This window comes from Streptomyces sp. WM6386 (genome assembly GCF_000972385.1).
Taxonomy (GTDB): Bacteria; Actinomycetota; Actinomycetes; order Streptomycetales; family Streptomycetaceae; genus Streptomyces.
In genome coordinates, this window is sequence record NZ_JXTE01000029.1 from 56,096 (window position 1) to 139,613 (window position 83,518).

Consider the following 83,518-nt stretch of genomic DNA (forward strand, 5'->3'; position numbering starts at 1 on the left):
CCGCCGGGCTTCATCGACACCCCGCTGGTCCGCCAGGGCCCCATCGACGTGGAGGCGGCCGCGGCCACCATGCCGATGAAGCGGGCCGGCACCCCCGAGGACGTCGCGTACGCCGTGGCCTACCTCGTCTCGGAGGAGGCGGCCTACGTCACCGGCCAGACCTTCGGTGTCAACGGCGGGCGCTACGTCTACTGATCCGCCCGCCCGGCCCGCATCGACACACCGCACCAACGCTGCACTGGAGCCACGCATGAGCATCGACGACGACGTCAGGCCCCCGGCCCACGTCCTGGTAGTGGGCGCCTCCGCGTCCGGACTGACCACCGTGGAGGCGCTGCGCCGCAGGGGCTACGAGGGCCGGATCACGGTGCTCGGCGACGAACCGCACGCACCGTACGACCGACCGCCGCTGTCCAAGCAGGTGCTCTCCGGCGCATGGGAGCCGGAGCGGGCCGCGCTGCGGACACAGGACGTACTGTCCGCGCTCGACGCCGAGTTCGTGCTGGGCGACCCGGCGGTCGGCCTCGACACCGCGTCACGGACCGTGCGCACGCGATCCGGGCGCGAGCTGCGGGCGGACGCGATCGTGATCGCCACGGGCGTACGCGTCCGGCGGCTGCCCGGACAGGGCGACCTGACCGGCGTCCACGTGCTGCGCACCCTCGACGACTCGCTCGCCCTGCGCGAGGACCTGCTGGCCGCCGCACGGCTGGTCGTCGTCGGCGAGGGCGTCCTCGGCTCCGAGATCGCGGCCACCGCACGGACCCTGGGCCTGGACGTCACGCTCACCGGACCGCTGGCCGCGCCGATGGCGCTCCAGGTCGGCCCGCTGGTGTCCGGCGTACTCGCCGACCTGCACACCGAACGCGGCGTCAGGCTCCGGCTCGGCAACGGCGTCACCGGACTCACCGGTGCGGAAGGCCGGGTCACCGGCGTGCGGCTGACCACCGGCGAGGTGCTGCCCGCCGACGTCGTGGTCGTGGCGATCGGCGCGACACCGGCGACGGAGTGGCTCACCGACAGCGGCCTCGAACTCGACAACGGAGTGGTGTGCGACTCCCGTTGCCGGGCGGAGGAGGGGATCTACGCCGTCGGCGACGTGGCCCGCTGGCACCACGAGGGCCTCGGCCGGCTCATCCGCCTGGAGAACCGGACCAACGCCACCGAGCAGGCCATGGCGGTGGCCGCGGAGATCCTCGGCGAGAGTCGGCCCTATACGCCGGTGCCGTACTTCTGGACCGACCAGTACGACGCGAAGCTCCAGGTGCACGGCTTCCTGCCGGTCGACGCCGAAGTGGACCTCGTCGAGGGGGATCTGACGGCCCGTCGCTTCGTCGCCCGGTACCGGGTCGACGGCCGGGTCACCGGTGTCCTCGGCTGGAACATGCCCAAACAAGCCCGCCTGCTGCGCCGGTCGATCGTCGACGGGCTGCAGGCCGCCGCCACCCCCACGAACTGAACGATCAGGAGAAGTCCCATGAAGGTTGTCGTCGACGAGGACAAGTGTGTCGCCGCCGGTCAGTGCGTGTCGGCCGCCATGGACGTGTTCGACCAGCGTGAGGAGGACGGCATCGTCGTCGTCCTCGACGAGAACCCGCCGACGGAGCTGGCCGACGACGTCCGCAACGCCGCCGCGGTGTGCCCGGCCCTGGCCATCCGCATCGAGGAATAACCCCCGAACCTCACCCCTTCCCCCCGCACCCATCACCGGAGGAGAACCATGGCCGAGGCAGACACCCGGCACGCGCCCGACGAGGCGACGTACTTCTACCAGGACGACCGGGACGCCAAGTGCCCCTTCGCCCCGCCGCCGGGGCTACGCGCCCTGAACGAGAAGGGCCCCGTCTCGCGGGCCCGCATCTGGGACGGCAGCACCCCCTGGCTCGTCACCGGCCACGCCGCGCAGCGCGCGATCCTGTCCGACCCCCGGGTCAGCTCGGACGACAAGCTGCCCGGGTTCCCGTTCCCCAACCGGCCCATGGCGGAGACCGCCCATCTGCACCCGCTGACGATCTTCAACGCCGACGGCGCCGACCACACCCGGATCCGCCGCATGATGACCCGCCCCTTCACCCGCCCCCGGATGGAGGCGCTGCGGCCGGACATCCAGCGGTTCACCGACGAGCTCATCGACAAGATGCTGGCGGGCCCCAAACCGGTCGACCTGATGACGGCCCTGTCGCTGCCGCTGCCCTCGCTGATGATCTGCGCACTGCTCGGAGTGCCGTACGACGACCACGACTTCTTCCAGGAGCACGCCTCCTTCGCCACCCGCAGCGACAAGACCACCGAGGAGCAGACCGCGGCCAACCAGGCGCTCGGCGGCTATCTGGCCGGACTCCTCCAGAAGAAGATGGACGAGCCCGCCGAGGACGTGCTCTCGGACTTCGCCGCGCGGATCAAGGCAGGGGACCTCACCCTTCCCGAGGCCACCCTGCTCTCCATGATCCTGCTGATCGCCGGTCACGAGACCAGCGCCAACATGATCACGCTCGGCACGGCTCTGCTGCTGGAGAACCCCGAGCAGATCGCGCGGCTGCGCGAGATCGAGGACACCCGGGACGCCGCGGGCGCGGTCGAGGAGATCCTGCGCTATCTCACCGTCGCCACGTTCGGGCAGCGGCGCATCGCCGCCGAGGACTTCGAGTTCGAGGGCGCGCAGATCAAGGCGGGCGACGGCATCATCGTCCCGCTGCCGGCCGGCAACTGGGACCCGGAGGCGTTCCCCGACCCGGAGAAGCTCGACCTCACCCGCAAGGCGACCCATCACCACGCCTTCGGCTGGGGGATCCACCAGTGCCTGGGCCAGCAGCTCGCCCGTATCGAGCTCCAGGTCGTCTACGGCACCCTCTACCGGCGCATCCCGACCCTGCGTCTCGCCGTCGACCGTGACGAGCTCGCGTTCCGTCCGGCCGACGCACTCGCCTTCGGCATCGGTGAGCTGCCGGTCACCTGGTGACAGGGCCGACCGTCCATCGATCCGCGGGTCCCTTCCGTACGGGCGGGGGCCCGCATCCGTTCCGCATCCCGAGCCGCAGTACAACAGGAGTCAGCCATGAGTGAGTTCAGCTTCGAAGGACGCGTCGCGGTCGTCACGGGCGCGGGCCGGGGCATCGGCCGTGCCCATGCCCGCCTCCTGGCGGCGCGCGGCGCGAAGGTCGTCGTCAACGACCTGGGCGGATCGATGGAGGGTGACGGCACGGACACCGGGCCCGCGCAGCGGGTCGTCGAGGAGATCACCGAGGCGGGCGGCACAGCCGTCGCCGACACGAACGACGTGTCCACGCAGGCCGGGGGTGAGGCGGTCATCGGCACCGCGCTCGAACACTTCGGCCGGATCGACATCCTCGTCAACAACGCCGGGATCATCCGCTGGGCGGGTCTGCCGGAGGTCGACGCGGAGAACCTGGAGCGCCATCTCGCCGTGCACCTCGTCGGCTCCTTCAACACACTGCGCGCCGCCTGGCCACACTTCGTGGAGCAGAACTACGGCCGGGTCGTGCTGACGACGTCCAGCGGTGTGTTCGGACTGCCCAACAACCTGTCGTACGCGGCGGCCAAGGGCGGCACGATCGGACTCGCCCGCAGCGCGAAGCTGGCGGGGGAGCCGCACAACATCAAGGTCAACCTGATCGCCCCGGCGGCCATGACCCGCATGGGCGGCGGCTCAGAGGAGGAGCCCACCGAGGCGGTGCCCGGGCAGCCGTACATGCCGTCGGACGCGGTGGCGCCGATGGTCGCGTACCTCGCCCACGAGAGCTGCCCGGTCAGCGGCGAGATCTACACGGCCGGCGCGGGCCGGTTCGCCCGTCTCTTCATCGCGTCGACCGAGGGTTACGCACACGTGGACGGTCCGGCCGGCATCGAGGACGTGGCCGCGAACTGGGACGCGATCAACGACGAGAAGGGCTACTACGTGCCCTCCGACCTGATGGCCTGGTCCGGCGCCTTCCTCAAGCACCAGTTCGGGCCGGACGCCGGCTTCGCCGCCTCGTAGGACCGCAGGCCGCGACACGGCTGAGGGCCGGGCGAACACGCCCGGCCCTCAGCCGTTCCCGCTGTGCGGTCAGGCCGCCTGGCCGACCTCGGCCTCGTCCAGGCGCCTGCTCCTGGGGACGAGGAGAGTGAGCAGTGTGCCCACGGCGCAGCAACCGACCACCAGCCAGAGCCCGTTGGTGAATCCGGTGTCGAGGTAGAACTGAGTGCCCTGCATGACCGCCCCGTGCTGGGCCATCACCACGAAGGCCAGCTGCGAGACGACGATCTGGGCGACGCCCTGACCGAGGGTCTGCGCACCGTTGGCCAGGGCCTGTTCCTCGGGGGTGACCACCTCGATGATCATGATGGGCACGATGGCCATGACCATGCCCGTGCCCAGCCCCGCGATCAGGCCCATGCCGACGATCTGGGGGGCGCTGTGGTGCAGTTGGGTGCCGATGCCGTAGCCGAGGACGGTGAGGGCGGAGCCGCTGCCCAGCAGGATGCGCGAGTCCACCTTGCGGGCGAGCCAGCCGGTGCCGACGGCCGCGATGATGATCATGGCGCTGATGGGGCTGGTGACGATGGCGTTGTGGGTGCCGGACCAGCCCAGGCCTTCGGAGACGTGGGGGATCTGCGGCATCAGGATCAGCATCTGGATCACGACGCCGACGGCGCTGAGCGCGCCGGCCGCCACCGACGTGGCCAGGAGCACGGTCCACACCTGGCGGCGTCGGGTCATGGTCAGTGGGAACAGGGGCTCGGCGACCCGCCGCTCGACGAGCACGAAGACGATCAGCGTGATCGCCGCCCCGATCACATACGCGGCGAACTTCGCGCTGCTCCAGCCCCAGTGCGAGCCCTGGCCGACCGCGTAGACGATCGCCGTGACCGCTGCGCCGAGGAGGAGCCCGCCGGTCCAGTCCATCCGGCCGCCCCGCTCACGGACCGGGCTCTCCGGCACGAAGACGGCCACCAGGGCGAAGCTCACGGCGGTGCTGATGGCCATGAACCACAGCACGCCGCGGAAGCCGTAGTCGTCCAGGAGCCAGCCGGACAGGAACGGGCCGCCGAAGGCGACGAGGCCGACACCGCCGGCGAGGATGCCGCTGGCGAGTCCGACCCAGCGGCGGGGGAAGACGTCGCGGGTGATCGCATAGGCCAGCGGGGCCGTGGCCGCGTAGACGCCCGCGATGCCGCGCCCGATCAGCAGGGTGCGGTAGTCGGTGGCGACGGCGGCGATCAGGTCGCCGACGAAGCCGAGCCCGGTGGCGACGAGCAGAACCTTCTTCTTGCCGAACAGGGCCGCGGCCTTGACCGCGAACGGCAGGAAGAAGGTGCCGGTCAGCAGGGTCATCAGGGTGAACCACGCGATCTCCGTGGTCCGGAAGTGGATCGCCACCTCGGCCTGCGCGATGCCGGACAACGCGGCCATCAGCGCGACGAGTTGGACGGTCCAGACGAGTGCGACGACGACCAGCGTGTTGCGTGCGCTGGATCGTGGTCTCTCGGGCGCTGGTGGGGAGGGGGTCTGTATCTGGGACATCGGTGGCCTTCCAGGGATGAGCGGAGGAGCCGGAAAGATAGACCTGCCGGTCGGTACAATTAACGTGTCCGCAGGACAGGCGGGTTTTCCGTCCCGGTGAGTGGGACCCTCGGCCCGAAGAAGGCTTTGCGTGAGTTACGCAACTACTTGTTACCGTGATGGGTGCGCGCGGCGTATCGCGGACCCTGAGGCGGGGGTGTCGGCGCCCTACTCCGTCAACCGCGCCGTGGACCGCCGCGCCACGAGCGTGGGGGAGAGGATGACCTGGGCCGAGTGGCGGCCGCGGTCGGTGATCCGTTCCAGGAGGAGACGGACGGCGTTTCGGCCCAGTTCGCGGCCGGCCTGGTCGACGCTGGTGAGGGAGATCGGGCCGAACGCGGCGAACGTGGTGTTGTCGTAGCCGGCCACCGAGAGGTCGCCGGGCACCGACAGTCCGGCCTCGGCGACCGCCTCCAGCACACCCATGGCCACGATGTCCGCCCCGGCGAAGACGGCCGTGGGCCGGACCGGACGGGCCAGCAGTTCCCGCGCGCCCCGGTAGCCGCCCTCCTGGGTGTAGCTGGTGGAGATCACGTCGATCCACTCCTCCAGCCCCTGCTTCCGCATCGCCTGGCGATAGCCGTCCGCGCGCCGGGCGTTGGGCATCTCGGTGAGGCGTGTCGGGTCGGTCTCGTGGTGTTCGATGTGGGCGATCCGGCGATGCCCGAGCGCGGCGAAGTGGCCGACGATCAGGGCCGCACCCTCGACGTCGTCGTCGGCCACGGTGTCGTACGCCGAAGAGGATCCGTGCCGGCCCACGACGACGGTCGGCACCGCGGTGCCGACGCGCTCCAGATGGGCACGTGAGGACACCGGGGCGACCAGGATGATGCCGTCCATGCCGCGGTCGATCATCGCCTCGGTGACGCGGGCCTCGGCCTTCTCCCCGTTGCATCCCGGACCCAGGAACACCTGGTACTCGGTGTCCTCCAGCGAGGCGGTGATGCCGTCGAGGATCTCGGGGAAGAACGGGTTGCGGATGTCGGGCAGCATCACGCCGATCGTGTAGGTCTGCCCGCGCAGGCCCCGGGCGCCCGCATGAGGGCGATAGCCCAGCTCGTCGATCGCCCGGCGCACCTTCGCGCGCATCTCGGGGCTCGCCCCGTACGCGTTGCGCAGCACCTTGGACACTGCGGTGGTCGACACCTGGGCGTGACGGGCGACGTCGACGATGGTGACCCTGCGACGCGGTGCTGGCGGCTCCATCCGGTCCTTGCCTCTCCGGGAAACGTTGCCGCCGAGTGTAGGGCGGATTCCCGGTTTCAAGAGCGTCTTCGGCGAGGGCTCTCGCCTTCGTCGCCGTAACAAAGGCGCAGTGTGCGCGGCATCTTGACGTCGCGGGGGAGGCTCTTTAGGGTCTGGCACACCCTTTGGGCAACGTTACCCACACACACCAGGAACCCCATGGCGTCCGACCGGTGCAGAACCGTTCAACGATCCGCGTGAAACGTTTCAAGAAAGGGGGTTGCAGATGGCTCTCGCCCCGCAGGAGCAGCTCCCGGACCCCGACCGGCACACCGGCACCGCGACGGCTCCACGCATCCGACGGCCGCGTGCCGGACCGCCGTGGTGGTTCGCGCTGCCCGCGATACTGCTGTTCGCCTTCGTGGTCCTGGTGCCGAGTGCTCGCGGCGTCTATTACGCCTTCACCGACTGGGACGGCCTCGATCCCGACTTCGCGTTCGTCGGCCTGGACAACTTCACCGCCATGCTCAGCGACTCGGACGCCACCCAGGCCATCTGGCACACGCTGCTGATCGCCGTGTCGATCACGGTCGTCCAGAACGCCGTGGGCCTGCTGCTGGCGCTGGGGGTCAACTCGGCCATCAAGTCCCGCAATGCGCTCCGGGTGTTCCTGTTCGCTCCGGCCGTGATCACGCCGATCGTCACCGCCTACCTCTGGCGCAACCTGCTGGGACCCGACGGCGCGGTCAACAGCGCGCTGGGCGCGGTCGGACTCGACGGCTCGCGGCAGGACTGGCTGGGCAGTCCGCGGCTCGCCCTGTGGTCGGTGATCGGGGTGATCGTCTGGCAGTACGCGGGTTACTCGATGGTCATCTTCCTGGCCGGACTCCAGTCCGTACCCAAGGAGATCCACGAGGCGGCCGCCATCGACGGCGCGGGCCCGGTGCGCCGCTTCTGGTCGGTCACCCGCCCGCTGCTCGCCCCGGCCCTCACCATCAACCTGATGCTGTCGATCATCGGCGGTATCAAACTCTTCGACCAGGTCTACGCGTTGACGGGCGGCGGCCCCGGCCACGCGACCGACACCCTCTCCACCCTGATCTACAAGGACGCCTTCACACTCGGCGAGTTCGGCTACAGCATCGCCCTCGCGGTCGTCCTCACGATCATCGTGGCGGTCGTCTCGACCGGTCAGTACCTCGTGCTGTCCCGCAACGAGAGGACCATGACATGATCCGCTACCGCCGCCGCACCCTCGCGCTGGAACTGGCGATGATCGCCGCCGCCCTGGTCGTCGGCTTCCCGGTGTACGTCCTGGTCAACATGGCCCTGCGACCGGCGTCGGACACCTCCTCGCCGATCAGCCCGACCGCCTCGCCCACCCTGGACAACTTCTCGCAGGCCTGGCAACAGGGCGCGCTCGGCGGTGCGTTGGCCAACAGCGTGCTGGTGACGGCGTGCAGCGTCGCCATCGTGCTGGCCGTCTCCTCGCTCGCGGCGTACCCGCTGGCCCGCGTGGCGGCCCGCTGGTCGCGAGGCACGTATCTGCTGTTCCTCCTGGGCCTGGTCCTGCCCTTCCAACTGGCCGCGCTGCCGCTGTACCAGACCATGCGCGACATGGGACTCCTCGGCACCCCCTGGGCCCTGGTCCTCTTCTACTCCGGCCTCCAGGTGCCGTTCACCGTCTTCCTCTACGTCGGCTTCCTGCGCGCCCTGCCCCGGGACTTCGAGGACGCAGCCCTGATCGACGGCTGCACACCGCTCCAGGGCTTCCGCTACATCGTCCTGCCGATGCTCAAACCGATCACGGTGACCGCCCTCGTGCTCAACACGGTCGCCGTCTGGAACGACTTCTTCACCCCGCTGCTGTACCTCAGCGGCAGCGCCCAGCAGACCCTGCCGGTCGCCATCGCCGGGTTCGTCGGCCAGTACGTCACCGACTGGAACCTCATCTTCGCCGCACTGGTGATCAGCATCCTGCCCGTCCTGCTCGTCTACTTCCTGCTCCAGCGCAGCATCATCAACGGCTTCGCGGGCGGGCTGCGCGGATGACACCCGAGGTCCACCCGTCACCGAGGCCCGGTGGCTCTTCCCCGAGGGGGACATCATGAAGACACGCACACTGCCGGTACTGATCGCCGCGTTGACGGCCGGCGCCCTGCTGGCCGCCTGTAGCGGCGGCACCAAGGCCGGGGGATCCGGCGGCGGTTCGAAGACGCTGACGCTGGCCTCGGTCGACCAGGGTTCCGTCGAGGACGTCGTCAAGGCGTTCGAGAAGGCCAATCCGGGTGTCAAGGTCCGCTACACCACCAGCGGCGCCGACCAGTACCAGCAGCAGATCCGCACCCAGCTGTCCTCGGGCACCGCACCCGACGTGATGTCGGTCTGGCCCGGCAACGGCAACCCCGGCGCCACCCACGTCCTGGCCGAGCCCGGCTATCTGCGCGACCTGTCGGACCAGCCCTGGGCCGCCAAGATGCCCGACGCGATCAAGAGCGTCGCCCAGTACGAGGGCAAGACGTACAACGCGATCTTCGGGCAGAACGGCATCGGCGCGGTCTACAACCAGCAGGCCATGGCGAAGGCCGGCCTCACCCCACCCGACACCTGGACCGGCCTGCTGGCCTTCTGCAAGGCAGCGAAGGACAAGGGGACCCCGGCTTTCGCCCTGGGCAACCAGGACAACTGGGTGACCCAGCTCGTCCTGTACGCGCTGGTCGCCACCACCGTCTACGGCCCCGACCGTGACTTCGACCAGAAGATGCGGTCCGGCGAGGCCACCTTCGCCAAGTCGCAGTGGACCACCGCCCTGGACAAGTACCTGACGATGGAGAAGAACGGCTGCTTCCAGAAGAATCCGCTGGGCACCAACTACGAAGCCAGCCAGGCCCTCGCAGCCACCGGCAAGACCCTCGGCATCATCCAGGGCAACTGGGTGATCGCCCTCCTGAAGGGCAAGAACCCGCAGGGCACGTTCACGCTCAAGGCGCTGCCGGCCACCGACGACCCGTCCCGGACCCTCATCCCGGCCGCCGCGGGCGCCGGCTACGGCGTCAACGCCAAGGCGAAGAACACGGAACTCGCCCTGAAGTTCGTGGACTTCGTGATGTCGCCCGAGGGCATGAACCTGTTCGTCAAGAAGCAGGGCGGCCTGCCCAGCCTTCCGGACACGGGATATGCGGCGGACCCGGCCCTGGCCGAACTGTCCACGTTCATCACCTCCAACCGCACCGTGCCGTTCATGGACCAGCTCTGGCCCAACGCCAAGGTCCAGCAGACCATGCTCGCCGGCCTCCAGGAGATCTTCAGCGGCCAGTCCACCCCCGACAAGCTCCTCGACGAGATGGACACCGACTACAAGGCCGGGAGCTGACCATGAGCGACATCGTGAGGGGCACCTTGAGCCGTAGACAGATGGTCGGCACCATGGCGGTCTCCGCGGCGGGACTGGCCGTCTCGCCCGCGCAGAAGGCCTACGCCGACGAGGAGGACCACGGACACGGAGCCAGGGTCACCGGTCTGGCCGTGGACGGCCGTGAGGACGAGCCGCTCGGTGTCGACGACCCCGCCCCGGGACTGAGCTGGCGGGTGGTGGGAGCCGGAGCGGGATGGACGCAGTCCGCCTACCGCATTCGCGCCGCGCGCACGGAGGCGGACCTCGACCGGGGCCGTCCGCTGTGGGACAGCGGCAAGGTCCACTCCTCGGCCCAGACCGATGTCCTGTGGCGCGGACCCGCGTCGGCCTCGCGCGAGCGGGTGGTCTGGCAGGTACGGGTGTGGAGCACCGACGGCGACGCGACACCGTGGAGCCGGCCCGCCTCGTGGGAGACGGGCCTCCTCAAGCGCTCCGACTGGGGCGGGGCCCGCTGGATCGAGTACCCGGGCCGCACCGTCGACCAGCCGCTGCCCGTGTTCGCCCGCGCCTTCCGCACCGACGGACGGGTCGTCAGGGCGAGGCTGTACCTGTCGGGCGCAGGACTGCACGTGGCCCGGCTCAACGACCGTCCCGTCACCGATGAGGTGCTCGCCCCGGGCAACTCCAACTACCAGCTCTCCACCGAGTACCGGGTCCACGACGTCACGCATCTGCTCCGCCCCGGCGACAACACCCTCGGCGTCGAACTCGGCCACGGCACAGCGCTGGTGACCCGCTCCGTCACCAACCCCGCGACCGGCCGTACCGCCCCGTACAGCTGGTGGCAGAGCCAGTTCAAGGGCAGCGGCACCCTTGTCGCGCCCGCCGAGCGTGGCGCCACCACCGTGCGGGTGAGCAGCGTGGCCAACTACCACGTCGGCGGCACCGTCGACATCGACACCGGCGACGGCGGCGAGCGCCTGGAATCACGCACCATCACCGCGATCGGCACCACCGACATCACCTTCCACCCCGGCCTCGCCTCGGCACACGCGAGCGGGGCCGCCGTCTCCGCCTCGGGCAACTCCCTCGCGAGCACCGACCCGAGCGCGGGTGCCGCCGTCTCCCCGCGGCTGATCGCCCGCCTGGAACTCACCAAGGCCGACGGCACGGTCCAGAGCGTCGTCAGTGACCGCTCCTGGAGAGCGGCTCTCGGTCCGACCGTCGTCGCCAACTGGTACTCCGGATCCGACCACGACGCCCGCCGTGAACAGCCCGCCTGGACCGCCCCCGGCGCCGACCTCGGTGACTCGGCGAAGCGGCGCGACGGTACGGCCGTGGGCTGGGTCGACGCCGGCATCGCCCCGCCGCCCAACCTCACCACCGAACTGGTCTGGCGGGTCGCCGAGCCGCTCAGGGTCCTCGACCGGCTCCGCCCGGTCGGCGTCACCCAGCCCCAACCGGGCGTGTGGGTCTTCGACTTCGGCCAGAACTTCGCCGGATGGCCACTGCTCCGGCTCGACGGCCCGCTTCCCGCCGGCACCACCGTCAAGCTGTATCCCGCCGAGTCGCTCAACGCCGACGGCACCGTCAACCAGGCGTCGATCATGGGCGGCGGAGCCGCTCGCGGGACCGACGTCTTCGCCACCTACACGACGTACGGCGACCGGCGAGGCGAGCGGTGGCATCCGCGGTTCCACTACTTCGGCATGCAGTGGCTCCAGGTGACCGGCCTGCCCGAGGGCTACGTACCGAGCCAGGACACCGTGACCGGCCTGCAGATCCACGCGGACGTGCCGCAGGCCGGTACCGTGCGGACCTCCGACGAGCGGATCAACCGCGTTCACCGCATGGCCCGTTACTCGATCATGAGCAACACCATGTCCACGTTCACGGACTGCCCCGGCCGCGAGAAACTCGCCTACCCCGCCGACTACGTCCAGCCCTTCGGCTCCCTTCACCGCTCGTTCGGATACGAGGCCTACCTGCGCACCATGCAGCGCCACCTCGCGGAGGGCCAGTCCAGGGCCGGCGACAACGTCGGCAACGTGGCGCTCAAGGCCCCGGTGTACGACTGGGGTTACACCGGCCGGTTCGGCGACGAGATCAACTGGGGCAACGGCATCGTCCTCGTGCCGTGGCTGCTGTACGAGACGTACGGCGACACCCGGACGATGAGCCGCTACTACCCGCAGATGCAGGCCTTCCTCACCTACATCAGGACCAAGAAGGCCGGCACCGGCGCGGACGCCCACCTCGTCGACGCGGCGCTCGCCGACTGGATCGCCAGTGAGAACACCTCGGGCCGCATCACCGGGACCTGGGGCTATCACCAGATCGCCGACCGGATGGCCCGGATGGCGGCGTTGATCGGACGTAGCGCCGATGCGGCCGGGTACCGCAACCTGGCCTCCCACATCAAGGACGCCTTCAACGACGCCTTCTACCACCCGGAGTCGGGCCGCTACACCGACGGCACCACCGGGGCGACCCAGGCCGCGCAGGCGCTCGCGCTCGACGAGGGCCTGGTGCCCGAGGGCGAACGCGGGAAGGTCCTGGGCGCGCTGGTCGAACTCGTCCATGCCCACCGGCCGTTCGGCGGCGGACCGCACTTCAGCGGCGGCACCATCGGCCTCGCCGCGATCGTGCGTGCCCTGCACGCGGGCGGCCGCGACGACGTCCTGTGGGAGGTCCTCCAAGAGGACACCCGGCCGGGCTACGGCTACTTCATGGCCCCCACCACCGCCAACCCGGGCGGCCTGACGACCGTTCCCGAGCAGTGGGACATGGGCAATTCCAAGAACCACATGATCCTGCTGCAGATCGAGGAGTGGTTCCACAGCGGCCTGGTCGGCATCCGGCAGGCGCTCGGCAAGGCCGGCTATCGCGAACTCGTGATCGACCCCCGCCCCGTCGGCGATCTCACCCACGCCGAAGGTGACTACCGCACCCCGTACGGCGTGGTGTCCGCGCGGTGGACCCGCAAGAACGGCCGCTTCCGCCTCGACGTGGAACTCCCGCCGAACACCACGGCCGAGATCCGGATGCCCACGGACGACCCCACACCCCATGTCGTCGGCTCGGGACGGCACACCTTCACCACCAGCGACGTCCGCGACACCGAAAGGACCAGGGCGTGAGCCATGTACGTCGTCGAACAGTGCTCGCCGCGACCGCCGGCGCCATGTCGACAGGGCCCGGCCTCATGACAGCCGGGACCGGCGTGGCGGCGGAAGCCTCCCGTCATGCGCAGCGCGGCCCGGTGTCGGGGCTGACCCTGGAACACCGCACCGACCCCCTTGGCATGGACGCGAGCAGGCCGCGCTTCGGGTGGCGTACGCGGTCCGCGACCCGAGGGTGGAGCCAGGGGGCGTACCAGATCCTCCTCGCGACCTCCCCGGACCGGCTGACCTCTTCCCGTGCCGACGTCTGGAACAGCGGACGGGTCCGGTCCTGCGACTCCGTCGCTGTCCGGTACGACGGCAAGCCGCTGCGTGCCTCGACCCGCTACCACTGGACCGTCACCGTCTGGGACGCCGAGGGCCGCCCCGCGGGCACCGCCCCCGCGGCCTTCTTCGAGACCGGGCTCCTGAGCGCCGACGGCGCCACCGGCTGGGACGGGGCGCAGTGGATCGGGATGAAGGGGAGGACCCCCAACTCGCCCGGGGCGCCGATGCTGCGCAAGCAATCCGCCCTGGACAAGCGCATCCGTGAGGCCCGGCTGTACGTCTCGGCGCTCGGCGTGTACGAGGCCTACGTCAACGGGCGCCAGGTCACCGTCCCGCAGGACGGCGCCACCACGACCGAACTGCTGCCCCCGGGCTCGACGAACTACGACGCGCGCGTCAACTACATGACCTACGACGTCACCGACCTCGTCACGCGCGAGCGGGCGCAGGCGACGCTCGGTTTCGTCCTGGGCAATGGCTGGTACAACGGCCGTATATCCGACGGCAGTACCTACTACTCGCCGGACGGCAACGCCTTGGCCGTCAAGGCCAAGCTGCTGATCCGGTACGCCGACGGCACATCGCAGACGGTCGTCACCGGGACCGACGGCGGCTGGAAGGCCACCGACACGGGCCCTTACCGCGCCGACGACATCTACGACGGCCAGACCTACGACGCCCGCCGGGAGCTGCCGGGCTGGACGGCGCACGGATTCGACGACTCCGCCTGGTCGGACGTGGAGCGGGTCGCCTTCGACGACAAGTTCCCGCACGCGCAACTCCTCGCCTACCCCGGCGAGACCGCACGCTTCATGCACCGCTGGGACCGGCGACCGCGGTCGATCACCGTCGCCACAGGGGTGACCGGACAGGACGGCAGCCCCAACGGCAGGGGCCGCATCGTCGTGGATCCCGACCGCACGGTGACCGATCCCGCGAAGGCGTCCTCCGCCCCGGTCACGATCGGCAGGGGTGAGACAGCCGTCTTCGACCTCGGCCAGAACATGGTCGGCGTGGCCCGCTACAGCCTGCGGGGACCGGCCGGAGCCAAGGTCGAGTTCAGGTTCGGCGAGATGCTCAACGACGACAGCGCGGGCGCCGACGGCCCCGAGGGCTCCCTCTACCGGGCCAACCTCCGCAGCGCCAAGGCCACCAGCACGTACATCCTCAAGGGCGACCGGCACGGCGAGACCCACCAGGACTCCCTGACCTTCTACGGCTTCCGCCATGTGTCCGTCACCACGACGGACACCGTCACGGTCACCGGTCTGACCGGCAAGGTCGCCACGTCCGCGATCCGCGAGACCGGCACCGTCACGACCAACGATCCCGATGTCAACCAGCTGGCGAGCAACATCCGTTGGGGCCAGCGCGGCAACTACCTCTGGGTGCCCACCGACTGCCCGCAACGCGACGAACGCCTCGGCTGGACCGGCGACACCCAGGTCTTCGCCACGACCGGCCTGTACAACGTGGACGCCGGGGTCTTCCTCAGTCACTTCCAGGACACGGTCGTCGACTCCCAGGCCGTCTACGGTATGGACAAGGCCCAGTTCACCGGGGTCGCCCCCACCGGGCGTTACAACTTCCCCGGTGGCGGCAGCGGTTGGGCGGACGCCGGTGTCATCGTGCCGTGGACCGTGTGGCAGATGACCGGTGACGCGACCGTCGTCAAGGACAACTGGCCGGCGATGACCCGCTACCTGGACTGGATCCAGGAGCAGACCGGCGACACCTACGCAGGGCAGGGCTCTCTCACCGGCGACTGGCTGGGACCGCAGAAGACCAGCGCCCAGATGATGAGCGACGTCTACTACGGCTACAGCACCCGGCTGATGGCACAGATGGCCCGCGCGATCGGCAGGACGGGCGAAGGGGAGACGTACGACCGGCTGTTCGCACGGATCAAGCAGGCGTTCATCGCCAAGTACCTGAGCACCGAGGGCGGCACGGTCACGGTCAGGTCCAGCCTCGGCGACGCCTCCCCGATCGAACCGGGCTCCGACCCCGATCAGAAGACGGAGGACGACAGCCAGACGGCCCTGCTCTGGGTCCTCAATCTCGGCTTCTACGAGACGGAGGCCCAACGCCGCACACTGGTCGCCCACCTCGCCGACAACATCGGCAACGACGCGGCCTACAAGGCCGCGCACCCGAACAGCATCCGGGTCAGGTACGCCGAGAACACGCTGTCCGTCGGCTTCCTCGGCGTGAACGTCCTCGCCCCCGTCCTCACGGACGAGGGCCGCGCGGACCTGGCGTACCGGCTGCTGCACCAGGACGCGCTGCCGTCCTGGCTGTTCTCGGTGAAGAACGGCGCCACCACCGTCTGGGAGCGTTGGAACTCCTACTCCGAGGAGGACGGGTTCGGCCCGGTCGGCATGAACTCCTTCAACCACTACGCCTACGGCGCGATCATGGAGTGGATGTACGCCTACATGGCCGGCATCGCCCGCGACCCCGACAGCCCCGGGTTCAAGCGCTTCCTGCTCCAGCCCCACATCGATCCGACGGGCCGGATCACACGGGTGTCGGGGGTGTACGAGTCCCCGTACGGCGAGATCAGAAGCAAGTGGAGCGTCGACGGCGAGGGTCGGACGCTGGTCTACGACGCGGTCGTGCCCGCCAACAGCGAGGCGACCCTGCGCCTGCCGGCCGCGTCCGCCGACGCGGTCCGTGAGGGGCGGACCCCGTTGGCGCGAACGGCGGGCGTGTGGTTCCTCGGCCACGCGGACGGGGTGGCCTCGTACCGGCTGCCGTCAGGGCGCTACCGGGTGACCCGCCGGCTGCGGTGAACCGTGGGCCGGAGCCTCGGATGCCTCACATGTAATCGAAGTACCGGTCGTGCCAGTCCGACTTCCCTAGCTCCTCGTCGTCGTCCTCGGCCTCGGCCAGGCCTGCGGCCACGAGCACCGCCGCCAGCTCCAGGTCTGGCCCTCTTCACAGAGGTCTCCCTCACCGACATACATGAATGCGGTGACGAAGTAGGTGCCGAAATTGCTCATCGCGACCCCCATGGGCTTGTCGAAGCCTGTCGCGTCCGCCGGGATCTCGATGACACCGTAGAAACTGGAGTCCTGGCCCCGGCTACCTGAGCGGGACGGCCCGAAGCGTTCCTGACAGGCGCTCACGAGCCGGGCGAAACAGTTCCGCGAGGTCTCCTGGTCGAAGTCCGCGGGTCGTTCCAGATGACTGGGGTCGTCGTGTTCCAGCAGGAGCGCACGGATCTGGTCCATCGGGAGCGTGTCGTGTTCTTCCGTCAGTTCTCGTACGGGGACGGGTGGTGGTGGGCCCATGGTGCGGGCCCACCACCCTAGGGCGTGCAGCGGTCCGGCATCCCGGGCCCCGCGTCCTACGCACGCAGCATTCGGCGCTCGTCCTTGAGGAGGAGACGAGCGCCCCGCCTCGTGCAGGGCCACCAACGGGGAGTGCCAGCACCAGCACGATGCCCCCTGTCCGGCCAGGCTGGTGATCTACCCGAACCCAGACCTGGAGATCCGTTTCTCGTGGCTACCTTCCTGTATCGGATGGGCCGGGCCGCCTTCCGGCGGCGCCTGCTCGTGGCGCTGTTGTGGGCCGTGGTCCTCGGCGCCGTCGGCCTGGGCGCCGCCAAGGCGCCCGCCGCCTCCGACGACGGCACGTCCTTCATGCCGGGCATCGAGGCGCAGAAGGCCTTCGACCTGATCGGGGAGCGTTTCCCCGGCGGGGACGCCAATGGCGCCGACGCGCGGATCGTGTTCACCGCACCCGACGGGGAGAAGGTGACGGCGGCCGGCCACCGCGCCGCCATCGAGTCGCTCGTCGCCGAGGCCGCCGACGAGCCCCAGGTCGCCGGCGCCACAAGCCCGTTCACGGCGGGCGCGGTGAGCAAGGACGGCTCCACCGCCTACGCCACGGTGGACTACAGGGTGAAGGCGGACGATCTCACCGACGCCGACAAGGCCGCGCTGGAGAAGGCCATCGACGAGGCCCGCCACTCCGGCCTCACGGTCGAGGCCGGAGGCACCGCACTCGCCACCCGGCCCGCGGCGGGCGGCGTCTCCGAGGCCATCGGTATCGCCCTCGCCGCGGTCGTCCTGCTGATCACCTTCGGATCCCTCGCGGCGGCCGGCCTTCCGCTGCTCACCGCCATCATCGGTGTGGGCGTCAGCATGGCCGCCATCATGACCCTGGGCAGCGTCTTCGGCCTCTCCCTGACCACCGGGACGCTCGCCACGATGCTCGGCCTGGCGGTCGGTATCGACTACGCCCTCTTCGTGGTCTCCCGCTACCGGGAGGAGCGTGCCAACGGACACGACCCGCGGGAGGCGACCGGCCTCGCCGTCGGCACGGCCGGCTCCGCCGTGGTGTTCGCCGGTCTCACGGTCGTCATCGCACTGGCCGGCCTGACCGTCATCGGCGTTCCGATGCTGGCCAAGATGGGGCTGTGCGCCGCGGGTGCGGTGGTCGTCGCCGTGCTGATCGCGCTCACCCTGGTCCCCGCGCTGCTGGGCATGTGGCCCGACGCCGTACTGCCCCGCCGTACCCGCAAGAACGGGGCCGCGACTTCGTCGACGCAGGACAACGGCGGATCCCGGTGGGCACGGTTCGTACTGCGCCGCCCCTGCGCGAGACGGCACCGCGGTCCGTGGTGTGTGAGGAGGACTGTCCTCGAACCTTTCTCGGAGCGCGATGAGCCACAGCTGGCAGCGGCGGGCGGCGACCCGTCCCCAAGCCGTCGAGGCCACCACACTGGTGCTGCTGTTCGCCCTCACCGTCGCCGGTGTCCTCTCACCCGGGCGGTGGTGTCCGGGACACCGCCCCTGTGGTTCGGCATCGCGCTCGCCGCCGTGGCCTGCGCCGCACTGCCCCTGCGCCGCGAGCGCCCCCTGGCGGTACTCGCCGCGACGACGCTGTGCACCATCGCCCAGGGAAGCCGAAACGACGGTCCACGACGGCCGCGAACTCCTCCAGCGTCAGCACGGCGTCGCCGTTCTGGTCAGCGGCGTCGAACAGCGCGGAAGAGGCGTCGGCGTCCCCCACGGCCCAGAACGGCAGGGCCCCCGACACGGCGAGCGTCGGTCCCTTCGACCGCAGGGCGATGATGACCTCCTGCTGGCTCAGGGTCCCGTTCTGGTCGAGGTCGAGGGCTTCGAACAGGATCCGGGCCTTGTCACTCATGGGTCGTCCTCATTCGTCGCTCCGGATCAGGGCGAGGTCCGCTCCCCACGCGTCCAGCACCGCCCCGTGCCCGGTCTGTCGGGCCGCCGACTCGACGCGGGTGAAGAGGCGGCGTTGCAGGGTCACGTCGCCGGTCCGCGCGATGCGGTCCACGGCGTCGAGGAGCAGGCCGGTGTCCCAGCCGGGCAGTGGACGGCGGGCGAGTTCCCATTCCAGGTACTTGTTGTAGGGACGGGGGCGGCGGTCGAGGGCGAAGAGCAGCTCCAGCAGGAACCGCACGCTGTCGGCGGCGTCGAGGCGGGCGGCGAGGCCATGGCCGTCGCGCGCGTTCTTGAGGGACCGGTAGAGGGAGTTGGCGTAGGCGTCGAGCCAACCGCCTGCGTCCCGGTCGGCCTCGTCGGCGTCCAGGAGTGCCTTGGCGGCCAGGATCCGGGCGATGCCGCCGTCCAGCCGGTCGAGCACGATCCGGGCGCGGGCCAGGGCGTAGCGCTCGAAGCCGGGCATGCCGGCCGTGCGGAACTCGGTGAGCGAGATGACGACGAGATCGAGCCCGGCGGTGCGATAGCCCTGGAACCGGGTGAGATCCGTGGTCGCGGCGTCGGCGAGAACGACGTACAGGTCGTGGTCGGAGTGCTCGGTGACCATGCCCTCATGGGCGCGGGAGCCCTTGAGGACCAGGCCGACGACGTCGGGGTCGGCGAGGGCGAGCGTCACGAAGGAGTCGTAGGTGAGGAGTTGTCGAGCGGTCATGGGGTGATCTCCAGGGAGGCCTGCGGCATGGCTGTGGGGGCGGCCCCGCGGTCGGGGCGCCCCTACCGTCCGCGGCGGCACTCGGCCGCCGCCCGGGAGATCAACGCACAGCCGGACGGTATGCCTTGACCGGCCCTGCCCGCAGCCGATTTCGCGGCCGTGAAACGGATCTGCGTGGCATCGACTCGAACGGGCACTCGTACGTCACCAACGAGTGAGGGGTGGCATACCGCCCATGGAGATTTCAGGCGTCATCAGCGCGATCGTGATCGGCATCGTGATCGGTGTGCTCGGCCGGCTCGTCATTCCTGGCCGTCAGCGCATCGGCATCCTGTGGACGATCGCCATCGGTATCGTCGCCGCGTTCATCGGAACCGGCATCGCCTCAGGCCTGGACGTCGCCGACACCGACGGCGTCGACTGGGTCGAGTGGCTCATCCAGATCGCCCTCGCGGCCCTCGGCGTCGCCGCGCTCAGCAAGGTGAAACTGCGCCGTTGACGGAAGGCGTCGGTAGGGCTCCGCCGACCGTCTGCCGCGCACAGTGAAGGGCCGCACCCGCGACGGGTGCGGCCCTTCACGATGACGGGATGTTCACGCCGCGCGCGTCACCGGTGATGCGGCGACGTCAGGTAGTGCTGCCTGAGGAGCTCCTTTCCGTAGTCGTTGCCGTTCGGGGTGCGGATGACGGAGTGGACGTGCATCTGGGTGGGAGTGCCCTCGGTGCCGCCGTAGGCACCGCGCAGCGGGCCCGGTGCCTGGCAGTCCACCTCGATCCACACGACCGGGCTGTGCACCCGGACATAGAAGGCGTCGTCGTCACCGGTACCGCCGGCCCAGGTGACGTAGGTGTCGGAGAGATGCTTGCGGATCTCGGCCAGCGTCACCTTGGCGGCGTCGGCCTTGGCGCGGCCTACGAAGGCCTGCGCGATGCCGAGGAGCTTCGTCTTCTGCGCGCCGGTGAGGGAGTTGCCGCGCAGGCCCGTGTACGCCTGGACCGTGTTGTCGGAGAACGCGCCCGCTTTCATGGACTCGTTCGACTTGGTCGAGGACTCGATGGCGACTTTCTGCTGTGCCTCGGTCAGGGAGTTGACGAAGGCGAGACTCGCGACGACCTCCTCGTGGCAGACGGTGACGGTCTCGCCGTCGATCTCCATGGAGGTCGGTTCGGAGCCCCAGAAGCAGGGGCTCATGACGACCTGGTCGCCGAGCACGAAGTAGTTGACGACCAGGTGGTGACCGTCGAACTGGAAGCCCCAGGGCTCGGTCGTGGACGGGGTGCCCATCACCGTCCAGTAGTAGGCGTCCTCGTTGAAGGCGGTGGTGTTGCCGATCGCCTCGCCGGCCGCCTGGTTGATCTTCCGGATCTTCTCCGTGGTCTCCAGGCCGTCGGCGCTGAGCGCGGCCTTCAACAAGGCGGTGCCCAGCGCCTGCTGCTCATCCGTCAGGTCGGCGAGGGAGACACCCTGGCGATCGTAGGAGTCGATGTTGCTCCACAGCCGCCACTCGGTGGAGTGCACCGTGAACTGCGTCGAGGACTTCTGGGTGTCGCTGAGCCCGGCCAGGAACGCGTTCGCGGCCGAGATCACCGGAGCGGTGGCCACCTTCGTGGAGTGGATCGTGAAGAGATCGTCGATCCGCTTGCCGTCGGTGGTGAGACCGAAGAACTCCTCGGTGATCGACTGGTTGCCGGGGCCGCCGGTGCCGCCGCCCGGACCGCCGCTGGGGGCACCGCTCGGCGAGGCGCTCGCCGTGGCGTCCGCGGCGGCGGTCGTGTCGTCGGCGAGTGCGGCCCAGGCCCCGGCGCCGCCCATCGTGGCGACGGCCGTCGCACCGCTGGCGAAGAAGACCTTGCGCATGAAGTTACGGCGGCTCGCGTGAGTACGGCGGCCGGCTTCGGACTGCGGCTCCCGGGCCGTGGGCTCACCGGTGTCGAGCTCGGTCATCGTCGCTGATTCCCTTCGTCGTGGGCGCGTCCCAGCCGGACGGCCGCCGAGTGATCACTGTGGGGGAGCAAACTGAGTCCGAGCTGAAACAGGCAGCGAGGGCAGTCGGCAGGGAGGTATGGACGGCCCTGGGGATCCCTTGCGATCTGCGAATATGTGGGGACGCTTAGAGTTCGCGGCGGTGCGAGGGGAGCGTCACCGAGAACTCGGTGCGTCCGGGCTCGCTCGCCACGTCGAGGCGGCCCTCGTGGGCCTCGGTGATCGCCGTCGCGATGGCCAGGCCCAGTCCCGTGCCGCCCTCCCGGCCGGGGGCACGGGAGCGCGAGGCGTCGGCCCGCGTGAAGCGTTCGAAGACCGAGGGCAGGAGGGCGGGCGGGATGCCGGGGCCGTTGTCCCGTACCCGGACCACGCAGTGCGTGTCCGTCGCCTCCACGACCACGGTGATCTTCGTGCCCGCAGGCGTGTGCAGACGGGCGTTGGACAACAGGTTGGCCACCACCTGGTGCAGCCGGGAGGCGTCGCCGGCGACGGCCGCCCGGCCACCGTCGAGGCGCAGCGCGAGCTGCCAGTCGTGCCCGGCGCCCGCGGCCCGGGCGTCCCACACGGCTTCGGCGACCAGCGTCGCGAGGTTCACCTCGTCCGACCGCAGCGGCCGTCCCTCGTCGAGACGGGCGAGCAGCAGCAGATCCTCGACGAGTCCGGTCATCCGGGCCGACTGGGCGGCGACACGGGCCCAGGCCAACTCCGGTGCCATCCTGCGCGTACCGCTCTTCATGAACTCGGCGTAGCCGGAGATCGAGGCGAGCGGCGTGCGCAGTTCATGGCTGGCGTCGGCGAGGAAGCGCCGCATGCGGTCCTCGGTGCGCTGGCGTTCGGCGAGCGAGGACTCCACATGGTCGATCAGGCGGTTGAGCCCGGCACCGACCTGGCCGGTCTCGGTGCCGGGATCGGTGTCCGCGGCCGGCACGCGGGTGAGCCCCGTGACCTCGCCGCGGTCCAGTGGCACCCGGGCGACCTCGGCCGCGGTGGCGGCGACCCGGCCCAGAGGGCGCAGTTGCCGTCGTATGACCACCGTCGCGGCACCCGCCGCGGCGGCCAGAGCGACGACGGCGATCACGACTTCCACGACGACCAGGCCGTCGATCATGCGCTGCACATCGTGCATGGGGAGTCCGGCCAGTACGGGGACCCCGTCGCCGCCGATCGCGGTCACGCGATAGGTACCGAGCCCGGGGACGGTGCGGGTGTGCAGCGAGCCGTCCGTCGTGATCCCGTCGAGGGCGGCGCGCTGGCTGGCGGTGAGGACCTGCCGGCGGCCGTCGGGGGTCACGACCTCGGCGGCGATGACGTCGCCGCCGCTGAAGCGGGCCGCGAGGGTTCCGGTCGGCTGTCCGCGCTCGTTGAGGAAGCCGAGGTCCGTCGCGCCGCCCGTCCGTCGCTGGAGTCCGCCCTGGCTGCGTTCGGCGGCGTCGGTGACGCGCTGGTCGAGATCCCCGAGCAGATAGACGCGTTGGACGAACACCGTCGTGAGGGCCATGGCCGCGCACACGACGACCATGGTCACGGAGATGAACAGCACCAGACGCGCCCGCAGCGAGCGCCGTCCCAGACGCGGGCGGTGCGGCCTCATGCCCCGTCGTCCGCGGCTCTGATCGCGTAGCCGACACCGCGCACGGTGTGGATCATCGGCGTACGGCCTTTGTCGAGCTTGGAGCGGAGGCTGTAGACGTACACCTCGACGAGGTTCCCCTCGCCGTCGAACGAGGAGTTCCAGACGTGGTCGAGGATCTGCGTCTTGCTCAGCACCTGGTGCGGGTGGCTCATGAGGAAGGCGAGGAGGTCGAACTCCTTGGCCGTGAGCGGGACAGGCGTCCCGCCCCGGCGCACCTCGCGGCTCCTCTCGGCCAGCACGAGGTCGCCCAGCACCAGCACCTCGCCCTGCTCGGGTGCATCACCGGGGCGGACGCGGCGCAGCAGGCCCCGCAGCCGCAGCATGACCTCCTCCAGGGAGAACGGCTTGGTCACGTAGTCGTCCGCGCCCGCCGACAGCCCGTGGATCCGGTGCTCCAGGGCGTCGCGGGCGGTGAGCATCAGCACGGGCAGCCGGGCGTTCTCGCTCCTGAGCGTGCGCAGGACGTCGACCCCGTCCACATCGGGCAGCATCCCGTCGAGGACGACGAGGTGCGGGGAGCAGTCCCGCGCGATCCGCAGCGCGCCGCGGCCGTCCTGCGCCGCGAACGGCCGCCAGCCTGCCTCGGCCACCGCCGCGGACAGCAACTCGGTGAGCTCGGGCTCGTCGTCGACGATGAGCACGCGGACCGTGCCGTGGCGAGTTGCGGAAGGGCCGGACATGCCCCGACCCTTCCGCAGGGGCCTGTGGGAGGAATGTGCGTGACCTGAGCGCGCCCCATGTGCGGGAGCGGCGGCCGTGCCGGGTACGTGCTGCTCCGGCCCTCGGCGGGCCGGGGTCGCGCGGGCCACGGGCACGGGCTGGCGGTACGGGTGGGTCGATGCCGGCTGGCGTGATGCGCGCGGGTGTTCCGGCGCCGGCGATCGGATGTTGCGAGGTGGACGCCGACGGGCTGCGGGCCGATGCCTCTTGGCCGGCGTCGATGGGTTCCGTGCTGGACGCGGGTTCCGGGTGGGCCGGTGCGGCGAGGCCGAGGCGGACGGGCTCCGGCCGGTCGCTCGTCCCGGACGAGCCGCGATGCGTCTACCCTCCCGGGCGGCGCGTTCGGGAACGTGGCGCGAACGCCGTGACGCCCGCCTTCACCGGCCGTACCGAGGGTCGACATGGATCTTCGGACCCGGCCCGGCACCCGCCGGACGCTCACCGGCGAGCACCGGTCCGACCTCGTCGAGCCCCACGGTCGCGGCGACCAGTGGCCTGGGGTCCACCGACCCGTCGGCGTAGGACTTGATCGTCGCGTCGAGCCCCGGGGAGGCGGACAGGACGCCCACCGCCGTCACGTCCTTGAGGAGGAGCGTGCGATGGTCGAGGCGGGCGGGTTCGCCGGCCAGCCCGATGTAGACGACGCGGCCCGCCGGCTCGACCAACTCCAGGGCACGGTTGGGGAGATGGGGCGCGGTCGAGGCGTCCACGACGGAGTCGAACGGCAGGTCCGGCACGGCCCCTTCCGTCCATGCGTGCGCGAAGCCCAGGTCGCGGGCGAAGGCGAGGGAGCCGTCGGTGACCCCCATCAGGTGCACCTCGGCACCGGCGGCCCGCAGGAACATCGCGACCAGCAGTCCGATCGTCCCCGGGCCCAGCACCAGGGCCCGGTCACCGGCGCGCGGCGCGGCGGCCTGTGCGGCCCGCAGGGCATTCCCACCCGGCTCCACGAGCGCTCCGAGTACGGCGTCGACGGAGTCGGGCAGAGCGTGCAACGAGGAGGCAGGAACGGCGAGTTGCTCCGCCAGCGCCCCCGCCCGGGCCCCGCGGATACCCACCTCCTGCCGCTTCTCGCAGACATGCCCGCGGCCCAGCAGACAGCGCCGGCAGGTGCCGCAGCCGAGCATCGTGTCGCCCATGACCCGGCGACCGAGCCAGCCGGGGTCGACGCCGTCGCCGAGCGCCGTGACCCGGCCGGACCACTCGTGGCCGAGGCGCATCGGGTAGGCGGCGTGTCCCTGATGGAGATAGGCCATCTCACCGGTGAAGAACTCCACGTCGGTGCCGCACACGCCGACCCGCTCGACGTCGACGACGACCTCACCGGGCCCGGCCACCGGCGTCGGGAGGTCCTGGACCTCGTAGGCGCCGGGGCCGGTCAGTACGAAAGCGCGCATCGAGAGCCGCTCACCGGGGCCCGAGCACACGCTGGCGCTGCGTGCCGAGCTGCTTGATGCCCAGCTCCATCACGTCACCCGGCTGGAGATACACGGGCGGGGTGAGGCCCATGCCGACGCCGGGCGGGGTGCCGGTGTTGATGAGGTCGCCGGGTTCCAGGACGAGGAACTGGCTGAGGTAGTGCACGATGAAGCAGGGATCGAAGATCATCGTCTTGGTGCTGCCGGTCTGCCGCCGCGCCCCGTTGACGTCCAGCCACATGTCCAGCGCGAGGACGTCGTCGATCTCGTCGGCCGTGGCCAGCCACGGTCCCGCCGGGTTGAAGGTCTCCGCGGACTTGCCCTTGGCCCACTGCCCGCCGCGCTCCAGCTGGAAGCCGCGCTCGCTGACGTCGTTGACGACCACATACCCGGCGATGGCGTCGCGGGCCTCCGCCACCGAGTCCAGGTAGCAGGCGCGCCGGCCGATCACGATGCCGAGCTCCACCTCCCAGTCGGTCTTGGTGGCACCGCGCGGGATGCGCACGTCGTCGTGGGGCCCGATCAGCGTGTTGGGCGACTTGGTGAACAGGATCGGCTCGTCGGGCACGGCCATGCCGCTCTCGGCGGCGTGGTCACGGTAGTTGAGCCCGATGCACAGGATCTGGTGCGGACGTGCGAGGGGGGCGCCGACGCGCTCCCCGGCGAAGCGGGACACCTGCCCCGCCGCCGTCCGCTCGGCCACGACGGGACGGATGCGGTCCAGGCCGCCCGAACCGAAGAACGCCTCGTCGAAGTCGCTGACGACGTCGCAGAGGTCGACGTACGTCTCGTCGTCGAGGCGGGCGACGGGCTTCTCGGCGCCGGGGGCACCGATGCGCATGAGGTACACGGGGCTGTCTCCAGGGTGGTGGGGGTTTCAGCCGTTCGGCTCGTTCAGCAGGGCACGGATCTCGTCGAGCGCGTCGACCAGGGTGGCGAGCGGCGTCCGGTAGGCCAGCGCGCTGATGCTCACGGCTCCGGAGGGGGTCGTCGGGGAGGTGAGATAGACCGGCAGGGCAAGGCAGTTGACCCCGGTCTCGTTCTCCTGGTCGTCGACGCCGTACCCGCGCTCCCGCGTGGCCGCGAGTTCACGGTGCAGATCGGCCGCCGCGCACAGACTCCGTGGCGTACGGCGATCCAGGCCGCCCGCGTCCCCGACCCATGCCTCGACCTTCTCCAGGGACGTCAACTCCCGTGCGAGCAGCAGCTTTCCGACGGCCGTGGTGTGGGCGGGGTTGCGTCCGCCGATCGTCGACGTGAGCCGTACGGCACCGGTGGGCGGGTCGACCTTGGCACGGTAGACGACCTCATGGCCGTCGAGCAGCGCGTAGTGCGCCGTCTCACCGAACCGGCCTGCCAGCGCGTCGAGCACGGGCCGGACCCGGACATGATCGGGCCGTGCCTCGTGGTGGGCGAAGGCCATGCGCAGGAATTCGTCCCCCAGCACATAACGGCCGCGCGCGTCCTGGTCGGCGAGCCCCGCCCGCCGCAGCGCCCCCAGCGCCCGGTGCACGGTCGGCTTGGGGCTCCCCATCACCCGGGTCAGCTCCTCCAGCCCCACGCCCTCGGGATGGCGGGCGAGCTCCTTGAGGACCGCGAGCACCCGGTCCGACCCCACGAGTCGGCCGCCGTCGGCGCCGGTTGCGCCGTCCGCGCCGGGGTCTGTCGGTCCGTCGTACGTCTGCGTAGGCTTCATCGCGTTCCGAACAGTAGACCGCCGTACCGACTATTGGAAGGGACCCCCATGGTGAGGCTCCGCAGCGCACAGTGGTACGCGGGTCAGGACCGCAACGGTTACATCCACCGGGCGTGGATGCGCCGGGGCGTGCCCGCCGACGCCTTCACCGGGCGGCCCCAGATCGCCATCGCCAACACCGCCTCCGACCTGACGCCCTGCAACGCACACCTCGACGAGGTCGCGGCCTCGGTGCGCAACGGCGTCTACGAGGCGGGCGGCATCCCGTTGGACCTGCCGGTCGTGTCGCTCGGCGAGACGAACGTGCGCCCGACCGCGATGCTCTGGCGCAACATGGCCGCGATGGCCACGGAGGAAATGCTGCGGGCCAACCCCCTGGACGGCGTCGTCCTGTTGGGCGGCTGCGACAAGACGATCCCGTCCCTGCTCATGGCCGCCGCCTCGGTGGACCTGCCCGCGGTCGTGGTGCCCGGCGGCCCGATGCTCAACGGCACCTTCCGCGGCAGCCTGCTGGGCTGCGGCACCGGGGTGTGGCAGCTGTCGGAGGAGGTCCGGGCGGGCACGCTCTCCCAGGAGCAGTTCACCCGCTCCGAGTCCTCGATGATCCGCAGCCGCGGACACTGCAACACCATGGGCACCGCGTCGACGATGGCACTGGTCGCCGAGGCGCTGGGCACGGTACTGCCCGGCGTGGCCGGCACCCCAGCCCCCGACAGCCGCCTCCTGGAGGCCGCGCACCACACCGGACGGCTGGCCGTGGACATGGTCGCCGCCGACCGGCGGCCGGGCACCTTCCTGACCAAGGGCTCCTTCCACAACGCGATCGTCGCGCTGGCCGCTGTGGGCGGCTCGACCAACGCGGTCGTCCATCTCCTCGCGATCGCGGGCCGGTTGGGTATCGACCTGACCCTCGACGACTTCGACCGCATCGGCTCACGCGTCCCCGTCCTGGTGGACCTCCAGCCCGCCGGCCGCTTCCTCATGGAGGACTTCCACCGCGCCGGGGGGCTTCTCGCCGTCCTGCGTGAAGTCCGCGACCTGCTCGACCCCGACGCGCTGACCGTCACCGGCGAACCCCTGGCCGGCTTCCTCCACGACGCCACCGTCTGGGACGCCGAAGTCATCCGCCCCCGCGCCGAACCACTCGTCGCCGAGGGCGGTATCGCCGTCCTGCGCGGCAACCTCGCCCCCGACGGTGCCCTCGTCAAACCCGCCGCGGCCTCCCCGCACCTGCTGCGCCATCGCGGCCGGGCCGTCGTCTTCGACTCCATCGAGGACTTCCACGCCCGCGTCGACGACCCCGACCTGGACGTCGACGCCGACTCCGTCCTTGTCCTGCGCGGCTGCGGACCCAAGGGCTACCCGGGCATGCCCGAGGTCTCCAACATGCCGCTGCCGAAGAAACTCCTCGAACAGGGCGTCCGCGACATGGTCCGCGTCTGCGACGGCCGGATGAGCGGCACGGCGTACGGCACGGTCGTTCTGCACGTGGCCCCCGAAGCGGCGGCGGGCGGTCCGCTGGGGCTGGTGCGCACGGGCGACTTCATCACTCTCGATGTCGGGGCCCGTCGTATCGACGTCGACGTACCGGACGACGAACTCGCCCACCGCAAGCCCGACCAGGCCACGGTCGACGGCTTCGCCGCACCCCGACGCGGCTGGGAGCGGCTCTACGTCGACCACGTCCTGCAGGCCGACACCGGGGCCGACCTCGACTTCCTCGTCGGCTCCAGCGGCTCCGAAGTCAGCCGTGAGTCACATTGAGCGTCGCCACGGAAGGCGTAGAAGCCGTGGAGGGTGGTTGGGTCGACGTCACGCGACGGCGCCCTCGACGGCGCCCTCGACGTCGGATCGTGCGCGGAAGGTGCGGCGATAGGTGTCCGGGGGCACGCCGAGCGTGCGGTTGAAGTGGCGGCGCAGGGTCGTGGCGGTGCCCATGCCGGTGGCTGTCGCGATGGCGTCGACGCTGTCGTCGGTGGCCTCCAGCAACTCCTGGGCGCGGCGGATCCGTTGGGTCAGCAGCCACTGGAGCGGGGTGGTGCCGGTCGTCTCCCTGAACCGGCGGCCCAGGTGGCGTGAGCTCATCCGGGCCTGACGGGCCAGGTCCTCCACGGTCAGCGGCTGGTCGAGGCGCTCGACGACCCATGGCAGCAGTGCGCCGAGCGGATGGTCGTCGCGGGTCGGCACCGGGGCGGCGACGAACTGTGCCTGGCCGCCCGCCCGGTGGGGTGGCACCACCAGGCGGCGGGCGACGGCGTTGGCGACGGCCGAGCCGTGGTCCTGCCGGACGAGGTGCAGGCACAGGTCCATCGCGGCGGCCTTGCCGGCGGAGGTGAGCACGCTGCCGTTGTCGACGTAGAGCACGTCCGGATCCACGTCGATGCCCGGATGGCGGTCGGCCAGCACGTCGGTGTGCGCCCAGTGCGTGGTCGCCTGCTTCCCGTCCAGCAGACCGGCGGCGGCCAGCACGAACGCCCCCGTGCACAGGGAGGCCACCCGGGCACCCGCCTCATGGGCCGCGCGCACCGCGTCGACCAGCTCGGCGGGCGGGTCCACATCGACGTCCGCCCAGCCCGGCACGATCACGGTGTCGGCGTGCCGGAGCCCGTCGAGTCCCTGGTCGGGCTCAAGGCGGAACCGGCCGACCCGCACGGCGGCGGAACCGCAGACGGTGACCTCGTACCAGGGGACGGTCACGCCGACCGGGGCGGACCCGAACACCTCGTAGGCCATGGACAGTTCGAAATGCAGCATTCCGTCGGTGACGGCGAGCGCGAGAGAGGCCATGTCCGAAAGTGTACGGGGCACGTCGTTCCGGACACTCACGGAAGGCCGTACGAACTCGGCAGAATGGTCTCAGTCGATCAGCGCACACCGTCGATCAGTCGCACACAGGGGAGATCTCATGGGATCGGGACAGACGGTCACGGTGTACGGCGCGTACGGGCACACCGGACGCTTCGTGGTCGCACACCTGCTGGAGCGCGGATTCGTCCCCGTGCTCTCCGGCCGTGACGCCGACAAGCTGCGGCAGCTGGCCGCCTCCTTCCCCGGCCTTGACGTCCGGCCCGCATCCGTCGACGACACCGCTGCTCTCGACGGTGCCCTGGCAGGCGCGGACGCCGTGATCAACAGCGCGGGCCCCTTCGCGACCACCGCGGCCCCCGTGATCGAGGCGGCGCTGCGCGCCGGGATCCCCTACGTGGACGTGGCCGCCGAGATCGAGGCCAACGTCGACACCTTCACCGACTTCGCGGACCGCGCCCGGGCGGCGGGAGCCGTGATCGTCCCCGCGATGGCCTTCTACGGCGGCCTCGGCGACCTCCTGGCCACCGCCGCGATGGGCGACTGGACGACGGCCGACGAGGCGCACATCGCCTACGGACTGAGCAGTTGGCACCCCACCGCCGGGACACGGGCCGCGGGCGAGGTCTCCCACGGCCGACGGGGCGGGCAGCGCGTGCGCTACACGCAGGGGCGGCTGGCGTACCACGACGACCAGCCGACGGTTCTGAAGTGGCACTTCCCCGAGCCGATGGGCATCCGGGACGTCATCGGGGAGTTCACGATGGCCGACGTCGTCACGATCCCCAGCCATCTGTCCATCCCCGAGGTGAGCACCCACATGGCGAGCGAGGCGGCCAGGGAACTCGCCGCCTCCGACACACCGGCGCCGACCGCGACCGACGACGGGCGCTCCGACCAGACGTTCCTCGTCGACGCCGTCGTACGCTCCGGCGGCACCGAACGGCGCGCCGTGGCCAGAGGCCGGGACATCTACGCCGTCACCGCACCGCTCGCGGTCGAAGCGGTCCACCGCATCCTCACCGGCCGGACCAGGACGGTCGGGGTCGCCTCCGCCGGCGAGATCTTCGACGCACCCGACTTCCTTCGCGCACTCTCGCCGCACATCACCGTCGAGCTGCGCCCGTAGCGGTAACGACGACCGGAACTGGGGCCACGAGCACGGAAGTTGATGTGCGAAGCTGTCCCCACCGTGAGCGGCGAGCGGGCCGTGGCGGGCGTCGGGAGGAGCGCAGGGTGACAGGGGACGGCGTGCGTGCCGAGAAAATCGACACCAGCAGACCGCACCCTGCCCGGATCTACGACTATCTGCTGGGCGGCAAGGACAACTACGAGGTCGACCAGCGAGCCGGCGACGAACTCGCCGCCGCCGCACCCGAGGTACGGATCGGCCTGCGCGCCAACCGGGGGTTTCTGCGGCGCGCCGTCCGCCACGTCGTCGCCGAGGGCGGCGTCCGCCAGATCCTCGACATCGGCACCGGTCTCCCCACCTCGCCGAACGTGCATGAGATCGCCCACGAGGTCGCACCGGACGTCCGTGTGGCCTACGTCGACAACGACCCGATCGTCAAGGCGCACGGCGACGCCCTGCTCAGCAGCGACGGCACGACCAGCATCCTGCTCGGCGACCTACGGGACCCCCGAGCCCTCGTGGACCACCCCGGCATCCGCCAGGTCATCGACTTCGGCGAGCCGGTCGCCCTGCTCCTCGTCGCGATCGTCCACTTCCTGACCGACGCGGACAAGCCTGAGGAGATTGTCGCCACCCTGCGCGACGCACTCCCCTCCGGCAGCTACCTCGTCCTCTCCCACGCCACCGGCGACTTCGCCGACCGCACGGCGGCCCAGGCCGTCTACAACAAGGCCTCCGCCAGCCTGAACCTCCGCTCCCACGCCGAGGTCGAGCGCTACTTCGACGGCTTCGACCTCATCGAACCCGGCCTCGCCCAGGCCCCGTTCTGGCGCCCGGACACTCCGCCGCCGCCCGGGTCCGAACTGATCGGCTTCTACGGCGGCGTGGCGCGCAAGCGCGACTGATCGCCGCACCGGGTTCAGCATCGGCCGGCGAAGGGGGAGCGCGGTGGTGGATCAGTGGGGCACGCTGCTGGGCGTGCTGGTGGGCGCCTTGGCGTCGTACGCGGTCACGGCCCTGACCGAACGGGCCCGCTGGCGTCGTGCGCAGGCCGAGCGCTGGCAGGAGAAGAAGTTCGACGTGAACGCGCGTTACAGCAACGCGCTCAAGGAACAGATCGGAATCACGCAGCGCATCGGAGCGGCCCTGGGGTACGCGCATGTCGTCGACCCGCTGGAACCCGCAGAAGGGCTGCCGCTGCTGGCCGAGGCCGAAGCGCGCCGGGCCACGTTGTGGGAGTCCGTCCTGCTGGTGGGCGACGCGGAGACGGTGGTCGCCGCTCGGTCGTGGCACGAAGCCGTCTGGACCTTGGAGTTGCATGTGCGGGAGCAGCGGCAGGACGCGCAGGGATGGACCCTGGACTCCCAGCGGGTGAGCCGCAGACGCGACGCGTTCTACACATGCGCCCGGAGTGAGCTGGGGGGTGACCGGTCCGCCCCCGCCGTCCGGCAACTGGCCTCGCGCCTGGCAGCCCGCCGAGGGGACCGCCGACTGACCGCCCCAGCAGGTCCCCTGGCAGGTGGCCGTCGCACGGCCGGGCGGCATCCCGGTCCTGTGCCGGAGGGCACGGAACCGAGTCGCACCGTCCCCGATCCGACCGACCACTCGCCTCGGAAGGTGATCACCCGTGCCCGTGCCGAGCCTGCTCGCCGTCTTCGCCCACCCCGACGACGAGTCCCTGTCGGCGGGCGGAGTGCTCGCCCGCCACGCGTCCGCCGGCGCGCGCACCGCGGTCGTCACCGCAACCTGGGCGCAAGACACCCCGCGCGCCGCGGAGTTGGCCGAGGCGCTGCGCATCCTCGGCGCAGGCGCCCCGCGGATGCTCGGCCACGCCGACGCGCGTGCACCCCGATCGGCCCCGGGCAGCCCGCGGTTCTGCGATGCGCCGCTCGATGAGCTGGTGCGTCAACTGGTCGATCACATCCGGGAGTTCCGACCCGACATCGTGATCACCCATGATGCCTACGGCGGCCTGACGGGCCACCCGGACCATGTCCACACCCACCGGGTCACCACCCTCGCTCTCGAGGCGGCCGGCCTCGAACGCCTCTACCCCGACGTCGGCGAGCCCTGGCAACCGAGAGCCCTGTACACGGCCACGCATCCGCACTCCGCCCTGCGGTCGTGGGGCACCCACTGGGCCCCGACGGGCAAGGCGATGTACACCGTTCCCGACGAGCGCGTCACCGCGACGGTCGATGTCCGCCCTTGGCTGGAGCAGAAGATCGCCGCCGTCCTGGCCCACCGCACCGAGGTGACCCGAGGAGCCGCCCCTGGCCTGATCGCCGCCCTCCCGGCAGCCGACCGGGAACTGCTGCTGTCGACGGAGTGGTACATCCGCCACGGCCCCGTCTCCACGGGAGCGGCACAGACGGAACTGACGTCCTGAGACCCTCGGCGGTGGACTCTTCCGTCACGTCCGCTCGCCGTGCCGCGACCGCTGCGCCACCAACAGAGCGGCCCCGCCCACCACTCCCAGGATCCCGGCAGAGCGGAAGGTGCGTGAGGAACGCCAGGACAGTACCGACCACTGCGACTGCGCGGACAGGCACGACCCAGTGCTCAGCCATGACCCGAACGAGACCAGTGACAGCGCCGACCCGATCGACCCCACGGACAGCGCGCTCCCGATCGACCCGATGGACAGGGCCGAGCCGACCGACCCGATGGACAGCACCGATCCCACGGAGCCGATCGACAGCACCGAGTCCTGCGACCACAGGGACAACACGGAGTTCGAGCCGGCGCGCTGTGTCGACGATCCGCATGTTTTGGTCATGAGGCCATCTTGCCCGTCGCTCCGGAGGGTTCGCACCCGATGCGTCCCACGAGGGTGCTCACCTCGGCGGCGTGAGACGGGGTCGGGGCGGCGATCCGAGCTCTGCCGAGCGGCACGTATTCTGCGGGGCGTGACAGTCACCTACGTTCTGGACGGCTCGCGGGTCACCACGCTGGAGGACTTCTGGCGCGTCGTGGGGGAAGCCATCGGCGACGACGGGTACTTCGGGCGTAACCTCGACGCCTTCGTCGACTGCCTTCGAGGTGGCTACGGCACGCCGGAGGACGGCGACTACGTGATCGAGTGGCGTGATCATGAGGCGTCCCGCCGTCACCTCGGCCACCCCGAGACCGCCCGGCAGCTCGAAATCCGGCTCACGCGCTGCCACCCGACGAACCGGCCCTCCGGGAGCGCGGAACTGGCGGAAGCCCGTGCCGGACGCGGCCCCACCGTCTTCGACTGGCTGGTCGAGATCATCGAGGACGAGCATCCGGGCGGACTACGCCTGCGCTGACCGGCCCCCGGGCAAGCCTCACAACCTTGCCCGGGTCGCTCAGGGCAGAACCTTCACCTGCACCCCAGAGATCCGCCCCACCGCGTCGAAGCCCACCTCGACCGCGTTGCCGGCGCCCAGGTCCGCGACGATCCGGTCGCCCTCGGAGCTCTGGGGCACGTTGTGGTGATCGAAGTAGCCGCCGACGACCTGGCGGGCCGAGTACCCGATCAGCCCCGCTCCGGTGAGCAGCGTCCGGGGCAGCGTGACCGGGTCCAGTCCGGCACGGGGGACCCGGGCGTCGTCGGGCAGGAAGTAGACCTGCGTGGCCGGTCCCGCCGGAACGCCGATGTACCCGGGCGCCTCGGCCACCCCCATCCCCGTGAACGCGAGCATCTCGGCGGCCCGCCGAGGATCGGCGAAACCGGACAACGGCACGATCTCCTCGGCCAGTTCGGCGATTCCGTGCACCCGCCCGTAGCGTCGGACCGCGCCGGTCAGCGCCACCACCTCGGTGCCCCGCAGCCCAGGATTGGCCCAGCCCCACATCCAGGACTGCTGGTCCATGTCGTAAGTGCCCAGCACCGCCACCCGCAGCTCCAACTCCCCCTGCCGGTACAGGCAGGAGGGCAGATCGGCCGTCCACGGCCCCTCGGGCAGAAACGCTCCCAGCGCGTCGAGCTGGGCCGCGCCCCACGCGGCATGTCGTTCGGCCTCGAGCAGGAACGCCTCGCTGAATTCGCTCACCATGCCCCGACCTTACGAACCCGCCGGATCACACCTCGAACCGGGTCGGCCCGGCGAACGAGAAGCCGGGCCCGTCGGCTCCCCTGTTCGGCCGGACGAGGCGCGTCACCGCAACGGCCTCTTGCTCCGCCGCGCGCGATCTCGCAGGCTCGAAAGGCTCTGTTCTCAGCGTCGAGGAGGATCTGTGCCCGCTGAAGCCGACATCCTGGCGCCGCCCCAACGAGTGGTCGAACGAGTCGAACGTTGGGATGCGTTCCTCGACGGGGCGGTACCGGCGAAGGACGCCGGGACCAACCTGCTGATCGCGACCTGGAACCTGCGCGCCTTCTCCGACCTCACCAAGGCCTGGACCACCCCGGAGGGTGCCTCGCCGAAGCGGAACTTCACCGACATCCACCTGACCGCGTCGGTCATCCGGCGATTCGACGTCGTGGCGGTGCAGGAGGTGCGCGGCAACCTGCGTTCCCTGCGCTATCTGCTGAAGGTCCTCGGCGACGACTGGGCGTTCATCCTCACCGACGTGACACGGGGCAGCGCAGGCAACAGCGAGCGGCTGGCGTTCCTGTTCGACACCCGCAGGGTGAAGCCGTCTGGACTGGCCTGCGAGCTGGTGGTGCCCCTGGAGGAGGACGCGGGCGTACCCGCGACCGATCTGGAGAAGCAGTTCGCCCGTACGCCCTACGCGGTCAGCTTCCTTTCCCAGGGCCAGACGTTCACCCTGGTCACCCTGCATGTCCTGTACGGCGACAAGGCTGCCGACCGGGCACCGGAACTGCGGGCGATCGCGCAGTGGCTGGCCTCCTGGGCGGAACGGGAGTTCGGCTGGGACCACAACCTCATCGCGCTGGGAGACTTCAACATCGACCGCGCCGGCGACCCTCTGTTCCAGGCCTTCACCTCCACCGGCCTGGTCCCCGCCCCGTCCTTGGACGGCCTGCCGCGCACGATCTTCGACGACCCGGGCGCCGAACACTTCTACGACCAGATCGCGTGGTTCACCAAGGGGCAGAAGCGCCGACCGGTGCTGACGCTGGAAGCACTGGCCGGAGGGCACATCGACTTCGTGCCCGAACTGCGCGGCGACCGGACGCTGGGCGAGCTGTCCTGGCACATCTCCGACCACTTTCCGCTGTGGGTGGAGTTCGGGATCCCGGCATCCTGAGCTATTTGCGGAGCCAGAAGCCGGAGCGCTGCAGCCACAGGGACAGCAGGTCGCCGTCCCCGAACACCTCGACCGACGTGTCGGCCGGGGTGCGGCGGCCGTAGAGAAGCAGAACGAGGTCGGTGAGCGGGGCGCGTACCGCCACCGCGGCCTTCGCGTGGGTGTGGCTCCAGGTGATCGGCACGCCCGTGAGGTCCACCAGCCATTCGGCCCGGGGCGCGTCGGTGGCGTGCAGGTGCAGTGTGCGGCCGGGTCCGGTGAGCGGCGGGGCGTCGGGCCCGGCGGCCTCCAGGACCCGGGGGAGCGCGCCGAACCCCATCCACTCGTCCAGGGCGTCCCGCGCCAGCTCCTCCCGTACGGCGAAGGGGGTGCCCGTGACGAAGGCGGCGTCGGCGGCGTGCAAGGTCGTCTCATGGGCCATCCGCCGGGCCCAGAACCCCGCGACACCGCTCGGCGCGACGGTCCACACCGGGGTGTCGGGGCCGGCCTCGCGCAGAGCACCGGTCAGCTCCGCCGCCCCCTCGGCGAGCCAGGCGTCCAGGTCGGCGGCGGACTCGGGACCGGGCGAGAAGACGTCGTCCACCATGTCGTGGGCGACGGGACCGGTGGCCCGGCCGCGGACGATCCGCGCCGCCCAGCGATGGGTTCCCCCGACATGCCGGGCGAGCTGGGTGAGGCTCCACCCGGGACAGCTGGGGACGGGTGTCGCGGCCGGCCCCGCCTCGGCGGACCGCACAGCGGCCCGCAACTCGTCGGCCCGGGAGCCGATTTCGGTGCAGTGGACGTCGTGCTTCACATCACTCACCGAGCCACCGTAAGACGGACCGGGCTTCCGCTCAACGCGGATTCGCGACTGGCTCCGCCCACCGGCCGTGCAGTTGAATCGCCGGATGAACCCGATGAGCATGTCCACCCGAGAGATCCGCATCCCCCTCGACGAGGTTGTCGCAGTTCTCCAGGACCTCAACGAGTTCGTGGTCTCCCTCGACCGCCTCGGCTCCCGCGAGGCATCCGGAACCGCGGACGACTCCACAGTGGGCAGGTTCGTCGCCGACTGGGATGTCGCCCGCCGTCTGGCCCACGCCCGGCGCGTCATCAGCGTCGCCCTGGACGAGCAGCTGAGCGAGGAGGACAACGCCGCGATCGACGTCCTGTGCGACCAGGGACGCTTCTACGGCGCTTAGCGCCCTCTAGTGCCAGTCGCTGATCTGGACATCGGCTGGTGCCGGGCTGCCGTGACCCGTCTCGACGTACTCCTTGAGGCTCATCAGGAAGAGCGCCCACTTCGTACTGCAGTGGTGCATGAACTCGACCGGCTCGCGCCAGCCCTCGTGCTTGAACAGGACGATCGTGTAGTCGTCGGTCCGGCTGAGGGTCCAGTCGATCTCGGTTCCGATCCATTCCGCGGGGCCGTCCGTGACGCGCCACCGGACATGGCCGGCGGGGTCGAGTTCCAGGATCTCCATGTCGAAACCGCCGACGTCGCCGAAGCGGAACGCCAGTCGGCCGCCGACCTCGCTCTTGCCCGTGGTGTCGGTCGTCCACCAGCCGGCGAGGCCCTCGGGTGTGGCTACCGCCCGGTAGACGTCGTCCAGCGGCGCGACGGCGCCGATGCGATGCAGGATGTCGACCATGGTCATGCTCCTTCCGTAGTGGTACGGCTTCGTTGGATCGTTTCCGCGATGTGCTTGATACGGCGGAGCCGGGCGTCCCAGGTGGCGCCGACCGCGGCCAGTTGCGCGACCGCGCGGGCGAGTTGGGCCTCGTCGACGCGGTAGCGCCGCTCCCGTCCGGCCGGCTCGGCGTGGACCAGCCCGACCCGGTCGAGGACGGCGAGGTGCTTCGACACGGCCTGCCGGGTGACGGGAAGGCTCGCGCTGAGCGAGGTGGCGGTACCCGGTCCGGACGCGAGGAGCAGGTCGATCATGGTGCGCCGGGTCGGGTCGCCGATCGCGGACCACAGGTCGTCGTCGACCGGCGTGCTCATCGGGTCGACGCCAGCCGCGCGGCGTATGCGCCCAGCCGGGGGATGTAGTGGTCCCAGCCGCTCACGTGATCGCGGTACGTCTCCTCGAGTACGGCGATCTCCCAGCCCATCTCGCGGAACCCGGTCTCGGTCATCCGCACCAGCGTCCCCGTCTGCGTCGGCACGAGATCGAAGGTGACCAGCAGGGAGTCCCCGCCGCGCTCGGCGTCGGTGTAGCACCACCGGAACGAGAACCGTTTGGGCGGGGCGACCTCGACCACCGTGAATGCGACGGTCTTGGTCTCGCCCGTCGCCTTGTCACGCCAGAAGAGCTCTCCGGGCGCCCCTTCGGCGGACTCGAACCGGGCGTCGTCCGGCCACCACTCCCGCATGTGTTCCGGTCGGCTGACGACCTCGAAGACCATGTCGGGCGACGCGTCGACGTGAAGGTCGCGCTCGATGCTTCCGTACTCCATACCCGGCTCCCTTTTGCAACCATCGGTTGCGTATCAGAGTACGACCGAAAGCGCCGTCATGCAACCATCGGTTGCGAATCTGGGAAGGGAGCGGTCAGTTCCGGTTCAGGGTCCGGGTGATGCCGGCGAGTACCGCCGTCGTGAGGATCCAGCCCGCCGCGATCAGCGAATAGGACAGCCAGGCGGCCGTTCCGCCCTCCCAGTACCAGGACGTGCGCTGGCCGAGACCACCGATGGGGATCAGCAGGTCGAGCGTGTAGACCAACGGGTTGAACGGGGGCACCTGGCCGGGCTCGGTCGCCGTGGGGGTGTGGGTGGCGAAGACCGTGGTGCCGAGCAGGACGAGCGCCGCGAGCCACACGCCCGCACGCCACGGACGGTAGCCGTAGCCGACGGTGGCCTCCAGGAGGTGGCCCCACAGCCGGGCGGGCGGCGACAGGGTCCTTCTGCGATGGCGCTGCTTGGCCAGCAGAACGCGCCGGGCGTCGTCGTCATGGCCGATCTGCCGGTACCAGGCCGCCAGTTGCTCGTACGGCTGGGCCGCGTACCCCGGATGCCGTCGCACCCACGCCACACGGCGCTCCACGGACGACGCCTGGAACTCGCTGCTCTCGTGCAGGGAGCCATAGGTGAAGCCCTGCAGCCGTACGCGCTCCGGCCAGACACCCTCCCGGTCGTGGAGGGCGACGACCCGGGCGTCCTCGAGATCCACCACGCCGGACGGCGGCTGGGCCGGGGTGAAGACGACGCCTCCCGCCTGCAAACGGGCGCAGTCGAGTGCCGTGCCGTCGGCCCGCAGCACGGCGGCGTCGAAGGTCACCTGGTCGGTGATCTGCGTGCCCCGCAGGCTGACTGTCCCCTCGGCCGTGAACCCGTCGGACAGAGCCAGGCTTCTCACCACCGCATGGTCAGCGAGGAGCGCCACACCTCCGGGGTTGTGCAGCCGCGTCCGCTCCATGTGCAGGCCACCGAGCAGCTGGGCGCCCACGAGTCGCACGCCGCCATGCACGGTGGCGGTACGACAGAACAGCCCGCCCTCCATGACGAGCCCGCCGGCGAACAGGGCCCATTCACCGGGATGCGAGAGCACCGCGTGGCTGAGGACCAGCTCGCCGGTCAGATGCGCATTCATCAGCTTCACGGCACCGCTGACCACCGTGTACCGCAGAGCGACCCTGCCCTCCACCCTGGCCATGCTGAGGTCGAGCCCCGGCAGTCTGCTGCCCTTGATCTGGATCGTCCGGGTGGTCGCGCCGTACAGTCCGGCGCCCTGCTCGAACCAGCATCCCTCGAACCGCATGACATGCCCGATCTCGGCCCCGCCGAGCTCCAGGCCCCCGCTGATCCGCGCGCCCGCGAGCCTCAGCGCGGGCACCCCTCCCGGCCGGGCCGGGTTCGCGCCGAGGAGCAGAGCGGCCACGACACCGGCTCGCACGGTCCGCTCGTCGCCCCAGTCGCCCCCGTTGTCGGGGTCGTCCTCCGCCTCACCCGTACGGAAGTCCACCAAACGGCCCGTGGGATACGCGTCCCACAACTGCCGCTCCGCCGACGTGAGTTCCTCGTACGCATACACGCCGGAAGAGTAACGGGCGGAAGCCGCGGATGATCGAGACTGGCTCTGCACCGTTGGTACACCGGAAGGAAGAACACATCGTGCCGCATGTCCTGAACCTCTGGCGTCAACAGCTGGGCGAAGTACCCGAGTCGGTGTGGGACCGGACCGAGCTCCAGGTGCTGATCCTCGCGGACAACGGGCTCACGGAGCTCTCGGCCGCGATCGGGCGGCTGCACCGACTGACCACACTGGACCTCGGCCACAACCTCCTCCCGGCCGTGCCCGGGACGCTCGGAGACCTGACCGCTCTCGACGGCTGCCTCTATCTGCACGACAACGAGCTGGCCGAACTCCCGCAGTCCCTGGGCAACCTGACCCGACTGCGGTACCTCAACGTCGGGGAGAACAAGCTGACCGCGCTGCCGGAGACCATCGGCCGTATGGCCGGGCTGATCGAACTGCGGGCCCAGCACAACCAGTTGACCGCCCTGCCCGACAGCCTCGGCGATCTGCGCGGCCTGCGCGAACTCTGGCTCCGGGGCAACGCCCTCGAAAGCCTGCCGGCGACCGTGGCCGACCTCCACGAGCTGCGCCACCTGGATCTGCGCGAGAACGCCTTCGCCGAACTCCCGGAGCCCCTCACCGCACTGCCCCGCCTCCGCCACCTCGACCTGCGCGGCAACCGCCTGGTCCAACTGGCGCACCGAGTACTGGAGATGCCCGCCCTGGAGAAGCTGGACCTGCGCTGGAACGCGTGCGAACCTCCCGCGTCGCTCCTCGCCGAGCTGGAACGACGAGGATGTGTCGTCCTCCTGTAGACCCGGAAAGCGGCCGGACACGCACCGGCTGCGAGGACCGTCCCTCAGACGACGGGCTCTCCGACGCCCAGCAGGTTTCCCTCGCTGTCCCGGAACCAGGCGGCGCGCTCGCCCCGGGCGCCCTTGCTGGGGTAGTTCCCCTCGACGTCCGCGATGGAGTCCTTCGTGCGCAGACCGGGCACATCGACGTCCTCGAACACCACACCGCGCCTCTTGAGCTCCGTCACGACGGCCTCGACGTCGTCGACCTCCCAGCCCATCTGCGTGAAGGTGCCGGCCGAGGCTCCCGTGGAGGCGAAGAGGGCGAAGTCCGTGCCCGAGCACCGGTACAGCAGCCCGCCGGGCCGTTCGTCGACGGGCTCCAGCCCGAGCTTCTCGGCATAGAAACGCCGGGCTCGCTCCAGGTCCTGGGCGGGTAGCCGGGTCGCCACGCGTCCCCGGGCGAGCAAGTTCCTGTCGTCTGCGTCCATAGGTCCACTCTGCCGTCGCCCGCCGCGGAGCGCAGGGAAGCACGTGCGACCGCTCAGGTGAGGTTGAGCCCGCCGTCCAGGACGATGACCTCGCCGGTGAGGTAGGTGCTGGCGATGACCGAGGCCACGAGGTCGGCCACGTCGGAGGGCTGGGCGGGGCGGCCCATGGGGGCGCGGTCGCGCCACAGCTCGTGGGCCTGCGTCCAGTCCTTGGTCATGGGGGTGTCGACCAGGCCGGGGGCGATGGCGTTGACGCGTACATCGGGTGCGAGGGCGGCCGCGAGGAGCCGGGTGACGTGGTTGAGCGCGGCCTTGCTCGCCGCGTAGGGCACCGACGAGCCCTTGGGGCGTACCCCGGCGTGGCTGGTGATGTTGACGACGGAGCCACCGGTGGGGGACCGGCGCAGTGCGGGAAGGGCGGCCGTGCAGAGCACCCAGGGGGCGATCAGGTTGACCTCCAGCAGTTGCCGCCAGTCCGCCGGTGTCGCCGCCGCGAGGTCGTGGTGGGGGATGGGCCAGCTGATGCCGGCGTTGTTGACCAGGACGTCCAGCCGGCCGTAATGGCCCAGCGTCTCCTCCACCAGGGCGCGCGCCTCGTCCTCGACCGCGAGGTCGGCCCGCACATACGCGCCGTCGAGCTCGGCCGCCAGCGCCCGGCCCGCTTCCACGCTGCGCCGCGAGTGCACGACGACCCGCATCCCGTCCGCCGCCAGCCTGCGCGCGACGGCCTCCCCGATGCCCGAGGTGGAGCCGGTGACCAGGGCGACGGGTCGATCCGCTCGTTCGATGCTGCTCATGCTTGCGGATCTTGCCATGCCTGCCGGAGCCCGACGCCGGAGCGGGCGGCCGACCGGCATCGTCACCGGGAGATCAGTGACCGCGCACCGCTCAGCCGACCGCAGTGGTCAGTGCCGCCGCCCGGCGTGCCTCGGTGAGGGCTCGGTGCCGGAGGTCGCCGCCGAACAACTGCATCGTGGTGGCGGCCAGGATGTCTTCCCTGCCGATGGTCCGCCCGTCCGCCCTGCGGGTGGAAAGGGCCCGGAGGGGGTCCTTGTAGAACGGGGGAGGGGCCGGTTCGCCCGATATCTCCAGGGTGACCGTGCCGAAACGTTGGACCCCGCCCTCGCGGACGACCCTGACCGCGTCCAGGGCGAGGTCCGTCAGGAACACGCTCGCGATTCCGTCCAGGTCGCGGACCATCGCCGGGACGGCCGTCGCCCCCTGGCTCCGCAGCAGCTTCTTGACCCCGGCCTCGAACCTGTGGGCGCCGACCACAGCACTCGGTCTGCGCGACCCGCTGCGCTTACGAGGAGGCACGATGACGCCCTCGGCGTCGTACAGGACACCGGTCAGGCCTCGAAACGTCGGGCTGTGGTCGTACCATTTGGTCCCCACCTCGAGCTCGACGTTCCGGTCGATCGCCGCGAGAAGATCCCCGGGGATCAGCTTCTTCCGGGCCTCCGCCGCCGCCGCTCTCCTCGCGCCGTCGATGATCTCCGTCAGCACTGTCCGCGTCACCGACGCGGCGGCCCACGCGGCCGACCGGGAGACGTGCAGCGGGGTCACGTCCCTGAACACCGCTTTGACGAGAGAAGCCTTGAACGGCGAGACATCCACCACCGAGGCGGTCTCGGGACCGCCGCGCTCAGACCGTGCGGGCTGTGTGGTCATGCGAAGGAACGCTCCCTACTGTCGGAGTTGTCGGAGGCCCACACTTCACCACGCAGACCCCGGCTCTCTTCCCTCATCCTCCAAGCGGGGATATGCGCAGCGTCTCTAATCAGCTAAGCGATCCCATGTCAGACGTAGTGTCTGGCAACGGGATCGCCCACCGTGGCGGGGTAGTGTGAGCGTGCAGCTGGAAGCCCGCGCCCAGTGCTGCTCCGTCTCCGGGCTACCGCCAGAGCGGCTGCTGATGGTCGCCGCCCATGCCTGGGACCTGCGCGGAGCGCAGAGCCTCGGCCTGCGCACCGCCTATGTGGCCCGCCCGGTCGGCGACCCGCCCGCTTCCTCGGACCGATTCGACGTGCACGCCGCCGACTTGAGCGACCTCGCCGACCGACTCGGCCAGAAATAAGGGAATGCCCGGGGGGTTCGACACCCCAGGCATTCCCGGCCGTGGGTTACAGCCCGTCACGCACCATGGCGGCGACGATCTGCACATGGCGGTCGGCCGCCGTACCGGACATCTCGGTCTCGTAGTTCAGGCCGTAGGGCCAGAAGTGGCCACCACCCGTGGACAGTTTGGCGCCGGAACCGTCGAACTGCCTCACCAGTGCCGTGGCTTGCGCGCCGGTCCAGGTGCCGCTGCCGCCGAGAGCGGACCAGCCCGAGCTCGTCCCCACCCCGATGGTGTGGGCGATCTCGTGCAGGGCCGTCCTCTCGGTCATGTAGCTGCGGTTGCCGAAGCGGATGGTGCCGTTGAGGTTTCCGTCGGCGGTGGGCACGCTCGGGTCGTAGCGCACGGTGATGCTCTTCCCCAGGTCGCTGAGGTTGTTGTAGCGCGCCACGGCCGCGTTCATGGCCGCCGTGATGAGGTTGTACGCCGTCTGCTGGTCCGCCGTGGGATTGCTCGCCCGTTCCAGGGTCCAGGTGATGGTGGCCGCCGCCAGCTGTTCCTGTGGAACGGGCGCTGCCTTCGGTGCGGCCTGCGCGACGCCGGGCCCCGCGAGCAGGGCCGCGGCGAGCGCGGTGACGGCCAGTGTGGTGCGCCAGGGTATGGCCGTTCGAGGACTGTGCTCCTTGTTCTGACGTGGGCTCATATGAGGTCCTCCTGTGGGGGGTTGGCCGTCGAGTGTGGGGGGACGGCATGACCGGTGTGCCCGGCCGGGGGGCTCACTCCCGACGGTCGCCGACGGTGACCAATCCGGTGATCTTCGAGCTGGTGACGTTGTCGTAGACGACATCACCACCGGACTTCTTCCAGATCCTGACGTGGAAGCTGTCCGGGGTATCGGTGGCGGTGACCCGGAAGGCGTAGCCGTCGGCGCCGTTGACCGTGCCGGAGCCCTGGTAGACGGCCTGGGAGCCGGTGACCACGAGCCAGTCGGAGCCGGTGGAACGGAACTTCAGCTTGGCCGGGCCGAAGTCGAGGGACATCTGGCCGAGGGGGACGGAGGTCAGATTCGTGTAGAAGGCGGTGAAGAAGAAGGCGGCCTTGCCGGTCAGTGCCGGCTTGGCGGGGAAGGCCCCGGCCGGCGAGGTGAACAGGCCGGTGCCGAACGCGGGCCCGGCGGCGCGGTCGTAGACGATCAGCTCGGGGAGCGTCCTGCTGTCCGAGGCGCCCTCGTCGTCGGTGACGGTGATCACCGGCTTGCGGATACCGGCCTTGCGGTAGGTGTGTTCCGCACGGCAGCCGGACGCGGTGACCGTTCCGGCCGTCGGCTCGGTGCCGTCCTTCCAGTCGACCGTGCAGGTGTGGGTGTCACGGGTGCCCGGGTCGGTGAACCCGGCCGTCACGACCGCCTGCTTGCCCACCGACACCGGGGACTTCGGCCCGGTGGCGGAGGTGAGGGCCGGTGCCGCGTTGGCGACTTCGACGGTCGCCGTGTCGCTGCTGCGGCCGCCGGTCAGCGTCACCTGGAACGTGCCGTCGTCGGTGCAGGTGAGCGTCGTGCTCGCGGCCCCGGCGTCGGCGAAGGCGCAGGGTGCCCCCTCCTCGGCGGTCCACTTGGCGGTGCCCGCGCCGGATACCGTGCCGTTGAGCCGGATCTTGTCGCCTTCCTTGCCGGAGGCGTCCGCGCCGGCCCGGGCGATGGTGACCGGGTCGATGCTCTCCAGGGTGGGGACGACCTTCTTGATCAGCCCGTCGGCGTCGAACTCCATCTTGTCGATGGTGGTTTCGCGGTGCATGCCGTCACCGCCGGGGATGGCGAAGCGGTGGTAGACGATGTACCAGTCGTCGGTGTTCGGGACGTGGACCACCGAGTGGTGGCCGGGGCCCTTGATACCGAGCGAGAGGTCCTTCTCCAGGATCACGCCCTGCTTGGTCCAGGGACCGGTGGGCGAGGAGCCGGTGGCGTAGGCGACCTGGTAGTTCTCGTCACGTGTGTCGTTCTCCGACCACATGAAGTAGTAGGTGCCCTTGCGCTTGATGACGAAGGAGCCCTCGTTGTAGTTGCTCGGCGTGATGTTGGTGACCTTCGAGGCGTCGAAGGAGACCATGTCGTCGTTGAGCGGGACCACATAGGCGCGGCCGTTGCCCCAGTACAGGTACGACGTGCCGTCGTCGTCGGTGAAGACGGCCGGGTCGATCATCTGGCCCGTGTAGTCACCGGCCTTCAGCAGCGGCTTGCCGAGCGCGTCCGTGAACGGGCCGGTGGGCGAGTCGGAGACCGCGACACCGATGTTCGCGTCGGCGCAGAAGTAGAAGTAGTACTTGCCGTTGCGCTCCTCCATGGCCGGCGCCCAGGCCCTGCTGTCCGCCCAGGAGACATCCGGACCCAGGTCCAGGATGACGCCGTGGTCGGTCCAGTGGACCAGGTCCTTGGAGGAGTACGCCTTGAACTGCGTACCGCTCCAGCCCTCGAAGCCGTCGGTGGTCGGGTAGATGTAGAAGGTGTCGCCGAAGCGGACCACGTTCGGGTCGGCGTTGAGACCGGGCAGGACCGGGCTCTTCATGACCGCCGCCGAGACCGTCCAGGTGCGCTTCTTGCCGTCCGAGCCCGTGACCTCGTACGTCACCGGCTCGGTGAAGTCGTGCAGGGTGCCGGAGGCGGGGCTGATGGTCGCGCCGTGGGCGAGGGTGAACTGCGGTGCCAGAGCGGTGACATCACTGCCCGGGGTGAGCGGCAGGACGATCTTGCCGGCCTTGTCGGTGATGATCGCGTCGGTCTTGAGCGCCGGGTGGGTCGCCGCGGCGATCCCGGTGGTGTTGCCGCTGAGCTCCAGGATCTCGGCGGGCGTCAGGGCCCGGTTGTAGATCCGGAAGTCGTCGACCTCGCCGCCGAAGTAGGGGTCGGGGGAGTAGAGGGACTTGCCGATGTAGCCGGAGTAGTCCTTCGCCGAGTCGTACAGGTCGGACGGCTTGATGGTGACTCCGCTGACCCGGGCCGCCTCGGCGCCGTCCACGTAGAGGATCGCCGTCTCGGTCGCTCCGTCCAGGGTGACCGTGAGGTGCTGCCACTCGCCGGCGGTGAGCCGGGAGCCGCCGATCATCTGCTTCTCGCCGGACCAGGTGGCCTTGGTGATCGCGGAGAACAGCTTACCGCCGCCGTTGGACGGGGTGGCGAACAGGTACTTGTTGCTGTCCGGGCCGAGTCCGAACAGCCACTGGAAGTTGTCGCCGCCCTTCCACTTGACGTACGTGGAGACGGTGACGCTGTTCGTGTCCTTCAGCACGCCGCCTGGGATCTTGACGTACGGCGAGCTGGAGCTGCTGTTGCCGCCGGACATCTTGAACGAGCCGCCCTCGACGCCGGTCCCGAAGTCGGGCGTACGGACGTAGGTGCCATGGTTGCCATGGCCGCTGGAGTCACGGGCGATGCTGCCGCCGCTCTCGTCGAAGTCGTAGTGCAGGAGCAGGTCGGCCGGGACGTCCGGGCCTTCGGCGGAGACCGTGACCTCGGCGCTGACGTCGATCGCGGAGTCGCCCGCGAGGTCGCCCTTCACCGTGAAGACGCCGGCCTGCGCGTACTGCGATGCGGCCACGTCCTCCCAGGTGACGGCGACGGGACGCTTCACGCCTCCCGCGGACTCGGCGATGACGGTGGCGGGCAGGACCGGGGCCTGGCCGATGCGCGTCTTGACCTTGACGTCCTCGACACCCGTGATGATCTGGTCCGGCTGGTACGTCTTGAGCAGCCGGTCGTACTCGGCCTGGGTGACCGGGAGCACCGTGCCGTGCCGGGGCTTGGACGGCAGGTCGTAGCCGGTGGACGGGGTCCAGTTGCCGGAGGCCAGGTCCGTCGTCTCGAAGGGGATGTAGCCGCGTCCGCCGAACTCGTCGAGGAACGCGTACCACTTCTCCTCGGTGTTCGACTTGAACACCAACGGACCCTCGGCGGCGTTCATCGTGCCCTTGCCGATGCCCTCGGCGACGGCGGTCCAGGAGAGGTTACGGAGCGTGTCGCTCTTCTCCTCGAAGACGAACTTGCTGTTGGGCGTGGAGGAGGTGTTGTTCCGCTCGTCCTTGGAGAGGCGGTAGTACTCGCCGTCGTGCTGGATGACCGTGGAGTCGATGACGGAGTAGCCGCGGTCGACCCAGACCTTGGGCTCGCTGAAGGTGTAGAAGTCACGGGTCGTCGCGTACATCATGCGGTTGTACGTGTCGCCGGTGTGGGCCTCGTTGTCGTACAGCTTGGAGGCCCAGAAGACGACGTACTCGCCGAGCTTCTCGTCGTAGTACGCCTCGGGGGCCCAGGTGTTGCCGGCCGCGTCGGGGGAGACCTTCACCAGGCGCTGGTTGGTCCAGTTCACCAGGTCGGTGGACTCCCAGACCATGATGGACTTGCTGCCGGTCCGCTGGGAGGCGTCCCAGTCGCCGTTGCCGTAGATCCTGAGGTCGGTGGCGATCTGGTAGAACTTGTCGCCCTCGGGCGAGCGGATGATGAACGGGTCGCGCAGGCCCTTCTCGCCGAGCGTGGAGGTCAGGACCGGCTTGCCGTCGTTCAACTCCCGCCACTTCAGCGGGTCGTTGCCCTTGCTGAGTGCGGAGTAGAGCTGCTCGCCGTCCGAGGTGCCCTCGCCGGTGAAGTAGCTGAACATATAGCCCTTGAGGGCTTCCTTCTCGGGCAGTTCGGGGACCTTCGCGGTGAAGGTGCGGGTCTTCGTCGCCTCGCCCTTGGTGACGGTCGCGGTCAGCTCGACGGTCGAGGCGCCGTCGCCGTGCGCGGGGCGGTGGACCACGCCCTCGGCGGAGACGACGTCCGGGTTCGCGGAGGACCAGAACACCTCCGTGCCCAGGTCGCCGGCGGCCGGGAGCGTGAGGTTGCCGCGGACGTCGTCGAGGTTGTGCACGGTCAGTGCCTCGGCTGCCCGCTGGACGGCGGTCGTGTCGTCGAAGGCGGGCAGGACCGTGACCTCGAAGGTCTTGGTGGCGCTCACGGGGCCCTTCTTCAGGGTCGCCGTCAGCGTGGCGTGGCCGTCCGGTTCACCGGCCGCGGGGCGGGTCACCGCGCCGGAGTCGGAGACGACGTCGGTGTTGTCGCTCTCCCAGGTGATGGAGGAGCTGCCGGCCGTGCCGGTCTTGGGCAGTGTCAGGTCGGCGGTCACCGCGCTGGTGTCGCCCAGGGTGAGGGCCGCCTTGTCGTCGGCGACGCCCTGTTCGGCGATGGGGAGCGAGAGTTGCTCGACCTCGGAGCCGTCGAGTGCGCGGTCGTAGACCCGGAAGTCACGGATCTTGCCCTTGAAGAGCTTGTCGCTGGTGTAGACCGACTTGCCTATGTAGTTGGCGGTCGTGGTGCCCGAGCCGATGGAACCCGGGGTGGTGGTGACCGAGGTGTTGCGGCCGACCTCCGCGCCGTCCTCGTACAGCACGGCCGTGGTGCCGGTCTGGGTGTAGGTGAGCTGCTTCCACACCGAGCGGGTCAGGTTGTGCGAGTCGGTGGGCCGGGTGTTCTGCTCGGTCGACCAGTTGCCCGACGCGATGGCGGTGCGCAGCGAGTTGCCGGTGGCGAAGAGGTAGCCGTTGCCCGCGCCGCTGGTGGTGTTGCCGAAGCCGTAGATGAAGTACGGGCCGACCTGCGACTCGTCCATCAGCACGTCCATGGAGACGCTGATCGAGTCCATGCCCTTCATGACGTCGTTCGGCACCTTGATGTAGGTGTCCGAACCGTTGAAGGCGAGGCCCTGGCCGGTGCCTGTCCAGCCGGCGGTGCCGTTGACCGTGCCGTCCCGGCCGTTGCCGGAGGCGTCGGTGACGGTGGTGCCGGAGGAGGCGTCGAGCTTGTACCAGAGAGCCAGTCCGTCGGTGACGTCCGCGCTGTCCGCCGCCTGCGCGGGGACGAGGGGTGCGGTGAGGCCCAGGAACAGCGATGCGACGGTCAGGCCGGCGAGTCGGCCCGCCCGGCGTCTCGCGCGGGTGCGCGGACGTGCGAAGTACGTCATGTGGGGTTTCCCTGCTGAGGCATGGCTGACGGGGGAGGGAAAAGGCGTGGCGGAGCGAGCCGTCGACGGGGGTGGCCTCGGCGGTGGACACCCTGGCGTTTCGGCTGTGTGACGTCGTGTTGCGAGAGTGTCAAACGGGGTGTGGTGCAGCGTCAAGAGGTTTCGAACAATGTCCGACAGGTCGAACACCGCTGTTGTGGGCCCATCGGCCGGAGTGCGGCGCCCTGTTGGGCAGGCGGCGTCGCACTCCGGGGCCTGACGGCTCCCTACCGAGGAGCGTCCTCGTGCTCGTCGTGTCCCACCTGGCGGCGACGCTCCTCACGGTAGAGGTAGCGGCTCATCGCATCCGTCCCCGACTGGTCCCGAACCGCGTGGGCCCCCTGACCGCCCTGGGAAACCGCCTCCACGATGCTCCCGTCGGGACCCGCGAAGTGCGGTGCGTCCTCCAGGGGATAGGGGAAGCCGGCGGTCGAGTCGACGGGAACCTCATGCGGCGCCGCGTAGGTGATCGTGTGCGGCAGCATGATCAGCGACGTCGTTCCCGACTGCTGTCGCGACGGCCGCAACTGGACGCGGATGCCGTGCCGGTCGGCGAGCCGGCCGACCACGAACAGCCCCATCTGCCGGGAGATGTTGGCGTCGACGGTCGGCGGATGGGCGAGCTTGTGGTTGATGGCGGCGAAGTCCTCGGCCGTCAGACCGATGCCGCTGTCATGGATCTCCACCATGACCCGCCCGTCGGGAAGCCGGCCCGCGGTGACGTACACCTTCATCTGCGGTGAGGAGAACGCGGTGGCGTTCTCCAGGAGTTCGGCCAGCAGATGTACGAGGTCGCTCACGGCACGGCCGTGGATCTCGGCCTCCGGGACGCCCGAGAGCTCGATCCGCTCGTACTGCTCCACCTCCGAGGCGGCGGCCCGCAGCACGTCGATCAGCGCGAGCTGTGGCATCCCGTGGTGGTTGGACTCCTCGCCGGAGAGGACCAGGAGGTTCTCGCCGTTGCGGCGCATACGGGTGGCCAGATGGTCCAGGCGGAAGAGGTTGTCCAGCTGGTCCGGGTCGGCCTCGTTGTTCTCCAGGTCGGTGATCAGGGCCAGTTGACCCTCGACGAGCGACTGGCTGCGGCGCGACAGGTTGGTGAAGATCGCGTTGATGTTGCCCCGCAGCGCCGCCTGCTCGGCGGCCAGCCGCACCGCCTCACGGTGCACCTGGTCGAAGGCCCGGGCGACCTCGCCGATCTCGTCGGTCGAGGTGATCGGGATCGGCGCCACCCGGGTGTCGACCCGGCCGGGAGTGGAGCGGTTGAGCTGGGAGAGCAGGGCCGGCAGCCGCTGCTCGGCGATCTGGAACGCCGAACCGCGCAGGACACTCATCCGGCGGCTCATCGAACGGGCCACCCCGGCGGCGATCAGGAACGCGGCGAGCACGGCGCCGAGGACCACGGCCGACAGGACGATGGCGTCCCGGCGCGCACTGTCGGCGATGTCCTTCGCGTTGGCGAGCGCGGTGTCGCTGAGATAGACCTCGACCTGGCGGTACGCGTCGAAGGAGAGCGTGGACGCGGCGAAGAAGGAGTCGGTGGTGATGCCCTGCTTCGCGAGATCCCCGGCCGACTTCCCCGACGCGATCTCACTGATCATCGTCGTCATGGCCGGCGGGACGACGTAGTCCTCTCCGGCCGCCTTGGCACGCGCCGCGGACTGGGTGACCTGCTGCTCGCCCTTGGTCTTCGCGGCTGCCAGCGCCTTCTTCAGCCGTGCCGTGTCCTGGCTCGTGGCGGCGCCGTCGAACTCCACCAGCGCGACCTGCTGGAGATAGGCGTAGGAGCGGAACGAGGCGAGCTGGGAGGCGAGTTCACCCTCCTGGAGCTTGCTGCGGTCCTCGGCCAGGATGTGCGTGCCGATGGCCCGGCTCAGGGACTCCGCCGCCTGCGTGAGCGAGATGGCGTACAGGGCGCGGCCGAAGCTGGCCTGGTTGCTGCTGCCGAAGCCGAGCTCGTTGGAGAGTTCCATCAGCGGGTGCTGGATCAGGTGGTACTTCTCCTCGGTCTGCACCCCGGGCAGCGCGGACGTGAACGCGGCTTCACGTATTCCGGCGAGTTGCTTGCCGCCGCTCTGGACGACCTCGACCCTTCTCAGCAGACGCTCGGTCCGGGGCATCCGCTCCACCGACTTGTCGAAGGCGGCCCTGTCCTGATCGGTGATCTTGCGCGCCTTGGCGACCGCACTCGAGTCGGTGTCGCCCCGCAGCAACGGGACGACCGACAGATCACGCTCGTTGATCGCGTCGCTGGCGTACTTGTTCGCCGCCTGCACCAACTCCGCGACCCGGACCGCGTCGTCGGCGCGCTGCCAGGTGTCCACGGCGCGCGTCACCCTGAATCCGCCGAGCACGAGCGTGACCACGACCGGGATCAGAAGGATGGCCCGCAGTCGCCGCGCCACCCGCCAGTTGTGGGTGAAGGACATGCCCCTTCTACGCCCGGTCGCTTTCGGCTGCGCAGGCTGCGCAGGCCGTTGTGGCGGTGGAGTCGGCTGAGTCGTGGGGACTCCCGCAACTGCCTTGCCGGGCGCTGCTCGCCTTGCTTTCCTCACTCGACTCCGACCTCTCGACGACGGGTGGCCCGCGACCGCGCCCGGCTGAACGTGTCGGGCCGTTCCTGCATGTATGTGTGCGGGACCCGATCACGGCTCCTTTGAACCGTTACGGATATGAAGCGCTCCGTGTTCAGACCATGACAGCGTCGGTCCCCGGTGATCGGTCGAGAGCGCACGTCACCCGGCTCATGCAGGGGAACCGGCGCTGGGTGAAGGGCACGCTGCCCACCCCGACCAGGGCCCCCGCCGCCGCGAGGCCCTCGCCGAGGAGCAGAAGCCGTACGCCGTCGTCCTGTCCTGCATCGACTCCCGGGTGCCGCCGGAACTCGTCTTCGACACCGGCATAGGTGACCTGTTCGTCATACGCACCGGCGATCGCGTGGTCGCACCGGTCGTCACCGGCTCCGTCGAGTACGGACCCCTCACGGCGGGACCCCGCTGATCGTCGTCCTGGGACACCAGCGCTGCGGAGCCATCAAGGCGGCGTACAAGGCGATGCACGACCGTGCGACGCTGCCCGGCAACCTCCAGGCGATCTCCCGGTCCCTGCGCACCGCGTACGAGGCGACCGTCGCGCAGAAGGCCGCCGACCCGGTCGACGCCATGATCCGCGTCCACGCCACGCAGACCGCCGCCGCGCCGCCCTCCAACACCTCACTGTCGCCGCTCGCCAGGCAGGGCGATCTGGCCGTGATCAGCGCCTCCTACTCGCTGGACACCGGCAGGGTCGACGTCCTGAACGGCGCGCCCACCGTCTGACCGGACAGACCGCGGCGCGAAAACCGCGACGGCCCGCCGCCCTCGGCCCACCCGCGAGGGCGGCGAGGAATCGGCCGCGTGCGCCGAATATGTTGAGGGCATGACGAACCTGCACCATCCGTGCCTGTCCGGGCTGGCCCGGAACCCGGCTGCCCCCGAGGACGTCCTCGTGCGGATCGCGGCACACAGGGCCGGCCGGCACGGGATGGCCCGGCGCCGGGAGCGGCTGCCGGATGCCGTGGTCGAGGCGCTGTTGGTGCACGACGACGGTGACGTCATGGCCGGCCTCCGCGCGGAACGGATCTCCCCGGCCATGCGCCGCAGGATCGCCACGCATCCCGATCCGGCGATCCGCGACGCCCGGGCGGACTTCATCCACCATCTGGTGGAGCGTGGTTCGACGGCCGTCCTCGGCGACCTGGAGGAGGTCTACGGTCAGCCCCGCACATCGCTGGTCGCGGCGCCCGATCCCAAGCTGCGCGCCGCGGTCGCCGGATCCTGGTACGACCGGCCGGCCGAGGTGCAGACGGCACTGCTCACCGACCCGGACCCGGCGGTGCGTGCGGCGGCCACCCAGCACAGGCAACCGGGCGTCCCGGCCGAGTGGCGGGACCGCTGTCTCGCCGACCCCGCCGTGCGAGCCAACGTGGCGTGGTATGTCCCGCTTACCTGGCACCAGTTCACCGAGCTCATGCGAACCGGCGACGAGGACATCCAGCGGGCCGTGGCCGGGAACCCCCACCTCTCCGCCGACATGGTGGCCCGACTCCTGGACCTCGACGACCCGTTGGTACGCGTCGCCGTGGCACAGAGCCGCCATGTCGACGCCGCCACGCGCGACCGGCTGTACGCGCTCGTGGAAGCCCAGCGCGCGGACGGCGACATCGACGCAGAGGTGGCGATGACCTGGAACTTCACCGAACCGGACTGGATGCGCGAAGCGCCCCTGGACGAGCGTCTGAGCTATCTGGACTGCCGGCACGCGATATTCCGGCGCGTACTCGCCGGCAGCCGCGACCTGCCCGAGGAGTCATGGCATCGGCTGGACAACGACCCGGACGTGGCGGTCCGCCGCACCGCCGCCCGCCGACCGAACGCACCACCGGACGTCCTGGAACGGCTGGTACGCGCCCACGGCGAGGTCTTCCACCACCGCCCCCTGCTCGTCGAGCACCCCAACTTCCCCCGCCACACACTGCGCACGTTCGTCGACGAACCGACCCCGAACGTGCGCTACATCGCCCTCCAGGACCCCGAACTCCCCGTGCCGGCGCTCCAGGAACTCGGCGCGGCCCAGGAACCCTTCCTGCGCCGCGGGGTCGCCCGCCACCCCAACATCACGGACGCACTGCTGGACCGACTGCTGTCGGACCCCGACCCGAACGTGGCCGACGACGCCGCCGCCAACCCGGCACTGCGGCCCGCCCGTATGAACCGCATCCTCACGGAGGCAGACCTGTGATCCCGGACGCCACGAGCCACTCCGCAACCGAGCCGGCGGTGCAGTGCTCCATGTTCCAAGCCACGACCGGGCCGCTGGTCTCCATGGCCCTGCTCTCCCTGGACCTCGACGAGGTGGCGCGGCGACTGAGCCTGACCATCGAGGAGTCATGGGACGGACACGGCGCCGTGCGCGCCGCGTTCTTCATCCTCGACGGAACGGACTTCGTGGTCACCCATCACGAGGGTGATCCGCCAGGAACCTACGTCTGGGTGAGGAAGTCCGGCCCTGTCGACCCGGCCGCACGCACCGGCATTCTCCTGACGGCACTGGACGTCGGCACGGAGGTGGTGTCGTTCTCCACGTGGGGCATCGGCACCGACCTCTCCCGCATTCCGGCCGCCTGGCGCCGGTTCAGACACCGACCGGCCGACTCGCACCAGAGGTTCTGGGAGAACTTCAGGGATCGGACGGGGATGTACGTCGGCCGCAGCACCTACGAGGGGGTGACGGCGTACCTCGACGGCTACGACCAGGGCTGCGGCGGAGTGGTGCTGGACGGTCTGCGGGAGTGGCTCGCGGCCACGTACGGGGTGGGCGAGAACCTCGTCTGGATGGCGCAGGTCCTCCTGATCGTCTTTCCCGAGGGCCGGCCGGACTCGCCGTGGTCGCAGGACCAGCACACCCGTGCCGTCGAAGGCCTCCTCGCCCTGCTGGAGGAGTTCTTCCAGCACCTCCAGGACCCCGCCGCCGCCCCACCACGGACCAGCTGACACACGGACCTCACCAACACGGCCGGCCGGGAGTACCCGTACCGTTTGCGGCCTGCGCGCGGCGCGATCACCATGAGGAGCAGGTGGCCCATGGATCCCATGACCTCGCGCAGATGGCTGCGCTTCCTCGCCTTCGCCGCGGCAGCGCTCTGCACGCTGGTCGTCACAGTGGCGGCCACAGCCCGTGACACGGTCGTCTCCGCGGCGTTCTACCAGTCCGTCCTGGACGAGGAATCGGCGTACGACCGGCTCTACGACCAGGTCCTGGTCGACCCGAAGGCGGGCGCCGTGACCCGGAACCTTCTGGCCGGGCTGCCGGTCCCGGAAGCCGTGCTCACGTCCAACGTCAAGCTGGTCCTTCCTCCGGAGACGGCCCGGGAACTCACCCATGAGCAGATCGAGGCCGTGGTCGGATACCTCAACGGCGACCGGAGCAGCCTTGTCCTGAGCGTCGATCTGCGCCCGGTGCTGACCAACATCAACGACCTGACGCAGATCTACTTCGGGGACCTGGTCGCCGCCGTGCAGAACCGTACCGAGCCGGACTTCGATGCCTTCTCGACCGGCCTTTCCGCCGCTCTGAAGGACGTGACGGCCGGACGCGTCCCCGGCACACTGCCCGCTCTGCCGCTTTCCGAGGAACAGGCGTCCAAGGCCGCCGACCGCATCCTGAACGCCCTGCCGGAGCAGGACCGGGCGGCGCTGCGCGACGACATCGAAGTGGCCCTGGCCGACGGGGACATCGCCACCGCCCTGGCCACCGTGGCTCCCGTGGCGGTGTCGGATCGCACCACCGATGCGACCGCCCGACTGCAGACGCTCGCCGGTGGCACCGGCTGGAACCTGGAGAAGGTGCTCGAGGCGTCCGGCAACGACCTGGCGGCCCTCCACCGGGCGCGCGCCTATACGGCGGTCGGACTCGGGATAGTGGAGGCCGTCGCCGCCGCCCTGCTGGTCGCCGCCCTGGTGGTGCTGTGGCTGACCGCGTCCCCCGCACCCGGCCGCAGACCGATGCTGCTGGGCTGGGCCCTGGCCGCCGGCGGTCTCCTCACCGCGCTCGTCGTCGTGCTCGTGCGTGTGGTGAGCGACGGCCGGCTGATCAGCCCGCCGGGGAGCTGGCCGCCCAGCCTGGCCCGCCTAGTCGACGATCTCCAGCGCACGGCCTTCGACGACATGGTGGCCGCGGCCCTCTACGCCGCCCTGGTCCCCCTGATCGCCGGAGCACTGCTCGCCGGATTCGGCTGGGCCCTCCAGGTCCGGCCCACCCTGCGGACCGCGTCACCGTACGTGCGCCCGGTGGCGGTCGGGACGTGCGCCGTGGCCCTGGCCGGCGTCGTGCTGGTGCCGCTCGTCGCGAGCCCCTCGGCGGCCCGCCGGTGCCAGGGCAGCGTGCGGCTGTGCGACCGGCCCTACGACGAAGTGGCGTACCTGACCTCGCACAATGCCATGTCGACCACTGTCGACCGGTTCATCGGCCCGCTCCAGGACCCTGCCATCACCACACAACTGGACGACGGGGTGCGCGGCCTGCAGCTCGACACCTACCGCTGGGAGAAGCCCGACGAGATCACCGCACGGCTCTCCGAGTCCGACTTCAGCACCGATCAGCGGGCGCTGATCGCCGGAGCCGTCGACAAGGTCAACCCGCCCCGCGAGGGCCTGTGGCTGTGCCATGCCGTGTGCCGTGCGGGAGCGATCGAGCTGATGCCGGAGCTGCGTGAGATCGGGGACTGGATGCGTGACCATCCGACCGACGTCGTGACGCTCATCGTCCAGGACGCGATCACCGGCGAGGACACCGCGAAAGCGTTCGCCCAAGCCGGACTGTCCGACCTGGTCTACACACCGGACCCGGACCCCGCGGAGCCCTGGCCGACGCTGGGAGAGATGATCGACAGCGGCCGCCGGCTCGTCGTCTTCGCCGAGCAGGCGGACGGCCCGGAGGCCTGGTACCGCAACTTCTACCGCTACGGCATGGAGACCCCCTTCGCGTTCCGCAGCCCCGACGAGATGAGCTGCGTGCCCCACCGGGGCGGCACCGGCAAACGCCTGTTCCTCCTCAACCACTTCATCACCGCCAACGGCGGCAGCCGACTGGACGCGGGCAAGGTCAACGCCCGCCAGTACGTGCTGGACCGCGTCCAACTCTGCGAACGGGAGCGAGGCAGGCCCGTGAACTTCATCGCGATCGACTACACGACGATCGGCGACGCCCGCGCCGCCGTGGACGCGCTGAACGCCCGCCGGGACTGAGGGCGGCGGAATGCATCCGACGGGTCCGCCCTTGACCGTGCTGTGGGAGAGGAGCGGCACTCGTGAGTGACTGGGACTTGGCCGAGACGTTCCGCAGCACGTCGGGGGAGGTGCGCTGGGGCAGCCTCGGCCCGCCCGGCCGGGACCCGGTCGTGCTGCTGCACGGCACGCCCTTCTCGTCGTACGTCTGGCGCTCCGTGGCCCGCGCGCTGGCCCGCGACCACCAGGTGTTCGTGTGGGACATGCCCGGCTACGGCGCATCGGAGAAGTCCACCGGCCAGGACGTCTCCCTGGCCGCACAGGGGAGGGTCTTCGCTGAACTCCTCGCGTACTGGGGCCTCGACGAACCCCTCGTGGTCGCCCATGACTTCGGCGGTGCCGTCAGTCTGCGAGCGCATCTGCTGCACGGAGCCCGCTACCGTGCGCTCGCCCTGGTCGATCCGGTCGCACTGGCCCCATGGGGTTCGCCGTTCTTCCGGCTCGTCGGCGAACACTCCGCGGTCTTCGAACAACTGCCGCCCGCACTGCACCGGGCCCTGGTACGCGAATACGTCAGCTCGGCCAGCAGCCCCGGCCTGCACCCGGCCGTCCTGGACCGACTGGTCCGGCCCTGGCTCGGCGACCCAGGCCAGGCGGCCTTCTACCGGCAGATCGCCCAGGCGACCCAGGACCACACCGACGAGATCCAGGACCGGTACGCCGACATCACGATCCCCACGCTGATCTGCTGGGGGGAGGACGACACCTGGATCCCCCGTGAGAAGGGACGCGAGCTCGGCGCCCGCATCCCGGATGCACGTCTGGAACGGTTCGCCGGCGCGGGCCACCTGGTCCAGGAGGACACGCCTGCCGAACTCACGGCCGCTCTCGCGGCCTTCCTGCAACGGCACGGCGAAGCACGCTAGTCGGCGGGCACCGGGAAGAGCATGCAGCTGCTCGTGGCATGGGCCAGCAGGCGCTCCTGGGCGTCGATCAGCCTGGCCTCGGCGAGTGCGGTCTGCCGGCCTCGGCTGACGACCGTACCGATGGCCCGGACCCGGCCCGTGCCGGCGGTGATCCGCTTGAGGAACTTCACGGTCAGGTCGAGCGAGGTGTACGCCATGCCGACCGGGAGCGCGGACTGCACGGCGCACCCTGTCGCCGAGTCGAGCAGGGCGGCGTAGACGCCGCCGTGCACGCTGCCGATCGGGTTGTAGTGCTCCTCGCCCGGGGTGATCGAGAACTCGACCCTGCCTTAGCCCGGCCCTCCTGGACTGTCAAAGGTCGGAGAGGAGGGACGCTGTCCGCGTTCGCGGAGATACGCCTCCAGCTCCGCGGCCCCGGCCAGCATCGCCCGCCCGCGGGCGGACAGCCGGCCGTGCCAGTCGCGCAGGGTGGCCTCCAGCGGCTCCGGGCCGCCCGCCGCGCGTACCTGGGCGATCAGCGGGGCGATCTGCTCCAGCAGGTAGCCGCCGCGCCGGAGTTGGTGGGCGAGCCGGGCGTCCCGTACGTCGGTCTCGCCGTAGACGCGATATCCGGTCAGTGGATCGCGGCGCGGGCGTACCAGCCCGGCGCGCTCCCATTTGCGCAGCGTCGCGGGCCGGATGCCGAGTTGCCCCGCCAGCACCCCGATGAACTCACCGGCGGACCGGGCCACTTCGTCGGGCTCGGGCGTGGGCTCCAGGTCGCGCAGAGCGCGCTCCACGGCGTGCAGGGTGCGCCGGTCGTCGAGGAGTTGGGCGTGGCTCTCGTCGATGAGGCGCATCGCCTCCTCGGTCGCGTCCTCGTTCACGGCCCGCATGATCGACGTCGCCGTCTGGTGGCCGTGCCCGGGCACCAGGGCGAGGAACGCCCGCAGAGCCCGCGCGTGCAGCGGGGTGTAGGTGCGGTAGCCGTGCGGAGTGCGACCGGCGGGCGGAAGGATGCCCGCCTCCTCGTAGTTTCTGACCGCCTGTGTGGACAGCCCGTGCCCACGGGCCAGGTCGACCGGCCTGAGCCGTTCGCTGTTTTGAAGGTTTCGTCCCATGATCCTGCTGATATCGAGGGAAAGTTTCAACCGAAAGTTCAACGATAGCGTTGAAGGCATGGCTACTGACTTCAAGGACACCGTCCATGCCGTCGAGGCCGCCGCCGTCATGGGGCTGTTCCCGACCCGGCCGCGGGTGCTCGCCCTGGGGGAGCCCACCCATGGCGAGGACGTTCTGCTCGATCTGCGCAACGACGTCTTCCGGCAGCTCGTCGAAGAGGAGGGCTACCGGACGATCACGATCGAGAGCGACTGCCTGAGGGGCCTGGTCGTGGACGAGTACGTCACCACGGGGACGGGCTCCCTCGACGAGGTCATGGAGCACGGGTTCAGCCACGGCTTCGGCGCCTCCGCGGCCAACCGCGAACTCGTGCGCTGGATGCGCGCCTACAACGACGGTCGGCCCGCGTCCGAGCGGCTGCGCTTCGCCGGCTTCGACGGTCCGCTGGAGATCACCGGTGCCGAAAGCCCCCGGCAGGCCCTCACCGCACTCCACGGCTACTTGTCGGCCCGGGTCGACGCGGACCAGCTCCCGTGCACCGCGGAAACACTCGACCGCCTGCTCGGCGCCGACGACCCATGGACCGACCCCGCCGCGATGATGGACCCGGCCCGGTCCGTGGGGCAGTCGGCCGAGGCCGGTCAACTGCGGACGGTCGCCGACGACCTCCTGGCCCTGCTCGAAGCACACACCCCGCACCTGATCCAGGCGACCTCGAGGGACGACTGGGACCGGGCGCGCCTGTACGGGCGTACCGCCACCGGCCTGCTGCGCTACCACTTCTGGATGGCCGACACCTCACCGAGCCGCATGACCCGGCTGCTGGGTCTGCGGGACTCGATGATGGCCGACAACCTGCTCGCGCTCGCCGAGCGCACCTCGGTGCTGGTCTTCGCCCACAACGCCCATCTCCAGCGGGAGAAGAGCTCGATGCGGATGTGGGACCACCCGCTGCTGGAGTGGTGGAGTGCCGGCGCGATCGTGAGCGCCCGCCTGGGTGAGGAGTACGCCTTCCTGGCCACGGCCCTCGGCACGATCCGGCACCAGGGCGTGGACACCCCGCCGCCGGACACCGTCGAAGGGCTCCTGTACGCGCTCCCGGAGGACCGCTGCGTCATCGACACCGCCCGCCTGGCCGCCACCCTCGCCGACACATGGCCCGCTCACCGGGTGTCCCCGTACTACGGCTACGCCTCGTTCGACCCGGCGCACCTGGCCGCGACCGACGGGATCGTGTTCATCAAGGACATCCCCCGGACCTAGCTCCTGCGTCACGCCGGCGGGCCTCGTCGTCAGTCGGTACGCGTGCGAAGGCGTCGCAGCATGCGGGGGTCCGTGAAGCCGACCGAGCGGGCGGCCGCGTCGACGGTGGCGCCGTGGCTGATGAGGTGCTGGGCGCGTTCGAGGCGGAGGGTCTGCTGGTAGCGGAGGGGGGTGAGGCCGGTGGCGCGAGTGAACAGACGGGTGAGGGTGCGCTCGCTGACACCGACGGCCGTGGCCAGGGCGGGCAGGGGCAGTGACTCGTCGAAGCGGGTGTCGATGAGGTCCTGGGCCTGGTGCACGGTGTCGTCGAGATGGGAGCGGTGCCGGAACATCGCGCTGGACTGCGGCTCATGGCCGTTGCGGCGGGCGTAGACCACCATGTCCCGGGCGACCTGGGCGGCGACGGCGGGGCCGTGCCGGCCGGCGACCAGATGCAGGGCCAGGTCGATGCCGCTGGCGATGCCGGCCGAGGTGATCACGCGGTCGTCCGAGGTGAACAGGACGTCGCGGACGACGAGCGCGCCGGGGTGGCGTACGGCCAGTTCGTCCTGCACGTCGTGATGAGTGGTGCAGCGCCGGCCCTTGAGCAGCCCGGCCCGCCCGAGCGCCTCCGCCCCGGCGCAGACGCTGGCCACCGTCCCGCCCTTGGCGTGGTGGTCTCGCAGGACCTGGAGGGAGGCCTCGTCGATGGCGGGCGAGTCGGCCAGGGTGACGGCGCGCCAGCCGGGCACCACGATCAGGTCCTGGGGTCCGAGCTCGGGCCAGTCGAGGCCGGCCACCAGCGGCAGCCCCTGGGCGGTCGGGACCTGTGGCTGCTCGGCGACGTAGGTGAGGGTGTACGGGTGCCCGAAATCGGCGGCCGTGGAGAAGACCTGCGCGGGGCCGGCCAGGTCCAGCAGATGGACTCCGGGCACCAGGAAGAAGACGACGTGGCTCACGATTCGGTCATCATGCCGGAAGGCCGGCCGCGGCTTCCAGCTCGTCGACCGTGGCGATGGCGGCGAAGCGTCCGGCGAGGGCGTATTCGGTACGTCGGATGACCTCCTCGGCGGGCAGGGTGCGGGGGTCGGCGAGCAGTGCGGCGACGCTCTGGCCCTCGGGGGCGTCGCGGTGCGGGACGGGGTTGGTGGCGGTCGCGTCGACGACGAAGGTGACCTGGTATCCGAGGTCGCTCGCGACGCGGGCGGTGGTCTCCACGCACTGTTCGGTGCGGATGCCGCACAGGGTGAGCTCGCGGATGCAGTGCTCGGTGAGAAGTTGCTGCAGGTTGGTGGTGGTGAAGGCGTTGTGCGAGGTCTTGTGGATCAGGGGCTCGTCGTCCGTCGGCGGCTCGATTTCCTCCAGCAGCCGCACATGGCCCAGTGCCGGGTCGAAGGCGCCGCCGGTGCCGGGCTCGGAGTGCAGCACCCACACCACCTGGTCCCCGGCCCGGCGGGCGAGCCGGACCAGGCGGTTCACCTTGTCGGCGATCTTCGGGTCGGAAATGGTCTCCCACAGCGGCCGGGCGCGGAAGGACTCCTGGACGTCGATGACGATCAATGCTCGGGTCATGCACCAAGCCTGATCCCCGCGGGTGGGCCGACGACAGGCCGCATCGGGTCCGGCAGCGGACCGATCCGGTCATCAGCGCCGCCTTCGGGGCTCCGGTGGGACAGGAGCGGCCGCGCTCTCCGCTTCTTTGATGTCCTCGGTGAGTTTCGCGATTCTCGTTCTCTTCGTGCTGACGGCGCGGGTCAGCAGACGCAGGTGGGCGGAGGATTCGGGCACGGTGGCCTCGAGTTCCGCGAGCCGCCGCTGCTCTACGGAGAGTTGGGCTCTGAGGCGTGAGGCGGGGTCGGCGGGCGGGGGAGGGGCGGGTGCGTTGAAGACGACGTTGTACCGAGGGTGCTCCGCACGGACGGCCTGGCGCTCGGCCGTCTCCGGGTCGTCGGGATAGTCGATCCGGATGGCGATGACCAGTGATCTCCAGGGTTGTTCGCGCAGGTGGGTGCGTATCCGGGTGAGCGGGCAGATCGTGATCCCGACGTAGAGCAGGCCTTCGGGGCCGTACAGCCGATACAGGGCGGTGCGACCCGCGGTGTGCAGGCTGCCTTCCTCGTCGAACAGGCTGCGCAGGAACTGTGCGTCGACATCGGCCATGACGGGGCCCTTCCTTCCCCTCGTCCTGCCTCCACGGTGGCATGAGGGTCTGACAGCGCGACGCTCCCGCAGCCCGGGCGCGCGAATCGGTGGACGTCGACTTCGGTACAGGCGTGCTCGGATGTCGAATGCGCCGCTTCCCGATCGACGTGAGAGTGAAGGCACCACCACCCCAGAACCTGAGGAGCACCCATCGTGACCATCACCGCTGATCTGGCCATGTCCCTCGACGGCTACATCGCCGGCCCCGACGTCACTCTGGACAACCCGGGAGGGGACGGCGCCGAGCCGCTCTTCGAGTGGATCCACAACCTGGCGAGCTGGCGGGAGCGCCAGGGGATGAGTGGTGGGGAGGAGAACCGGGATTCCGAGCTGATGCGTGAGTGGTTCGACGCCACCGGAGCCGTGGTCATGGGGCGGATGATGTACGACACCGGCGAGGAGTTCTGGGGCGACAACCCGCCCTTCAGGACCCCGGTCTTCGTACTGACCCACCGACCCCGGCCGACCCTGGTCAAGGAGGGCGGCACCACTTTCACGTTCGTCAGCGAAGGCATCCACAGTGCCCTCCAGCAGGCGAAGGCCGCCGCGGGGGAGAGGAACGTCGACATCGCGGGAGGCGCGAGCACGGTGCGGCAGTACCTCGATGCGGGACTCGTCGACGAGCTCCAGCTGCACGTGGTGCCGGCGCTGCTGGGAGACGGGCTGCGGCTCTTCGGCGGGCTGGACGCAGGCCGGCGGCTCGAAGTGGCCCGGGTGGTGGACACCCCGCTCGCCACCCATCTGAAGTACCGCTTCGTGAAGTGACCCGGAGCGGACGAGTACGGGCGTAGGACCCTCGATACATCGGATGAGTTGGCGGTGTATCGGGGCAGCTCAGGCGCATCCTGAGGCTCATCTCTCTCTGTCTGCTTCAGTAATGGCCGAACTCTGTCACTGTAAAGGTTCTTGACAGTTGCATGGCGCATGCCTACGTTCCCCGATACACCCGATGTATCGATGATCCCCTCAGACCCGGAGGACGACGATGACCTCGCAGTCGGGGAAGACCTCACCCCTGCCCCGCCGAGCCGTACTCGGCACCGCACTGGGCGGCGCGGCAGCCGCCGCCCTGCCCGGGACGGCCCACGCCGAACAGCCCGAACGGTCCGAGCAGTCCGGCGATGCCGGCTTAGCCGCCGAGCAGGCACGCCGCCCCTGGAGACTCCGCGACACCATGACCACCGACCGCGCCTGGGAAGGCTTCCTCCGCGGTCAGGACCTGCTCTGGAGCAAGCTGCCCACCCTCTGGTACGAGGGCCCCTTCCTCGGCGACGGCCTGCTCGGCACCATGGTCTACCAGGAGCCGAACACCCGGCACATCCGCTTCACCGTCCAGCACGGCCGAGTCCAGGACCACCGGCCCGAGTTCGGCAGCGGCTGGGGCACCGCCCGCCTGCCGGTCGGCCACCTCACCCTCGAACCGGTCGGCACCATCACCGCCGTCGACTGGCGACTGAGCCTGTGGAACGCCGAACTCGCCGGAACGGTCACCACCACCGCAGGCACTCTCAGCCTCTCCGCCCTCATCCACGACGAGGTCCTCGCCGTCCGTGTGACGGCCGACGGCGACGAAGCCCCCACCTGGACCTTCCACCCCGAGGAGGCCATCAGCCCCCGGAAGATCCAGGAGGCCCCGCCCGCCGGCTACACCCCCAACCCGCCCTGGACCACCCGGACCACCACCGACGGCACCGAGCAGACACTCCAACCCCTCACCGGCGGCGGCAGGACCGCGACCTCCTACCGCCGCACCGGGGACGACCTGCTGCTCAGCGTCGGCCACAGCTTCCCCTCCGACACCGCCGCCGAGGCCGACTCCCTGCGCAACCTCCGGCGCGCCCCGTCCCACGACGTCCTCAGGCAACGGCACATCCGCTGGTGGCACGCGTTCTACCGGAAGAGCTTCGTCTCGTTCCCCGATCAGCGGTTGCAGAGCTTCCACTGGATCCAGCTCTACAAAGTCGCCTCCGCCAGCCGCGCCGGCGGCCCCGTCATGGCCACCTCCGGTCCATGGCTGGAGCCGACACCGTGGCCCGCGGTCTGGTGGAACCTCAACGTCCAACTGGAGTACTGGCTCATCCACGGCTCCAATCACCTGGAACTCGACGCGCTCGCCACCACTCTGCGCCAGAACCAGGAACAGCTCATCGCCAACGTGCCCGCCGCCTACCGCTCCGACAGCTCCGGCGTCGGCCGCAGTTCCGACATGTTCGCCAACCGCGGCGTGGGCATGCCCGGCACCGGCGCCGAGACCGGCGATCTGACCTGGACGCTGCACAATGTCTGGCTGTCGTACCGGCACACCATGGACACGTCGCTGCTGCGCGACACGATCTACCCGGTACTGCGCCGGGCCATCAACTACTACCTGCACTTCCTCACCCCGGGCAGCGACGGCAAGCTCCACCTGCCAAGCACCCTCTCGCCCGAATACCCGGTGGTGCCACCGCAGGACACCAACTACGACCTGGCGCTCATCCGCTGGGGCTGCCAGACGCTCATCGAGTCCGCCGAACTGCTCGGCCTCGACGACGAGTCGGCCCCGCGCTGGCAGGAGGTCCTGGCCCGGCTCACGCCGTACCCGGTCGACGGCAACGGCTTCATGATCGGTGCCGACACCCCGTACGCCCAGTCCCACCGCCACTACTCGCACCTGCTGATGGTGTACCCGCTGTACCTCGTCAACTGGGACCAGCCCGAACACCGGGACCTCATCACGAAGTCGGTGGTCCGCTGGCACGCGCTGGCCGGAGCCCACCGCGGCTACAGCTACACCGGCGCCGCGTCGATCCACGCGATGACCGGCGACGGCGACACCGCGATCGCCTACCTGCGCAAGTTCTTCGACACCGGCACCCGCTTCCCCTGCCGGCCCAACACGCACTACACCGAGGCCGGTCCGGTGATCGAGACGCCGCTGTCCGCCTCGCAGTCCCTGCACGACATGTTCTGTCAGAGCTGGGGCGGCGTCATCCGCGTCTTCCCCGCCGTCCCGTCCACCTGGAAAGACCTCACCCTGCACGACTTCCGCACCCAAGGCGCCTTTCTGGTCAGCGCGGTTCGCAAGGCAGGGACCACTCGGTTCATCCGGATCAAGAGCCTGGCAGGCGAGCCGCTCAAGCTCCGCCACGGCCTCGCCGGAACCCTGACCGTGCTCCTCGACGACGGAACCCCGGCCCACACCGAGGACCTGGGCGACGGGACCCTCGCCATCGACCTGCCCAAGGGCCGCGAGGTACTCGTCCACCCCGGCCGCCGCCCCGACCTCGTCATCGCGCCCGTCGCCATCAGCGAACCGGGCCCGGCCTGGGGACTGCCGTAGCCGCACAGCGCTCACCTCGCCTCACCTCGTCAACAGGGAGGATTCTCATGGCGGTTCCGATCAGGACCGCGGCTGCCGCGCTGTGCGCCGGCCTGGTGGCCACCCTTCTCACGACGGTTCCCGCGCGGGCCGAACAGCGCGAGCACACCTGGACCGTGTCCGGCCCCGGCCGGGCCGCTTCGCACGCACCCCACGCGCGGATATCCCTGGACGGCACGACCGGCACGGTCAGCCTCTCCGTGACCCGCGACCGCCGTACCGTCATCGAGCCGTCGCCCGTCGGCATCGTCACCGAACAGGCCGACCTCTCCAAGGACTTGAGCTTCCTGCACCGCCAGGACCGCCTCGTGGACGAGCGGTACCGTACCCAGTCCGGCAAACGGCTGGAACGCCGGGCCCTCATGACCGAAACGCGCCTGTCGTTCGCCACGCCCACGGGCGCCCGGCTCGACCTCGTCGTCCGCGCCTCCGCCGACGGTGTCGCCTATCGGTACGTCCTGCCCGCCGGCCTCGGTGACGTCCTCGCCGAGACGTCCGCGTTCCGCCTTCCGCAGGACGCGACCGCGTGGCTCAGCACCTACCGGGCTGACAACGAGGGCCAGTTCGCCCAGTACACCGCGGCGACGGCCCCCGCCAACGACTACTCGCCGCAAGCCCTGTTCGCCACGGACGGCGGCTACACGCTCCTCGCGGAGTCCGACCTCACCGGCACCTACTCCGGCGCCCGTCTCGCCCACGCCCAAGGCACCGGAACCTATCGGATCAAGCTCGCCGACGACCGAGTCCGGACCAGCGGCTCCCTCGCCACCCCCTGGCGTGCCATGGTCATTGGCGACCTCGCCACCGTCACGCGCTCCACCTTCACCGACGACCTGGCACCCGCCTCCAAGGTCACCGACCCCAGCTGGATCCGACCCGGCACCGTCCTGTGGACCTGGCTCGCCGGCGGCCGCACCGCCGGGCAGAGCCTCACCGCGCAGAAGGCCTACGTCGACTACGCCGCCGAACGCGGCTGGCCCTACGAGGCCGTCGACGCGGGCTGGTACTTCAAGTCCGACGAGTGGGACACCACCGACCCGAACTGGCAGAACAACAGCTGGCTGCCCGAACTCGTCGACCATGCACGGGCAAAGGGCGTCGGCATTATTGTCTGGATCCACCAACGCGACCTCGACACCCCCGGGGAACGCGCCCAGTGGCTGCCCACGCTCGAACGCTGGGGCGTCAAGGGAGTCAAGATCGACTTCATGGACTCCGAGGCGCAGTCCATGCTCCAGTGGTACGACGCCATCCTCGCGGAGACCGCCGCCCACCACCTCATGGTCGACTTCCACGGCTCCACGCTCCCCAAGGGCATGCAACGCACCTGGCCGCAGGTCATGACCCTGGAAGGCGTCGCAGGCGAGGAGAAGCGCACCAACACCGCCGCCCACCTCACCACCCTGCCCTTCACCCGCAACATCATCGGCTCCATGGACTTCACCCCCGGCGCCTTCCAGCGCGTCGGCCTGCGTCCCAACTCCGACGCGGCCGAGACCGGACTCGCCGTCGTCTACGAGTCGGCCCTGCAGATGTACGCCGGCACACCGGAGTCGTACGACGAACGGCCCCTGGCCCGCGCCTTCTACGACCAACTCCCCGCCGCCTGGGACGACACCCGACTGCTGGCAGGCCGCCCCGGTCAGGAGGCCGTTATCGCCCGCCGTGACGGCGACCGCTGGTTCCTGGGCGGGGTGTACGCCGGTACCGCCCGCACCGCCGAAGTGCCGCTCGCGATCGGCGCCGGACGATGGCTGGTCGAGACGGTCCGCGACGGCGCCGACGGACTCGTCCAGGACCGTCAGGTGCTGCGCGGCGGCGACACGCTCGACATCGACGTCACCGACAACGGCGGCTTCGCGGGCATCGCCTGCCGATGGAGTCCGGGCACCTCCACCTGCCACCGCTAGCCGCCCCAACTCCCCGCTGGAGGCACAGACATGAGCGTTTCCCGGCGTACCGTGCTGACGACAGCGGCCGGTGCCGCAGCGTCGTTCGCCGCCTCGACACCACCCGCGGCCGCGGCCGAAAGCCGGTTACCGGCATCGACCGTGCACGTATTGCGCTCGGCGGCCGACTACGCGGTAGAGAAACTCCGCACCGTCGCGCCGACCGTGACCGCGTTCCCGGTCGGAACCAGATTCGAGAAATGGGGGGAAGCCGCCGCGTCATTCCTCGTCGCGCCGCAGCCGCCGCAGGGCTTCCTGTACGGCGGGGTCGGCGTCGGTATCGCTCCGGGACAGCCAGCGGGCGACGGCGTCGCGGTCGGAGGAGGGCGTCTCCGATGGCGCGGTGCCCCCGACCGTGACGCCCGCGGAGGGGGAGGACGCCGCCCCGGCCGCTCGCCGCAACCAGCCCTCGGCCTCCGCCATACGGCCCGTCTGCTTGAGCAGGGTCGCCAGGTTGAGCATGCCCGTGGGGTCACCCGACTCCGCGGCCCCGCGGAACGATTGCTCGGCCTGCTGCACCTCGCCGCGCCCGTACTGGCAGACGCCCAGGCTCGTCATGGCCGGGCCGCTGCCGGCCGCGGCGGCCTTGCGCCAGCACTCCTCGGCCTCGCCCATCCGTTCCCGCTGCCGCATCAGGTTGCCGAGATTGTTCCAGCCGTCGCCGACCTCGCCCAGTTCGATCGCCCGGCGACAGCACCGCTCGGCCTCGTCGAGCCTGCCGAGCTGCCGCAGGCTCACGCCGAGATTCAGCCAGGCGTCGGTGTACCCGGCCTCGGCGGCCAGGCGGTAGTAGCGCTCGGCGCCCTGATGGTCGCCACGTCCGGCGTGCCAGTGGCCCAGCGCGTACTGGGCCTCCGCGCTCCCCGCGTCGGAGGCCGCCTCGAAGTACGGTTCCGCCCGCTCCATGTCGTGGCGGTCGCGGTGGACCTCGGCCCGGTACAGCAGCGCCGTCGGGTCACCACTTCGGGCGGCGGCGGCGAACCACTCCTCCGCCCCGGCCAGGTCCCCGGCCTGCGCGGCGAGAGCCCCCACCGCCAGCTGGTGCTCCGGTGCCATGTCGTCGTCCGGGCTGAGGACTTCCTTGAGCACGGGCCAGTTGTCGGGGGACAGGCTCAGCCCGTCCGGGGTGTCTGCCACACCGGCTTTCGCGGTCTCGGCCGCGGCGGTGAACCAGGCCTCGGCCTCGATGGCGATGGGCGCGACGAGGCACAGCACCCGTGGGTCGCCGTACCGGTGCTCTCCCAGGTTCTGTCGGATCTCCTCCCACTCGGCGGGGGAGAGGCCGCCGCCGCGCTCCGCGGCACGGCCCTTCTCGGCGTCGGTGGTGGGAGTGCCGGCCGGGCGGGGCGGCCGGTCGAAGGGGACGGTGCTGCGGGCCCACACCTGTAACAGCGAGATCCGGGCGTCCACCGGCCCCTGGGCGGTCTCGGCCATTCGCAGCCAGCGGACGGCCTGCACGGCGTTCTGCCGGTCCCAGTGGAGCGTGGCCAGGGCGGCCCGCGCCAGCGGATCCCCGGCGTCCGCCGCCTTCTCCAGCCAGTGCACCGCCTCGTCGGTCCGGCCCAGGTCACTGAGGCCGATGCCGTAGACGGCCATGGCCTGCGGGCTGCCCGCCTCCGCGCCCTCGCGGGCGAGTTCCTCGGAGATGGCGTGGTCGTACTGGTAGGCCATCTGGACCGCCTGGTCCCGGGATCTGGCCCCGCCGTTCCTCTTCCACATCCTCATCCGCTGTCCCTCCCCGTATCTGCGTTCACATGCCTACATGGACATGGGCGGCCCAGAACCACGGGCTGTCCCGGTACAGGTCGCGCACGGCGCGTACAGCGGTGTGGAGGGCCTGAGCCGAGCGTTCCGCGACCGGCCGGGGCGTCCCCAGAGCCGCGTACGTCTTCTCGGCCAGGTCCAGGGCGACCGCGTCGTCGGTCTCCCACAACGTGCCCACGACATGGTGGTATCCGGCGAGTTGGAGCGCGCTGGCCAGATGGAGTGCCTCGTCGGCGAGGGCGGCTCCGGTGCCCGCGGTGCCGCATGCGGACAGATAGGCCAGCTCCGCGGCGGGCAGGTCGAGCCGGGAGATGTCGGCGACCGTCAGGCGCCGGTCGGCCGGATCGTGGACCACCAGGTGGCTGCGGGACGGGCTGTCCGGTTCGGTCACGCCGTGCCCGCAGAAGTGCAGCCAGCCGTGGCGCCCGATCTCCTCCAGCACACGGCCGCGGGTGGCGTCCGTGCCGCCCAGGACCTGTACTCCGGTCACGGTCCGCGCCAGCAAGGCCCCCTCCTCGGCCGCGCGTTCCAGACTGTCGGCTCCCGGAACGTCGGGGACGGAGACGACCAGAAAGCCGCTGGGCGCGGCGCGGCGCCGCAGCAGGCGTGTTCGACCCTTGCCCTCGTGTGAGCGCCGGCGGAAGTGGTCCGCTCGGCCGCGGGTGTGCGCCAGGGCTCGTACGGTGGGGGTGTACGACGAGACGGCCCGGTCGAGGACCGTACGCGGCACCGGTCGGCCCACCTCACGGTGATGCCCCGCCGCATGCAGCGGCAAGAGGGTGAGCGGTCCCGTGGGTACCCACCACAGCCGCTGCGGCGCGGGCTGCGCGGATACGCCGTCCATTCCGAGCGCGTCGAGGACCGGGCCCGCCACGGTGTCCCAGAGCCGGCGCAGGACCAGGTCGAGGACGTCCTGGCGGTCGGGATCCTCCAGGAAGTCACGCTCCGGATCCGTGAATTCCCGCAGAGCGGTGAGGAACGCGTCGACGTGTTGCCGGACACCGCCGAGGGTCAGCTCCGGCAGCGGCACCACGCGCAGCCCGCCCCGGGTGAGCAGCAGGGCGTCGCAGCGGAAGCGGCTCACGTTGACCACCACGACGGGACCGGCGTCCGCCTGCGCCAGCAGGTCCGAGACCGGAGGCGGTTGAAGGAAGTGCCGGAACCCCGGCCGGGTGGTGCGGATCTCGGTGAGCAGGTCGTGCCACTGGCCGGCGAGGACGTGCCGGGTGTCCGCGGCGGTGGCGCCGTCCGTGAGGCGGTCCGCGGTGGCGGGAGCGGGGGTGTCCAGCGCGGTGCGCAGCGCGAGCAGCCGTTCGGCCGTGTGCGGGTCCTGCCGGGCGAGTTCGGACATGTCGTCACGGCCCTGGAGCCCGCGCCCGAGCAACACCCCACGGCCCAGCTCCAGCAGGGCCAGCGCGCGTTCCGGGTCGCCGGCGGCCACGTGGCAGGCCGCGGCGTCGCAGGCCAGTCCGGAGAGCGCGGTCAGGGTGTGCTCGGTGTCGGTGTCGGTGAGGTTCCGCGGGGTGAGGACGGGCAGGAGCGCCACGGCGTCCTCGTAGGCCAGTGCCGCCTGGCGTACGTCGTCGGCGACCATGGCCAGGTTGGCCCAGTGCGTCAGGGACCACAGCCGGACCCGGGGCGTCGCCGCCGGGTGGACGGCCGCGGCACGGTGGCACTGAAGGGCTTCCTCAAGCTGCCGCGTGGGCACACCGCCGAGCGTCGTGCCGGTCCGTAAGAGCCTCGCGGTCAACAACCTGCCGCGCAGATACAGAAGTTGGGCCTGATCGGCGTGAGTGTCCGGCACGGCGGCCAGGGCCTCGTCGAGCAGTGCCCCCGCGCGGGCGGCGACCGCCGGGGAGCCTCCTTGGACGCAGATCTGTGTCAGGGTGTCGGCGAGGCTGCCGAGGAGGCGGGGCCGTGCGGGGTCCCCGGGCGGCAACCCCGCCAGCGCCTGTTCATAGGCCGCGATCCTCTCCTCGCCGGTCGTGGCGTTGCCGAGGCCGAGGCGGATCATGCCGAACCCGGGGTGGCCGGGCACGGAGGCCGCAGCCGCCTCCCGCCCCAGCCGCTGAGCCTCCTGGAGATCCGCCGGCTCGCCCAGCCGCTCGTGGCGCAGCCGCAGCGCGATACCGAGATTGTGCAGGCAACCGGCCCAATTCGGGTCCACCTCGGCCCCGTTGGGACCGGACGGGGCCGCTCGGCGATCGTCCTCGGCCGCCGCCACGGCCACGCGCCCGAACCGCCCCGCCTCCTCCAGGTCGCCCAGCGCGTTGGTCCGCTCGTACCGCAGCCGCAGCGCCACCCCGAGGGTCGTGGCGAGCGCGCCGCGGTCGGGATGTCCGCTGCCGTGGGCCACTTCGGCCTCGCGCAGCACCTGGATCGCCTCGTCGAGCTGCGCCGGGTCACCATGGGCCTCGTAGCGCAGGCGCAGGATGCTGCCCAGACGCCGCAGCGCAGCGGCACGCTGTGGCAGCAGGGCCCGGGGCGCCGCGCTCACCGTCGCACGGGCCGCTGCCTCCGCCTGTGCCAGCAACTCCACATCGCCGCGTGAATTCACCGCCGCCTGCTCCAACAGGGCCGCGCGGCGGTCCAGTTCGACCAGCCGAGCCCAGGTCTCCTCGACGGGCTCGTCCGGCCGGTCGTCCACGGCCTCCTCGTCGCCCCCCGGGCCCGCCAGGCCTCGCAGGGCTTCCGCGACGGCGAGCGCCTCGGCCGCCGCCTCACCCGTGAGCAGCATGGACCGCGCCCGGTACAGCCCGGCCACGGCGCCGACGGCCTGTGGATCGCGGGCGGGATCGGCGACACAGGACATCAACTCCCGTGCCTGCCGGACCGCTTCGGGCGCCAGCACCGCGTCCCGGTCCATCGTGGCGGCGAACAGGCTCAGCCGCGCCAGCAGCGCCCGGGTTAGTTCGTCACGCAACTGCAGCGCCATTGCCCCCGCTTCCCGTCGGCCGAGCGCGTGCCAGTACGGTACGGCCACACACGGAGGAACGAAAGCGGTGTCGATCGAGGACGGACCGGGTGAATGCGGGGGACTCAACGGTGGTGAGCGACCGACAGGCCCAGGAGCTCGCCCGGGTCTGCAAGAGCGTCGACAGCATGCGTTCGTTGGCGGACAGCAAGGGCCTGCGTTCCGAACTGGACCATATCCTGGCCGAGTTGGGGGAGCCCGCCGCCGATGTGCCGACGCTGCTGCGTCAGACGGCCGAGCTACTGCGCCGGTGCGGTGTCCCGGGTGCCCCGCGACGGCCCATCCCTGCGCTTGCGGACGCACAAGGAGGCCGCCCTCTCGAGGAGTTCTACTTCTGCCCACGCCAGGAGGACCACCGTTGCACCCGCTTGGTCCACGCTTTCGACATCCCTGAGGGCACCGACGCGCCGTCGTGTCGTATCACTGGACTGCCGTTGCGGCTGAGGAGGTTCTGATCCGTGGACGCCTTTCTCACCACCCTGGGCGGGAAGCTGGCGGACACCTGGGTGTCGGTGCTCGTCCTGCCTGGTCTGCTCTACGTTTCCGTGGCCGCCGCCGGTTCCGTCCTGGGACACCGAGACGCCTTCGACGTCGGTCTGCTGACGGACCGACTGGACGACGTGGCCGGCAGCCCCGCCGCGCACTCCAACGGGACGATCGCCCTCGCCGCCGCCTTCGTCGTGGCCGCCGCGGCGGGTGCGAGCATGCTGGCCTCGTTCCTCGGCGGTGGCGTCGAGCGGCTGTGGCTGGGGGAGTGGCCCGCACCGCTGGACCGGGCCGCGGCTCCGCTCACGCGGTGGCGCTCTCGCCGCTGGACCCAGGCCCAGGACCGCTATCACAGTGCCGTACGCAGCCGCGCCGCCGCAGCGGACATACCCGACGAACTCGACCCCGACCGGATCCCGCCCGCCGAAGGGGACACGGTCGCCCTGAACGAGGCCCGCAACCGCATCTCCCTCGCCCCGCCCCGGCGCCCCACGTGGATGGGGGACCGGCTCGCGGCCGTCGATCACCGGGTGTTCGACGCCTACCGGATCGATCTGTCCTCCGCGTGGCCGCGTCTGTGGTTGCTGTTGCCCCAGACACCTCGGACGGACCTGACGACGGCGCGGGACGCCTTCAGCTCCGTCGCGCGTCGCGCCGGCTGGGCTCTGCTGTATCTCGCCGTGGCCCCGTGGTGGTGGCCCGCGGCGCTGGTCGCGGCGGTGACATGGGTGAGTGCCTGGCGCGGCGGCCGGGACGCGGCGCACACGTTCGCCGAACTCGTCGAGTCGGCGGTCGACCTGCACGCACGCAGGCTCGCCACCGCGCTCGGTGTCAGCAACGGGAGAAGTACGCGGCTGTCGCACGACGCGGGCCGGGAGATCACCCGCCTGCTGCGCAAGAAGACGTGACTGATTCTCCGGCATCGACCCGTGGATCAAGCAACCGCCCGCGGCGCCGTCAGCCCGCCAGGCGAGCTTTCCAGATCTCCTCGCTGGGCCATTGCCGGGCCCAGTCGGCGGACACTTCCGAGTAGTCCCGCTCCGCGGGCCGCGGTGCCTGTATCTCCATCAGGTCCTCGACGACGAACCCGCAGGACCGGAGCAGACGAAGCGTCTCGCCGTGCGGCAGGACGAACTGCACATGATTCCCTCCGTCCAATCGGGTGAGGCCGAATTGTGTGCGGGACAGAGTGGTGGACGCCGACCCCTCGGGTCCCACGCACAGCGCGAACAGGGGTGAGTAGCGCATGAACACCAGTCGGCCTCCGGGCGCGAGGAGCCGGGCCGCCTCCGGGATCCACCGGTAGGGGTCGCACCACAGCGAGGCGCCGTATTCGCTGATCGCCAGGTCGAACGAGTCGTCCTCGTAAGGCACCTTCTCGGCATTGCCCAGGACAAGAGGGAAGTCGATGCCGAACTCCGCCTGCATGGCCCGAGCAGTGCTGAGCTGCTGCTCGGAGAGGTCGATCCCGACCGGATGGGCACCCGCTCTGGCCAGCCAGGCCGAGACGTAGGCGGTACCGCAGCCCAACTCGATGGCGCGCATCCCGGCAAGGTCGGAGGGAAGCACGGAGACCTGTGACTCCGGGGTCGCCCACAATCCCCACCGTCGTTCCACCTGCGACCAGTGATCACGGGCGAGCGGACCGTGCCAAGCGGCGGCCTGGTCATCCCAATAGCGCCGGTTCTGCTCCAGATGGTCCGTGTCGCCGTCATGAGTCATGGAGGCATTGGACCGAAGACGGCCGGTGCACGGCAACGCAATTGTGACCCCGTGAGACCCCGCTCCGGGCGGCGGTTGCGGGCCACGTCCTGGCGGCCGCGGTCGTCCTCGCGGTCACCTGGGCGACAGGCGAGTTCACACGGGTCCAAGGAGTTCGAGTCCACGGTGAACCGTCTGACCGGCAACCAGGAGATCATCGGGGGCGTGAAGGCTTTCCTGCGCTTGCTGCGCACCAGCGACACGGCCGACAGCGCCCCGGCCCCGGGCTGACCGATGTCTCACAGCTCGATGCGCCGTCCTGGCCTCTTGAAAGGCGTCTCAAGGATCCGTTGGGGCGAACTCCGCGGTGCCCAGCAGGCACCGGCAGGGGCTGTCCCCGCTCTGCTGTCCCGGATCGCGTACGCGGACGAGGACACCGCCCGTCTCGCCATCGACGAACTCGGCGACGTGATCTGCGCGTTGGGGTTCGTTGTCGGTGAGGCGACGGCCCCGACGGTCCCGTTCCTCCTCGAACTGGCCGGAGCCCCACACGTGCCGTGCAAGGCCGAGTTGCTGGACCTGCTGGAGAGCATCTGCCGGACCGAGCAGTGGCACTCCGCAGCCGCGGCGGCGAGGGACAGCAAGCACCGCACCGGCTACCGCGATCAACCCGGCTGGGAGGCAGCCGCCCGGGCGGCGGTCTTCGCAGGGCGCACAGTCGTGGAGGATCTCGCCTCGTCCGTACGCCCGGAGGAGGCGGCCCCCGCCCGGAGACTGCTGCGGGTGATGGACGAGCTGCCGCCCTTTCCCCAGCCGTGAATGTGTGGTCGACCACCGGGTCCCATAACCTCGTACATACGTAGTACAGGACGTCGGATGCCGTGTACATCGATATTGGGGAGGCCCTGGTGTTCGGTAGGCGCGCGGGGTTGCTCGCGGGTGCGGTGATCGTCGCGTGCATGGCGCTCGTCGGCTCCGGCGCACTGGACGGTGCGCTCTCCGGCAGGTCGGAGCCCGTCGGCGCGGTCAAGGAGGTCGTTCCCAACCGGGTCATGACGTGGAACCTGTGCAACCCGTGCGAGGAGAGCAACGTCGACCGGGCGGCGCAGATCGCCGAGTACGCACCGCAGGTCATCGCCGTGCAGGAGGCGTGCGCGCCTGACGTGAAGAAGGTCCGCGATTACCTGGAGAGCCTTTTCGGGCTGGTCTATCACGTCGAGTACGGGTCGGTTCTGCAGAGCTGGGGCCGCTGCGGGGGAGCGCCGTGGAACCCGGGAGGCTACGGCCAGGCGCTGCTGTCGGCGGCACCGATGACGGATCGCGTCAACGTGGAGTACCCCGACGGTGGGTCCGAGGACCGCGGCTACATGGCCGTCACCACCACGGTGGGCGGCCGGTCCGTCCGGGTCTTCAACACCCACCTCGCCGAACGACGCCAGGAAGAGGTCCGGGTGAACCAGGCCCGAGTACTCGCCAAGGAAATCGCCCGCCATGACCGCGCCATCGTCCTCGGCGACTTCAACGCCGTACCGGACGCCCCCGAGCTGTCCCCGATCTGGGCGCTGGCCATGGACACCGACCCGCAGTGCCGTCCCGCCTCCGTCGGCGTCTGCAAGCCGACCACCGAGTGGCAGAGCAAGTTCGACTACGTCTTCCTACGAGGCATCACCCCGCTCAGGCACAGCGTGGAACCCAGCTCGTACTCCGACCATTACGTGCTGCACACCGATCTGAAGCTGACGTAGGGCATCCGGCCCGCCGAGGTGGCCGCGGCGGCCCGGACGGTGTCAGGGACCCGCACCGAGTCCGAGAGGACACAGCGACGCGGCTGACCTCGCGCTTTCACGACGGCGGTCGCGGAGCGGCTTTCGGCCCGGCTCGGTAGCATGCGACGCATGGCCATCAAACTTGAGAACGTCGGCATCGCCGTCCGTGACCTCGAAGAAACGATCGCCTTTTTCACCGACCTCGGCCTCACGGTCGTCGGCCGTGACACGGTCAGCGGTGAGTGGACCGACACGGCCGTCGGCCTTGATGGCAATCACGCCAACATCGCGATGCTCCAGACACCGGACGGTCAGGGTCGTCTTGAGCTCTTCGAGTACATCCACCCCGAAGCGATCGAGACGAAGCCCACTCTTCCCCACGAGATCGGCATGCATCGCGTCGCCTTCTCGGTCGACGACATCGACAAAGCCCTTGAGGCAGCCGCGAAGCACGGATGCCGTCCGCTTCGCGGTGTGGCGACCTACGAGGACATCTACAAGCTCACGTACCTCCGCGGTCCCAGCGGCATCCTTGTGATGCTCGCCGAGGAGCTGAAGAAGAACTGACGGCTGGTAGCCGTAGCGTCCAGGGTTTCGACCGGCACGGGCTGGCGTGACCTCATGCCGCCCCGACTCGGGCAGATCGCGGGAAGCGTCGCCGCAGGCGGTGACTGACGGTGGATCGCGAACTCATAGGTGGCTCCTGGAAGGTGCGGTGCGAACTGCTTCTTGGTCGCCACTGGACGCCGACAGGTTGCCGTCGGTCTCACACTTCGCATTGAAGTGATGTGCGTCACGCCGGAATTGCGCTCGATGGCATCGATTGACTGGTTACCGAAGGTAATAACTGTGCTCTTTTGAAGCCGAATCGGGAGCTTGTCGCCGTGAACGGCTCATTCGACTGCTCCTTGCGGTCGGTGATCGCGATTGCGGAGGAGCTCTTCCGGGCTGGTCGCGAGTGGGTACGGGCGTTCAAGAGGGGTGCGAACGGCGGTCCCTCGTCTCCCGAAGGCGCATTGCGCCAACGCCCGGCAGCGGTGCGGGTGTTCGTTGCCCGGCGTGCTGGGCGATCCCCATAATGACCGGGCTCGCCAGGGCCGAGGCGAGCCGCTGTGTGCACCCGGTCTCGCTACGGGGTGCCGTCTTTTGCTGCAGAATTCCGGATCACCGAATGAGGCCACGTATGAGCAAGCACCGTCAGAAATCGAAACGCCAGAAAATAGCCGGTGCCGCGGTCGCCGTGGTGGTTGTGGGCGCCGTGGGCGTTCCTTCGGTCGCCCAGGCGAGCGGTAGCGGGCTGGGAGGCTGGCGCGTCGTCTCGTTTCCCTGGTGGGGATGGGGCAAGTCGGATCCCGTAGCCGATCCGACGCCCTCGGCGTCACCGGTCGCGTCCGCGTCCGCCTCGGGCACCTCCGCCACCTCTGCTCCGTCCGGCACGCCGGGCGCCTCACCCTCCAGCGCCTCCCCGAGCGCGTCGCCATCGGTATCCAGCAGCCCGTCCGCCACGCCCGCCTCCGACTCGCCCGACGAGTCCACCTCGCCTTCGGCCTCTGTGAAGGCCACAAGCTCCAGCAGCGCCCCGAGTCCCTCCGTCAGCAGTGCCGATCCCGGACCCACGGATCGTGTGCTGGTTCTCGTCAACGCCGAGCGCGAAAAGGCGGGTTGTGCGCCGCTGACGGAGAACGACAAGCTCACCAAGGCCGCTCAGGACCACAGCCAGGACATGGCCGATCACGAGAACATGTCCCACACCGGTTCCGACGGATCGTCCATGAGTGACCGGCTCGCCCGCGTCGGGTACAAGTTCAGGTCGGCGGGCGAGAACGTCGCCTACGGGTACAACACCCCCGAGAGCGTCATGGACGGCTGGATGAACAGCTCCGGTCACCGGGCCAATATCCTCAACTGCGGCTTCAAGGAGATCGGTATCGGCCTGGCCCAGCCGGGCTACTACTGGACGCAGGACTTCGGCTCGGCCGCGTAGTCGCAAGCGGAATCAGCAGAACTGGCGCTCCGGCCCGAAGTTCAACACTTCCGGCCGGAGGGGGAGCGGCAGCGCCCGAACTCGGTGCCCGGAGGGCCGGCGGCTTATCCGGGCACGCCGTGAAGGAACGGCTCCCGCGCACCGACAACCGGCTCGGACGGCAGGGGCGCGTCACTCATATGGCGTGGCCGCCGTGGTAGCGCCGCTCATCGGCGGTGCCAAGGACACGCGCTCACCGGACGCGTCACTCACATGCCGACCGGCATGGCCGCGGTGGTAGTGCCGTTCATCGGCGGCGCCAAGGACACGCGCTCACCGGACCGCGGAACCTCGCCATCCTCGCGGCGGCCCCCTCCACTCTGGGCCGCGCTCGCCCGAGATCTGCGCCATGACTCGCCCCCTTGGTCCGCGGAGCCCGTGGCACCCTGTGCCCGCCAGGACCGCGGGGGCTCATGCCCTGCGGGGTCGTGAGCCGGCATGTGCGGCCACGGCCCCGTCCGCATTCTCACCGCTCGGCCGCGAAGCCGTACAGCCGCCAGAACCCCCGTCGTGCGCCTTGACCACCGCTCGGCGCTGCATGATGCTGTGTTGCGACACATGAGATGAGTGCCGTAATGAGCAACATCTGATTCGAGTCTCGACCAGCCGAGGAGTGGCCATGACGCACCAGGTGCGTGCTGTCGTCGCGCGGGGCAAGGGTGCCCCCGTCAGCCTGGAGACGATCATCGTGCCCGACCCGGGACCGGGCGAGGCCCTGGTGAAGGTCGAGGCCTGCGGGGTCTGCCACACCGATCTGCACTATCGCGAGGGCGGCATCAACGACGACTTCCCCTTCCTGCTGGGCCATGAGGCGGCGGGCGTGGTGGAGGCCGTGGGGGAGGGCGTCACCGATGTCTCCCCCGGTGACTTCGTCATCCTCAACTGGCGCGCCGTGTGCGGGCAGTGTCGGGCGTGTCTGCGCGGCCGGCCGTGGTACTGCTTCAACACCCACAACGCGAAGCAGAAGATGACCTTGCTCGACGGCACCGAGCTGTCGCCGGCGCTGGGTATCGGCGCGTTCGCGGAGAAGACGCTGGTGGCGGCGGGGCAGTGCACGAAGGTCGACCCCGCCGCGTCGGCGGCGGCCGTGGGGCTGCTGGGGTGCGGGGTGATGGCGGGCATCGGCGCCGCCATCAACACCGGCAATGTCGGACGCGGTGACACGGTCGCGGTGATCGGCTGCGGGGGCGTGGGGGACGCTGCGGTCGTGGGGTCCAGCCTCGCGGGCGCGGCGCGGATCATCGCCGTCGACATCGACGACAACAAGCTGGAGACCGCCAAGAAGCTGGGTGCGACCCACACCGTCAACTCCAGGAACACCGACGCGGTCGAGGCGATCCGTGAGCTGACCGGTGGCTTCGGCGCCGACGTCGTCATCGAGGCGGTCGGCCGCCCCGAGACGTACAAGCAGGCCTTCTACGCCCGTGACCTCGCGGGAACGGTCGTCCTCGTCGGTGTGCCCACCCCGGAGATGAAGCTCGAACTGCCCCTCCTGGACGTTTTCGGCCGTGGCGGTTCGCTGAAGTCCTCCTGGTACGGCGACTGCCTGCCCTCCCGCGACTTCCCGATGCTCGTAGACCTCTATCTGCAGGGCCGGCTGAACCTGGACGCCTTCGTCACGGAGACCATCGCACTCGACGAGGTCGAGAAGGCCTTCGAGCGGATGCACGGCGGCGACGTCCTGCGCTCGGTGGTGGTGTTCTGATGGCGGCCCGCATCGAACACCTCGTCACCTCGGGCACGTTCTCGCTGGACGGCGGCACCTGGGACGTCGACAACAACGTGTGGATCGTCGGCGACGACGACGAGGTGATCGTCATAGACGCCGCGCACGACGCCGAGGCCATCGCGGCGGCCGTCGGCGGGCGCACCCTGCGGGCGATCGTGTGCACCCACGCCCACAACGACCACATCGACGCGGCGCCCGCACTCGCGGAGCGCACCGGTGCCCCGATCCTGCTCCACCCGGACGACCTGCCGCTGTGGAAGCAGACCCACCCCGACCGCGCACCCGAGGGTGAACTGGCCGACGGGTGGGTGCTCGCGGTGGCCGGCGTCGAACTGACCGTGCTGCACACCCCCGGGCACGCTCCGGGGGCGGTCTGCCTCCACGCCCCCGCCCTGACGGCGCTGTTCAGCGGCGACACGCTGTTCGCCGGTGGACCCGGGGCGACGGGCCGGTCGTACAGCCACTTCCCGACCATCGTCGACTCGATCCGGGACCGGCTGCTCACGCTCCCCGGCGAGACCGTCGTATACACCGGACACGGGGACACGACGACCGTCGGCGCCGAGGCTCCACACTTGCAGGAGTGGATCGACCGCGGTTTCTGACCGCCCCCACGAGGCCTTCGCGCAGCGCCTGTCCCGCCTGTTTCCGCAGGTGGTACGGGCGCTGTGGGCTGCCCGGGGACCAGTCCGCAGGCCTGTTCGAACCAGGCCTTGTGATGCCTTGACAACGGTTCGGAGCGGCCCTCAAACTGGCGTTGCGTCAATCGCAATCCGTTTCGCTATACGCACCGAGGTGTCATGATGATTCCCGCGTGCCGCCTCGCGGATCTCCCGCGAGGTGAGGCCCACCGGCTCGACACAGATCCGCCGGTCTCGGTGTTCCACACCGACGACGGCGAGCTCTTCGCCATCGACGACACCTGCACCCACCAGGACGCCTCGCTCGCCGACGGCTGGCTGGAGGGCTGCGAGGTGGAATGCCCGCTGCATGCCTCGAAGTTCGACCTGAGGACCGGCGCGGTCGACGCCCCGCCGGCCAAGCTGCCGGTCCGGACGCACGAGGTCTTCGTCGAGGACGGCATGGTCTACGTCCGGTTGTCCACGGCGGCGCCCAACCTCCCGCCCTGCATATCCGCCCGGCTCGCCGGGGGTCCCGCGTGAGGACCGTCGCCGTGGTCGGCGCCTCGCTGGCCGGTCTGTCGGCTGCGCGCTCACTGCGCAGGCAGGGCTACGACGGGCGGCTCGTCGTCATCGGGGAAGAGCTCCACCGGCCCTACGACCGGCCCCCGCTCTCCAAGGAGTTCCTGGCCGGCACGCTCGGTGAGACCGAACTCTCCCTGGAGGCCGGTGACGAGGACCTGCGGGCCGAGTGGCTGCTCGGTACCCGCGCCGTCGGACTCGACCGCACGGACCGCGCCGTCCGGCTCGCCGACGGGCGTGAGGTGCGCGCCGACGGCGTCGTCATCGCGACCGGGGCCGCGGCCCGCACCCTCCCAGGCTCCGAGGGCCTGGCGGGAGTGCACACCCTGCGCACCCTGGACGACGCCCGCGCCCTGCGGGACGAACTGGCCCGCGGCGGACGGCTGGTGGTGATCGGCGGCGGCTTCATCGGCGCCGAGGTCGCCTCCACGGCGTACGCCCTCGGTCTGGACGTGACCGTCGTCGAGGTGGCCCCGACGCCGCTCGCCGCGCCGCTCGGGGAGAGCATGGGTGCCGTCGTCTCCGCCCTCCACACCGACCATGGCGTGCGACTGCTGTGCGGCGTGGGGGTCAAGGGGCTGAGCGGGGAGAGCCGGGTCGACGCCGTCCTGCTCGAGGACGGCCGCAGTATCCCGGCCGACATCGTCGTCGTCGGCGTGGGCGCGCGTCCGTGCGTCGAGTGGCTGGCGGGATCCGGCGTCGAGCTCGACAACGGCGTCAAGTGCGGCGCCGACGGCCGCACCGCCCTGGCCGGAGTGGTCGCGGTCGGTGACTGCGCCAACTGGTACGACCCGCGCGCGGGCTTCCACCGTCGTGTCGAGCACTGGACCGGCGCCCGGGAGCGGCCCGACGCTGCGATCGCCACGCTGCTGGCGGGCGGCGCGGTGGAACCGGGTGTGCCCCGGCCGCCGTATTTCTGGTCCGACCAGTACGGCGTGAAGATCCAGTTCGTGGGGCACGCGGCGGCCGCCGACAGCGTGACCGTCGAGGCGGGTGCCGCGGACGACCGTGACGTGCTGGCCGTCTATCGGCGCGCCGGAGATCCGGTCGCCGTGCTCGGTATGAATCAGCCGCGGCTGTTCACGCGCTGGCGCAAGCAGCTCGCCGCCGCGGGCTCTTGACACCGCCTCTCAGGCATCCCATGCTGCGGTTGCATATGGCACGCAGCGTTGCTCCATACACAACACCGTCCGGAGTCGCTCTTCCCGGCGCGTGAATGACCCCTCCCTGACGTTCTCCGAGGAGTGCCCCGTGACCTCGACCGGTCTGCCGGACAGCCTGATCGCCACCCTCCCCGGCTCCTCCTACACGGATCCGCAGATCTTCGCGCAGGAGCAGGAGCGCATATTCGAGACCATGTGGTTCTGTGTCGCGCGCGCCTCCGAACTGGCGAGGCCCGGCGCCTTCCGCACCGTCGACGTCGGCCGCGAGAGCATCCTCGTCACCCGGGCGCGCGACAACTCCGTCCGCGCCTACTTCAACGTCTGCCGGCACCGCGGCGCCAAGCTGTGCACGGAGGAGTCCGGCGAGGTCAAGCGGGCGTTCCAGTGTCCGTACCACGCCTGGACCTACGGCCTGGACGGCAAGCTCGTCGCGGCGCCCAACCTCACCAAGATGCCGGACGTCGGCCGTACCGAGTACGGCCTGGTGAGCGTGGCCGTGCGTGAATGGCTGGGTTATGTGTGGGTGTGCCTCGCGGAGAACCCGCCGTCCTTCGAGGAGGACGTCATCGGCGAGGTCGTCTCCCGGCTCGGGGACGTGGAGTCGATCGAGCGCTATGACATCGACAGTCTCTCGGTCGGCAAGCGCATCGTCTATGACGTGAAGTCGAACTGGAAGCTCATCATCGAGAACTTCATGGAGTGCTACCACTGCGCGACCATCCACCCCGAACTCACCGAGGTGCTCCCGGAGTTCGCGGACGGTTAC

72 protein-coding genes and 4 pseudogenes (1 of these 76 only partly in view) are annotated in these 83,518 nt (G+C 70.4%); 42 read left to right on the forward strand and 34 right to left on the reverse strand.

Translation table 11 applies throughout. The features are described from left to right. The 5 genes from TN53_RS19410 to TN53_RS19430 form a co-directional block, all read left to right on the forward strand. A protein-coding gene (locus tag TN53_RS19410) for an SDR family NAD(P)-dependent oxidoreductase (RefSeq protein WP_046259812.1) crosses the window boundary here: on the forward strand, nt 1-195 show its final stretch. The gene continues 546 nt to the left of window position 1, outside the view; 195 of the gene's 741 nt are visible here — the last part of the coding sequence; its start codon lies off the left edge, out of view; its stop codon occupies nt 193-195. Between the two features lie 55 nt (nt 196-250). After that, nucleotides 251-1,459, forward strand: coding sequence for an NAD(P)/FAD-dependent oxidoreductase (locus TN53_RS19415; protein WP_046259813.1), 1,209 nt, complete (start codon nt 251-253; stop codon nt 1,457-1,459). A gap of 18 nt (nt 1,460-1,477) precedes the next feature. Next, entirely contained in the window at nt 1,478-1,672 is a 195-nt protein-coding gene (locus TN53_RS19420) for a ferredoxin (protein WP_046259814.1), read from the forward strand. A 48-nt stretch (nt 1,673-1,720) separates the two neighbouring features. Beyond that, nucleotides 1,721-2,959, forward strand: a complete 1,239-nt coding sequence (locus TN53_RS19425) for a cytochrome P450 (protein ID WP_046259815.1) — start codon at nt 1,721-1,723, stop codon at nt 2,957-2,959. Between the two features lie 96 nt (nt 2,960-3,055). Further along, complete coding sequence (locus tag TN53_RS19430; RefSeq protein ID WP_046259816.1) at nt 3,056-3,997, forward strand: SDR family NAD(P)-dependent oxidoreductase; 942 nt, start codon at nt 3,056-3,058, stop codon at nt 3,995-3,997. 69 nt (nt 3,998-4,066) lie between these two features. Here the strand turns inward: TN53_RS19430 and TN53_RS19435 are convergent, their stop codons facing one another. Both TN53_RS19435 and TN53_RS19440 read right to left on the reverse strand, forming a co-directional pair. Beyond that, nucleotides 4,067-5,524, reverse strand: coding sequence for an MFS transporter (locus TN53_RS19435; protein WP_046259817.1), 1,458 nt, complete (start codon nt 5,522-5,524; stop codon nt 4,067-4,069). A gap of 207 nt (nt 5,525-5,731) precedes the next feature. Further along, entirely contained in the window at nt 5,732-6,769 is a 1,038-nt protein-coding gene (locus TN53_RS19440) for a LacI family DNA-binding transcriptional regulator (RefSeq protein ID WP_046259818.1), read from the reverse strand. 265 nt (nt 6,770-7,034) lie between these two features. Here TN53_RS19440 and TN53_RS19445 point away from each other — a divergent pair, with 265 nt between their 5' ends. From TN53_RS19445 to TN53_RS19465, 5 genes are all read left to right on the forward strand, one after another. Further along, complete coding sequence (locus TN53_RS19445; protein WP_046259819.1) at nt 7,035-7,982, forward strand: carbohydrate ABC transporter permease; 948 nt, start codon at nt 7,035-7,037, stop codon at nt 7,980-7,982. Next, nucleotides 7,979-8,800: a carbohydrate ABC transporter permease gene (locus TN53_RS19450; RefSeq protein WP_046259820.1), complete on the forward strand. Its 822-nt coding sequence runs from the start codon at nt 7,979-7,981 to the stop codon at nt 8,798-8,800. Before TN53_RS19445 ends, TN53_RS19450 begins: the two co-directional genes overlap by 4 nt. Before the next feature lie 55 nt (nt 8,801-8,855). Beyond that, nucleotides 8,856-10,121: an ABC transporter substrate-binding protein gene (locus TN53_RS19455; protein WP_046259821.1), complete on the forward strand. Its 1,266-nt coding sequence runs from the start codon at nt 8,856-8,858 to the stop codon at nt 10,119-10,121. Between the two features lie 2 nt (nt 10,122-10,123). Continuing rightward, nucleotides 10,124-13,243, forward strand: coding sequence for an alpha-L-rhamnosidase (locus TN53_RS19460; protein WP_046259822.1), 3,120 nt, complete (start codon nt 10,124-10,126; stop codon nt 13,241-13,243). Between the two features lie 65 nt (nt 13,244-13,308). Further along, nucleotides 13,309-16,347 (forward strand): alpha-L-rhamnosidase, encoded by a 3,039-nt coding sequence (locus TN53_RS19465; protein ID WP_046259875.1) that lies wholly within the window; start codon nt 13,309-13,311, stop codon nt 16,345-16,347. Between the two features lie 66 nt (nt 16,348-16,413). Here the strand turns inward: TN53_RS19465 and TN53_RS19470 are convergent, their stop codons facing one another. Next, complete coding sequence (locus TN53_RS19470; protein WP_052745249.1) at nt 16,414-16,788, reverse strand: hypothetical protein; 375 nt, start codon at nt 16,786-16,788, stop codon at nt 16,414-16,416. Nucleotides 16,789-17,058: 270 nt separating this feature from the next. Between TN53_RS19470 and TN53_RS19475 the strand changes: the two are divergent. Then, nucleotides 17,059-18,156, forward strand: a pseudogene (locus tag TN53_RS19475) (MMPL family transporter); the annotation flags it as partial. A gap of 307 nt (nt 18,157-18,463) precedes the next feature. Here the strand turns inward: TN53_RS19475 and TN53_RS48365 are convergent. Then, nucleotides 18,464-18,712 (reverse strand): annotated as a pseudogene (locus TN53_RS48365) (EF-hand domain-containing protein); the annotation flags it as partial. A gap of 9 nt (nt 18,713-18,721) precedes the next feature. Next, nucleotides 18,722-19,462 (reverse strand): hypothetical protein, encoded by a 741-nt coding sequence (locus TN53_RS19480; RefSeq protein ID WP_046259823.1) that lies wholly within the window; start codon nt 19,460-19,462, stop codon nt 18,722-18,724. A 235-nt stretch (nt 19,463-19,697) separates the two neighbouring features. On the opposite strand from TN53_RS19480, the gene TN53_RS19485 reads away from it, so the two are divergent. After that, a complete protein-coding gene (locus TN53_RS19485; RefSeq protein ID WP_046259824.1) occupies nt 19,698-19,961 on the forward strand; it encodes a GlsB/YeaQ/YmgE family stress response membrane protein in 264 nt (87 codons plus the stop codon). Between the two features lie 107 nt (nt 19,962-20,068). On the opposite strand, the gene TN53_RS19490 is transcribed toward TN53_RS19485, so the two are convergent. From TN53_RS19490 to TN53_RS19515, 6 genes are all read right to left on the reverse strand, one after another. Next, nucleotides 20,069-21,406: a DUF3500 domain-containing protein gene (locus TN53_RS19490; protein WP_046259825.1), complete on the reverse strand. Its 1,338-nt coding sequence runs from the start codon at nt 21,404-21,406 to the stop codon at nt 20,069-20,071. A 166-nt stretch (nt 21,407-21,572) separates the two neighbouring features. Then, nucleotides 21,573-23,036, reverse strand: coding sequence for a sensor histidine kinase (locus tag TN53_RS19495; RefSeq protein ID WP_046259826.1), 1,464 nt, complete (start codon nt 23,034-23,036; stop codon nt 21,573-21,575). Next, on the reverse strand, nt 23,033-23,758 hold the full coding sequence (locus TN53_RS19500; protein WP_046259827.1) for a response regulator transcription factor: 726 nt from the start codon (nt 23,756-23,758) through the stop codon (nt 23,033-23,035). Before TN53_RS19500 ends, TN53_RS19495 begins: the two co-directional genes overlap by 4 nt. 417 nt (nt 23,759-24,175) lie before the next feature. Beyond that, complete coding sequence (locus TN53_RS19505) at nt 24,176-25,195, reverse strand: zinc-dependent alcohol dehydrogenase (RefSeq protein ID WP_046259878.1); 1,020 nt, start codon at nt 25,193-25,195, stop codon at nt 24,176-24,178. Nucleotides 25,196-25,205: 10 nt separating this feature from the next. Further along, nucleotides 25,206-26,066, reverse strand: coding sequence for a fumarylacetoacetate hydrolase family protein (locus tag TN53_RS19510; RefSeq protein ID WP_046259828.1), 861 nt, complete (start codon nt 26,064-26,066; stop codon nt 25,206-25,208). Between the two features lie 27 nt (nt 26,067-26,093). Further along, nucleotides 26,094-26,912 (reverse strand): IclR family transcriptional regulator, encoded by an 819-nt coding sequence (locus TN53_RS19515; RefSeq protein ID WP_046259829.1) that lies wholly within the window; start codon nt 26,910-26,912, stop codon nt 26,094-26,096. Nucleotides 26,913-26,960: 48 nt separating this feature from the next. On the opposite strand from TN53_RS19515, the gene TN53_RS19520 reads away from it, so the two are divergent. Next, nucleotides 26,961-28,676 (forward strand): IlvD/Edd family dehydratase, encoded by a 1,716-nt coding sequence (locus tag TN53_RS19520; RefSeq protein WP_199924613.1) that lies wholly within the window; start codon nt 26,961-26,963, stop codon nt 28,674-28,676. Nucleotides 28,677-28,724: 48 nt separating this feature from the next. Here the strand turns inward: TN53_RS19520 and TN53_RS19525 are convergent, their stop codons facing one another. Next, nucleotides 28,725-29,699 (reverse strand): helix-turn-helix domain-containing protein, encoded by a 975-nt coding sequence (locus TN53_RS19525; protein ID WP_046259830.1) that lies wholly within the window; start codon nt 29,697-29,699, stop codon nt 28,725-28,727. Nucleotides 29,700-29,817: 118 nt separating this feature from the next. Here TN53_RS19525 and TN53_RS19530 point away from each other — a divergent pair, with 118 nt between their 5' ends. From TN53_RS19530 to TN53_RS19540, 3 genes are all read left to right on the forward strand, one after another. Further along, nucleotides 29,818-30,846 (forward strand): saccharopine dehydrogenase NADP-binding domain-containing protein, encoded by a 1,029-nt coding sequence (locus TN53_RS19530; protein WP_046259831.1) that lies wholly within the window; start codon nt 29,818-29,820, stop codon nt 30,844-30,846. 107 nt (nt 30,847-30,953) lie between these two features. Beyond that, nucleotides 30,954-31,754, forward strand: a complete 801-nt coding sequence (locus TN53_RS19535) for an SAM-dependent methyltransferase (RefSeq protein WP_046259832.1) — start codon at nt 30,954-30,956, stop codon at nt 31,752-31,754. Nucleotides 31,755-32,476: 722 nt separating this feature from the next. Next, complete coding sequence (locus tag TN53_RS19540; protein WP_046259833.1) at nt 32,477-33,238, forward strand: PIG-L family deacetylase; 762 nt, start codon at nt 32,477-32,479, stop codon at nt 33,236-33,238. A gap of 24 nt (nt 33,239-33,262) precedes the next feature. Here TN53_RS19540 and TN53_RS19545 read toward each other — a convergent pair whose 3' ends face one another. Beyond that, nucleotides 33,263-33,628 carry a hypothetical protein gene (locus TN53_RS19545; protein WP_046259834.1) on the reverse strand — a complete coding sequence of 122 codons (366 nt, stop codon included), beginning with the start codon at nt 33,626-33,628 and terminating at the stop codon, nt 33,263-33,265. Between the two features lie 130 nt (nt 33,629-33,758). On the opposite strand from TN53_RS19545, the gene TN53_RS19550 reads away from it, so the two are divergent. Beyond that, nucleotides 33,759-34,142 (forward strand): barstar family protein, encoded by a 384-nt coding sequence (locus TN53_RS19550; protein WP_046259835.1) that lies wholly within the window; start codon nt 33,759-33,761, stop codon nt 34,140-34,142. A gap of 39 nt (nt 34,143-34,181) precedes the next feature. On the opposite strand, the gene TN53_RS19555 is transcribed toward TN53_RS19550, so the two are convergent. Continuing rightward, a complete protein-coding gene (locus TN53_RS19555) occupies nt 34,182-34,871 on the reverse strand; it encodes a DUF6882 domain-containing protein (protein ID WP_046259836.1) in 690 nt (229 codons plus the stop codon). 181 nt (nt 34,872-35,052) lie between these two features. Between TN53_RS19555 and TN53_RS19560 the strand changes: the two genes are divergently transcribed. Beyond that, nucleotides 35,053-36,030: an endonuclease/exonuclease/phosphatase family protein gene (locus TN53_RS19560; RefSeq protein WP_046259837.1), complete on the forward strand. Its 978-nt coding sequence runs from the start codon at nt 35,053-35,055 to the stop codon at nt 36,028-36,030. Nucleotide 36,031: 1 nt separating this feature from the next. Here TN53_RS19560 and TN53_RS19565 read toward each other — a convergent pair whose 3' ends face one another. Further along, entirely contained in the window at nt 36,032-36,835 is an 804-nt protein-coding gene (locus tag TN53_RS19565) for a maleylpyruvate isomerase family mycothiol-dependent enzyme (protein WP_046259838.1), read from the reverse strand. A gap of 100 nt (nt 36,836-36,935) precedes the next feature. Between TN53_RS19565 and TN53_RS19570 the strand changes: the two genes are divergently transcribed. Further along, nucleotides 36,936-37,214 (forward strand): hypothetical protein, encoded by a 279-nt coding sequence (locus TN53_RS19570; protein ID WP_063776261.1) that lies wholly within the window; start codon nt 36,936-36,938, stop codon nt 37,212-37,214. A gap of 6 nt (nt 37,215-37,220) precedes the next feature. Here TN53_RS19570 and TN53_RS19575 read toward each other — a convergent pair whose 3' ends face one another. The 4 genes from TN53_RS19575 to TN53_RS19590 all read right to left on the reverse strand — a co-directional run bounded on the left by TN53_RS19575 (nt 37,221) and on the right by TN53_RS19590 (nt 40,045). Next, the gene (locus tag TN53_RS19575; RefSeq protein WP_046259839.1) at nt 37,221-37,664 is read right to left on the reverse strand and encodes an SRPBCC family protein; all 444 of its coding nucleotides are present in this window, start codon (nt 37,662-37,664) and stop codon (nt 37,221-37,223) included. Between the two features lie 2 nt (nt 37,665-37,666). After that, nucleotides 37,667-38,017 carry an ArsR/SmtB family transcription factor gene (locus tag TN53_RS19580; RefSeq protein ID WP_046259840.1) on the reverse strand — a complete coding sequence of 117 codons (351 nt, stop codon included), beginning with the start codon at nt 38,015-38,017 and terminating at the stop codon, nt 37,667-37,669. Further along, nucleotides 38,014-38,472 carry an SRPBCC domain-containing protein gene (locus TN53_RS19585; protein ID WP_046259841.1) on the reverse strand — a complete coding sequence of 153 codons (459 nt, stop codon included), beginning with the start codon at nt 38,470-38,472 and terminating at the stop codon, nt 38,014-38,016. The genes TN53_RS19580 and TN53_RS19585 overlap by 4 nt, the downstream gene beginning before the upstream one ends. 94 nt (nt 38,473-38,566) lie before the next feature. Further along, nucleotides 38,567-40,045, reverse strand: coding sequence for a hypothetical protein (locus TN53_RS19590; RefSeq protein WP_046259842.1), 1,479 nt, complete (start codon nt 40,043-40,045; stop codon nt 38,567-38,569). An 80-nt stretch (nt 40,046-40,125) separates the two neighbouring features. On the opposite strand from TN53_RS19590, the gene TN53_RS19595 reads away from it, so the two are divergent. Next, complete coding sequence (locus TN53_RS19595) at nt 40,126-40,845, forward strand: leucine-rich repeat domain-containing protein (RefSeq protein WP_095046589.1); 720 nt, start codon at nt 40,126-40,128, stop codon at nt 40,843-40,845. A gap of 44 nt (nt 40,846-40,889) precedes the next feature. Here TN53_RS19595 and TN53_RS19600 read toward each other — a convergent pair whose 3' ends face one another. The 3 genes from TN53_RS19600 to TN53_RS19610 form a co-directional block, all read right to left on the reverse strand. Next, nucleotides 40,890-41,315 (reverse strand): VOC family protein, encoded by a 426-nt coding sequence (locus tag TN53_RS19600; protein ID WP_046259843.1) that lies wholly within the window; start codon nt 41,313-41,315, stop codon nt 40,890-40,892. A 53-nt stretch (nt 41,316-41,368) separates the two neighbouring features. Beyond that, on the reverse strand, nt 41,369-42,112 hold the full coding sequence (locus tag TN53_RS19605) for an SDR family NAD(P)-dependent oxidoreductase (protein ID WP_234441644.1): 744 nt from the start codon (nt 42,110-42,112) through the stop codon (nt 41,369-41,371). Between the two features lie 91 nt (nt 42,113-42,203). Next, nucleotides 42,204-42,986: a hypothetical protein gene (locus tag TN53_RS19610; protein ID WP_046259844.1), complete on the reverse strand. Its 783-nt coding sequence runs from the start codon at nt 42,984-42,986 to the stop codon at nt 42,204-42,206. A 211-nt stretch (nt 42,987-43,197) separates the two neighbouring features. Here TN53_RS19610 and TN53_RS45240 point away from each other — a divergent pair. Next, nucleotides 43,198-43,392: pseudogene (locus TN53_RS45240) on the forward strand (haloacid dehalogenase type II); the annotation flags it as partial. Nucleotides 43,393-43,438: 46 nt separating this feature from the next. On the opposite strand, the gene TN53_RS19615 reads toward TN53_RS45240, so the two are convergent. The 3 genes from TN53_RS19615 to TN53_RS19625 all read right to left on the reverse strand — a co-directional run bounded on the left by TN53_RS19615 (nt 43,439) and on the right by TN53_RS19625 (nt 51,829). Then, the gene (locus TN53_RS19615; protein WP_234441645.1) at nt 43,439-44,077 is read right to left on the reverse strand and encodes a hypothetical protein; all 639 of its coding nucleotides are present in this window, start codon (nt 44,075-44,077) and stop codon (nt 43,439-43,441) included. A gap of 73 nt (nt 44,078-44,150) precedes the next feature. Next, entirely contained in the window at nt 44,151-49,361 is a 5,211-nt protein-coding gene (locus TN53_RS19620) for a family 43 glycosylhydrolase (protein WP_046259845.1), read from the reverse strand. Between the two features lie 266 nt (nt 49,362-49,627). Beyond that, the gene (locus tag TN53_RS19625) at nt 49,628-51,829 is read right to left on the reverse strand and encodes a nitrate- and nitrite sensing domain-containing protein (RefSeq protein ID WP_095046590.1); all 2,202 of its coding nucleotides are present in this window, start codon (nt 51,827-51,829) and stop codon (nt 49,628-49,630) included. Between the two features lie 442 nt (nt 51,830-52,271). Here TN53_RS19625 and TN53_RS49165 point away from each other — a divergent pair, with 442 nt between their 5' ends. From TN53_RS49165 to TN53_RS19650, 6 genes are all read left to right on the forward strand, one after another. Next, nucleotides 52,272-52,400, forward strand: coding sequence for a hypothetical protein (locus tag TN53_RS49165; RefSeq protein ID WP_267886545.1), 129 nt, complete (start codon nt 52,272-52,274; stop codon nt 52,398-52,400). Nucleotides 52,401-52,432: 32 nt separating this feature from the next. Further along, entirely contained in the window at nt 52,433-52,717 is a 285-nt protein-coding gene (locus tag TN53_RS49170) for a hypothetical protein (RefSeq protein WP_267886546.1), read from the forward strand. Between the two features lie 100 nt (nt 52,718-52,817). Further along, nucleotides 52,818-54,179 (forward strand): hypothetical protein, encoded by a 1,362-nt coding sequence (locus tag TN53_RS47850; protein ID WP_199924614.1) that lies wholly within the window; start codon nt 52,818-52,820, stop codon nt 54,177-54,179. A 50-nt stretch (nt 54,180-54,229) separates the two neighbouring features. After that, complete coding sequence (locus TN53_RS19640; protein WP_159038161.1) at nt 54,230-54,931, forward strand: hypothetical protein; 702 nt, start codon at nt 54,230-54,232, stop codon at nt 54,929-54,931. Nucleotides 54,932-55,021: 90 nt separating this feature from the next. Further along, nucleotides 55,022-57,184 (forward strand): membrane protein, encoded by a 2,163-nt coding sequence (locus tag TN53_RS19645; protein WP_046259847.1) that lies wholly within the window; start codon nt 55,022-55,024, stop codon nt 57,182-57,184. 62 nt (nt 57,185-57,246) lie between these two features. After that, nucleotides 57,247-58,089, forward strand: coding sequence for an alpha/beta fold hydrolase (locus TN53_RS19650; RefSeq protein ID WP_046259848.1), 843 nt, complete (start codon nt 57,247-57,249; stop codon nt 58,087-58,089). On the opposite strand, the pseudogene TN53_RS19655 reads toward TN53_RS19650, so the two are convergent. Together TN53_RS19655 and TN53_RS19660 are read right to left on the reverse strand one after the other, a co-directional pair. Beyond that, a pseudogene (locus tag TN53_RS19655) lies at nt 58,086-58,418 on the reverse strand (PaaI family thioesterase); the annotation flags it as partial. The gene TN53_RS19650 and the pseudogene TN53_RS19655 sit on opposite strands and share 4 nt — an antisense overlap. Then, nucleotides 58,419-59,189, reverse strand: a complete 771-nt coding sequence (locus TN53_RS19660; protein ID WP_046259849.1) for a TioE family transcriptional regulator — start codon at nt 59,187-59,189, stop codon at nt 58,419-58,421. It lies immediately after the preceding pseudogene. A gap of 58 nt (nt 59,190-59,247) precedes the next feature. Between TN53_RS19660 and TN53_RS19665 the strand changes: the two genes are divergently transcribed. Then, complete coding sequence (locus tag TN53_RS19665) at nt 59,248-60,453, forward strand: erythromycin esterase family protein (protein ID WP_046259850.1); 1,206 nt, start codon at nt 59,248-59,250, stop codon at nt 60,451-60,453. A gap of 29 nt (nt 60,454-60,482) precedes the next feature. Here TN53_RS19665 and TN53_RS19670 read toward each other — a convergent pair whose 3' ends face one another. The 3 genes from TN53_RS19670 to TN53_RS19680 all read right to left on the reverse strand — a co-directional run bounded on the left by TN53_RS19670 (nt 60,483) and on the right by TN53_RS19680 (nt 62,592). Continuing rightward, on the reverse strand, nt 60,483-61,391 hold the full coding sequence (locus TN53_RS19670; RefSeq protein ID WP_046259851.1) for a GlxA family transcriptional regulator: 909 nt from the start codon (nt 61,389-61,391) through the stop codon (nt 60,483-60,485). 10 nt (nt 61,392-61,401) lie between these two features. Then, the gene (locus TN53_RS19675; RefSeq protein WP_046259852.1) at nt 61,402-62,004 is read right to left on the reverse strand and encodes an isochorismatase family protein; all 603 of its coding nucleotides are present in this window, start codon (nt 62,002-62,004) and stop codon (nt 61,402-61,404) included. A 72-nt stretch (nt 62,005-62,076) separates the two neighbouring features. Further along, entirely contained in the window at nt 62,077-62,592 is a 516-nt protein-coding gene (locus TN53_RS19680) for a hypothetical protein (RefSeq protein ID WP_046259853.1), read from the reverse strand. A gap of 195 nt (nt 62,593-62,787) precedes the next feature. On the opposite strand from TN53_RS19680, the gene TN53_RS19685 reads away from it, so the two are divergent. From TN53_RS19685 to TN53_RS19695, 3 genes are all read left to right on the forward strand, one after another. After that, nucleotides 62,788-63,399, forward strand: a complete 612-nt coding sequence (locus TN53_RS19685; RefSeq protein WP_046259854.1) for a dihydrofolate reductase family protein — start codon at nt 62,788-62,790, stop codon at nt 63,397-63,399. Nucleotides 63,400-63,619: 220 nt separating this feature from the next. Continuing rightward, nucleotides 63,620-65,956, forward strand: a complete 2,337-nt coding sequence (locus TN53_RS19690; protein ID WP_046259855.1) for a glycosyl hydrolase family 95 catalytic domain-containing protein — start codon at nt 63,620-63,622, stop codon at nt 65,954-65,956. Nucleotides 65,957-66,003: 47 nt separating this feature from the next. Then, complete coding sequence (locus tag TN53_RS19695) at nt 66,004-67,905, forward strand: glycoside hydrolase family 97 protein (RefSeq protein WP_046259856.1); 1,902 nt, start codon at nt 66,004-66,006, stop codon at nt 67,903-67,905. A 258-nt stretch (nt 67,906-68,163) separates the two neighbouring features. On the opposite strand, the gene TN53_RS19700 is transcribed toward TN53_RS19695, so the two are convergent. Beyond that, nucleotides 68,164-69,669 carry a tetratricopeptide repeat protein gene (locus TN53_RS19700; RefSeq protein ID WP_095046592.1) on the reverse strand — a complete coding sequence of 502 codons (1,506 nt, stop codon included), beginning with the start codon at nt 69,667-69,669 and terminating at the stop codon, nt 68,164-68,166. 25 nt (nt 69,670-69,694) lie between these two features. Next, the gene (locus TN53_RS19705; protein WP_052745252.1) at nt 69,695-72,643 is read right to left on the reverse strand and encodes a CHAT domain-containing tetratricopeptide repeat protein; all 2,949 of its coding nucleotides are present in this window, start codon (nt 72,641-72,643) and stop codon (nt 69,695-69,697) included. 113 nt (nt 72,644-72,756) lie between these two features. On the opposite strand from TN53_RS19705, the gene TN53_RS19710 reads away from it, so the two are divergent. Continuing rightward, on the forward strand, nt 72,757-73,137 hold the full coding sequence (locus TN53_RS19710; RefSeq protein ID WP_159038162.1) for a hypothetical protein: 381 nt from the start codon (nt 72,757-72,759) through the stop codon (nt 73,135-73,137). 3 nt (nt 73,138-73,140) lie between these two features. Continuing rightward, a complete protein-coding gene (locus tag TN53_RS19715; protein ID WP_046259858.1) occupies nt 73,141-74,076 on the forward strand; it encodes a hypothetical protein in 936 nt (311 codons plus the stop codon). A 49-nt stretch (nt 74,077-74,125) separates the two neighbouring features. Here TN53_RS19715 and TN53_RS19720 read toward each other — a convergent pair whose 3' ends face one another. Beyond that, entirely contained in the window at nt 74,126-74,890 is a 765-nt protein-coding gene (locus tag TN53_RS19720; protein ID WP_046259859.1) for a class I SAM-dependent methyltransferase, read from the reverse strand. A 306-nt stretch (nt 74,891-75,196) separates the two neighbouring features. Here TN53_RS19720 and TN53_RS19725 point away from each other — a divergent pair, with 306 nt between their 5' ends. From TN53_RS19725 to TN53_RS19735, 3 genes are all read left to right on the forward strand, one after another. After that, on the forward strand, nt 75,197-75,688 hold the full coding sequence (locus tag TN53_RS19725) for a hypothetical protein (RefSeq protein WP_234441647.1): 492 nt from the start codon (nt 75,197-75,199) through the stop codon (nt 75,686-75,688). 140 nt (nt 75,689-75,828) lie between these two features. Then, nucleotides 75,829-76,614, forward strand: coding sequence for an endonuclease/exonuclease/phosphatase family protein (locus TN53_RS19730; protein WP_095046598.1), 786 nt, complete (start codon nt 75,829-75,831; stop codon nt 76,612-76,614). Nucleotides 76,615-76,764: 150 nt separating this feature from the next. After that, nucleotides 76,765-77,202 (forward strand): VOC family protein, encoded by a 438-nt coding sequence (locus tag TN53_RS19735; RefSeq protein ID WP_046259861.1) that lies wholly within the window; start codon nt 76,765-76,767, stop codon nt 77,200-77,202. Nucleotides 77,203-77,832: 630 nt separating this feature from the next. Here TN53_RS19735 and TN53_RS49330 read toward each other — a convergent pair. Continuing rightward, nucleotides 77,833-78,252, reverse strand: a complete 420-nt coding sequence (locus tag TN53_RS49330; protein ID WP_052745253.1) for a hypothetical protein — start codon at nt 78,250-78,252, stop codon at nt 77,833-77,835. A 7-nt stretch (nt 78,253-78,259) separates the two neighbouring features. On the opposite strand from TN53_RS49330, the gene TN53_RS49335 reads away from it, so the two are divergent. The 6 genes from TN53_RS49335 to TN53_RS19765 all read left to right on the forward strand — a co-directional run. Next, entirely contained in the window at nt 78,260-78,619 is a 360-nt protein-coding gene (locus TN53_RS49335; RefSeq protein ID WP_052745254.1) for a CAP domain-containing protein, read from the forward strand. A gap of 658 nt (nt 78,620-79,277) precedes the next feature. Continuing rightward, nucleotides 79,278-80,363, forward strand: coding sequence for an S-(hydroxymethyl)mycothiol dehydrogenase (locus TN53_RS19745; RefSeq protein WP_046259863.1), 1,086 nt, complete (start codon nt 79,278-79,280; stop codon nt 80,361-80,363). Next, nucleotides 80,363-80,992: an MBL fold metallo-hydrolase gene (locus TN53_RS19750; protein WP_046259864.1), complete on the forward strand. Its 630-nt coding sequence runs from the start codon at nt 80,363-80,365 to the stop codon at nt 80,990-80,992. The genes TN53_RS19745 and TN53_RS19750 overlap by 1 nt, the downstream gene beginning before the upstream one ends. 195 nt (nt 80,993-81,187) lie before the next feature. Next, complete coding sequence (locus TN53_RS19755) at nt 81,188-81,550, forward strand: bifunctional 3-phenylpropionate/cinnamic acid dioxygenase ferredoxin subunit (RefSeq protein ID WP_046259865.1); 363 nt, start codon at nt 81,188-81,190, stop codon at nt 81,548-81,550. Continuing rightward, complete coding sequence (locus tag TN53_RS19760) at nt 81,547-82,710, forward strand: NAD(P)/FAD-dependent oxidoreductase (protein WP_095046594.1); 1,164 nt, start codon at nt 81,547-81,549, stop codon at nt 82,708-82,710. Before TN53_RS19755 ends, TN53_RS19760 begins: the two co-directional genes overlap by 4 nt. A gap of 130 nt (nt 82,711-82,840) precedes the next feature. After that, nucleotides 82,841-83,518, forward strand: a 678-nt coding sequence (locus TN53_RS19765; RefSeq protein WP_046259867.1) for an aromatic ring-hydroxylating oxygenase subunit alpha, incomplete at its 3' end; no start/stop codon positions are given.

What these genes read in the sequence shown, in the direction of transcription:
- TN53_RS19415 (WP_046259813.1), top strand. Translation starts at nt 251, where the DNA reads ATGAGCATCGACGACGACGTCAGGCCCCCGGCCCACGTCCTGGTAGTG.
- TN53_RS19420 (WP_046259814.1), top strand. Translation starts at nt 1,478, where the DNA reads ATGAAGGTTGTCGTCGACGAGGACAAGTGTGTCGCCGCCGGTCAGTGC.
- TN53_RS19425 (WP_046259815.1), top strand. Translation starts at nt 1,721, where the DNA reads ATGGCCGAGGCAGACACCCGGCACGCGCCCGACGAGGCGACGTACTTC.
- TN53_RS19430 (WP_046259816.1), top strand. Translation starts at nt 3,056, where the DNA reads ATGAGTGAGTTCAGCTTCGAAGGACGCGTCGCGGTCGTCACGGGCGCG.
- TN53_RS19435 (WP_046259817.1), bottom strand. Translation starts at nt 5,524, where the DNA reads ATGTCCCAGATACAGACCCCCTCCCCACCAGCGCCCGAGAGACCACGA.
- TN53_RS19440 (WP_046259818.1), bottom strand. Translation starts at nt 6,769, where the DNA reads ATGGAGCCGCCAGCACCGCGTCGCAGGGTCACCATCGTCGACGTCGCC.
- TN53_RS19445 (WP_046259819.1), top strand. Translation starts at nt 7,035, where the DNA reads ATGGCTCTCGCCCCGCAGGAGCAGCTCCCGGACCCCGACCGGCACACC.
- TN53_RS19450 (WP_046259820.1), top strand. Translation starts at nt 7,979, where the DNA reads ATGATCCGCTACCGCCGCCGCACCCTCGCGCTGGAACTGGCGATGATC.
- TN53_RS19455 (WP_046259821.1), top strand. Translation starts at nt 8,856, where the DNA reads ATGAAGACACGCACACTGCCGGTACTGATCGCCGCGTTGACGGCCGGC.
- TN53_RS19460 (WP_046259822.1), top strand. Translation starts at nt 10,124, where the DNA reads ATGAGCGACATCGTGAGGGGCACCTTGAGCCGTAGACAGATGGTCGGC.
- TN53_RS19465 (WP_046259875.1), top strand. Translation starts at nt 13,309, where the DNA reads ATGACAGCCGGGACCGGCGTGGCGGCGGAAGCCTCCCGTCATGCGCAG.
- TN53_RS19470 (WP_052745249.1), bottom strand. Translation starts at nt 16,788, where the DNA reads ATGGACCAGATCCGTGCGCTCCTGCTGGAACACGACGACCCCAGTCAT.
- TN53_RS19480 (WP_046259823.1), bottom strand. Translation starts at nt 19,462, where the DNA reads ATGACCGCTCGACAACTCCTCACCTACGACTCCTTCGTGACGCTCGCC.
- TN53_RS19485 (WP_046259824.1), top strand. Translation starts at nt 19,698, where the DNA reads ATGGAGATTTCAGGCGTCATCAGCGCGATCGTGATCGGCATCGTGATC.
- TN53_RS19490 (WP_046259825.1), bottom strand. Translation starts at nt 21,406, where the DNA reads ATGACCGAGCTCGACACCGGTGAGCCCACGGCCCGGGAGCCGCAGTCC.
- TN53_RS19495 (WP_046259826.1), bottom strand. Translation starts at nt 23,036, where the DNA reads ATGAGGCCGCACCGCCCGCGTCTGGGACGGCGCTCGCTGCGGGCGCGT.
- TN53_RS19500 (WP_046259827.1), bottom strand. Translation starts at nt 23,758, where the DNA reads ATGTCCGGCCCTTCCGCAACTCGCCACGGCACGGTCCGCGTGCTCATC.
- TN53_RS19505 (WP_046259878.1), bottom strand. Translation starts at nt 25,195, where the DNA reads ATGCGCGCTTTCGTACTGACCGGCCCCGGCGCCTACGAGGTCCAGGAC.
- TN53_RS19515 (WP_046259829.1), bottom strand. Translation starts at nt 26,912, where the DNA reads ATGAAGCCTACGCAGACGTACGACGGACCGACAGACCCCGGCGCGGAC.
- TN53_RS19520 (WP_199924613.1), top strand. Translation starts at nt 26,961, where the DNA reads ATGGTGAGGCTCCGCAGCGCACAGTGGTACGCGGGTCAGGACCGCAAC.
- TN53_RS19525 (WP_046259830.1), bottom strand. Translation starts at nt 29,699, where the DNA reads ATGGCCTCTCTCGCGCTCGCCGTCACCGACGGAATGCTGCATTTCGAA.
- TN53_RS19530 (WP_046259831.1), top strand. Translation starts at nt 29,818, where the DNA reads ATGGGATCGGGACAGACGGTCACGGTGTACGGCGCGTACGGGCACACC.
- TN53_RS19545 (WP_046259834.1), bottom strand. Translation starts at nt 33,628, where the DNA reads ATGACCAAAACATGCGGATCGTCGACACAGCGCGCCGGCTCGAACTCC.
- TN53_RS19555 (WP_046259836.1), bottom strand. Translation starts at nt 34,871, where the DNA reads ATGGTGAGCGAATTCAGCGAGGCGTTCCTGCTCGAGGCCGAACGACAT.
- TN53_RS19570 (WP_063776261.1), top strand. Translation starts at nt 36,936, where the DNA reads ATGTCCACCCGAGAGATCCGCATCCCCCTCGACGAGGTTGTCGCAGTT.
- TN53_RS19575 (WP_046259839.1), bottom strand. Translation starts at nt 37,664, where the DNA reads ATGGTCGACATCCTGCATCGCATCGGCGCCGTCGCGCCGCTGGACGAC.
- TN53_RS19580 (WP_046259840.1), bottom strand. Translation starts at nt 38,017, where the DNA reads ATGAGCACGCCGGTCGACGACGACCTGTGGTCCGCGATCGGCGACCCG.
- TN53_RS19585 (WP_046259841.1), bottom strand. Translation starts at nt 38,472, where the DNA reads ATGGAGTACGGAAGCATCGAGCGCGACCTTCACGTCGACGCGTCGCCC.
- TN53_RS19600 (WP_046259843.1), bottom strand. Translation starts at nt 41,315, where the DNA reads ATGGACGCAGACGACAGGAACTTGCTCGCCCGGGGACGCGTGGCGACC.
- TN53_RS19605 (WP_234441644.1), bottom strand. Translation starts at nt 42,112, where the DNA reads ATGAGCAGCATCGAACGAGCGGATCGACCCGTCGCCCTGGTCACCGGC.
- TN53_RS19610 (WP_046259844.1), bottom strand. Translation starts at nt 42,986, where the DNA reads ATGACCACACAGCCCGCACGGTCTGAGCGCGGCGGTCCCGAGACCGCC.
- TN53_RS19615 (WP_234441645.1), bottom strand. Translation starts at nt 44,077, where the DNA reads ATGAGCCCACGTCAGAACAAGGAGCACAGTCCTCGAACGGCCATACCC.
- TN53_RS19620 (WP_046259845.1), bottom strand. Translation starts at nt 49,361, where the DNA reads ATGACGTACTTCGCACGTCCGCGCACCCGCGCGAGACGCCGGGCGGGC.
- TN53_RS19625 (WP_095046590.1), bottom strand. Translation starts at nt 51,829, where the DNA reads ATGTCCTTCACCCACAACTGGCGGGTGGCGCGGCGACTGCGGGCCATC.
- TN53_RS47850 (WP_199924614.1), top strand. Translation starts at nt 52,818, where the DNA reads ATGACGAACCTGCACCATCCGTGCCTGTCCGGGCTGGCCCGGAACCCG.
- TN53_RS19640 (WP_159038161.1), top strand. Translation starts at nt 54,230, where the DNA reads ATGTTCCAAGCCACGACCGGGCCGCTGGTCTCCATGGCCCTGCTCTCC.
- TN53_RS19645 (WP_046259847.1), top strand. Translation starts at nt 55,022, where the DNA reads ATGGATCCCATGACCTCGCGCAGATGGCTGCGCTTCCTCGCCTTCGCC.
- TN53_RS19660 (WP_046259849.1), bottom strand. Translation starts at nt 59,189, where the DNA reads ATGGGACGAAACCTTCAAAACAGCGAACGGCTCAGGCCGGTCGACCTG.
- TN53_RS19665 (WP_046259850.1), top strand. Translation starts at nt 59,248, where the DNA reads ATGGCTACTGACTTCAAGGACACCGTCCATGCCGTCGAGGCCGCCGCC.
- TN53_RS19675 (WP_046259852.1), bottom strand. Translation starts at nt 62,004, where the DNA reads ATGACCCGAGCATTGATCGTCATCGACGTCCAGGAGTCCTTCCGCGCC.
- TN53_RS19680 (WP_046259853.1), bottom strand. Translation starts at nt 62,592, where the DNA reads ATGGCCGATGTCGACGCACAGTTCCTGCGCAGCCTGTTCGACGAGGAA.
- TN53_RS19690 (WP_046259855.1), top strand. Translation starts at nt 63,620, where the DNA reads ATGACCTCGCAGTCGGGGAAGACCTCACCCCTGCCCCGCCGAGCCGTA.
- TN53_RS19695 (WP_046259856.1), top strand. Translation starts at nt 66,004, where the DNA reads ATGGCGGTTCCGATCAGGACCGCGGCTGCCGCGCTGTGCGCCGGCCTG.
- TN53_RS19700 (WP_095046592.1), bottom strand. Translation starts at nt 69,669, where the DNA reads ATGAGGATGTGGAAGAGGAACGGCGGGGCCAGATCCCGGGACCAGGCG.
- TN53_RS19705 (WP_052745252.1), bottom strand. Translation starts at nt 72,643, where the DNA reads ATGGCGCTGCAGTTGCGTGACGAACTAACCCGGGCGCTGCTGGCGCGG.
- TN53_RS19720 (WP_046259859.1), bottom strand. Translation starts at nt 74,890, where the DNA reads ATGACTCATGACGGCGACACGGACCATCTGGAGCAGAACCGGCGCTAT.
- TN53_RS19730 (WP_095046598.1), top strand. Translation starts at nt 75,829, where the DNA reads ATGGCGCTCGTCGGCTCCGGCGCACTGGACGGTGCGCTCTCCGGCAGG.
- TN53_RS19735 (WP_046259861.1), top strand. Translation starts at nt 76,765, where the DNA reads ATGGCCATCAAACTTGAGAACGTCGGCATCGCCGTCCGTGACCTCGAA.
- TN53_RS19745 (WP_046259863.1), top strand. Translation starts at nt 79,278, where the DNA reads ATGACGCACCAGGTGCGTGCTGTCGTCGCGCGGGGCAAGGGTGCCCCC.
- TN53_RS19750 (WP_046259864.1), top strand. Translation starts at nt 80,363, where the DNA reads ATGGCGGCCCGCATCGAACACCTCGTCACCTCGGGCACGTTCTCGCTG.
- TN53_RS19755 (WP_046259865.1), top strand. Translation starts at nt 81,188, where the DNA reads ATGATGATTCCCGCGTGCCGCCTCGCGGATCTCCCGCGAGGTGAGGCC.